Below are 100,095 nucleotides of genomic sequence, written 5' to 3'. Positions count from 1 at the left end.
TTTTTTGGAAGTGAAATACAACCTAATACCTTACATATTATTTTACCAGTAGGAATTAGTTTTTACACCTTTCAAACGCTAAGTTATACTATTGATGTATATAGAAAGAAATTAGAACCCACAACTGATTTTATAGCCTTTGCTGCCTTTGTTTCCTTTTTTCCACAGTTAGTAGCAGGTCCAATAGAAAGAGCAACACATTTGTTGCCACAGTTTAAAAAGAAGCATGCTTTTAATAGTAAAAATGCTATCGATGGTTTACAACAAATACTATGGGGTTTATTTAAAAAAGTGGTAATTGCCGATAATTGCGCGCAGTTTGCCAATGATATTTTTAATAACTACCCAGCATATTCTTCCACAACTTTATTATTAGGAGCCTTTTATTTCGCTTTTCAAATTTATGGCGATTTTTCAGGATATTCAGATATCGCTATCGGAACTGCTCGTTTGTTCGGTTTTAATTTAATGCAGAATTTTGCGTTACCTTATTTTTCAAGAGATATTGCAGAGTTTTGGCGAAGATGGCATATCTCCTTATCTACCTGGTTTCGAGATTATGTGTATATTCCACTTGGAGGTTCTAGAGGAACTAAAGGAAATCAAATACGCAATGTGTTTATTATATTTTTAGTCAGTGGTTTTTGGCATGGAGCGAATTGGACTTTTATTGTTTGGGGGTTTTTACATGCATGTTATTTTTTGCCAATTATGTTAACTAATAAGAATAAAGTACATACGAATTTAGTTGCCGAAAATAGTTTTTTGCCAAGTATAAAAGAGTTTATACAAATAGGATTCACTTTTTCTGTAACCATGATTGCATGGGTTTTTTTTAGAGCTGAGAATGTGACAAGTGCATTTTCCTATTTAAAACAGATAGGGATTTTTTCTTTACATTTTATGGAAAAGATTCAACTAGAGCGTTTTGCATTTGAAATGGTACCATTAATTATACTGCTTTTAACTATAGAATGGTTTACAAGAAAAATGGAACATCCTTTAAAGGGAGTGAAGCAACCTATACTTCCTAGTGTCATACTTTTAGTACTCATTTTTGTATTTGGAAGTTTTTCTAAACTACAAGAGTTTATTTATTTTCAGTTTTAAATATGAAAAAATTTGTATCCCTTTTTTTTAAACTATTGTTGTTATCTGTATTCGTACTTATAGCCTTAGACTTTACCTATACAAAAATATATAGTAGTTCTAGGTATAATAGAACTAAGGTGTCTTGGGCACAGAATATAAGTAATGAAAAACCTTTAGATTATGCTGTTTTTGGTTCTTCCAGAGCTGCTTTTCATCTCAATCCAAAACAAATATTACAAACAACGAATCAATTAGGTTTTAATCTTGCTTATCCAGCAGCTACAAATTTTGAAATAAAATTAATGGTGAAGCATTTCTTGGAAGCACATCAAGTAAAAAGGATTTTTATCCAAGTAGATAAGTTGTATAATAAAGAAACAATAGATCCAATGGCGATAACACCATGGATGCCTTACATAAGAAAAGACTATGTGTATAATGAAATAAAAAAACAAGATTCTTTTGCATTTTTTAAAAAGTACTTACCATTTTATCGGTATATGCTTTACGATTCTAAATTAGGTTTTAGAGAGCTTACCATGACATTTTTTAAAAAAAATATATTCGAAAATAATATGGGGTTTTCTGCTATTAATGGTAGCATGAAAAAAGAAGGACGATTTGTTATAAATGACTTGCAAAACAAAAAAAACATTCATTTATTGGAGATTATTGAAATGTGTAAGGAAAATCAAGTAGCTTGCTATTTTTTTACAGCTCCTTACTACCAAACCGATTTTAATACGGAAGTTTTAAAAGAAAATCTTCCAAATTATATTGATTTTTCTAAATCTATTAATAATATTAACATGTTTAATGATTATCAACATTTAAATATACAAGGAGCAAAGGTATTTACCAATGTATTTATTGAAACGTATTTTGAAAACAAAAACTAATATAGATATTAACTAACAATGCTATTCAACTCCATTAGTTTTGCTGTTTTTTTACCCATCGTATTTATAGTATACTGGTTTGTGGTAAAACGCTCTTTGCATTGGCAAAATATCCTTATTGTTTGTGCTAGTTATTTGTTTTATGCATGGTGGGATTATCGTTTTTTAGCATTGATAGCATTAAGTACACTGGTCGATTTTATAGTTGCTAAGCAATTGTATAAGGAAACCGTAAACAAGCAAAGAAAAGCACTTCTCTTTATTAGTTTGTTTTTTAATTTAGGCATGTTGGCCTTTTTTAAATACTTTAATTTTTTTATTAAAAGTTGGGTAGATGCATGGCAACTGTTTGGCATAGAAATGCAAGCTACTACTTTAAAGATTATTTTACCTGTAGGTATTAGTTTTTACACGTTTCAAACCTTAAGCTATACCATAGATGTATATAGAAAGAAGATAGAGCCAACTAATAATATCATACAGTTTGCTGCATTTGTTTCCTTTTTTCCGCAATTGGTTGCAGGTCCTATAGAAAGGGCATCTCATTTATTACCTCAATTTAATACGAAGCGTATTTTTAATAGTGATTTTGCTATTAGTGGTTTTTATTTAATTATTTGGGGATTGTTTAAAAAAGTAGTGGTTGCCGATAATTGTGCTTTTTTTGTGAATCAGTTATTTGATGGTGCAGGAAATTATTCTTCAATGGAATTGTTTTTAGGAGCTGTACTGTTTGCCTTTCAAATTTATGGTGATTTTTCTGGGTATTCGGATATTGCAATTGGTGTAGCTAGATTGTTTGGTTTTGATTTAATGACTAATTTCTCCTTTCCATATTTCTCTAGAGATATTGCCGAGTTTTGGAGGCGTTGGCACATTTCACTTTCTACTTGGTTTCGAGATTATTTATATATTCCCTTAGGAGGTTCAAGAGGTTCAAAGTGGCTGGTAGTTAGAAATGTATTTATTGTTTTTTTAGTTAGTGGCTTTTGGCATGGCGCAAATTGGACTTTTATTATTTGGGGTGGCATTCATGCATTATTATTTTTGCCATTACTGCTATTAAATAGCAATAGAAAGCATGTTGTAACAACTAGGTTTTCTATGCGTTATCTCCCTAAAATACTGCTCACTTTTGTGTTGGTAAGCTTTGCATGGATCTTTTTTAGAGCGGATACTGTAAGTATGGCGTATGCTTATATTATAGATATATTTCGTTTTAAAGGGAGTTCGGTACTAGTATTTTATAAGACTTCTAAAATGATGCTCTTTAGTGCCATACTTGTTTTAAGTATTGGTATATTGCTATTGTTTGAGTTTTTAGCGGTTCAGAAAAATAAAAAAGAAGTTGAATTAACTACTTTTACAGCTGTTTTTATTGCTATTCTAATCTGTTTTATGGGCGTGTTTAAAAATCCGTCTGAATTTATATATTTTCAATTTTAATATGCAATTATTTTTAAAGAGAATTGGAGTTGTCGTTTTACTTTTTGTAAGTATTTCCATGATAGTTTCTGCTGGAAGCTTACGGTCTTTGCGCCAATCTTCATTTTATAAACCTTCTTTTTTAGTTAATAGTATTCAGGAAAAAGAGTTTGATTATATAATATTAGGAGCTAGTACAGGATTAACCACTTTAAATTCAAAAGTTATAGATTCTGTTTTGCAAATTAAAGGTGTAAACTTATCTATGGATGATACCGCATTATCTAGTCAATACTTAATGTTACAGCATTTTTTAGCACAAGGGAAAACAACAAAGTATTGTGTTTTAGCACCAAGTATTAAAGATTATGATGTAATAAATAACAATTTAAGTGGAAATGATTATCGTTATTTACCCTTCATAAACTCAACGTATGTTTCTAACTATTATAAACAATTTTCAAGTAAACCAGCAAAAGTATTAAGTGCTTCAAAATGGATACCAATGTTTGGGGTTTCTTATTTTAATGCTGAAATATTCTTTCCTTCATTAATAACATTAATACAATCTAAAAAACGAAATAGATTTGATGATAAAGGAAATTACACCTATCCAGCTATTAATAATAAAGATAAAACTATGGATTCTTTTAAAGTGTTACCAGTTAACTTTAAAAATATTTATCTAGAAAAAATGAAAGCTTTATGTACATTGAATAATATAGAGTTAATTTGTTATTTTTCGCCTACTAAAAATAAAAGAGTAGTAACAAAAACACCCCATTACAACATAATCAATCATAGCTATATATTAAAAAATGAAACATATTTTTACGATGTTATACATGTAAATTCAATTGGTAGAAAAGTTACTAGTGAATTATTTGCAATAGAAATGAAAGAGTATATTGAGTAATTGATGTATTTGTTTTTAGCTTATTTTAAACCAATTAAATAAGAAGAATAATTACTTGGTTAGTAAAAGTTCTTTAATAGCAAAAAAAACATGTTTTGAAAACTAATATATGTTTGTTTGATTTTTAAATTGAAAAGATAGTTATTGTAATCTTTTAACCAAATATAGTTGATAATTTAATAGTGTTAAGCACACATTTAAAAATATAACAAATGAAAGAAGGGTTTTTATATATTGCAACTGGGAAAAAATATATTAATGAAGCTATACTATCAGCAAAAAGTTTAAAATCTCATAATGAATTAGCTAAAATAGCTTTGGTAACAGATGAACCAATAAATGATTGTGTTTTTAATGAAGTAATTGTTATAGAAAAAAAACATTCATTAACCTGGAAAGAAGGTCTTAGTTTTAAAGTTGCAGGTTTATTAAAAAGCCCTTTTGAAAAAACTTTTTTTATTGATTCAGACACTTATTTTACTGATAACACTTCAGAATTATTTAAATTATTAGATTATTTTGATATTCTAATGTGTCCTTCGCCTAATGATATTTCAAAATTGAGAATAAACAATGAAGTATTGTTAGGAATCTCTCATTATAATACAGGCGTAATAGTTTATAAAAACAATGATAAAATAAGAGATTTGTTTTTACATTGGAAAGATCTATATTCTAACAATCCAAAGAAATACGCTGGTGATCAACCTGCATTTTCAGAGGCATTATTAAAACATGATGTTAAAATTTATGTTTTAACAAATGCATATAATTTTAGATTTCCTTTTTTTATTACAATACCTCCTTTAAAAGTAAAAATATTACATGGTAGATCTTCAAATTATTCTAAATTAAATAAAAAAATTAATAAACATATAGCGCACAGAACATGGTCACCATATTGGGAAAGAACTTTTAAAGATTATAGAAGACTACAAAGTACCAAACGGTTCTTAATAAAAATATTTGGTAAGAAAAAGTATTATAAATTAGAAAATGATTTAAAAAAAATAATTAAAAAATAAGTTTCTATATTTTTTATTTCAATTTATGAAATAAGAATATTTCCTTTTAAATTTAAATTAAAGCGTTGAAAAATAAGTTAAAAATAGCTATCTACTCTGGAGATATACCAAGTACTACTTTTATAGAAAGGTTAATACATGGATTATCTGCAACCGGAAACACTATTTATTTGTTTGGTTTTATTAAAAAGAAAGTCAAGTATACCGGTTCGGTTTCTGTTTTTGGATATAAAAATACGAGACTGTACAAGGCGCTTCATTATATAAAATACAGTTTGTTATTGTTTTGTTTTAAAAATAAAGAAAAACAAAAACTAGATCTAATTCTAAAAAAACAATCTAAAAATCTGCTTCTAGATAAAGTAAAAAGCTATCCAGTGTTATGGCATAAACCAGATGTTTTTCATTTACAATGGGCAAAAGGACTGGCAGATTGGGTTTGGGTTAAAGAGTTTGACATAAAACTAATATTAAGCTTACGTGGTGCGCATATTAATTATTCGCCAATTGCAGATGTAACATTAGCAAAGATGTATAATATATACTTTCCGAAAGTAGATGCCTTTCACGCGGTTTCTAAAGCTATAGGAATAGAAGCCGAAAAATATGGAGCAGCTAAAGAACGTGTACAAGTAGTATACAGTGGTTTGTCAGAAGTTTCTGTTGCTATTCAACAAAAAAAGCCAAATACTGTTTTTCAAATTATTTCAGTAGGAAGAGCCCATTGGAAAAAAGGATACACCTATGCGCTAGATGCTTGTAAAATATTGAAAGCTCATAATGTGAAGTTTCATTATACAATAATAGGAGGGACTAAAGATATTGAATATACCTATCATTTACACGATCTAGGTCTATTGGATGCCGTTACCTTACAAGATAATATAGCCTATACCAAAGTACAAACTTTAATGCAACAAGCAGATTTACTTGTATTGCCAAGTGTTGAAGAAGGTATCGCAAATGTAGTATTAGAAGCAATGCAGCATAAAACCCTAGTACTAACTACTTCTTGTGGTGGTATGGAAGAAGTGATTGTAGATAATGAAAATGGTTTTATGGTACCCACTCGAGACGCAGAAGCAATTGCAAAAAAAATAATGCATATTCAAACTTTAGAAGAAGATCAAAAAGAAGCCATACGTATTAAGGCATTACAAACATTAAAAGCACAGCATAGCGAACAACAAATGGTAAGCAGTATGCTAGCCTTATACCAAAGGATACAAAATAATGAAGCATAAAACAGAAAGCTTAACCATTGGTATTGTATTATCTACAGTGCCTAAATATTCGGAAACCTTTTTTAGAAATAAGATAAAAGGGTTGCAAGATCGTGGTTTTCGTGTCATTCTGTTTGTAGATTATGTACATGTAGATGATGCAGATTTTTCATGTAAAGTAGTTACTGGGAATAATTTTAATGGAAGCATTTTTAAAACAGTATGGTATAGTATTTTGGCCTTAATAACTGCGTTTTGTATGCATCCAAAGAGAAGTTTTACTTTATATGCATTAAATAAAAAAGACGGAATGTCTTTAAAAAAAAATATTAGAAGCGTTATACTTAATCAGTTCTTTCTTAAAGAACAAATAGATTGGTTGCATTTTGGGTTTGGTATGTTGGCTGTAACGAGAGAAAATGTAGCAGCAGCCATGCGAGCAAAAATGGCAGTAAGTTTTAGAGGCTATGATTTGTATTTATCCCCTTTAAAGCATCCAGGTTGTTATGATGTGTTGTTTACTAAAGAAGTGCAATATCATGTGTTGTCGCAAGAAATGAAACAGGCATTAGAAAGTCTAAAAATCCCATCCAATAAAATACAAGTAATTACACCAGCAATCGATACGCAATTTTTTAAATCAAATAGTCAGATTCAAAAACAGGACTGTATTCAATTTGCAACTGTTGCTCGTTTACACTGGAAAAAAGGACTAGAATATACCTTAGAAGCTTTAGCGCTTTTAAAAAAAGGAGGACTAAACTTTCATTACACCATTATTGGTGCGGGAAGTGAAAAAGAAAGACTTGTTTTTGCAGCTCATCAATTAGGAATTCTTGAAACGCTTAGCTTTACTGGTAAAATGCCACAAACGGAAGTGAAAAAACAATTAGAAAAAGCAAGCATATACATACAGTATAGTATTCAGGAAGGGTTTTGTAATGCGGTTTTAGAAGCACAAGCTCTAGGATTACTATGTGTGGTTTCTAATGCCGAAGGATTGGCCGAAAATGTTCTAGATGGTACAACAGGATGGGTAGTGCCAAAACGGAAGCCAGAGTTATTAGCTAGTAAATTGAAAAGTATTATTAAGCTTACTGATATAGAAAAAACAACCATAAAAGAAAATGCTATTGCTAGAGTAAATAAGGAATTTGGATTAAAAAAACAACAGGAAGAATTTGTAGCTTTTTATACTTTGAACTAACAAACAAAAGCTTTATTTATTAGTGTAAAGATTATGGTTTTTTAATACATAATATCTATTATTGTAAAACAATTGAAATTAAAACACACTATCTTACAAAATTATGACGCAATATGAATTTATGCGATGGTTTACTTTTTCTATAATGCCTGCGCATTTAGTAACGGTACGTAATAATTTAAAACAATTAGTAAAGCAACTTAAACCTGTTGTAAATACTCCTTCCGTTTTAGATGTTGGCGGACGTAAATCTCCATATACTATAAACTTGCCTGTAGCAATTACTTTGCTAGATGTACCTCAAGAAGAAGGAACTCGGGAAGCGCTTAATTTAGGATTTACGAAAGATATTTTAACCACGATACAAAAAAAACGTAGTAATATTAAAGATGTTATTATTGAAGATATGACAGCGTCTACTTTGCCAGACGCATCTTATGATGCAGTAACTTGCATTGAAGTTATAGAACATGTAGAGGCGGATGACATTTTTGTAAAAAACATAGCCAAAGTTATAAAGATAGGAGGTTGGGCTTATTTTACCACACCAAATGGCGATTATATTAAAAATGAAGGTCCTAATAAAAATCCGGATCACGTTAGGCATTATACCCGATTTGAGTTACAAACACTGTTAGAAAAATATTTTGATAAAGTAGATGTACATTATGGGGTAAAGACAGGTAAATACCGAGTACAAGGCTTAAAAAGTTATAGTTTAAAAAGACCAATACAAACCATGCGATCTATTTTTTCTAATATAATTAATAGGTTGCAATCTAAAAATGTAAAAGATACAGCTGAAGAAACGGCACATTTAATTGCTATAGGGTATAAATAAAAGATGAAGCAAAAAGTATTTATTTTAGGTTTTCAAAAAACAGGAACTACTTCTTTAGAACATGCCTTACAACACTTAGGGTATCGTGTTTATGGTGGAGATAAAAACCTAATGAAGATTTTAGATACCGAAGCATTAAAAGCCTATATTGAAAAAACACTAGCACCTTGGGATGCAGCACAAGATATGCCTTGGCCTCTTTTTTATAAAGAGCTTTATGCTGTTTATCCAGATGCTAAATTTATTTTAACCATTCGCGATACTAAAAAATGGATTAGAAGTGTAGTAACTTATTTTGCCAGTATTAGGATACCATTACATCAAAAAATATATGGCGTTCCTTGTGCTGAAGGTTATGAAAATAGATATATAGAATTGTATGAGCAGAGTAATAAAGAAATTATAGCTTTTTTTAAAGACAAACCGAATTTCTTAATTATGGAAATGGGTAAGAATTTTAACTATACAACATTAGGCGATTTTTTAGAATTGCAAGCGGTGCCTCAAGAAGCTTTTCCGCATGCTAGAAATAACAAAAAAAGGAAGTTGCCAAATTATAAGCTATACAGAGATATACGCTCTATGTATTGGAATTATAAAAAGAACTATTAATATATAAGCCCTTGAAAATTCTCTTATTTCATACGTATAATAACGGCTATCTTTCTCGTTTTTTTCATGAGATCTTAATTCGACTTTCTCAAGAAGGGCATGAGGTGGTATCTTTTACGTGGAAAAGATCTGTAAGCGATAGAATTATCGATGGAGTTCGTGTAATTGTAAAAAAAAAGAAAGGATATTTTACTAATTATTATAATGTTTGGAGGATTATAAATAGAGAAAATCCAGATGTCATACTCTCTAATTTTAGTTACGTAAATCCTGCATTATTATTTGGGAAGTTATATGGAGTACCAAAAAACATGGTTTGGTTTCATTCTTTAAATGCCCAAATGGCTTCTAGTAAGATGCAAATTTTTATAAAAAAACAGTTTTTAAAATTAGCAGATGTAGTGATTGCTAATTCTTATTTAACAAAAAAAGAATTGCACTCTTCTTATACAGTACCAAAGCATAAAATGAAAGTGATTCCTTTTTGGAGTAATATAACATCTAAAGAAATGAAGCCGTCTTCTATTTCTTTTTCTGCTGCTCGTGGTGTATTAAAGATTGGTTGTCCTGGTAGAATAACAAATCATAAAAACCAGAAAATACTTATAGAAACACTTTCTGTTATAAAAAACACTACAGATACTAACTTTCAATTGTATGTAGCTGGAGATGGTGAAGCGCTTTCTGATTTAAAGCAGCAAGTAGCTACTTTAGCATTAAAAGATCATGTCCATTTTTTAAATCATTTGTCTGCAAATGATATGTTACACTTTTATACGAATATGGATGTAGTTGTATTACCAAGTTTGCACGAAGCTTTTGGATTGGTATTTATTGAAGCTATTTCTCTAGGAACTCCGGTAATTGTTTCTTCAGCATTTGGAGCATTGTCTTTTATACAAGAAGATGAACAGGCATTGTCTGCATTTACTTTTGATCCTGAATCTTCAGATGATTTATTAAAAAAATTAAATCTATACCTAAAAGAGGAGGGGCTTTCAAAAGAATATTTCAGCACATTATATCAGCGAAATTTTGATAAAGAAGTCATTTTTAAAAACATACTTAAAACCATAAAAACAGCGTAATGTTATTTTCATTTTTAAAATATTTACAACCAACGCATTATTTTCAGCTGTTTACAAAAACAAATGCTTCCGTATTTCCTGAGGTTAAAAGTTTGCCAGAAAGTATTTTAAAGCAATTAACAGTAGATAAAACCTACCAATCTAAAATAGCACAAGATTATGATTTATCCTGGCAAGCAGTGCAAAAAGGATATATTGGTAAAGCTCCAACCTATTCTAATTTTGATAAAATAGCATTACAAGATAATTATCATTTTGTTCGCAAGTATTTTAATAAAGCTTGGGTTTTCTATATTTTACTACTGCGAATATTTTCGTTTTATAACCCTTTTAAAGAAGTCCGCGCTTGGTTAAAAACAAATAAAGTAAATAGAGTTGCAATTGGTAATAGTCCTATTCTTTATACCGATTGGAACTCCTTTGATTCCATGTTAATTAAAGAAAACCCTAAAGTAAGCGTAGTTATACCAACCTTGAATCGTTACGAATATTTAAAGGATGTTTTAAAAGATTTAGAACAACAAGAATACACTAATTTTGAAGTGATTGTTGTAGATCAATCGGAACCCTTTAAAGCCGATTTTTATGCCGATTATACATTAGATATAAACCTTGTAAAACAAGAGGAAAAAGCACTTTGGTTAGCCAGAAATACAGCAATTAAAAATGCTACAGGAACACTCATTGCTTTATCAGAAGATGATGTACGTATAAAACCAGATTGGATTTCAAGTCATTTAAAATGTTTAGATTTTTTTAAAGCTGAAGTTTCTGCAGGAGTTTTTTATCCCGAAGGAAAACAAATACCAAAGGACAGGTCCTTTTTTGCTATAGCTTCCCAGTTTGCAACCGGAAATGCCATGCTTTATAAAAAAGTATATAATCAAGTAGGATTGTTTGATAGGCAGTTTGAAAAACAACGTATGGGAGATGGTGAGTTTGGTATGCGAGTGTATTTACAAGATATAAAAAGTGTGTCTAATCCAATAGCATCTTGTATTGATGTAAAAGCAGGAACAGGAGGATTACGCGAAATGGGAAGTTGGGATGCCTTTAGACCTTCTAATTTTTTTGCACCAAGACCAATTCCAAGTGTATTGTATTTTTTTAGACGTTATTTTGGTAAAAAAGCATCTAGATTAGCCATGTTGCGTATGGTGCCATTATCTATTTTTCCGTATCAATTCAAAAAAAACAAACCCCTATTATTATTGGGCGTTTTTTTAACCATATTAATTCTTCCAATTGTATTTTATCAAGTTTTTAAATCTTGGCGTTTGGCAAGTAAAAAAATAAAAGAAGGACCATTAATTGAAACATTATAATGCCTTCAGAAAAAAAACACATACTAATTGTTACCTCCGAATTCCCTCCACAACCTGGCGGAATTGGTAATCATGCATTGCATCTAGCAAGTTGTTTAAGTAAAGAGAATTATAGGGTTCAAGTTATTGCAGATCAGCGTTCTTTAACAGGAGAAGACGAAATGCTATTTGATACGACATTGCCTTTTACTGTTGTTCGAATTAAACGATCTAGATATCGCTATAAAATGTATATGCAACGTATTATTGCCACCAATAAAAGTTTTAAAAATGCATCACATGTAATCGCAACAGGGAAGTTTTCGTTGTGGAATGTTGCTTTTATTAGTCTGTTTAAAAAACGAAAAACACTAGCTGTAATTCATGGTAGTGAGGTTAATTTTAAATCCTCTATATTAAAAAAATCCATTGATGCTTCTTTAAAAAAATTTGATAAAATAATTGCAGTATCCAAGTATACAAAAGGTTTAATTTCGTATCTCCATAAAGATGTTGTGGTGATACCAAATGGTATTCAACTAGAAAATTGGAATGCAGAAAACCTTCCTGAAATAGTTTTGCAAGGAAACCCAGTTTTAACTACTGTTGGTAGAGTGAGTACTAGAAAAGGCCAATTGCAAGTAATTAAACAATTACCTATACTTTTAAAAAAATATCCAACGTTGCATTATCATTGTGTTGGTATTCCTTCGGAAGCTTCCGATTTTAAGGAAAAAGCAAAAGCCTTAGAAGTAGAAAAACATATTACTTTTCATGGTAGTGTTAGCGATACTATTTTAAAACAAGTGCTTTTAAAAACCGATGTGTTTGTTATGTTAAGTACCGAAAGTAAAACAGGAGACGTTGAAGGCTTTGGTATTGCTATTTTAGAAGCAAATGCGTTGGGTATTCCAGCAATTGGATCCGTAAATTGTGGTATTGAAGACGCTATAAAACCTAATGTTTCTGGAATTTTAATAGATGGAAGCAATGCAGAGCAGTTTTTGCAAGCTATAGCTACAATATTAAATTCTAAAGCAAGTTTTTCTACTGAAGCAAGAGAATGGGCAATACAACACGATTGGTCTAATGTTATACAACAATATATAGCTCTATTAAGATGAAAACTCTAACTATTATTTCGCATACAGAGCATTATAAAAAACCGGATGGAACTATTGTTGGTTTAGGTTCTACAGTAACAGAAATTAATAATTTAATTACAGTTTTTGATGCAGTAATACATGTTGCTATGCTGCATCAAGTAGCTGCGCCACCAAGCGCCTTGCCATATACATCCAGTAAAGTTTCATTCGAAGCATTACCTGCAGTAGGAGGACAAAAACTTGTCGATAAGCTGGCAATTATATATTCAGCTCCCAAAACAATTCGTATTATAAAAAAAGCAATTAATAAAACCGATTGTTTTCAATTTAGAGCACCAACAGGAATAGGAGTATTTGTAATTCCGTATTTGATGCTTTTTAGTTCTAAAAAAGGCTGGTTTAAATATGCCGGAAACTGGAAGCAAGAACAAGCGCCATTAGCATATAGCTTTCAGCGTTGGTTATTAAAAAATCAAAAAAGAAAAGTTACCATAAATGGAAGCTGGCCAAACCAACCCAAACAATGCCTCACTTTTGAAAATCCATGCTTAACGGAAGGGGAGGTTGCCCAAGGAAAAAGTATCATTTCAACTAAAGTATTTTCTCAAAAAGCTATAACATTTTGTTTTGTAGGAAGACTAGAAAAAGAAAAAGGAGTTGGTTTGTTAATTGAAGCATTTAAAAAATTAACAAAAGAGGAAAAATTAAAAATTAATGCTATTCATATAGTTGGAGACGGAAAAGCAAAACAGAAATATATAGACAGCAGCAAAAATAGTGGTTTGCCATTTGTATTTCATGGGTTTCTATCTCGTAAAGATGTGCATGAAATATATAAAACATCGCATGCTATAATATTGCCATCTGCATCCGAAGGGTTTCCAAAAGTGATTGCAGAAGCTATGAATTTTGGGTGCTTACCAATAGTATCTAACGTGTCCTCTATTGGGCATTATGTGAAATCGGAAATTAATGGGTTTTTATTGGATGCTATTACCGAAGAGGCACTTGTTTTTGAAATACATAAGATATTACAATTAAGTCCTTCGGTATTTGTTAAAATGATCCAGATGCAAAGTGAAACACAAAAAAAGTTTACATATTCGTATTATAATCATAGAATTGTTAATCTGTTAAAGTGTTGAAAAAGAAGTGTGTAATACAGCGTGTTTATAATTACAATATATTTTAGTACGTTATACTTGGTTAATTTATAAAACATTAGGCTTAACAAAAAAAAAATTTTACATTTATCGCAAGCTATATAATTAATTTATCTGAATGATTTTAAAAAAAGTGTCTTGGTTCTTTAAACGACACCATTTTCTATATATAACACGCTTTAAATTGTTGTCTAAAAACATGAGTGTTACTGGTATTTCTAATTGTAACTATAATGAATTAAACCAAGAATCTGATATTCCAAAGGTTTTTAAGGAAATAAATACTACGGTTTTTAAAAAAAACAAACCAGTTAATGATTTAGAAGTAGTAAAACAATTAAGTGCCTGGCTGCAAAATAATATTAAAGGAGGTCCGGGATTAAGTGAGCCTTCTGCTGCGGCCTTACAAATTATGCTTGCTGGAAAAGGAGGTGTTTGTAGCGATATGGCACAGGTTTTTAATAACTTTTGTGTAATTAACCATATTAAAGTTCGCGAATGGGGAACGACAAGAGCTCCATTTAATAAAGAGTTTGGTGGACATTCGTTTAATGAGATCTATTCTAAAGAACTTGATAAATGGATACTCATAGATGTTTCTAGTAGTTTAATGTTCTATTCAGATAATGATATACCACTATCTGTACTAGAGCTTTATCAATTAGTAAGAAATAAAGGTGCCGTTAGCTTTAAAACATTTAATCCCTTAACCCAAGTTATAGACGCTAATATTAAAAGAAACTACTTAAACCCTGATACCATTCCATTTTTAATTTGCAACTACTCTAACAAAACGTATGATGCTTACTTACGCTTTTTAAGACCACGTGTGCCTGTTTTTATTATACATTTTATGTTATATCTTTTTGGAAAGAGTTATCATTATCGCTTTCCTTTAGATAATTATAAAAAAATATATGCTAAATAGATTCTTATTTTAATCAAATAGCTAAGTTTTGATTTTGATATGTTATTTTTACCTTGAAAATAATTATTTATAATTTTAAAAGTAACTTTTGAAGACAAACATAACCTATATAACAGCTGTTGGATTGCATGTTTTAATTGGTATGTTAGTTTATTTAAATGAAAGTCTAGCTAAAGTTTATTTTTTTTCTGCATTAGTGTTTTTTTTATATCGAATAATTCTTTCACCAAACCATTTAAAAACATTTGAAATTCTTAAAGCTTGTGCCTATTTTGTTGGAGCAGAGGTGTTATTTAGAACTACTAAAGGTTCTATTTCTTATGAAGCCGCAAAGTATTTGGTGATATTATTTATGATTATCGGGATGTTTTATAAAGGGATTTCTGGAAAAGCATATCCCTATTTTTTATACCTCATGCTATTGGTGCCTTCTATATTTGTGGCCTCTACTACATTGAGTTTTGATGCCAATTTTAGAACCAATATTGCTTTTGTATTAAGTGGTCCTGTTTGTTTAGGTTTTACAGCACTCTACTGTTATGATAAAAAAATTAATGGCAAACAATTACATAAATTGCTTTTGTATTTACTATTACCAATTATAGCGAATACAATTTATATCTTTTTCTATAATCCTAGTGTGAGAGATGTATTGTCTGGTACAGGATCTAATAGGTCTACTTCTGGAGGGTGGGGCGCAAACCAGGTTTCTACTATATTAGGATTGGGTATGTTTATTATGGCTGTACGTGTTTTTACAAAGTCACCAACTCTTTTTTTAAAGGTTTTTAATATTGTTATTTTTTCTGCTATTTCTTTTCGCGCTATAGTAACTTTTAGTAGAGGAGGAGTTATAACTGCAATTATGGCTATTATTGCATTTTTAGTAATGTATTATTTTAAGGTATCTGCAAAAAAGAAGAATGAAATTGTAAAAATAAGTTTGTTATTTATGTTTGCTATTGTTGCTACTTGGGTGATAAGTTCTAGTCAAACGGATGGATATATTGATTTACGATATGCGAATAAAGATCATTTAGGTAGAGAAAAAGGAGACGTTACCACAGGTAGAGGACAGTTGTTTGAGGAAGAATTAGCTGGTTTTATGTCAAACCCTTTTTTTGGTATTGGTTCTAGTAGAGCGAAAGACCAACGTATTGAAATTGATGGACAAGGAGTTACTTCGCATAGTGAAACGAGTAGATTATTAGCAGAACATGGTATGTTTGGTGTTATTATTTTACTAATATTAATTTTTAAACCAATAGATTTTAGAGCAAGGAATAAAAAAAGTTATCTTTTTTATGCCTTTTTATGTTTTTGGTTTGCAACGATTAATCATTCCTCTATGCGACTTGCAACACCGTCTTTTATTTATGCTTTAGCACTATTAAATGTGACTTATGACAAAAATCCTATACATAGGAAACAACTTAAAAAACAAGAAGTCTAATACTTCTTCTATACAAGTCTTAGGAGCTTTATTAGAAAAGGAAGGATTCGAAATGTTTTATGCTTCTTCTAAAAATAATAAAGTTTTAAGATTATTAGATATGGTTTGGACCTGTATAACCATGTCTAAAAAAATAGATTATGTACTTATAGATACCTACAGTACCACTAATTTTTATTATGCAGTAATAGTTAGTCAAATTTGTAAAATTTTAAAATTAAAATACATACCCATTTTACATGGTGGGAATTTGCCTTCTAGATTAAAAAACAGCCCTTTTTTATCGGATTTACTATTTAAAAATGCTCACAAAAATGTTTCTCCTTCTTTATATTTATTAGAAACCTTTAAAAATGCCGGTTATCTAAATGTGGATTTTATTCCTAATGCAATAGAAATGGATAGTTATACATTTAAAGAACGAAACTTTAAAAACATAAACCTACTTTGGGTACGATCTTTTTCTAAAATATACAACCCCAAATTAGCTGTTAAAGTTTTAAAAGGGTTGCAGGAAGAAGGCTTCCATGTTACACTTTGTATGGTAGGTCCTGATAGTGATGGTAGTTTGCTAGAAGTTAAGCAACTAGCTAAAAGTTTGCACGTAGATGTTACTTTTACAGGTAAATTAACTAAGGAAGCTTGGATTACGCTTTCTAAAGATTTTAATATATTTATTAATACTACAAATTTTGATAATATGCCAGTTAGTGTTATAGAGGCAATGGCATTAGGTTTGCCAGTAATTTCCACAAATGTTGGCGGGTTACCTTTTTTAATAGCAAATAATATAGATGGAATATTAGTAGCTAAGGAGCATGAAGAAGGCTTTGTAAAAGCTGTAAAAAGCATAGTTAATAATCCTGAAAGAACAAAAATAATGACTAATAAAGCCAGAGAAAAAGTGATAGCGTTTGATTGGAAATTAGTAAAAACAAAATGGTTTCAAGTACTTGAGTAAAAACTTGTAATATTATCTTAACTTATTATCTTTACATTAACACTTTTAAAAATATATGACAAAAAAAAAAGACATCCATTTTGATATTTCTGAAAGAAAAATACTACTTCGTATTTTTGATCTTGTCTTTATTTTTGTTTCTCTTTACAGTATAGGTCATTTTTTTGAATTTGATTATTTTTATATTGATAATAATAATTGGGCTTGGATTCTAATATTAGCCTTGTATATCAGCGTTTTTGGAACGGTATTCGAATTATACGATCTACAAAAAGCAAGTAAGCAAGACTCTGTACTTGCTAATATTGTCTTAACCGTATCTGTTACCGTTTTATTTTATTTGTTAACGCCTTATTTTACTCCTTTTTTACCAGAGAATAGGTTGCAGATTTTTTATTTTTATTTAGCCATTACTTTAGCTTTAGTTGTTTGGCGGTTAGCATATATTAACTTTATTACCTCTCCTAGATTTTATAAAAAAGCCCTCATTGTTGGTGAGGTTTCTAATATTCAACCAATAATAGATGCTTTTAAGGGGTCGGATCCTAATTATAAAATAGTTGGGTTTATTAATTGTGAAGATAGAAACTATGATGCCATTAAGATTAATGGTATTGAAGAATTTCAGCCAAATCAAATGCATGCAATTATAGCTAAAGAAAATATTTCAGAAATTGTAGTAGCTAGTTATAACTCGGAAACTATAACTTCAGACATATATCACGATTTAATAACGCTTCTAGAAAGAGGTTTTCCTATTAAAGAATACACACAAGTATACGAAGACATGACGTATCGAGTACCTGTTCAATTTGTAGGTAAAGATTTTTATAAATATTTTCCTTTTAGTCGAAGTAATCAAAATAAACTCTACCTATTCTTTCATCGTTTTTTTGATATGTTTTTCTCTATTATAGGAATTTTAATAGGTGCAGTTATTCTGCCTTTTATTTTACTTGGAAATATAGTAGCTAATAGAGGTTCTTTATTTTACACACAAGAGCGTGTAGGTAAAAATGGTAAAACCTTCAATATTATTAAGTTTCGTACCATGATAAAAAATGCAGAAACTAATGGTGCTGTTTGGGCTACTAAAAATGATTCTAGAATAACTTTTTTTGGTAAGTTTTTACGGAAATCTAGGCTGGATGAGATACCGCAGTTTATAAATATTCTTAAAGGGGAAATGAGTCTAATTGGTCCTAGACCAGAAAGACCTTATTTTGTAGAGGAGTTGTCGCAAGTCATTCCTTTTTACGAAACTAGACATATTGTTAAACCTGGACTTACTGGTTGGGCACAGGTAAAAGTTAGATATGGCTCTAGTGTAGATGATAGCTTACTAAAGTTACAATATGACTTATATTATATAAAACACAGAAGTTTCTTTTTAGACGCAAATATTATTATTAAGACTTTGAGTACCATGATTTTTTTTAGAGGACAGTAGTAGTTTAAATTACAAATTGCCCGAAAAAAACTAAGCTTAAAAAGGAAACTTAAATTGGTTATTTTGTTTTTGTATAACAATGCACTAGGTATAAATACCTAATCACTAATGCAATAAGAAGTGGTAATAGAGCAAAAGCAAATCTTTGCACGCCCATTATCCAATGAAATACCAATAAACACATAAGAATAATTAACAGTTTAATGTATTTTACTAACCAAACTTTTGGTTGTGTTTTTAGTACTTGATTAACTAAAAAAAGATTTATAGCAAAAGCCCAAAGTAGATTGTAATTGTTAGCAGTTGCAGTATGATCTGTAGCAAACCATAGTAATAGAATAAAAACACCAATTATTCCAGTAACTAAAAAGATACTAAAGTCTAACCACTTGCTTCTTTTTCCCGTTTTATAGTTTTTAAAGGTAATCCAAAGTATAAAAGCACCCAACAAACCAAGAATAAAAATGGGGCTACTAAAATAGTTTTGCTGTAGTTTGGTTTGGGTTTTATTGTATAAAGTTTGTTGCTTTTTTACTAATTTATTATTTGTACTTTTTAAAGTAGCGTTTTCGAAAAAACGATGTATATATTTAGGTAAAAACATATACTCATAAGGAGTTGCTTGTTTATCTATTATCGACCCTAAAGCGACGTCTATACCAAGGCTACCCCAAGAATTCCAATATAAATTTCCCTGTATTAAATCTCTAAAGGTTTTTTCTTTTAAATCTTCAGGAGTGTTAAAAACTATATTATTATTTGTTATTTCTTCAGCAATATCTCTAATTTTTGTTGCGCAATTATCGTAAAAGAAATCGTATAAATAATCTTTGTTTTGTGGTAATGCATTGGTTTCTAGAAAAGCATGTATGTCTTGTTTTTCTTTTGTTGTTAAATCTAAAACTTGCTCTCTAATGGTTCTATTTTGACTTGTGTAAAAATCGAGAACAGGATATGTTTTACTAACTCCTTGAGAATATAATAGTTTTCCTCTAGCAAAATTTAAGTAAAAATTGGGGTCGTTAAACGGAAACCTTCCGTAGTCGTAAACTACATCACTAAATGGTGTTTTTACTCGTATACCATTGTGTCCAAAAGCATCGTTTAAAGAAGTTCCTGGCCCTATGGTTAAAATACTAATTTCGGTTTTTTGGTAAGTGTCTTGCGCTTGTGTAAATACAAAGGAGAAAAAGAATAAAAGGAATAATAATCTTTTCATTACTAAATTATCTAAAGATACCTAAATCCATTTTTAGTGAAAAGACGTTAGAATAAAGAGCAACACTTTGGTCTCCAATGTCTGTAAATGCATAATCTACTTGAATGCCTTTGTATTTAAAGCCTAGACCAATACTTGGTTGAAAGCTAGTTTTTTCAGAATTATCTAATTGTAATTCATTTTGAAAATTACCAACACCACCTCTTAAGTAAATCATGTCTATATATCCAACTTCAAAACCAAAGGAAGGACTAATACTTGCTACAGAAGTCGAAATAATGTCATTGTTTTCTTCAAATCGAATATTTAAATCTAACTCTGTAAGTATAGAAAAATCGTAACGATAGATGAATTTTTTAGCAATACCAAACTGTAATTTAGGTATGGTAAGCTCTGTGGTTTCGGGTAACTCTTGATTTTGCCCTTCGACAGCATCTTGTACTTTAGCAAACTCATCCTCATCAATAGCCCAAGCATTAAATGTCGTTGTAATGTCTCTAGCCATTAGTCCGAATTTCCACTCATTTTTAGTTTCAAATTGCACAGCAGCATCTAAACCAAATCCCCAAGAATTAGCAAAATCCCCAATGACACGTCGTATTACCTTTGCGTTAATACCATAATTAAAACCAGGAATAGGTAGTTTTCTAGAATAAGAAAATGTTACACCATAATCTGCAGTAGAAAATAAGCTAACTCTATCGTAGTTTATATTTCCATCGTCGTCAATTAATTGTGTTGTATTTAAAATGTCATCTACAGCAAAACGTATTAATGAAACACCAATAGCACTGTTATTATCTAAAGGCATTGCAAAAGCGGCATAATCATAGCTTGCAATGTTTGCAAAGTAGCTTGAGTGCATTAAAGCGAGTTGTTTGTCTTCAATATTAACTAGTCCGGCAGGATTCCAGTAGCCAGAGTTTACATCATTAGAGTAAGCTGTTACTGCATTACTCATTCCTAAAGCTGCCGCATCCACTCCAATATTCATAAATTCATTAGAATATTTTCTAACTGTTTGCGCCGAAATAGAGACACAAAAAGTTAATAGTAGTATTGTTAGTGTTTTTTTCAAGAATAATTTTTTTACAAATATGCCATTATTTTTCAACATATTAAACTTGAAAAAGCAATAGATATTGTACTATTTTTGTTTTAGACGAAAATAGTTTGCTATTTTTACAGCTTATAAGAAATTATGCAACTTAAAAGCTACATTCCAAACTTTATCACTTTACTGAATTTATTCTGTGGAAGCATTGCTGTAATTTTAGCCGTAAATAATTTATTTGTGGCATCTGTTATCTTTGTTTTTTTAGGAATTTTCTTTGATTTCTTTGACGGTTTTTTTGCTAGAAAACTACAAGTGCAAAGTGCATTAGGAATCCAGTTAGATTCGCTAGCAGATATGGTTACAAGTGGTTTAGTTCCTGGTATAATAATGTTTAAATTATTGTCTTTATCTGCAGATGGGCCAAGTATTAATGTGTCTTCTTGGAGTACATTTATGCAATGGGAAGGATTTAAACTTAATCCTATTGCATTATTGGGTTTGTGTATCACATTAGCTTCTGCTTACAGATTGGCCGTTTTTAATTTAGACGAAGAGCAACAAAGCTACTTTAAAGGCTTGCCAACGCCAGCAAATACATTACTAATTGTTTCTTTACCTCTTATCTTAGAATTTCAAAATAGTGACGCTATGAATTCTATTATTTTAAATAAATGGTTTTTATTAGCGGTGACTTTTTTAAGCTGTTACCTATTAAATAGTAATATTAAACTATTTGCATTAAAGTTTAAAAACTATGGTTTTAAAGACAATGCTATTCGATATATCTTTATTTTATTAAGCCTAGTAATATTGGTCGTGTTGCAATTTGCAGCAATTCCTTTAATTATCTTAATCTACATTATATTATCTCTATTAAACACTAAAAATATTTAATCCATGGCAGGAATTATTTTCACTCTTTTAATGCTAATTATGCTACAAGCAGTATTAGGATTTGATAACCTTTTATATATTTCTTTAGAATCTAAAAAAGCGCCAGAATCGGAGCAAAAACGGGTTAGGAAAGTAGGAATACTTATCGCTATCGTTTTGCGTATTGTTTTGTTATTTGTATTAGTTTCAATTATTGACTTCTTTCAAGAACCTTTTTCTTTTTTAACAGGTGAAATAAAAGATATTATAAAGTTTGCCTTTAACGGCCATAGTATAATTGTATTGGCAGGAGGTGCATTTATTATTTATACTGCAATTAAAGAAATTTGGCACATGATTTCTACAACAGGATTAGAGGTTTCAGAAATGGCAACAGGAAAAAGTACCAAGTCTGCTAATGCAGTTGTAACAAGTATTGTAATTATGAATCTGGTTTTTTCTTTTGATTCTATTTTAGCAGCAATAGGTTTAACTAGTGAAATAGAGAGTAGTACTACTGCATTTATTGTAATGGCAATAGCTATAGTTATAAGTGGTTTATTGATGCTTTTTATGGCAGATAAAATTTCTACCTTTTTATCTAAAAATAGAATGTACGAAGTACTAGGTCTTTTTATTTTATTTATTGTAGGAATTATGCTAATTACCGAAGGAGGACATTTGGCGCATTTAAAACTTTTTGGAAATGAAATTGTACCAATGAGTAAAACAACGTTCTATTTTGTTCTAGCTATTCTTATTATAGTAGATGTTGTTCAAGGAAGATATCAAAAAAGATTAACTGCAGAAAAAGCTTTACAAGAATCTAAGAAAGCAAAAGATCTTTAATCTTTTGCATCTGTATTTCTTTTTTTAGGATTTCTCTTTGCCTTTTTTAGGCTTTCATTAAGCATCCATTCAATTTGACCATTAGTGCTGCGGAATTCATCCGCAGCCCATTTTTCAATAGCTTTGATCATATCTTCATTGATTCGTAATGCAAAAGCCTTTTTCTTAGCCATTTAAATTTTTAATTTTCTTTTTTGATTTTTTTTGTAAAGGTATTGATTATTGGTTTAATGTACCTGTGTTTAAAACAGGAGATGCATCTTTATCACCACAAAGTATTACCATAAGGTTACTAACCATTGCTGCTTTTCGTTCATCATCTAGATCTACAATATTCTTTTTTCCTAGCTCATCTAGCGCCATTTCTACCATGCTTACTGCACCTTCTACAATTTTATGTCTAGCAGCAACTATTGCTGTTGCTTGTTGTCTTTTAAGCATGGCACTAGCAATTTCTTGTGCATAGGCTAAATAACCTATTCTTGCTTCTAATACTTCAATTCCAGCAATAGATAAACGCTCTTCAATTTCTTTTTCAAGAGCTTCACTAACTTCGTTTACACTAGAACGTAAGGTGATGTCTTCTACATGACCTTCGTCTGCAAAATTATCATACGGATACATGCTGGCTAGTTTTCTAACAGCAGCATCTGTTTGTACTCTTACAAAGTTCTCGTAATTATCTACATCAAAAGATGCTTTGTAGGTATTTGTTACGCGCCAAACTAGAATGGTGCTAATCATTACAGGGTTTCCTAGTTTGTCGTTCACTTTTAAACGCTCACTATCAAAGTTGCTAGCTCTTAAAGAGATGGTCTTTTTATTATATAACGGATTTACCCAAAATAGACCGTTAGACTTTATACTACCTATATATTTTCCGAATAGTAATAAAACTCTGGAGTTATTAGGGTTTACAAGTGTAAAACCTTTAAATAGTATAATAGCAATTATTAATAATAAAGCATATTCAGGATTCTCTTTTGCAAAAGTTAAGTAAATGCTAGCTATAATTAAAGCAATGGTTATTGCTAAAATGAAATAGCCATTAATTGGTTTGATTATTTTTTCTTGATTCATAGGATTGAATTTAAAGTGATATTATTTTGATATCATAAAGATATATAAAATTTTGATATAAATAATATAAAAAAAAGAAAAGTTAAAATTAAAAGGTATTTGTGTAACAAGAAGTAACTTCGAGCAAATCATTATGTTTTTTATATTAGCACGATGAAGAAGTTGAACCTATCACAGAAATTTTAAAATGGTATAGCTTATGATAGAAGTATTATTTGAAAAAAAATCAGCTGGTTTTAAAACGTTCCAATTTCTATTATTTATTGTTACATTTTATTCCTTTAGCCAAGAAAATGTTATTAATGCAAAGGTGGAAGTAGATAAGTTTGGAAATTTATTTGTTAATAATACAATTTCAAATTTAGACAAACAAAAAGACACAATAATAGTTCATAGTAGAATATTACTACATAAAGATCAAGCGTCTTTAATAGGAAGCATTAAGCTAGGTAAGGTTGTATATAAACAATACTTACCTAGAGCTAATGATTTTAGTTTTTCTGTAAATCTTTTAAAAGAAAAAACCGATAGTTATAGAATGACTAAAGATTTCTTTTTGGCTTCAATAAGTTATTTAGGAACTTTAAAACAAGATTTTGGTAAAAAAAGGAAATTTAATATAGAAGCTAAACTGCCAGAAAAATTTCCTTTAATTTATCCTAATACAGAAGATTTGGAAAGAGCTTATTTATATCCACCACCAATTATAGCTGGTGATTTTTATAATACTACAATAAATGGGTTTGATGTATATAATTTGAATGCCTTAAAAAAAAGTAAGGAAAAAGTAAAAGATATTATTGAGGTAATAAACGATGCTTATCGTTTTTATTTGCAAACATATCCAGAGCGAAATAGTAAACCAAAAATAATATTTGTGCCTTTTATAAGTAAAACGCTTTTAGGAAAAACCTTGGATAATGTTATTCTTTTAAATTCTAAAATGTTAAAAGATACAGCAAGGCTAGAAATACGTTTACTAGCACATGAGGTTGCGCATTTGTTTTGGGGCGTTAGTGGTTTGCGTTTTAAAGAGTCGGTTTTAACAGAAGGAATTGCCGAATATATGTCTTTAAAATATCTAGACTTTAAAAAAGAAAAAAAAGAATTAAAAAGCCTATTAAATAAAAAAGGCTATAGAAGTGAAGGCTTTAGAGAAGCTAGTTTAGTTTCAAAAAAAATAAAATCGGAAGATAGAAGTGTAATTAGTTATAGCTTTTCAACGCTTTTATTTTTATACAATGAAAAAGAGAATAATAATTTATATACGGTTTTGTCTCAGTTTTATAAAGAAAAAACGTCAAGCAATACTACTATTTCTTTAAATGAACTTCAAGAGTTTTTAGAAGGAAAGGAGTTGCCTTTGATAGCTTCAAATGTGCTTCCTGATTTTTTTATTACGGAAACAGAAAATAATTTAATTATTAACGGATTCACTATAAATAATACGAAAGTAGAAGTTGTAAAAGCGCTTACTAATGGTACAGAAGAAAAGCATTCTCTATCTTTTACTTATAAGAATGACACCTACACTTTTCCTAAAACTAACCTAGAAAAAATAACTATAGATCCAGATTATAAAGTTTTACAATTTTCAAGATTAAATGATGTTTGGCATAAAAATGAAACTTCTTATTCTAGTAAAAATAGATACTTTAATATAGAGGATGTTAACCCTAAGGTATTAACAATTTCAGATCAATTATTAAGCTATTTAGAGACAAAAGACAACTTAATTTTAAACGATTTGACTTGTGAATCTAATGTTTGGTTAGCAGATAGTTATAAAAAATTAAAGGATGAAATCTACAAAGATGTAGAAGGTGATATTATAATTACAGGAGCTTCCACGTATTATAATAAAGGATCAAAAAGTATGACCATTAAAATGGTTTATTATACGAAGTCCTCCAATACCTCTCAACTTGTTTATTTACGACTTTATTTAGACGAAACGTTGCATTATGTTCAGAAGCTAAAAAAGTATTAAACTAACTTGTTTGATATTTTTTATTGCTAAGGTCTTTTTTTAATTAAATACAAAAAAATCAAAATGAAGACTTATGCAATTAGAAGTAGTTGTTAGAAATCTAATTTTTTTCTTCTAAGTTCAAAGTTCTGACCAAGATATACTTTACGTACCATTTCATCTTCGGCAAGTTCTTCTGGTTTTCCAGCTTTTAAAATACCCCCTTCAAACATTAAATACGTTCTATCTGTAATGGCTAGAGTTTCTTGTACGTTGTGATCTGTAATTAAAATACCAATATTCTTTTTGGTAAGTTGTGCAACAATACGTTGAATATCTTCTACTGCAACAGGGTCTACTCCAGCAAAAGGTTCGTCCAATAGAATAAAATTAGGGTCTGTAGCAAGCGCACGTGCAATTTCGGTACGTCTACGTTCTCCACCAGAAAGTAAATCGCCTCGACTTTTTCTAATATGTCCCAAACCAAACTCTTCGATAAGCGATTCCATTTTATCATGTTGCTCTTTTTTGCTTAATTTGGTAAGTTGTAATACACTTAGAATATTGTCTTCTATACTTAGTTTTCTAAACACCGAAGCTTCTTGTGCTAAATAACCAATACCATTTTGAGCACGTTTGTACATGGGGTATTTGGTAATGTTGGTGTCTTCAAGAAAAATATTTCCACCATTAGGTTTTATTAATCCAACAATCATGTAAAACGAAGTTGTTTTTCCGGCGCCATTAGGTCCTAAAAGACCAACAATTTCTCCTTGATTCACTTCTAAAGAAACGTCTTTTACCACTTTTCTTCCGCTATAGGATTTCATTAAATGTTCTGCTCTAAGTTTCATATGTACAATGCTTGTTGTTAAAAATAATAAAAACCAAAATACTAGGGTGTATGTACTAGTAATTTAAGTAAAGTTTAACCTTGTGCTTCTTCTAAGGCATCCCAATATTCGTATGCTTTTCGTAAATGTGGAATCACTATAGTTCCACCAATTAAATTGGCAATACTTAAAGATTCTACTACTTGCTCTTTAGTAAGCCCTTCTTTGTGGCATGCTTCTAAATGGTATCTTACACAATCGTCACAACGTAAAACCATAGAAGCTACAAGGCCCAGTAATTCCTTTGTTTTTTTGTCTAAAGATCCTTCCGCGAAAGCGTTAGTATCTAAATTAAAAATACGTTTGATTACTTTATTATTATCTGCAAGAATTTTATCATTCATTTTAGAACGATACTCGTTAAACTCAGTTACTATATTAGACATGCTTTTTTATTTTATTTTCAGGGTTTTTTTTAGAATCTCTTTTTACTACAACTTTTGAAATATAAATACTTACTTGATATAGTATTAATATTGGTATCGCCACTATAATTTGACTTGCAATATCTGGAGGCGTTATAATTGCAGAAAGAATTAGTACGATTACTAAAGCGTATTTTCTGTATTTTTTAAGGAATTCTGGTGTCACTAATCCTACTTTAGTTAAAAAGTAGATAATAATAGGAAGCTCAAAAATTAAACCCGAAGCTATTACTGTAGCTCGAACCAAACCAATGTAGCTTGCTAAATCGAAATCGTTATGTACTTCTTGGCTAACAGAGTAGGTGCCTAAAAAGTTAATCGATAAAGGAGTTACTATATAATAACCGAAAAGAACACCTATAAAAAATAATATAGAGGAAATAATAATAAATCCACTGGAGTGTTTGCGTTCGTTTTGATGCATTCCCGGACTAATAAAGGCCCAGAGTTGGTATAATATATAAGGAAAAGAAATTATAAAGCCAGCGTATACAGAAGTCCATAAATGTGCTGAAAATTGTCCTGCAAGCGTTCTACTTTGAATTTCAAACGGAAAACTTTCTCCACAAAAAGACGAGTTTTCAATACCAATTAATTCGCTTGCACTACACAGCCATCTGTAGGTAGGGAAAGACATTTCTTTAGGTCCAAGAATAATAACATCGAAAATAAAGCCTTTAAATAAAAAAGCAACAATACCACAAAGCACTACTGCAATACAAATACGCACTAAATGCCATCTTAAATCTTCAAGATGATCTAGAAAAGACATCTCGTTTACATTTTTTTTCGCCATTATATAATACCTTCTCTAATTAAATCATGCACGTGTACCACTCCGGCAAAGGTACCGTTTTCTTCTACTAGAATTTGCGAAATGCCATAAGTCTCCAAAACCTCCATGGCATCTACAGCCATTGCGTTAACATCAATTCGTTTCGGGTTTTCGCTCATAATATCTTTAGCTGTGAGTTTCGAGAAATCGTCTACTTTAGTTAACATTCTACGTAAATCACCATCTGTAATAATTCCAATAATTTTATTGTTTTCAACTACAGCAGTAACACCAAGCATTTTTTCGGTGATTTCTACAATAACCTCTTTAATACTGGTTTCTGGAGAAACTTTTGGTTTCTGGTTTATAGAAGATATATCCTGCACTCTTAAATATAATTTTTTACCTAATGCACCGCCAGGGTGATATTTAGCAAAGTCTTTACTCGAAAAGCCACGTAATTCTAATAAACAAACAGCAAGCGCATCACCAAGTACTAGTTGTGCAGTGGTACTAGTTGTTGGTGCAAGGTTATTAGGGCAAGCTTCTTTTTCAACATAGGCGTTTAAAACATAATCTGCTTGTTGTCCTAAAAAGGAATCTTTATTACCAGTAATGGCAATCATCTTATTATTTGCATTTTTTATTAAAGGAACGAGTACTTTAATTTCTGGTGTGTTTCCACTTTTAGAAATACAAATAACGACATCGTCTTCCAGAATTAAACCTAAATCACCATGAATGGCATCTGCTGCATGCATAAAAATAGATGGAGTGCCTGTAGAATTTAATGTCGCTACAATTTTTGTCGCTATTATTGCGCTTTTACCAATTCCAGTAATGATTATTCTACCCTTAGAATTGTATATAAGGTTAACAGCATCTGCAAAATCATCATTTACTAAACTAGATAAATTTAAAATTGCTTTGCTTTCTAATTCAATGGTTTTCTTTGCTGTAGATATAATAGAATGAATATTGCTCAAAATTTATGAGTTTTTTAGGTTGTTGCTAATAAAGATTTTTTTATCTTTAATGTTGGTCAATTTTTTATAATTTGTATTCTATAAAAATGTAATGCAAAGTTAACGAAAAATAAATGAGGTTGATTATATACACTAGTAATTAATAGCAAAAAGAATTTAGTGTATTTTTATTATAATTTTAATATTAAAAGCAATACATGTCTATTATTGAAAAGGACTTACACGTCTCCCTAAAAAAATATTTTGGATTTAGTAAGTTTAAAGGATTACAAGAAGGTGTTATTCAGAGTATTTTGTCTGGCAAAAACACATTTGTTATTATGCCAACTGGAGGAGGTAAATCATTATGTTACCAATTACCAGCCCTAATGCAACAAGGTACAGCTATAGTTGTTTCTCCTTTAATTGCATTAATGAAAAATCAAGTGGATGCCATACGTAGTGTTTCCGAACACGATGGTGTTGCGCATGTTTTAAATTCTTCGTTAAATAAAACGGAAGTAAAACAAGTAAAACAGGATATAACAGATGGTGTTACAAAACTATTATATGTTGCTCCAGAGTCATTAACAAAAGAAGATAATGTAGAGTTTCTTCGTACGGTTAAAATTTCATTTATGGCTGTAGATGAAGCGCATTGTATTAGTGAATGGGGACATGATTTTAGACCAGAATACAGAAACTTAAAAAGTATTATTCAACGTATTGGCGATAATATACCAATAATAGGTCTTACAGCTACGGCTACACCAAAAGTACAAGAAGATATATTAAAAAATCTTGGTATGCAGGATGCTAAAACTTTTAAAGCATCTTTTAATAGACCAAATTTATATTACGAAATACGTCCTAAAACCAAAAATGTAGATGCAGATATTATTCGTTTTATTAAACAAAACGATGGGAAATCTGGAATTGTATACTGTTTAAGTAGAAAACGAGTTGAAGAACTAGCCCAAGCTTTACAAGTAAATGGAATAAAAGCAGTGCCATATCATGCCGGTTTAGATGCTAAAACCAGATCGAAACATCAAGACATGTTTTTAATGGAAGATATTGATGTAGTCGTTGCAACTATTGCTTTCGGAATGGGAATAGATAAACCTGACGTTCGTTTTGTAATTCATCATGATATTCCAAAAAGTATTGAAAGTTATTATCAAGAAACTGGTAGAGCAGGACGTGATGGTGGCGAAGGGCATTGTTTAGCATATTATGCATATAAGGATATTGAAAAGTTAGAAAAATTCATGTCAGGGAAACCTGTTGCTGAACAAGAAATTGGGCATGCATTACTACAAGAAGTTGTCGCTTTCGCGGAAACTTCTATCTCTAGAAGAAAATTTATTTTACATTATTTTGGTGAAGAATTTGACACCAAAACTGGAGAAGGTGGTGATATGGATGATAATGTACGTCACCCAAAAAAGCAACAAGAAGCTAAAGAACAAGTGAAAATTGCTTTAGAAGTTGTAGCAAGTACGAACGAAAAATATAAATCTAAAGACTTAGTAAATGTATTAACGGGTAAAGAAAACGCCTTAATAAATTCGCATAAAACTAACGAACAACCCTTTTTTGGTAAAGGAAGTAGTAAAGATAAAATATATTGGATGGCTTTATTAAGGCAAGCACTTGTAGCTGGTCTATTAAAGAAAGATATAGAAACTTATGGTGTAATAAAACTAAAAGAGGCAGGTAAGGATTTTATAAAAAATCCGAAATCTTTTATGATGACCGAAGATCATGTTTTTAATAAAACCAATGACGATTCTATAGTTACAGCATCTAAAGGTAGTGGTGCCGTTGCAGATGCAACTTTAATGGCAATGCTTAAGGATTTAAGAAAGAAAAACGCAAAGAAACTTGAAGTGCCACCATTTGTTATTTTTCAAGACCCATCTTTAGAAGATATGTCTTTAAAATATCCAATTACTATGGAAGAGCTTTCTAATGTGCATGGCGTTGGTGATGGTAAAGCAAAAAAATATGGTAAAGATTTTATTTCACTTATTTCTAAATATGTTGAAGAAAACGATATTATTAGACCAGACGATATGGTTGTTAAATCTACAGGAACCAACTCCGCATTAAAACTTTATATTATTCAAAATGTAGACAGAAAATTACCATTAAGCGATATTGCTTCAGCAAAAGGAATGGAAATGGCTGCATTTATTAAAGAAATGGAAGCTATCGTGTTTTCGGGAACTAAGTTAAATATAGATTACTGGATTAATGATCTTTTAGATGAAGACCAACAAGAAGAAATTCATGATTACTTCATGGAATCGGAAACCGATAAAATTGATGTCGCTATTGAAGAGTTTGATGGCGATTATGATGATGAAGAATTACGACTTTACAGAATCAAGTTTATTAGTGAAGTGGCTAATTAGTGATTTAGACATATACTAAAGTATTAAAGAAAGAGTTAAGTAGCAAAAGTATTACTTGACTCTTTTTTTGTTACCTATCGTTCGTCATCAAAATAGGATGCTATGAAACTTTCTATCATTAACTTTTTAACTTGAAACTTAGTTTCCTATCTTTGCAGCTTATTAAAAAACAACAAGATGCAAGACGGATTATACGCAAAATTTAATACAACAAAAGGCGAAATATTAGTAGCTTTAGAATACAAAAAAACTCCAGGAACAGTAGGTAACTTTGTTGCTTTAGCAGAAGGAAACTTAGAAAACGAAGTAAAACCACAAGGAACTCCTTATTATGATGGATTAAAATTTCATAGAGTAATCCCAGATTTTATGATTCAAGGAGGTTGCCCTCAAGGAACAGGAACTGGAAATCCAGGTTATAAGTTTGATGATGAGTTTCATCCCGATTTAAAGCACGATGCACCAGGAGTATTATCTATGGCAAATGCAGGGCCAGGAACAAATGGAAGTCAATTTTTTATCACACATATCGAAACACCTTGGTTAGACGGTAATCATACTGTTTTTGGTAAAGTAATAGAAGGACAAGATGTAGTAGATGCTATTGCACAAGGAGATGAAATTACAACTTTAGAAATTGTAAAAGTAGGAGCAGAAGCAGAAGCATTTAATGCTGTAGAAGCATTTAGAACTTTTGAAGGTTCTCGTGAAAAAAGAATAGCGGAAGAAAGAGCAGCTCAAGATGCCGCTTTAGATAAAATATCTGCAGGATTTAATAAAACAGAAAGTGGTTTGCGTTACCAAATATTACAAGAAGGTAATGGTGCTAAAGCAGAAAAGGGTAAAACTGTTTCTGTACATTATAAAGGACAATTAGCAGATGGAACTGTTTTTGATTCCTCTTATAAAAGAAAAGAACCAATTGAGTTTCCATTAGGAGTAGGTCAAGTTATTTCTGGTTGGGATGAAGGAGTACAACTTTTAAAAATTGGAGATAAAGCACGTTTTGTAATCCCTAGTCATTTAGCTTATGGTAGTGCAGGAGCAGGTGGAGTAATTCCCCCTAATGCAACGCTTATTTTCGATGTAGAGTTAATGGATGTGAAATAAACGATCCTTTTATAGATTTAATAAACGCCTCATTTTAATGAGGCGTTTTTTTATATAAACAATTAAAATCGTTGAAACGCATTTAATTTCGGTTAAACGACTGTTTTTGTTTTTTCACACATTGCTTTTTAACTGTTTTAGTTTACCGTTAGTCTAAAAATAGTAGTACTGTCTTCTCCTATTTTTATTTTTACTTTATTTTTGTAGCACCCCAAATTTACTGCATAATGAAAAGTATAAAAGAAACAAATCTCTATCAGGAGGTGTTAAAAGAGCTGAATTATAGTTACGGAAATGTATTTATTTTTAATGGCTATGTGGTTTCTGAAATTAATGAAGGAATAATTTTTACATGGGATGCACATGCAAAAAGAATTACTAAAGATATTTCTTGTTTTTTAGGGACAGATGGATCCGATTTAATATACATTTCCAATAGAATTAACCCTTATTCGATACAGGCTTTAGATTGGTTGAAGTATTTTAAAAGCAGTTACTCGTTAGAAGGATATTATGTTGTAGGACAAGAAAAGAGTAGTGTGATAAATACTATGTTTGAGAATCTTTTCTTTAACTCAAAAATTAGAAGATTCACTTCTTTGTATGAAGCAATAGACGCCGCAAAAGTGTGTAAAGGTTTATTGGTAAAAGAATAATGATTATTTTTTTACAAAGAAAATAAGTAACAAAAATAAAAAACATTCGTCTCATTTATAATGAGACTTTTTTATTGTTAATCTAAAACCATCCAAATGAAAACCAGATTGTTACTATTTTCTTTAATGTTAATCATTTTAAGTTGTTCTAAAAAAGTAACGTATTCTCCAGAATTTATAGAAGAAACATCGGGACGCTATTTATTTAATCAAGATGATGTTATTGAAGTGTTTTATGAAAATAATAAACTGCTTTTAAAATGGAGAGGTGCTAATAAATTTGAGCCTCTAGTTATAGATGAAAACACTTTTTTTATAACAGACTTATATAAAAAACTACGATTTGTACAGCATCCTGAAACCAAAAAACGCTACTTGTCTGTAATACCGAAAGGGGATAGAAACCAGATTACTTATGATTATTTAAAAGTTTCAGATACTTTTAAAACACCTAGTATGTATTTAAAAAGTGGCGATTACCAAAATGCACTTACAGGATTTCTTGAAATTAAAAAACAAGATTCTACAAGTTCGTTGATTAATGAAAGAGAATTTAATAGGTTAGGTTACCAATTTATAAGAGAAAAAAAATATTTAAAAGCAATAAGTGTTTTAAAGATTAATGCATCTTTACACCCAGAGAGTGATAATGTTTACGATAGTCTCGCAGCTGCTTATTTGGTAAATGGCGACAGTTTACTAGCATTTAATAATTATAAAAAAGCTCTTCAATTAAATTCCAGAAATAGAGCAGCAAAAAAATATATAGAAGCATATAATACTAAGAAGAATTAGTAGCTAAATTATATATAATAAGCACTTCTTTTTGAGTTGTGTTTTTTATATTTAAGGATGAATAATATTATATTAGAAAAACTAAAATTTCCTATAGGACCTTTTCAATGTCCTGAAAATATAACGGCACAACATATTGAAGAATGGATATCAATTTTAGAATATTTTCCTAAGAAATTAGAAAAATTAATATCTTCTTTAACGAATGAACAGTTAGATACTCCATACAGACCAGAAGGGTGGACCGTGAGACAAGTGATTCATCATCTTTCAGATAGTCATCATCATAGCTACATTCGATTTAAATGGGCCTTAACCGAAGATAAACCGGTTATAAAATATTATTATGAACAACTTTGGGCAGAACTAGACGATGCTAAATATGCGCCAATAGACATGTCTATTAACCATTTAAAAGCAATACATGCTAAATTAGTGTATCTGCTTAAAAGTTTAAATGATGCAGATTTAAATAAATCTTTTATACATCCTGAGCACAATGAAGAAGTTGTTTTAAAAAAAAATATAGGTATTTATGCTTGGCATAGTAACCATCATTTTGCACACATCGAAAGTTTAATGCAACGTGAGGGATGGCTGTAGGTTAGTAAGAAATATTTTTTGTTTAATAATTTTTGTATACTTGTTTAATAGTTTAAGTAAACGTACATTTTTATGTTGTTTATTTTTTGTTTGGCATTATTTTAAAAACCTCTTGAGGTAATTCGGACAAATGCTTTTTTGTGAGACAAAAAATGTTTTCAATTCGCGGTAGATTTTCTGTGTTTTTTATTTCAATTAATTTAGAAGTTTTTTCTTTTCCACGAATAGACTTAAAGAATCTATATATATTTAGTTCATCCAAAAATGTAAATAAAGGAGTAGTGTCTTTTCCAAAGGTGTTAATTCGGGTTGTAGAAAATTCTACAATTAGAGATGGAGGGTTTTTTGAGGTTAAGATAAATTGACTTGCTCCTTTTAATACATCTAATTCGTAACCTTCAACATCAATTTTAACTAGTTTGATTTGCTCACCATTATTAAAGTAGTCAGAAAATTTAACTTCCTCAATATCATAGGAGTTGGTTGGTTTAGAGGGTTTTATGAGAGAGGCTCCTCCTCTGTTTACATCCCATCTATCATAAATCTTACTCTTTTTGTTTTCATTACTTAGTGCTAGCCCTGCTATTTTTAAGTTCTCAATTTTGTTAAGGGCAACATTACTTTCTAGTATTTTTTTTGTTAACGGATTTGGTTCAAAGGCAATGACCTTGCCTTCTTGTTCAACTGTTCTTGAAGCAAAAATTGACATTAACCCAATATTGGCTCCTACATCTACAAACATATCTCCTTTTTTTAGGATTTTACCAATTACATCTAATGTGCCTTTTTCATATGTACCATAATAGTAAATAATTCTTTCAACACCTTTATCTGTAACTGGGTCGATATTCAGTTTGAAATCATAAATTGTATCAACGGTTAATTTACCCTTTGGCTTTCCAAAAAATAGTTTTGCTAAAAATAAAGAAACTCTACCACTCCCTTTTATGTTTATATCTCTGATTTTTGAAGTAATCTTTCGTTTCATATCTGATTTCTTTGATTATGTTTACCCTAACTGATAGTTAGGGTAGCATAAGTGAATTATATTCGTCCCTAAACTTCGGGTAAACGAAGTTATCGTTTTCTGCATTTAGAAACAAATCAAAATAATGATATAAAAACTATTTATTTTTTTGCTAAAGGACTAATAATTTCTACATTCTGAAACGCAATAGCACCTCTAATAATCCCAGCGATTACATCTTGTAATGCTTCAATAATTTGCATTTTAAGTTCACTTTTGTGATATAGAATACTTACTTCTCTGGCTGGAGAAGGAGCATTAAAATAGTGTATATTTTCTTTTGCAGTGGTATTCATATCTAAAGTGTGTAAGTATGGTAATAAGGTCATGCCTAAACCTTCGTTAGATAATTTTATTAATGTTTCGATACTACCGCTTTCTAATTGAAATGAATCTTCTTTATGGTCTTTAAAAGCTTTACATAAATTAATGACTCCATCTCTAAAGCAATGGCCATCTTCTAATAAAAGCATATCATCAATTTCTAAATCCGTAGTGCTAATTTTCTTTTTAGAATGCAATCTGTGACTTTGCGGTATATAACCAACAAATGGCTCGAAATAAAGTACGCGTTCTTTTATGTTTTCATTTAATAAAGGGGTAGCTGCAATTGCAGCATCTAGATGTCCTTCGTTAATTCTATAAATAATTTCTTCGGTAGTGAGCTCCTCGATAATGAGCTTCACTTTTGGGTATTTTTTAATGAACGTTTTTAAAAACATTGGGAGTAGTGTTGGCATTACGGTAGGTATTATTCCTAATCTAAATTCACCTCCAATAAAACCTTTTTGTTGGTCTACAATATCTTTAATTCGATACGATTCATTAACTATATTTTTTGCTTGATTTACAATCTTTCTTCCAACATTAGTAAGTTCTATAGGTTTTTTGCTTCTATCAAAAATTTGAATGTCTAACTCGCTCTCTAGTTTTTGTATTTGCATACTTAATGTTGGTTGCGTAACAAAACATTTTTCGGCAGCTTTCGTGAAATTCTGGTTTTCGGCAACGGCCAAAACATAATATAATTGTGTGATTGTCATCTGTATCAATTTAGACTATAAAAATATAAAAACTATCAATAAAGCTTATACTTAAAAGCGTTAATTATTGAATAAATTTGTAGTATAACAAAAAACAATAATTATGACTCTAAATAGTATAGGATTAGACTCCAAAATAACAAAAGAATTAGCACAAGATTTAAACGGATTATTAGCTAATTTTCAAACGTATTACCAAAATTTAAGAGGTATACATTGGAATATTAAAGGAAAAGCATTTTTTAATCTTCATGTAAAATTTGAAGAGTTATATACCGATGCAAATATGAAAGTAGATGAGATTGCAGAACGTATTTTAACTTTAGGGGAAACACCTTTACATACTTTTGAAGATTATAGTAAGCATGCAAAAGTTCCTGTAGGAAAAAATATATCTCAAGATACAAAGGCTGTAGAGTTAATTGTAAATTCTCTAAGCGAATTATTGCAAATAGAACGTGCTATTTTAGAGAAGGCAGGAGATGCAAACGATGAAGGAACTAACTCTATGATGAGCGATTTTATTGCAGAACAAGAAAAAACAGTATGGATGATGAAAGCTTGGTTAAATGAAACCGTCTAAGTAAGTAGTTATTCCCTAAATAACGGATTGATTATTAGTGAAAAAGCCACGAAAATTTTAATTTTCGTGGCTTTTGTTTTACATATATATATTATACTATAAGCGAATAGTGATATTTGAATCTTCATTTTTTATTTCCACCTTTGCTAGATCAAAAGTTGGAGGTCCATAAAGTATTGGATTGTTAGACATACCATAATGCTCTTTTGGCATTCCGTTTAATTCGAAGTCCATTTTCTTATTGTTATTTTCATCATGTACAGCCATAATAGCATATTCGCCAGGAAGTACATTTTTATACGTAATAGTAACCGTGTTTCCTTCAATTATAGTTTCGGCAGTTTGAAGTCCTTCTTTTCCTGTCATAAATGTACTTTTATCATGTAATGAAGAAAGTATTTTTCCGTTGGTGTTTCTAATGTTATTAACCGTTACGGTAACTGTATTTCCTTTGTTTTCATTTTGTGCTTGACTAGATATTGAGGAAGCAATAAATAGTGCTACTACTAATACAGATTTACTTACAGATTTTAAAATGTTGATTTTTGTTAAAGTGTTCATGGTGTGTTTTTTATTGATTACAGTGTAAAGATGCATTCGTTATAAAGAGTTTAGAAAAAAGGATTACTCAAATGTAGATTCATACCGATGAATTGTATTTTAAAAGTTAAATGGCATAAATTGCAGGCTTTAAAAATTGAAATTTTAAAATAAATCTTATGTTTTATATCATAGATATTTTAGGTACTATCGCTTTTGCTATTTCTGGGGTTTTAATAGCTATGAATAAAAAGATGGATCCTTTTGGAATTCTAATTATTGCATTTGTAACTGCAGTAGGAGGAGGTACTTTGCGAGATATATTAATAGGTCAAACACCAGTTTCTTGGATGACAAATATGACCTTTACCTATGTTATTTTAGCTACTACTGTTTTAACAATACTTTTTAGAAGTAAAATTAATTACTTAAGAACATCTTTGTTTTTATTTGATACTATAGGGATTGGTTTATATACTGTTGTTGGAGTAGAAAAAGGACTTTCAGCAGGATTAAACCCCGTTATTTGCATTGCACTTGGTACCATTTCTGCTTGTTTTGGAGGTGTGATTAGAGATATTTTGTGTAATGAAATTCCTGTCATTTTTAGAAAAGAAATTTATGCTACAGCTTGTATTCTTGGAGGTCTTACTTATTTTTTAATTAGAAAACTACCCATAGATAATAATTTTGTTTTTGTTATTGCGGGAATTGTAGTTATAATAGTTAGGCTAATAGCTGTTAGGTTTAAAATTAGTTTACCCAATTTATATAAGACTCAAAAATCATAAAAAAAAAGCTACACATTATGTGTAGCTTTTTTAACTTTTGGAGCTGTGTTTTATTTGGTTATAGGAAAACCTCGATCTTTCATTAATGCTTCAATTTTAGCATCTCGACCTCTAAACAATCGATATGCTTCTGCTGGATCCATTGCGTTTCTTGGAGCAAATAAATATTGAACTAATTTGTCTGCTGTTTCTTTATCGTAAAAGCCATCTGGTGCTTCTGCAAAAGCTTCCGAAGCATCGCTAGTTAAAACATCTGCCCACATATATCCGTAATATGCGGTTGCATAACCTTCCCCAGAAAAAACATGTCCGAAGTGCGGTGTTCTATGACGCATTGGTAATTCTTTAGGCATTTTTAAAGCGGCTAAAGTTTTTCTTTCAAAAGCATCAATATCTATATTAGTTGGATCTGCAAGATGTAATTTCATATCTATTAATGCTGAAGCTAAATACTCTGTGGTACCAAATCCTTGATTAAATGTTGCGGCTTTTTTAATTTTTTCAACTAAAGAAGATGGAATTGGTTTTCCGGTTTTATAGTGGACTAAAAATCGGTTAATTACTTGATCTGTAGATAACCAACGTTCTAATAATTGTGATTGAAACTCGGTGTAATCTCTAACACCTCCGTTTAAAGTTGGATACTTTACATTAGACGAAAAGAAGTGTAATGCATGACCAAACTCGTGAAAGAAAGTGGTGGCATCATCCCAAGAAACAAGTACTGCTTCTCCAGGAGCGGGTTTTACAAAGTTAGAATTGTTAGATGCAAGAACATTGGTTGCTCCTTCAAAAGTAGTGTGGCTTCTGTAGGTTGTTGCCCAAGCTCCAGAGCGTTTTCCTTGTCTTGCAAAAGAATCTAGATACCACAGCCCAATATTTTTTCCAGAGTCTTTATCTGTAACTTCCCAAACATTTACATCTTCATGAAATACAGGAACGCTCCCTTCTTTTACAGGGGTGAATTTATAGTTAAATAACTTTTCGGCAGTAAAGAATAGCGCCTCGGTTAATTTATCTAATTGTAAATATTGTTTTACTTCATCACTATCTAAGTCGTATTTCTTTTTTCTTACTTTTTCTGCGTAAAATCTATAATCCCAAGGTTCTATAGTAATATTGTCTCCATTTTCATTAGCAACAGTTTGCATATCTGCAACTTCTTCAGCAACTCTGCCAATTGCAGCTGGCCAAACAGCCATCATTAAATTCATAGCGTTTTCAGGAGTTTTTGCCATGCGGTCTTGTAAACGCCAAGCTGCATAATTGTTGTATCCCATTAGTCCAACACGTTCTTTACGAAGTTTTAATATTTTTGAAATAATTGCATTGTTGTCATAATCGTCTCCATTGTCGCCTCTAGAATAGTAGTTTTCCCATACTTGTTTGCGTAATTCTCGATTGGTAGCATATTTTAAAAAAGGATCCATAGAAGATCTTGTATTTGTAATAGCATATTTACCTTCTTGTCCATTATCTAATGCGATTTTTGCTGCAGATTTTATAAAACCTTCCGATAAACCTCCTAATTGATCTTCATTTAAATAGGTAATGTAATTCTCTTCATCATGCAAAACATTGTCTGAAAATGTATTATATAAGGAGGAAAGCGCTTTGTTAATAGCAGCATAGCGTTCTTTTTTTTCCGAATCTAAATTTGCACCATTCATTTCGTAGCTTTTATAGGTAAGTTCTACTACGCGTTGTTCTTGAGCTTCTAAAGGTTTTTTTTGCGAAGCATTATACACTGCTTTTATGCGTTGAAATAGTTTTTCGTTTTGTGTTATTTTAGATCTATAATCGGATAGTTTAGGTGCTAATTCTGATTGTATTTTTCTAAATTCGGGAGAAGACATATTGCTGCTTAAAATACCATAATATGTATACACTCTTTTTAGTGTTTTTCCTGAGGATTCAAGTGCTTCGATAGTGTTTTTAAAGGTTGGTACTTCTGTATTGTTAGCTATTTTGTCAATTTCTGCTAAGCTTTCTGTCATACCAAAATGGATAGCTTCTTCAATGTCGCTTACTTGCATCTCATTAAAAGCAGGAACACCTTGGTAAGGTCCAGTCCATGCTGTAGTTAATATGTTTTTACTCATTTTGGTATTATCTTGTTTTTCTTCGGTTTTACAATTAGTAAGCGTAATTAAAACGCATAGACTTATTGTTTTTAGGTATTGTAAATGTTGTTGTTTTATCATTTTGTTGGGTATGTTTCTGGTTTTTAAAGATACAAATATGTTGGTCGAAAAAGCTTAGTCTATTATCTCTACCTTTCTAATATAGACATTGTGTAAAGGCCATTCGGCATTATCGGTTTCTTGTTTTGCTATTTCGTCTACGACATCCATCCCTCTAATTACTTTGCCAAAAATGGTGTAATCGCCATCTAAATGGTAGGCGCCATCTTTTTTCTGAACAATAAAAAATTGGTAGGGAGAAGCTAGTTTGTAAGGGTTTTCAATCGCTCCACTAGGCATACTGACCGCTCCTCGATGATGTTTATAACCTCGTTTGGTATCTGTTGGTAATAAATATTTACCAATTTGTTTGCGTTTACGTTTTACTTTTGCATCGTCTGTACTGCCTCCTTGTATGATAAAATTATTTACAATGCGATAAAATTGCGTATTATCAAAATACTTTTGTTTGGTTAAAAAGATGAAGTTTGCACGATGAAACTTGGTTTTTTCATATAGTAAAATATCAATTTCACCAAAATCTGTAGTTATACGTATTTTGTTTTCTTTGTTGTGTTTTTCGTATTCTAAAAAGAATTCCATCGCATTATCATCTGTAAGCAATGGAAATTCTCTTTTTGGCGTTATTACAGAGTCTTTTTTTACTAGTTCTTTTTCTTCGGAAGTATTTTGAACTACTTTTGAAGTATTCTTTATTTTCGTTTTTTTATCTTGACAATTCAGAAAAAGTATAGAAATAAAACATAATAATATAAGTCGCATAGATGAATTTTAATCAGTTTTTAAAAGCTACATCAAAAATAAGCAATCTTGAACTTCCTGCCGAAGCATCTCAATTTAAAATGTCACCTCCTTTTAGAGAAGCCCTTTTAAAGCAACAACAAAGTAAGATTAAAAATGCAAAGCAATCTGCAGTTATGGCGCTTTTTTATCCAGATGAGGAGCAAGAAACCAAGTTTGTTTTAATTTTAAGAAAAACCTATAAAGGAGTGCATTCTGCACAAGTAGGATTTCCAGGAGGTAAAGTAGAAATAGAAGATACTTCTTTGAAACATACTGCATTGCGTGAAACGGAAGAAGAAATAGGTGTGCCAATGCAGACTATTGAAACGCTTAAAGCTTTAACGCAAGTGTATATTCCGCCAAGTAATTTTTATGTCCAGCCATTTTTAGGTTATAGTGTTAGTAGACCAAATTTTATAAAACAAGAAAGTGAGGTAGAAGATATCTTAGAGGTTTCACTGGCTCATTTTCTAGAAGAACAGAATGTGGTAACTAAATACGTTTCAACATCTTATAATCGAGATGTGGAAGTTCCAGCTTATAAATTGAATAACCATATCGTTTGGGGAGCTACCGCAATGATGCTTAGTGAAATTAAAGACTTGTTAAAACTAGCCTTGTAAAGGCTTAGTTTTACTACATTTGTATTCTAATTAAATAGTAAAATATATTTATGGGATTGTTTAAAAAAAATCCTTTTGGACATAACCTTTTTATAAAAAAATGGTTAATACGTATTTTAGGAGCGATTTCGCATAGACGTTTTCGCGGCTTTAATGAACTACAAATTGAAGGTTCTGAGATTATTAAAAAGTTACCAGACACGAATGTTTTATTTATTTCTAACCATCAAACGTATTTTGCTGATGTAGTTTCTATGTTTCATGTGTTTAACGCTAGTTTAAGTAATAGAGATGATTCTATTAAAAATATTGGGTACTTATGGAATCCTAAATTAAACCTCTATTATGTTGCAGCAAAAGAAACCATGAGCGCTGGTTTATTACCTAAAATTTTGGCTTATGTTGGTTCTATTAGTATTGAGCGTACTTGGAGAGCGAAAGGCGAAGATGTAAATAGGCAAGTTAAAATGAGCGATATATCTAATATTAGAAAAGCTTTAGATGATGGTTGGGTGATTACATTTCCGCAAGGAACAACAACGCCTTTTAAGCCAATTAGAAAAGGTACTGCGCATATTATTAAACAGTATAAACCTATTGTTGTGCCAATTGTAATTGATGGTTTTAGACGTAGTTTTGATAAAAAAGGATTGCGTATTAAAAAGAAAAACATCATGCAGTCTTTTGAAATAAAACAACCTTTAGAAATTGATTATGAAAACGAAAGTATTGCAAGTATTGTTGAAAAAATTGAATATGCTATAGAGCAACATCCTTCCTTTTTAAAAGTAATACCTCAAGAGGAATTAGCTTTACAGGAAGAGCTTAATAAGAAGCGTAAATGGAAAGTTAAGGATTCTTAAACTTCTAGTTTTTTCAATTCTTTGTAATTTCTATTTAAACGTTTTAATAAAATACCATAAACTAAGTAGTAGAATAATAGTAAAATAGTTACGACAATAACTAATACTATAAGTACTCCTAGTATTAATCCAGCATAAAATTTAAATACTTCACCATTTGCTGTAGCGTTTTCTATAATACTTCTTGTGTTTTCATCATGATTTAATACATAAGGTAACATTGCTACAACACTAATTACAATAAAGGCTAAGTTAAAACCGACATATTGTTTTACAGTACGCCTGGTTTTAAGTATGTTTTCCATTAATTTACTAGCGTTATCTGTACTGTTTATTGTTTTATAATTCATATAAAACTTATAAAAGAAATATGCTAATACAGCATACGAAATAACGCTAAGTATAATAAAAATAGTACTAGATTCTATGTCTGCGATACTTTCACTATTTCTGTTAGCTTTCATTACTATGGCAAATACAAGCCAGAAAACAAATTCTAATAAGCTGATAATAAAAATCCATTTTACAATAGAAGAAGACTTCTTCAAAATCATACTGTAAATTTGGTTATAGGAAAGTTTAGGGTAACGTTTTGTATCCTCTTTCTTCCAGTCTTTTTTTAATAATTCTAATTCATCCATAGTTTTACGGATTTAAAATGGTTCTTAATTTGTTTTTCACTCTATTCATTTTCACTCTTGCATTTACTTCACTAATTCCCATTGTTTCACTAATTTCTTTATAGTTTTTGTCTTCTAAATACAAGAAAACAAGCGCTTTTTCAATATCATTTAATTGATGTACAGCTTTATATAACAATTTTAATTGCTCTTCTTCTGTGTCATCATACTCGTCTGCTTTTATTTTAAATTGTACAGCATCAAAGTCTTGTGTGTTAATACTACGTTTGCTTTTTCGGTAGAGTGTAATCGCTGTGTTTAATCCAACTCTATACATCCATGTACTAAATTTAGCGTCTCCTCTAAATTTGGGGAATGCACGCCAAAGCTGTATGGTTATTTCTTGAAACAAATCATTATGTGCATCTCGATTGTTGGTATATAGCCTACAAACTTTATGTACAATATTTTGGTTTTTTTCAAGCTGCTCTACAAAGCTATGTTCTAATTCTTTGTTCAATTTGATGGTTTAGTTATTGTATAAGTAGCATTAATTTTAAAATGTTACACGAAATAGTAAATATCTTTAAAAATAGTGTTTAAGAGGCTAATTTTGTATCTTTATAGTACAAATTTTTAGTCCTTAATTTATGAATATTCCAGAATCTAAAGTTCCTAGAATTGTTATAGTTGGTGGAGGTTTTGCAGGAGTTAAACTTGCTAAGTCTTTAAAAGATAAAAAAGTTCAAGTGGTTTTAATTGATAAACATAACTATCATGCTTTTCAACCTTTATTGTATCAAGTTTCTAGTGCTGGGTTAGAACCAGATTCTATTGCTTATCCTTTACGAAAAATTATAAAAAAGCATAAAAATGCTTTTTTTAGATTAGCAGAGGTGAAACAAATTTTTCCAGAATCTAAATCTATTAAAACAGATATTGGTGATTTAAATTATGATTATTTAGTGATTGCAACTGGTACTAAAACAAACTATTTTGGTAATTCGGATATTGAGAAAAATAGTATGGCAATGAAAACCATACCGCAGGCTTTAGATATTAGAAGTTTAATGCTTCAAAATCTAGAAAAAGCAGCTATTTCTAATTCAATTAAGGAAAGAAAAGCTTATTTAAATTTTGTAATTGTTGGAGGAGGACCAACAGGAGTGGAGTTAGCGGGTGCAATAGCAGAACTTAAGAATAATATTCTACCACGAGATTATCGAGATTTAAATTCTAGTGATATGTATATTCATTTGCTTGAAGGTAACGATCGATTATTGCCGCCAATGAGCGAGCATGCTTCTAAAAAAGCAGAGCAGTTTTTACTAGATCTAGGAGTACAAGTGCATTGTAGTACTTTTGTAAAAGATTATGATGGAAAAACTGTAATTACAAACTCAGAACTTAAGTTAGAGTCCGAAACACTTATTTGGGCAGCAGGCGTAACAGGAAGCCCTATAGATGGTTTAAATGCCGAAGTTTTAACGTCAAATGTTAATCGCTATTTGGTAAACGAATATAATCAAATTGAAACCTACGATTCTATTTTTGCTCTTGGAGATATTGCTTTAATGAAAACTAAAGATTATCCTAATGGGCATCCGCAAGTTGCACAGCCAGCTATTCAGCAAGGAGAGCTTCTTGGTCAGAATATTTTGAGATTGATACATAAAAAGCCGTTAAAGAAGTTTATTTATAAAGACAAAGGTTCTATGGCAACTATTGGTAGAAATAAAGCTGTTGTAGATGTTAAGCGCTTTAAATCTGCAGGATTTTTTGCTTGGTTTATTTGGATGTTTATTCACCTTATGTCGTTGGTAGGATTTAGAAATAAATTTATTGTATTTTTTAATTGGACCTATAATTATATTAATTTTGATAAAGCTGCAAGATTAATAATAAGACCTTTTAAGAGGTGAATTAAAGGTTTACGTGGTGTTTTTTATCTTTTTGATATAGAGTAATGTAAATGTATTTGATAGATGTTTTCTATCGTAGTTTTTTTGAAAGAATAACATGAATTAGTTAATTAGAATAGTAGGTCTATATATCAAAATTGTTTTGTTGTAAAAGTTAGTTTTTGCTAGCTAATTTTGTTAATCTACCCATTCTCCTCGATGTGGTTTTAATGTGTCTCTAAAGGTTTTTTTGTCTTCTTCGTTTATAATCATAAAAGCAATAGAGTACATGTTATTAATAATTTCATGACCAGTCAAGTCTACATTTACGCTTTGGTTTTTTACATATTCTTTTAAATGAATTTCATGATGTTGTGCAGTTTTTTCAGCACTAGGACCTCTAAAATCCCAGATAAGTTTTAGTTTACGCATTTTAAGATAGGTGTTTTGTTTTCGGCAAATGTTTTAAAATCTGTTAAGTATTTTTTAGATTGTTTTTTAAATGCTCTAGGCATTAATATTAACATAATTCTTGTTAGAAAAGAAGTGGATGAGAATTCGTTTTCATTTATCCACTTAGTATGGCCTTCTGGAGTCGCGAAGAAATGGTTCTTCTGCGTGTTTAATATTCCTTTGGTTTCATAACTAAAATAAATTTCGTGTGGTAAATTTATATGCATTATGGTTTCAGTAAGTTCTATTTTACGGTTGTTTATGTTGTAATTTAGTTTCATTTTATTACCAATAGTTCCTGGTGTTCCAGAAATATGCTCATAGCTTGTTAAGTCCTTTTGCCAATGTTTTAAATTTGCAGTATGATTTAAAATTGCAATGCATTCTTCTAAAGGAATTTTAACAACAATCTCTGTGGTGTATTTCATTATAATCTATTAATTAAATAGTTTATAAAGATAGTTTTTTTTAGAATTTTAATAACTAAAAAGCCACCTAAATTAGGTGGCTTTTGTTATTTGTTAAAAAGGATTGGACTATAAAATAGTTTTAAATGTTTTAATTCCGCTTGGAGATTGTAGTCTTATTAAGTAAAGCTGATTGGCTTTCAATTCTAAGTTAAAACTAGCGTTTGCATTCACATTTATGTTATTGTATGTTTTAACTAATTGCCCAGATACATTGTAAATATTAATGTTAACCTGTTCATTTAGGTTTCCATATAAATGGCCATTTATAACTTTATAGCTGTTGTTAAAATCAAATTCTTCTATACTTAAAGAAGATTCAGTAATAGAATAAGCTAATGTTTCTATATTAAATGAGATATCATAATCTGTATTAGAAGGAATAGTAATATTTGTAGAATTTGGGGTTGCAGTTCCTGTAAGCGAAGTCCCTCCGTAATTTAAAGACCAACCTGCATTTCTTCTAAATTTTAATTCTCCAGCAGTTAAAGTGACATCTGTAGCGGTATACGTAATGTTGTCTGTTGTCGATAGAACAAAATCCCCTGCCCAAGCGTTGAAATCTCCAATCACACTTACGTTTTGGTCTGTTGGAGTTACTGCTGTAAAACTATATTCTGTGGTTGCTATATTAATGCTAATATCGTAAAATCCAGCAACTACTGGGATATTATTGCTAGACCATGTTCCAGCAGGGAAGGTGTCTCCACCCCAGTTATTTGCCCAATCGTCATCCTGTCTAAACTTTAATCCTGTTGCTGGTAAATAGTAATTGTTTAAAGTAAAAGTAATGTTGTCTGTAGTGGTCATGTTCACATCGTCTCCCCAGCCATTAAAATCACCTAAAAAACCAATATCTTGAGCATTAACTATAAATGAAGATAAAAGTAATGTTAAAATAAAAAGTAGTTTTGTTTTCATAATTGTTTGTTTTAAAATTGTTTGTCTAAGTAATTATACAAATAATATTTAAAAATATTTTTACTACAAGGTTTTCGTGTTAATAAGTTTTATTGCATTCTAGTTCTTTTTAAATAAAATAAAACTTATTAATGCTTTGTTAATACAGCTTGCTAAATAGGTTTATATTTCTATTTTTGCAAGAACCTATATATTATATATTTATCTGTACTATGAGATTTTTTTCAACCCTATTCTTTTTTGCATTTACAATTAGCTTTTATGCTCAAAACAATAACAAACAAGTACTTTTTACTGTAGACGAAGATCCTGTTTATGCTTCCGAATTTATTCGTGTGTTTAATAAAAATTTGGACTTAGTTAAAGATGAGTCCCAAAAAGATGTGGATGCATATTTAAAACTTTTTGTAAGCTATAAGCTTAAGCTAAAAGAAGCTAAGACATTAGGTCTTGATACTATGCCTAAATACAAACGTGAATTGAGTAATTATAAAAGCCAATTGGCTAAAAATTATTTAACCGATAATAAAGTTACAGATGCATTAGTAAATGAGGCTTATGAACGTACAACTAATGAGGTGAATGCTAGTCATATATTAATTCGAATAGATGAAAACGCAAATCCAAAAGACACCTTAGTCGCTTATAATGATTTATTAAAACTAAGAGGTCGCGTAATTGACGAAGGATATAAAGCAGTGCAAAAAGAAGTACATAATGGTAAGACAATATATGCAGAAGATTTAGGTTATTTTTCTGGATTTAAAATGGTTTACCCTTTCGAAAACGCTGCGTATAATACTTCAATAGGCGAGGTTTCATTACCTTTTAGAACGCAGTTTGGTTACCATATCGTTAAGGTTTTTGATAAACGTAAATCTAGAGGGCAAAGAGAGGTCGCTCATATTATGATTAATCTGGATAAGGAAGATGCTGAAAGTAGAATTCAAGATATTTATAAAAAATTAGAACAAGGGGAAGATTTTGAGTCTTTAGCAAAGCAGTTTTCTGAAGATAAAAGCACTTCAACTAAAGGAGGAAAATTATCTCCTTTTTCTAGCGGTGAATTACGTTCTCAAGAATTTGAAGATCAAGCTTTCTCTATACAGGAAGAAGGGGTTTATACAAAGCCATTTAAATCTAATTTTGGTTGGCATATTATGAAGCTTATTAAAAAAATAGAAACGCCACCTTTTCAAGATATGAAGTCTACGCTAGAAGCTAAAGTAAAGCGAGATAGCAGATCTAAATTAATAAGCACCTCAAGAATAAATAAATTAAAAGAGCGTTATGCAATATCTAATGTAGATAAAGACTTGGCATATTTTACCTCTATACTAAATAACGAGTTTTATAAAAGTAAGTGGAAAACACCAGAGAGTTTTCAGCCTGAAAAAGCTTTTGTTACAATAGAGAAAAAACAATTTACCTATAAAGATTTTGCAGACTTTTTAATTAAAAGTCAACGTAGAAACAAGAAACAATTACCTCTAAATAAAATTATAGAAAACACTTATAATGCCTTTTTAGAAGAAAAAATGCTTGCGTATCAAGAAGAAAATCTAGAATTTGAAAATGAAGATTTTGCAAACATTCTTGGTGAGTATCGTGATGGCTTATTGTTGTTTGATTTAATGGAAAATGAAATCTGGAAAGCAGCCGCAAATGATTCCGTTGCAGTACAAGAATTCTTCAATGCAAATAAAACAAACTATTTCTTTAACGAAAGAGTAGATGCAGTAGTAGCTTCTTCAGCAAAAAAGAAAGATATAAATAAAGTAGCGAAACTATTAAAAAATGGAATAACTATTGAAGAAATTAAAAGCATAGTAAATACAGAAGATCAAGTACATGTAATATTTACTTCTGGACTTATGGATGCAAAACATCAAGCATTACCAAAAGGTTTTTCATTTAAAAAAGGCGTTTCTAAAGTGTTTACTCACAATGATTCTTTTGTTGTAGTTAAGGTTAATGAAATACTTCCTAAAACACAAAAAACATTCGAAGAAGCTAAAGGTAAAGTGTCTAGTGATTTTCAAGATGCAAAAGAAAAAAAATGGTTAGTAGATTTAGAAAATAAATACAAGGTTACTATACATCAAGACGTACTAACAACAGTAAAATCTAAATTAAATAAAGATTGAAATTAACATCATACATATTTCTTATCTCCATTGTGCTCTTCTTATTTTCTTGTGATTTTTTCAAAGAACCAGATGATAGAATCCCTGTAGCGAGAGTAAAAGATGCGTATTTGTATAAAGAGGATATACAGGATTTAATTTCTTCTGAAGCTTCTAAACAAGACAGTATTGTTTTAACTAATAATTATATTAATGGTTGGGCTACACAGCAATTGTTAGTGCAAGGAGCAAAGTTAAATTTAAACGAAACAAAACTAAATCAATATAATAAATTAGTAGAGCAATATAAAAACGATTTATATGCAAAAGGGTATTTAGAAGCACTAGTAAATAGAGACCTGGATACCGTAGTTTCTTATCAAGAAGCAGCGGCTTACTATGAAAGCAATAAAGAAGCTTTTAAGTTAAATGAAGAATTAGTTATGTTTCGATACATTAATTTAGATGAAAAAATGCAGGAAGCAGACGCTATAGAAATTGCTAAAAAATTTAGAAGATTTGATGCAAAAGATAAAAAAGATCTAGATTCTATATCCATTCAGTTTAAGTCTTACTCTTTAAATGATTCTATTTGGATAAAATGGGACCAAATTGTGAAAAAAATACCAGCAATAAACTTAGATAATAAAGACGAACTGTTAAAAAAAACTAATTTTATACAACTCAAAGATTCATTAGGTTTATATTTGATGCAAATTAATGACGTACTATTGCAAAACAGTACAGCTCCTTTAGAGTATGTAAAGCCAACAATAGACCAAATTGTTATTAATAAAAGGAAATTAGAAAAAATAAGAGAATTAGAAAAGGATATTACAAAAGATGCAATTACAAACAAAAAATTTGAAATCTACAAATAAATTGAAACACCTATTTATATTAAGTATCGCAGTATTTATTACAAACGTAATCACTGCTCAAGAGATCATAGAAGATCCAGTAAAAGAAAAAACAACGACAGATAGTGTAAAACCACAACTATCCAACCAAGCAATAAAAGTAGATGGTGTTGCTGCAGTAGTAGGAGAACATATTATATTAGATTCAGATATAGACAAAACTATTTTGCAAATGAAAGCACAAGGTGTATCTACAGATGATATTCCAAGATGTCAATTATTTGGTTCCCTTTTAGAAAATAAATTATATGCGCATCATGCAGTACAGGATAGTATAGAAATTTCAGATGCAGAAATAAGATCTAATGTAGATTATCAAATTCAACAATTTCTATCACAAACAGGTGGAGATATGAAAGAGCTTTTAGATTTTTATAAAAAAGATGACGAAAAAAGCTTTAGAGAAGAAATGTATGAAATTAACAGAAGCAATGAATTAGCAAAGCGTATGCAAAGCAAAATTATTGACGAAGTAGAAGTTACTCCAGAAGAAGTAAGAATATTTTTCAATAAAATACCTGAAGACGAAAGACCAACATTTGGTACAGAGCTTAAAGTATCTCAAATAATAATAGAACCAAAAGTAGCACCAGAGGAAACACAAAAAGTTATAAACAGACTAAAAGAATTTAAATCCGATGTGTTAGAAAATGGAGCAAGTTTTCGCTCTAAAGTGGTACTGTACACAGAAGATAAAGCATCTGTAGCAAAAGGAGGTTTATATACCTTAAACAGAGAAAAACCTTTAATGGTTAAAGAATTTAGAGATGTTGCTTTTGCATTACAAGAAGGCGAAATATCAGACCCTTTTAAAACAGATTTCGGATATCATATTATTCAATTAGAAAAAATTAGAGGACAAGAATTTGATGTTCGTCATATATTATTAATGCCTCAAGTTTCAGAATCTGCAATTACTGAAGCAAAAGAAGAACTAGAACGTGTACGTGAGCAAATAGTAAATGGAGAAATTACTTTTGAAGATGCTGCAAGAAAATATAGTGACGAGAAAGAAACCAGAAGTGAAGGCGGATTTTTAATTAATCCTGCAACACAAGATTATAATTTTGAATTAACTAAAATGGATACAGAATTGTATACACAAATTCAAGAACTAAAGGAAGGTGAAGTGAGTTTAATTCTAACAGATCAAGACCGAACTGGAAAAGTTAAATTTAAAATTTTACGCGTAACAGATAGAGTAGACGAGCATGAAGCTAATTATTCTCGCGATTATTTAAAAATTAAAGAATTAACATTAACAGAAAAACGTTTTAAAGCTATTGAAAAATGGCAAGATGAAAAAATCAAGGATACCTATATTAAAGTAAATGGTGAGCATAGAGATTGTGATTTTTCTAGTAATTGGTTAAAAAAATAATATGTCAGACGTAGCAGCTGTAGAACAATTTGTAAAAAAATATAAAAACTTAAAGCAAGAAATTGCTAAAGTTATAGTAGGACAAGATGCGGTAGTAAACCAAATACTTATTTCTATTTTTTCAGGTGGACATGCACTTTTAATAGGTGTGCCAGGATTAGCAAAAACGCTAATGGTAAATACAATTGCGCAAACGTTAGGATTAGATTTTAAAAGGATACAGTTTACTCCAGATTTAATGCCTAGTGATATTTTAGGGAGTGAAATTTTAGACGAAAACAGAAACTTTAAATTTATTAAAGGACCAATATTTGCTAATATTATTTTAGCAGATGAAATAAACAGAACACCACCTAAAACGCAAGCTGCACTTTTAGAAGCAATGCAAGAAAGAGCAGTAACAGTTGCAGGACACCATTATAAATTAAGTTTGCCTTATTTTGTTTTAGCAACACAAAATCCTATCGAACAAGAAGGAACCTATCCGCTTCCTGAAGCACAATTAGATCGATTTATGTTTGCTATTCATTTAGACTACCCTTCTTTTCAAGAAGAAGTACAAGTAGTTAAAGCTACAACAACAGATTTAAAGGCAAAAGTAAATGCATTATTTAATGCGCAAGAAATTATAGATTTTCAACAACTAATTCGTCGTATTCCAGTGGCAGACAATGTTATCGAATATGCTGTGAAAATGGTTGCTAAAACTAGACCCAATAGGGATACTGCAGCAGATTTAGTGAAAAAATATATCGATTGGGGAGCTGGACCTAGAGCTTCACAAAACTTAATTCTTGCAGCAAAAACACATGCTGTAATAAATGGGAAGTTTTCACCAGATATCGAAGATGTGCAAGCTGTTGCAACAAGTATTCTACGTCATCGAATTATTAAAAATTATAAAGCTGAGGCAGAAGGTATATCCGAAGAACAAATTATCAAAAGTTTATTTTAATAGCTTCCTTATCCATATTTTTTATCCCTTTTTTTGTAAATATTTTCACTAAAATAATAATTTAGAATCGTTGTAAATAATTAGTTTCACAATATTTAGAGCTAAATTTATTAATTTGTTATTTTTAGGTGTTCAAATTTATTTATTCGTAATTTATAATAGCTAAATAAAGTTTTGTTGCACTATATTCAATCATTCTCACAGATCTTTATATATTTTTTAGTATCTCTTAAATTTCGTAATTTCGCTTGATATTTTAAAATCAACCTTAACCTTTTTCAAATGAATATTTAATCATTAATATACAAATATTAGTGAGGCTAACGAAAACGATTGATTTATAGTGTTTTCCAGAAATAAATTGACATTTAATTAAGATTAAAAAGAATTATTCTATTTATATGAACACTTATAAAGATTACCTTAAAGAGATAGAAGACAGAAAAGAATTAGGTCTTCATCCTAAACCTATTGATGGTACTGAGTTACTTAGCGAAATCATTGCGCAAATCAAAGACGTAGATAATAAGTATAGAGAAGAATCTCTAAACTTTTTCATCTATAATGTTTTACCAGGAACCACAAGCGCTGCAAGTGTAAAAGCAAAGTTCTTAAAGGAGATTGTTTTAGGGGAATCTGTTGTTAAAGAAATTACACCTGCATTTGCTTTAGAGCAATTATCACACATGAAAGGTGGCCCTTCTGTTAAAGTACTATTAGATTTAGCCCTAGGAACGGATGCTGCCATCGCAAAAGAAGCTGCAGAAGTTTTAAAAACACAAGTATTCCTTTACGAAGCAGATACAGCTCGTTTAGAAGAAGCTTTTAAAAATGGAAGCGAAATTGCTAAAGATATTATTGAAAGCTACGCGAAAGCGGAGTTCTTTACTAAACTTCCAGAGATTGACGAAGAGATTGACGTAGTAACTTACATTGCCGGTGTTGGTGATATTTCTACAGATTTATTATCTCCAGGTGGTGATGCACATTCTCGTTCAGATCGTGAATTACATGGTCAATGTATGTTTGAACATAACAAAGACATGCAAAATGAATTGTTAGCTTTAAAAGAACAACATCCGGATAAACGCGTAATGCTAATCGCTGAAAAAGGAACCATGGGAGTAGGGTCTTCTAGAATGTCTGGTGTTAATAATGTTGCATTATGGACCGGTATTTCTTCTAGCCCTTATGTGCCATTTATTAATATTGCGCCTGTAATTGCAGGTACTAATGGTATTGCTCCAATTTTTTTAACTACCGTTGGAGTTACTGGTGGTATTGGTTTAGATCTTAAAAACTGGGTGCAACAAAAAGATGCTGACGGAAACACTATTGTAGATGAAGATGGAGAACCAATATTAAAACAAATGTATTCCGTAGCAACAGGAACTGTTTTAACCATAAACACAAAAGAGAAAAAATTATACCACGGTAAAGTTGCATTAAAAGATATATCTGCTGCATTTACACCACAAAAAATGGAGTTTATGAAAGCGGGAGGTTCTTACGCTGTCGTATTTGGTAAAAAATTACAAACTTTTGCATGTAAAACTTTAGGTATAGATGTGCCTCAAGTATATGCTACCTCTAAAGAAGTGTCTATTGAAGGACAAGGTTTAACAGCCGTTGAAAAAATATTCAATAAAAATGCAGTAGGAACTTCTGGTGCAACTTTACATGCTGGTTCTTATGTTCGTGCAGAAGTTAATATTGTAGGGTCACAGGATACTACAGGATTAATGACTTCTCAAGAATTAGAGATGATGGCTGCTACAGTGATTTCACCAATTGTAGATGGAGCTTACCAATCGGGTTGTCATACCGCTTCTGTTTGGGATGATAAGTCTAAAGCTAATATTCCAAGATTAATGCGTTTTATGAACGATTTTGGTTTAATTACGGGACGTGATCCTAAAGGAAAATACTTCCCAATGACAGATGTTATCCATAAAGTACTAAACGATATTACAGTAGGGGATTGGGATATTATCATTGGTGGTGACTCGCACACACGTATGTCTAAAGGTGTTGCCTTTGGAGCAGATTCAGGAACAGTTGCATTAGCGCTTGCAACTGGGGAAGCTTCTATGCCAATCCCAGAATCGGTTAAAGTAACCTTTAAAGGGCAAATGAAATCCTACATGGATTTCCGTGATGTAGTACACGCAACGCAACAACAAATGTTAAAGCAATTTGGAGGCGAAAACGTATTCCAAGGTCGTGTAATTGAAGTGCATATTGGTACTTTAACAGCAGATGAAGCTTTTACATTTACAGATTGGACAGCAGAGATGAAAGCTAAAGCTTCTATATGTATTTCTGAAGATGAAACGTTAATAGAATCATTAGAAATTGCAAAAGGACGTATCCAGATCATGATTGATAAAGGTATGGACAACGCGAAACAAGTACTTAAAGGTCTTGTAGATAAAGCGGAAACCAGAATTACAGAACTTAAAACTGGTATCAAACCTTCTTTAAGACCAGATGCAAACGCTAAATATCATGCAGAAGTTGTTATTGATTTAGATGAAATTGCAGAACCAATGATTGCAGATCCTGATGTAAATAATGAAGATGTTTCAAAACGTTATACACACGATAATATCAGACCATTATCTTTTTATGGTGGTACTAAAAAAGTAGATTTAGGTTTCGTAGGTTCTTGTATGGTGCATAAAGGAGATATGAAAATTTTAGCTCAAATGTTAAAAAATATAGAAGCACAACATGGTGAAGTAGTATTTAAAGCACCTCTAGTAGTAGCTCCTCCAACTTATAATATTGTAGACGAACTAAAAGAAGAAGGCGACTGGGAAGTTTTACAAAAATATTCCGGATTCGAGTTTGACGATAACGCACCTAAAGGCTTAGCACGTACTAAATATGAAAATATGTTGTACTTAGAACGTCCAGGTTGTAACCTTTGTATGGGGAATCAGGAAAAAGCAGAACCAGGAGATACCGTTATGGCCACTTCCACACGTTTATTCCAAGGAAGGGTTGTAAAAGATTCTGGTGAGAAAAAAGGAGAGTCTTTACTGTCTTCTACTCCAGTTGTAGTTTTATCTACCATTTTAGGAAGAACTCCAACCATGGCAGAATATGAAGCTGCTGTAGATGGTATCGTTCTAACGAAGTTTAAACCTTCTCAAAAACAATTAGTGAGATAATTTTTTTAAAATTAATATAATAAAAATCCCGAGTCTTAGATTCGGGATTTTTTATTTTATTTACATTACCATTAATTTCCAAGTAGCATAAATACGATTCATAAGTTGGGCGTTACCACAAGGGTCGGGCTTTCCGTTATATCTTTTTTTTCTTATTTGTTAGAATAAATAAAAGAGAAAATCGAGCTCATTATTTCGATCTATTAAATATCTAGTTGTTATAAAAAAAGGATGCCACTACAATCCCTAACGCATCCAAAAAATAAACATTTATTTTTATATATATGTTTCAATAATTAATACAAAAGATGACGTTAAAGCGGCTTTTCCATTTTAAGAAATATGGGTATAGAAAAAACTTATTTCAGTATCATTATATATATGTAATTAACCTTTTTAAAGTCATCTTACATTTTGTATATTAGTAGAAATAAATTTAAAATAATAGACTATGGCATTCGATATTGATATGATCAAAAAGGTTTATGCACAAATGGCAGAGCGCGTAGATAAAGCTCGTGAAGTTGTTGGTAAACCATTAACACTTTCAGAAAAAATATTATATAATCACCTTTGGGATGGAAGTCCAACTAAGGCATTTACAAGAGGTAAAGATTATGTAGATTTTGCTCCAGATCGTATTGCTTGTCAAGATGCAACTGCACAAATGGCATTACTGCAATTTATGCAAGCTGGAAAACCTAAAGTAGCAGTGCCAACAACTGTACATTGTGATCACTTAATACAAGCTAAAGATGGTGCTTCTACAGATTTAAAACACGCAAATTCGGTAAGTAGTGAAGTCTTTGATTTCTTGGCTTCCGTATCCAATAAATATGGAATTGGTTTCTGGAAACCAGGAGCAGGAATTATTCATCAAGTAGTTTTAGAAAACTATGCCTTCCCAGGAGGAATGATGATTGGTACAGATTCGCATACCGTAAATGCTGGTGGATTAGGAATGGTTGCTATTGGTGTTGGTGGAGCAGATGCTGTAGATGTAATGGCAGGAATGGCTTGGGAACTTAAATTCCCTAAATTAATAGGAGTGAAGTTAACCGGAAAACTTTCGGGTTGGACAGCGCCAAAAGATGTAATATTAAAAGTTGCAGGTATTGTTTCTGCAAAAGGAGGAACCGGAGCTATTGTAGAATATTTCGGACCTGGAGCTACATCTATGTCTTGTACAGGAAAAGGAACCATTTGTAATATGGGAGCAGAAATAGGTGCTACTACTTCTACCTTTGGATACGATGATTCTATGGAGCGTTATTTACGTGCTACAGAAAGAGCAGATGTTGCAGATGCTGCTAATAAAGTGAGAGAGTATTTAACAGGAGATGCAGAAGTATATGCAAATCCAGAACAATATTTCGATCAAGTTATCGAAATTAATTTATCCGAATTAGGACCATTGTTAAATGGACCTTTTACACCAGATTTATCTACCCCAGTCGGAGTGAAAATGAATGAAGCAGCTAAAACTAACGATTGGCCAATTCAAGTAGAATGGGGATTAATAGGTTCTTGTACTAACTCTTCTTATGAAGATTTATCTAGAGCGTCCTCTATTGCGCAACAAGCTTTAGACAAAGGCTTAAAAATGAAAGCAGAACTTGGTATTAATCCAGGGTCAGAACAAGTACGTTATACAGCAGATAGAGATGGTATTTTAGGAATCTTTGAAAGATTAGATGCTAAAATATTTACAAACGCATGCGGACCCTGTATTGGCCAATGGGCAAGATATAGCGATCCTAAAAATGCACCAAAAAATAGTATAGTGCATTCCTTTAATAGAAACTTTGCAAAACGAGCAGATGGTAATCCAAATACGCATGCTTTTGTAGCTTCTCCAGAAATAACAGCTGCAATTGCAATTGCAGGAAGGTTAGACTTTAACCCGTTAACCGATAAGTTAATAAATGAAGAAGGGCAAGAGGTAATGTTCGATGAACCAACAGGATGGGAGTTACCTCCAAAAGGCTTTGCTGTAGAAGATGCAGGTTTTGTAGAACCAGTAGCAGATGGTAGTAAAGTAGAGGTTTCTGTAAGCCCTACTTCAGAGCGTTTACAATTACTTACACCATTTGAACCATTAGGTGATACCATTAATGGTGCAAAATTGTTAATTAAAGCTTTTGGTAAATGTACCACAGATCATATTTCTATGGCAGGACCTTGGCTACGTTTTAGAGGGCATTTAGATAATATATCGAACAACTGTTTAATTGGAGCTGTTAATGCTTTCGGTAAAAAAACAAACTTTGTTAAAAACCAATTGACTGGTGAATTCGAAGGAGTGCCAGATGCTGCAAGAGCATATAAGGCTGCAGGTGTAAAAACAATTGTAGTTGGAGATCATAATTATGGCGAAGGCTCTTCTCGTGAACATGCTGCAATGGAGCCAAGACATTTGGGTGTTGCTGCAGTTATTGTTAAATCGTTTGCAAGAATTCATGAAACAAACCTTAAAAAACAAGGGATGTTAGGTTTAACGTTTGCTAATGAAAATGATTACGATTTAATTCAGGAAGATGATACATTTAATTTTACAGATTTAAACGCATTTGCACCAGACAAACAGTTAACATTAGAAATTGTTCATGCAGATGGTTCTAAAGATACTATTAAGCTAAACCATACGTATAACCAACCTCAAATAGATTGGTATAATGAAGGTTCTGCTTTAAATTTAATTAAAAAAGAAAACAATTCTTAAATAAAGAGTAAAATAAATTAGTAAAAACTCCTGATGAAATTCAGGAGTTTTTTTATGCTTTATTGTAAGCTTTTATAGAAAATGTCGACTGTTAAGGAAATATTTATAAAATAAAACACCTATGAATTCACTTTGGTTTTTTGATGATGTTAATCTCTTTAAGGTACTTTGTCCTCATAAATTTAAAGCGTATAAGAAAGGGCATGATTTTGATGCGTATAAGAAAAAAGATTATATATATTTTGAAGAGGATTCGGCAAATAAGGTGTATTTAATTGAAAAAGGAAAAGTAAAAATTGGTTACTACAATGAAGATGGAGAAGAAGTTGTAAAAGCAATTTTAACGAAAGGAGAGTTATTTGGTGAAAAAGCAATTTTAGGACAAATAACCAGAAAAGAATTTGCCCAATCCGTAGATAATCTAACTTCTATTTGCCCAATTGGCGTAGATACAATGCATGATTTAATGCGAGATAATCAAACCTTCAGTTTTAAAATATATAAGTTTATTGGATTTAAATTTCAAAAACTAGAACGAAGACTACAATTACTTTTATTTAAAGATACCAAATCACGTTTAAAAGAATTTTTAAATGAATTATGTGATGAGTATGGTTATAATTGCCCAAAAACTGGAGACCATATAATTAAGCATCCATACACACAAAAAGATATAGCTTCTTTAATAGGTACTTCAAGACCTACACTTAATATTCTTTTAAATGAGTTAAAAGAAGAAAAAGTGTTAGAATTTAACAGAAAAGAGATACGAATATTAAAAAAAACTGCTTAGTGTTAGCTAGCTAACATTTTATCATCGCTCTAGTATATAATTTTGAACTATTAATAATAAAATTATATAGCAATGATTAAAAAAACAATTTTAGCAGTTTTGGCATTAGGGATTTTTGCCACTTCTTGCAGTAGTGATGATGACAATAACAGCACTCCTACAACAACAGATTTAACATTAAACTTAACAGGTTTAGAAGAACTAGGTAACGATTTCGTTTACGAAGGATGGATAATAGTAGATGGTTCGCCAGTTTCTACAGGAACTTTTTCAAGCGTATCTTTTCCACAAAATTTCACAGTAGATGCTACACAGTTAGCTGAAGCAACAACATTTGTATTATCTATTGAACCAACAATTGATCCAGATCCAGCACCAGCAGATACAAAAATTTTAGCAGGAGATTTCTCTGGTAGTTCTGCTACCGTAAATTCTAATTTAGTAGCAGATTTTTCTTCGGCTGCGGGAGCTTACATTTTAGCAACACCTACAGACATGGATGATACTAACGAGGAGAGTGGTGTTTGGTTTTTAGATAATACTTCAGGAACTGCAGTAACAGGATTAGATTTACCAACACTTTCCGATGGATGGAAATATGAAGGTTGGGCTGTAATTGATGGTACTCCAATTAGTACAGGTACTTTTACAGATGCTGCAATGGCCGATGATAATGCAGCAACATCGCCATTTAAAGGAGATGCTGGTAATGGACCAGGATATCCTGGAGAAGATTTCTTGCAAAATGCACCAACAGGAATGACATTTCCAACAGATTTAAAAGGAGCTACTATTGTGATTTCTGTAGAACCTTACCCAGATAATAATACAGCACCATTTACTTTAAAACCTTTAGCGCATTTGGTTCCTGCAGATGCAATGAATCATAGTACAATTACTATGGGAACCGGACCAATAGTATCTCTTTCTGGATCGGTTACTAGATAAAAATATATAGGTTTAATCCTTGTTTTTTTGTTAGATTTGAAGCGTTGTTTATCTATTAAATTACGCTTCATTTTTTTTGTGTTATGAATAAATTAAAATTTAAAAATATACTCTTTGTTGTAATCCTTGTTCTTCTGATTATACCGAAAACAAGAAAACCTATTCAAGTAATGTTGCATAAGGGATTGGCTTTGTTTAGTCCATCTGTTGAAGCAGAAGCAGATACCAAGGTGGTACACTATGCTAGTTGGCAATTACAAGATGTAAAAGGAAATGCAATTGATTTTAAAGATTTAAAAGGTAAAGTTGTGCTAATAAACTTCTGGGCTACTTGGTGTCCGCCTTGTATTGCGGAAATGCCTAACCTTCAGAAATTACATGATGCGTATAAGGATAAGGTAGTTTTTCTATTTGTTTCCAACGAAAAAAAGGAAAAGATAGAAACGTTTTTATCTAAAAATAAGTATTCGTTTAACGTATTTACTTCTTTAGAAAATCCTTCAGAATTTGAAGTATCTAGTATTCCGAGAACATTGCTAATAAACAAAGAGGGAAAAATTATAATAGATAAGGAAGGTGCTGCAAATTGGAATAGTGAAACCGTTAGAGAAACACTGGATGATTTACTAAAATAGTAAGGTGTAAAAATAGAAAAAGAGAAGCCAACGTGGACTTCCCTTTTTCAAAAAAAACGAATTAATAGCTTCTTCTATTTCTTAATGAAACGTTTTACAGTTTCCGAATTATCTTTAGTTATTATTTTCATAATGTAAATGCCTTGTGATAAGTTAGATACATCAATTGTTTTTGTTTCCGCTTTTAAAACTTTTTTTCCTAAAACGGAATAGATAGTAACCGTTTCTACATCTTGTTTTGATTTAATATTTAAAATGGATGATGTTGGATTTGGATAAAGTGAAATTTCGTTTGTATTTAATTCAAAATCTGTTGTGCTTAATGTGGAAACAGATTCATAAGCTCCCATATCTACAATTGAGTTGAAAATTCTAGCATTTCCTACTAAATCTGTTAAAACATTTGATGGAAAATATTGATTTCCTCCTGTATCTATACTTGGCGAATTACTATTTAAGGTAAAGTCGTTTGCAGCTTCATTAGAGAAGTTAGGATTTGAATTTAATATACTCATTGTATTACTTTGGTTACTAAAATTATCTTGAGATAAGGAGTTACGAATAATTACAGAATTTGCTGGAGCGAAAGTATCTTGAGTATCTACAGCAACATTGTTACTTCCATTATTCCAAAGTATACTGTTATAAAGTTCAATATTTGTTGTACCATTTACACGAGTTCCTGATATTAAACCTGCTGTAGGTGTACCAGGAAAATTATTATTAAATACTGTTTGGCTTATTGTCATATTAATAAACTTACCATTATTAATACCACCAGCCACATCAGAACGTAACCAAAATAAAGAGTTAAGCGAAGACGCACCAGTTGTCGATCCAGGATAATCACTTACGGAAGTTACCCTATTATCAAATATAAGACAATTTACAAATGTAGAATTTACACCAGCTGTAGAAAGTGGATTTGCATAATAAAATATAGCTGCAAAGCGTCCTAAATTTCTATCAAACACGCAATTTGTAAACATATAATCCGACGATAGATTGGTGTTTGTGCTTTGAGTTCCAAAAATAATACCACCATCAAATACACGGTTATAGTTAAACCTTACATCATTTACTGTAAGGGTTCTTGCATCTTCTTTTATGTCTATTGCAGAGCCACGACGATCTTCGGATGTACCTCCATTTGCATTTCCACCTTTAATGGTTACACCATCAATTATTACATTATTACCTATAATTGTAATAACATGGTAGACGTTGTCTAATCCTAAACTACTGTTAGAAGAGTTATGATCAAGAAAAACAGTACCATCATCATTATCACGATCACCATCAAGAATTACAATATTTGTAGCTGGATTACGCTGAGTTAAATTAGTTTCTGTACCATCAAAACCACCATAAATTTTTTGATCTGCGCCTATCTCATAAGTATTAGAACGTGATCCATTTGCTACAACATATCTACCAGCAGCCATCCAAAATTCTCCTGCGGGGTTGTCTGCAAGTGCTGTTTCTAAATCTACATAAGCATCTGCCCAACTACTACCATCATTAGATCCTGTTGCTTGTACATCTAAATATATTTGAGGTACACAATTAGAAGAAAAACTAGTTTGCGAATCAATACTAGTCCAATTAGCATTTGCAAAAGGTAAATCATTAACTTCTATACATGTTAATGGGCTATTCATTGTTGCATCAAAAGTTGTTATAGCTGTATTATTTCCGTTTTTTACATTTAAAACAGCTAACATATTATTAGATACATTAAGTGATGTTAGCATACTGTTATTAAAAATACTTAGCTGATTTAATGAGTTATTGCTAAGATTTAGTTCTAATAAACTTGTGTAATTTGAAACATCAATAGTGGTAAACGCATTACTTGATAAATTCAAATCAGTCAAAAGTGTATTAACTCCAAAATTAGCAGAGGATAACTGATTGTTTTCTACGTTTATTTCAGTTATTAAATTATTTGAAGATAAATCAACATCAGTTAATGAATTATTAGATGCGTTTACAGATGTAATACCCGGAAAAAACTCAATACCGCCAAGGGATGTAATAGATTGGTTTGGTACGCTTATAACTCCAGAATATACTTGTGCTTCACTTACCTGAATTTCAGTATCTCCATTTAAGTTTACTGTGGAATCACCTACAAGTGCTGCTTTAAAGTCAGCATCTACAAAAGGCACCACAACCGAATTATCATCTATCTCATAAGCGCCAATATCTACACTCGTACCAGATATTCTGTTGTTACCTTCCAAATCCGTTTGCACATTTATAAATTGACTGTCTCCCGCATTTAATGCTGGTGATGTTACTAGCAAGGTATAATTATCTATATTAGAATCTGTAAATAATGGATCAGATGATAGTGTGTTTTGTTTATTAGAGTGACCAGGGAAATTATTATTAGACAAACTGTTTCTAATAATTACCGCACCTACTGTTTCGATAGCATTTAAGGGTGTGTTACTTGAGTTTACATTATTCCAAACAATACTATTATACATATTTGTAGAAAGGTTACCGCCATTATTTAATATAGTAGCTACAACTGATGATCCGTTATTAATTGTATTATCCGTAATTGTGCTATTTGTAAACGTTATAATTTGCGTACCTCCAACATCTTGTCTTGTCCAGAATAAAGCACCATGAGAACCTGAAACAGTAGTTTTTGATTCGTTATTAGTAATTAAACAAGATTCAAAAGTAATTTCAAGTAGTCGTCCATTTGCTGCTCGACCGTAATAAATTGGTGTATTTGTGTAAATATTACTATCAAAAGTTGTTCTTGCTACTGCAATGTTAACATTTCCGTTTACATCAATAGCTTTTATTACACCACCGCCAGTACCAGTATTGTTAATGACTTTACAGTCTACTATATGAACTGTAGTGGCTGAAGTTACTAAAACAGCACTTCCAGCATTATCACTTCCGCCGTTACCATTAGCATTTCCTCCAGTTATTGTAAATCCATCTATAATAATATTCGTACCACCAACTTTTATAACTTGATAATTATTATCCGATAATGATGCATCTCCAAAAACAACAGGCATGACATCATTACTATTTACGTCACCTGTTAAAACGGTTTGATTTAAACTTGTATTACGCTGAGAAAGGCTTGTTTCAGTACCAACAAATCCACCATAAATATGTTGATCTTGACTTAATAAAAAGCTATCTGTTAAATTTGAGCCAGGATTATAACTACCTGTTTTTACCCAAAACGAATTAGAAGGATTTAATGCAAGTGCATTAGCTAAGTCTGTGTAAGCATTAGCCCAACTCGTACCATCATTTGTTCCTGTTGCATCTTTTGCGACATATATTGGTGCAACTTGAGTGGTTGTAATTGTCGCTAAAATCCAATTACCGGTAACACCATTACAAACACTACGCACATAGGTTTGGTATTGTGTATTAGCCATAATATTAGATATGGTAGCGTTAGTTACAGTAAGTCCTGTAATTTGTATTGCAGATGAGAAAGGTTGAGAAGATTCATGATATGCAACATCCCATGATGTAGCTACAGGGTTTGTTTGCCATTCTAACTGAAAAGAATTAATCGCAACCAAAGGAGTAGAAAACGCAAAAGGATCACAAGGATCTGGAGTTATTTCATAAGCACCAATATCTACAGTTGTATTTATAATTCGTTGCGCACCTGATAAGTCGGTTGTATTGGTAACATAAATGTTATCGCCATTATTTACAGCAGGTGAACTTCCTAATATAGAATAATTATTATTGCTTGGATTTATAAAGAAAGGATCTGCAGTAAGATTATTAGCAGTGTTAGAATTTCCTATAAAACCATTATTAGAAATATTATTTTTAGACTCACCAACCGCATTAGTCTGTAAGGCATTTACGTTACTATTATTAGCACCAACATTATTCCAGAAAATTGAATTATAAACATTAACAACAGTTGCAGTATTTGTACACGTAATAACAGTAGAACCATTAGTGATGGTATTGTTTGTAAGTGTTGAATTTATAATTTCTAATGTTTGATTACCTTGTACATCTTGACGTGCCCAAAATAATGATCCACCAGTATTTGTTGTGGAAACATTATTATAAAACAGACAGCCTTCAAATTTTGTGTTTAATGATCCCATAAAACCATTACGGCCGTAAAAAATAGTAGCAAAAACGGTTTCGTTATCGCTAAAAACACTATTCTTAACTAATATATCTCCAGATGTATCGATGGCTCTAATTACACCAGCTCTACTTGCTATATGATTGGTTATTTTGCAATTGTTAATTTCTAAATTTCCAGCAGCAGCCTTGTATATAGCAGGACCTTCTTCGTAGCCACCAGTACTAAAAGTTGCTTTACCATTTGTTATTGTAAAACCATCGATAATTACATTTGCACCAACTATTGTTATAACTCTGAAACTATTATCTGCTTTATTTGGGTCTAATGGATTAAAAATTACAGCATCATTACCATCTATATCACCAGAAATAATGGTCTCATTAGTAATTACATCTCTTTGTGTAAAAATAGTTTCTGTGCCATTAAAACCACCATAAATTTTTTGATCAAGACTTATAGAAAATGTAGATGTATTTAAATTTCCAGGAATATAATTACCTGAAGCAACCCAAAATGTTTCTGCTGGGTTATTGCTTAAAGCAGTATTAAGATTTGTGTAAGCATTTGCCCAAGATGTACCGTCATTGTTTCCTGTAGCATTAATATCGACATAAATTTGAGAATACCCTATTCCATAAAAAAGGATAAAGAACAATAGTAATTTTGTTTTCATAATAAAATGTTTTTTATAATTATGAAACAAAAATGCTAATGCATTGTAAGAAAATTTCTAACTTTTTTGTGAATGGTAAGGATTTGCTAATGAATGGAAAATAAAAAGAATTTTAAGAAGGTAGGGAAGTTAAAACACTCTATTAATGATTTCCATAAAATCCTCTTTACGTTCTCGAGCAATAGGAATACTTTTATTATTACTCATAATTACTTGTAGTCCGTCTTTTTTTGTAATCTCTGTCATGTATTTTAGATTAATAAGAAAGGAGCGATGTGGTTTATAAAACAAAGGCTTATTAACAAGTTGTTCTGCAAAGTGTTTTAAAGTTTTACAGATGAGTTCCGTTTTTCCATTTTGTAAATACACCTTTGTATATGCGCCATCTGCTTCAAAAAATAAAATATCTTCATGGGATACAAAACGAATCCCCTTAGGTACCTCTAAAGCAATTTTATTTAAAGCTAATTGTTCAAAACTACGTTCTAAATTTATTAATTTTTCTTTGATGAAGTTTTCTTCCGCATTAGAAGTGGCTTTAGAAATGGCTGTTTTTATTTCTTCAATATCTATAGGTTTTAAAAGGTAATCTACAGCTGATAATTTAAAGGCTTCTATAGCATAATGTCCATAAGCAGTAGTGAATATGATTTGAAAATGGATAGGCTCGTTTTTAAAAAATTCTAAAATTTGTAAACCAGAATGGTTAGGCATTTCAATATCTAAAAATACAATATCTGGTTTTTTAGTTTTGATTATAGATACGCCATCCTTTAAATTTTCAGCTTCTAAAACACTTTTAATTTCGGGGCATTCTTCCTTAATGATTGTGCTTAGTATTCTTCTAGCTCGTTTTTCGTCATCTATAATTATTGCTTTCATTACTTTAAGTTTAAAGTGTTAATGCTATTTTAAGGATCACTTTGGTTCCTTGTACTTCCAAATTTTCGTCTACTACATCTTCGACCTTTAAGGTTACTTTTTTATTCAGGCTTCTGTTTATTAAGTCAATGCGCTTTTGGTTCGCAGAAGTAGCAAAGGGTTTGTGATTTATGGTTTGCTGGGTTCTAATTTTTGCAGATGCTTCACGACCAATACCATTATCTATAATTTCGCAGATTAAGAAATTGGAATCGTTATCTTTTAAAAAGTTTAATTGGAGTTTTTTGTTCTTTGTTTTATGAAGTAATCCATGCTTTAAAGCATTTTCTACATAGGGTTGAATAAATAGAGAAGGCACAAGAATGGCATCAACATCTAGACTTTCATCTATATGTATATGAAATGAAAGATCGTCGTCAAATCGTTCTTTTTCTAGCTCTAAATATAAGTTTAATGTTTTTATTTCTTCATTTAGAGTCACTTCGTTTGTCTGACTGTGCTCTAAATAGGTTCTTATTAATCGGGAAAATTTCACTAAATATTGACGTGCTAGTTTTTTTTCATTTAAAATAATATAGTCCTGAATCGAGTTAAGCGCATTGAAAATAAAATGCGGATTCATTTGCGAACGTAAGTTTTCAAGTTGTGTTAAAACGAGTTCTTCACTAATGATTGCCTTTTCAAGTTGTATTGCTTGTTCTTTTTGTAAACGTTTGGTTTTTTTATTGAAGTAGTACCATATAATACTTGCTATAATTATTAACATTAGGAAATAGAATACCCATGTTTTATAAAAAAGAGAAGTGATTTTTAGCTGTATACTTATAGGCTTAGAAAAGGTGGTGCTAAATTTATTTTTAGCTTTTACTTTAAAAGTATATTTTCCGCTAGGTAAGGTGTTTATTTTTACAAAATTGACATTGTTTTCTAAAGGAATCCATTGTTTGTTGTATCCTTCAATTTTATAAGCATATTCTACAAATTCTTTCGTTTGAAATCCATTGGTGTTAAATGCAATTCTTATTTCGCTATTGTCTTGTTTTAAGGTATAGGTTTTTTGTAATATGGTATCTTTTTCAGCAATAGAAATAGAGGTGAAGTATGGTTTTAATGTTTGTCTTTCTTTTTCAATTTTATTCGTGTCAAAATGAAATAACCCCAAATTAGAACCAAATACTACTTGATTATCTACTACTTTTAAAGTATTAATATTTCCAGAAGCTAAGCCATCTTGTTTGGTTATGTTTATAGATTTCTTAGTGAGGTAATTATAGCTTTGAATCCCTTTATCTGTAGCTACCCAAATGGTATTGTCTTTAAATTGTAATCCATTAATGGTATTCGATTGTAATCCGTTTTTTGTGTTAAAATGAAATAGCTTCTTATTATTTTTAAAACCTATAACACCATTATTATGTGTGGCAATACACGCTATCTCGTTGTTATTAATTGCTACTATAGAACCTAGAACAGGTTTGTTGTTGTTTAAGATTTCGGTCACGGTATTTGTGTTTAAATCATGAACACGAAAACCATCTATATAACTTACATATGCTTTATTGGTATTATTATCATAAACAGAGCTGTAACTTCTTGCGTTGCGTAAGATAGAAACGCTGTCTTTTTTTACGTTGTAAATGGCAGCACTATAAGGTAAACTTAATAAATAATTGTCTTTATCTATAGTTGTTATCGATTTGGAGTAAAAACGATATATTGTTTGCTGTTTTTTTGTTTTTAAATTGTAAATAATATTAGACTCTCTACTAGAAACTAAAAGCGTATTATTTTGTTTGTTGTAAGCAATGTTAAATACTTCATTAATATTTTGGATATCTATGTTTTCAACCTTATTTGGAGATATTTTAGATATTTTACCATTTAATGTTGCTACATAATAGTTTTCAGAATCGATAATAGCAATATCACTAATATCTTTTTTATTGTTTTTATAAATGGAATTGTAAATCTTTAACTCTTGATTTGGCACAACAAAAACACCATTATTAATTGTTGTAAACCAGTAGTTTAAATTGGAGTCTACCAGAACATCTGAAATAAAATACTCAGGATATAAATGCTCTATTGTTATGAGCTCATCATTAACTATTTTGGATATAAAAACGCCTGAGTTGGTTAAAATCCATAGTTTATTATCTATAATATAAGCGTGATTAACTTTAGTTTTTGCAATATTTTCAGGAAAGGTAACGCGAACACTCTCATTGTTAACAATTTTTGATAGGATTAGTTTACTTTGGTTTGAAAAATCCTCTTTAAAATAGAATAGCGTGTTTTCAAATTCAAAAAATTTGATTTGACCTCGCTCAGTAATATTATGTTTTGTAAATGTTTTTATGAGTTTTTTATTTTTAAAAAAAGGATCTTCTATCTTATAAGTTGATCTACCTAGAGTTTGATGAAAATGAGAGGGGTTAGGTTCTAAATCGCTAAAAGAATTGCCTTGATTTAATTTTATTGAAGTAAATGTTTCTTCTTTGGTTTCTATATTTACACTTAGTGCTTCATTATTATTATTATTAATGATTAAATGATTTTTAAAAATGATGAAATCGCAAAGAAATTTTACGCTTTCAAATTCCTTGAACAGAATAAGCTTCTCATTTTCAACATAAAAAAACTGACCAGCAAGATTGTTACACCATAAACGTCCTTTTGCATCAAAAGTTAATCCAAATAAAGATCTTCCCTTTTTTTGTGGATTGGTAAATAAGGTGTATTCACTACCATTATATCTATAAAGCCCTTTGTCTGCTGCAAGCCAAATATAACCTTCTTGGTCTTCCGCAATATCATAAAACTCAATATCGGGTAATCCATCTTTTTCTGTTAGCTGAATACTTACAGCTTGCTGTCCATAATGAACTTGAACAGATAAAAAGCATAGAATAAGTAAAAGTCTTCTCAAAAAAAAGAATTGCGTTAAGTGAAACGTAAATCTATTAAATTAGAAGTAAGAATGTAAGAAAACTTTGTAAAATGCTTAATTCTTTTTGTGAATGGTAGAAAGTAAGTGAAAGTGTTACTCTGTTAATTTTATAAGTGCGCACGAGAAGATTCGAACTTCCACGTCCTAATGGACACTAACCCCTCAAGCTAGCGCGTCTACCAATTCCGCCACGTGCGCAAAATTTAAAAGCAATATAAATAAAAAAAGTTAAGCATATGCTTAACTTTTTTGTGACCGGGCTGGGGCTCGAACCCAGGACCCTCTCCTTAAAAGGGAGATGCTCTACCAACTGAGCTACCAGGTCGTTATTAATATCCATTTTATATATAATGGATATTAAAAAAGAAAATAATACTCTAGCATTTAGAGTTAAATAAAAAAACCACTAATTTACAAATTAATGGTTTTTAGTGACCGGGCTGGGGCTCGAACCCAGGACCCTCTCCTTAAAAGGGAGATGCTCTACCAACTGAGCTACCAGGTCATTATTTCAATAACAACTTATATATTGTTGTTAGCGGGTGCAAATATAAAATGTTTAATTAATAAAACAATGGTTTTTTTAAGAAATTTTTAAAGTTTTTTTGTTTTTTTGTATCCTTATTAATGTATGTTTTTAATAATCAATTTATAACAAAATATGATAATAGTTTTACTTGGCTATATGGCTTCAGGAAAATCCCATTTTGGAAAAAAAATAGCTAATATTCTAGATTATGAGTTTATAGATTTAGATGATTTTATTGAAAAAGAAGAAAATGCTACAATTAGCGATGTGTTTTCTCGTAAAGGAGAAATCTATTTTAGAAAAATGGAGCACGAAAGTCTTAAAAAAGTAATAGCAACTAATAAAAAAGCAGTAATTAGTTTAGGTGGAGGTACACCTTGTTACGCTAACAACATGAATTTGCTTTTAAATACTTCTAATGTAAAAACTATTTATTTACAAGTTTCTATACCTAATTTAGTAGAAAGGGTAATAAATGAAACCGATAAAAGACCAGTGATTTCTCATCTTAAAACAAAAGAGGAGTTAATGGAATTTATAGGGAAGCATCTTTTTGAAAGGTTAGCATATTATTCTGAAGCAGAATTTACTATTGATGCCAATAAAACAGAGAACGAAATAATAGAATCTATTTTGATGCAATTATTTTAAAAATGCTTCAAAATTACTTCCTTCTAAAATAACATCTATATGTTCATGCAATGAAGTAGAAAGGGAAATACCTTTAAAATCTGCTTTTACTGGATATTTTTTATGATTTCTATTCACCAAAACTGCAGTTTTAAACTGTTTTAATGGCACATCTAAAAAATGCTTAACACCATAGACTAAAGTGGTTCCGCTATTTAATACATCATCTATTAATATTACAGATTTGTTAGTGTACTCTTTTGCCGAAATCGAAGTGCTTATCGTATTTAAAGGATTTTTTTTGTCTATTATAACCTTGCAGAGTATAGGTTTAATAGTTGAGATTTTAGATAAAATAGTTTTTAATTTTTTTGCAAGGATATAACCATTACTATCTATTCCAGCTAAAACAACTTCTTCTTCATTAACATTACTTTCATAAATTTGATAGGCAATTCGTTTAATTTTATGATTAATTTCTTCGTGAGTTAGAATACTATTTTTTTTTGTAATCATTATTTTAAAGTTGTTTTTATAAAGATAAAGGAGAATATTTAAATGTAATAATTTTAATCTTCATTTTCTTCATTATAATCTTCAATATCTCTTCTGTCTTTTTTTGTAGGTCTTCCAGTGCCTTTTTTTCTATAATAATCTTTAGAATATTTTAAAAGTTCTTGTGCTTCAAAAGCCTCTTTAGGCGTAATATCTGTTCTGTAAATGTCTACTAGTTTAGCTCCAATTCTATTTGGTGGAATATCATTCACTTTTAATTTGTAGTTAATTTGATTTTTTCGTACTTCAATGACATCAGTAGCATACACATCTCTACTTGGTTTTACCGTATCGCCATTAACTTTAATATGTCCTTTTTTACAAGCAGTTGTTGCTATACTTCTTGTTTTGTAATACCTAACACACCATAAAAATTTATCTATTCGCATAAAATTTTTTATAAAAAACTACGTTAATGTTCTTGCGCAAAATTAGTTTAAAATTGTATCTTGCAAGCTAAAAAAAATAGGAATAATAATATAAACTTTCAGTTTTTCGATAATTTTTTTAAAACTAAAAGGCTATTATATTTTATATTAAGTTAAAAAAGCACCAATGAAATTAAGAAAAATAGCATTAATAGTATTTGCATTAATGATTGTAATTGCATCTTGTACTCCAGATGATGACGGTACAACAACAGTCCCTGCAAGAGATAGAACAGAAGTTTATGCTGAAGATTTACTAGAAATAGAAACGTTTTTAGAAACTCATTACTTGAACCTAGAAGATAACCCATTTGATTTTGTAAATCTATATAATCCTGATAACGATGATTTTAAAATTGTTTTTAGTGAATTAGAAGCCGGTTCTACAGAAGTCGCTTTAATTGATATGCCACAGCTTAAGTTTAAAACTGTTGAAGATCCTAGTGAAGAAGGATTGTTTTACAAACTATACTATTTAGAAATGAGACAAGGCCTTGGGAATGAAGTGCATTTTATAGATGAAGTCTTTGTAACCTATGAAGGTAGTACAACAGAGTCTATAGTTTTTGATGATGCAATAAATCCTATAAATTTTGAACTTACTAGTGTGTTAAATGGAGGTGTTGTTACTGGATTTATGGAAAGTTTAATTGAATTTAAAACAGCTACTAGTTTTGATACTAATAATGATGGAACTTCAAACTACCATAATCATGGTATTGGTGCAGCTTTTTTACCGTCGGGATTAGCTTACTTTAATCAAGTATTAGAGGACGTATCTAGTTATACGCCATTAATTTTTAAATTCAATGTTTTAGATAGAGTATTACTTGATCATGATAATGATGGTATTCCTTCTTTTTTAGAAGATTTAGACAATAACTCAGATGTTTTTGACGATGATACAAATGACGATACTGCACCTAACTTTTTCGATGGTGATGATGATGGTGATGGTACTAATACCATAGATGAAATTACAATAAAATCATATACCGTTGATGATAATATGATAGCATTTGCATCTACTGAAGAAGCAAATGATTATTTTGAAAATGGTGCAGAAATTGACGAAAACGAAGTGTTTATTAGTGTAGAATACACTAAAAATACTGCTACAACACCTACAGTGTATACATTAAAAACTTTTGTTGCTACCGACTCTAACGGTAATGGTACTGCAGATTATTTAGACGAAACCTACCCAGAAGATTAAATAAAATTTTTCTTTAATAAAAAAGCCACTTTCTTATTAAGAAAGTGGCTTTTTTTAGTTTAGATTCTTATTATAATAGAATAGAAACACTTAAAATTAATTGGTCTGGTCTCGTGTCAATTCTATCAACACCCTCTAAAACATTATTACTAATAAAAGTTGCTTCGTTTTCACTAAAACCTCTTTCATATCTTAAATCAATTCCAATAGAATTAAAGCTTACTCCAAAACCAAAATTTAAACCTACTGTAAAATCATTTTCAACCTCACTAATAGTAATGCCATCAAATTCAGTATCTAAAATATATTGTAAGGATGGTCCACCAAAGGCATTAAAAAACTTTAAAAACTTCACTCCAACTAATAAAGGAGCGTCTAGTTTTTGCATAATAAATGCGTCACTATCATATTCACTCTTTGTTTTAGTATATACTAACTCTGGTTTAAAAAATACTTTTCCATCTATTTTTCCAAAAACACCAACATGAAAACCAACATTTCTTTCTGGATTTTCATAAGTAGTTTTAGTAGATTCAAGATACTTTCCATTTGCATTATAATTAAGACCTGCTTTAAAACCAAATCCAGACCCTTGTTGTGCGCTTGAATTAACGATAAAGGCAAAAAGCAAAAGACATGTAATTAAGACATTTTTCATAATAATTTGTTTTATTGATTTTTTATTAAAACGAAGATACAAAGTAATTATTTTCTTTTACAAATGTTTCTTTGCCTTTTCTTAAGATTATAATGTACTAGAAAATGTAATTTTATTAAATGTTTAAGAAGGTATCTTGTTTAGTTAATTATATTTGCCAATTCATAATATATTTAGATGAAATTTGAATTAAAAGCAAAAGATCCACTAAGTAGTGCAAGAGCTGGATTAATGACTACCGATCATGGAGTAATTGAAACCCCAATATTTATGCCTGTAGGTACAGTAGCTTCTGTAAAAGGAGTGCATCAAAGGGAGTTGAAAAATGATATAAATCCAGATATTATTTTAGGAAATACCTATCATTTGTTTTTAAGACCTAAAACAAGCATTTTAGAAAAAGCAGGAGGATTACATAAATTTATGAATTGGGATAGAAATATCTTAACAGATTCCGGTGGTTATCAAGTATATTCCCTTTCTGCAAATAGAAAAATAAAGGAAGAAGGTGTTAAATTTAAATCGCACATTGATGGAACCATGCACATGTTTACTCCAGAAAATGTAATGGAAATTCAACGTAGCATTGGAGCAGATATTATTATGGCTTTCGACGAATGCACACCTTATCCTTGCGATTACAACTATGCGAAACGATCCATGCACATGACCCATCGTTGGTTAGATCGATGCATAAATCATTTAGAAAAAACACCCTTAAAATACGACTATAATCAAACGTTTTTTCCAATAGTTCAAGGAAGTACCTATAAAGATTTACGTCGTCAATCTGCCGAATATATAGCAAATGCAGGAGCAGAAGGAAATGCTATTGGAGGACTGTCTGTAGGGGAGCCAGCTGATGAAATGTATGCAATGACTGAAGTGGTTACCGAAATTCTACCAGAAGATAAACCGCGCTATTTAATGGGGGTTGGTACGCCAATTAATATTCTAGAAAATATTGCTTTAGGAATTGATATGTTCGACTGCGTAATGCCAACACGTAACGCCAGAAATGGGATGTTGTTTACTGCACACGGAACTATGAATATGAAAAATGCCAAATGGAAAGACGATTTTTCTCCAATTGACGAAATGGGAATTACCTTTGTAGATACCGAATATAGTAAAGCATATTTGAAACATTTATTTTCAGTAAACGAATTATTAGGAAAACAAATAGCAACCATTCATAACTTAGGTTTTTATATGTGGTTGGTTCGTGAAGCTAGAAAACATATATTAGCAGGAGATTTTAGAGCCTGGAAAGATAAAATGGTAAAACAAATGGATAAACGTTTGTAAAAAAGACAATAGGAAATTGAAAATACTGGATTGGTACATATTAAAACGCTATTTGTCAACATTTTTTATGATGTTGCTACTTTTTATTCCTATAGGAATAACGGTGCATCTTGCCGAAAAGATTGGTAAAATTCTTGAAAATGATGTACCAATTGGAGAAGTGTTACTTTATTTTGTAGATTTTACAATCTATTTTGCGCATCTACTTTTTCCGCTATTTTTATTTTTATCGGTTATCTTTTTTACTTCAAAACTTGCTAATAATACAGAAATCGTTGCTTTTTTAAGCTCAGGGGTTTCTTTTACTAGGTTTTTAAGACCTTATTTAATTGGTGCGTCTATAGTTGCCGTTTTTGCTTTAATCTTAGGATTGTATTTAGCTCCAGAAGCTAGTAAGGGGTTTAATGACTTCGATTTTAAATACTTTAAAAAAGGGAAAAGTGCAGCAAATACCAAAAACGTGTATAGGCAGATTAATGATCATGACTATATATATGTAAGTAGTTTTAACATTAAAGAAAAACTAGGACACAATTTTACTTTAGAACATTTTGAAAATGATAAAATGATCTATAAAATGGAAGCACAAAATATTCGATATATTGAAAAAGATTCTACCTATAGAATGATTAAATATTTAAAAAGAACCATAGGCGAACACGAAGATATTATTGAAAAAGAAAGAAGAAAAGATACTTTGTTTGCTTTTGACTTAGAAGATTTAACACCTGTAGAATATATTGCAGAAACGCTAACCTATGGAGATTTAACTAAATTTATAGCTAAAGAAGAAAAAAGAGGTTCTTCTAATATTGGGCGTTATAAATTAGTCAAATATAGAAAATGGAGCTTGCCAGTATCGGTATTTATTTTAACCATTATTGCCGTTGCAGTATCGTCTATTAAACGCCGTGGAGGTATGGGAGTAAACCTTGCTTTTGGTATTTGTATAGCAATGATTTTTGTCTTTTTTGATAAAATATTTGGAGTTATGGCAGCACAATCCGATTTCTCTCCATTATTGGCAGTCTGGTTTCCAAATATACTCTTTGGTATTTTAGCTATATATTTATTATACAATGCTAAACGATAAGCTAAAAAATTATCTACACTTACATGTCCTCGTTTTTATAGCTGGTTTTACAGCAATACTTGGAGAACTAATAAGTATTAGCTCTGTGCCATTAGTCTGGTTTAGAATGTTAATAGCAAGTATATTAGTTGGTATTTATATTGCCGTTTCTAAAACGAAAATAAAACTTTCCTTAAATGCGATAGTAAAATTATCGATAGCTGGAATTATTATTGCCTTACATTGGATTACTTTTTTTGGAGCCATAGATGCTTCTAATATCTCTATAACATTAGCAATGTTCTCTACAGGAGCCTTTTTTGCTTCTCTTATTGAACCAATAATTTATAAACGAAAAATTATTTGGTATGAAATCCTTTTTGGATTTATTGTAATTTTAGGAGTGTATATTATTACACAAAGTGAAATGAAATATTTAAACGGAATTATTCTAGGTATTACTTCTGCTTTTTTATCTTCATTGTTTGCTGTCCTTAACGGAAAGTTTTTAGAAAAATATTCAGCAACTAGCATTTCTTTTTATGAATTTATTAGTGGCGTTGCTTTTATAACCATTTTTCTACTGGTCTTTTATGATGGTTTTTCACTTTCTTTTTTTCAATTACCAACATCCGATTATATATATTTATTTATTCTTGCATCTATTTGCACTGCTTATGCATTTATAGCTTCTGTGTATGTAATGCGCTATATAAGCCCATATACTGTCGTTCTTACCTATAATTTAGAACCTATTTATGGTATTTTATTAGCTGTTTTACTTTTTCCAGAAAAAGAAAAAATGACAACAAATTTTTATTATGGAGCTTCTTTAATTCTTGGAGTAGTGCTACTTAACGGGATTTTAAAAAATAGAAAAGCTTTAAAAGCAAAGAAGATAAAAGAGTAAACAAAAAAATACGTAATTTTGTACACTAACTATTAATTAAACTTAAATTCAAAAATGGAATATTTAGAATTTGAACTACCAATAAAAGAATTAGAAGATCAATTGCAAAAATGCCAAGTTATTGGTACAGAAAGTGAAGTGGATGTTACAGAAACTTGCAAGCAAATTGAAAAAAAACTTTTAGCTACCAAAAAAGATATATACAAAAACTTAACACCATGGCAACGTGTACAAATGTCACGTCATCCTAACAGGCCATATACTTTAGATTATATTAAAGCGCTTTGTGGGGAGTCTTTTTTAGAGCTTCACGGGGATAGAACTTTTAAAGACGATAAGGCAATGATTGGTGGTCTTGGTAAAATTGGAGACCAGAGTTTTATGTTTATAGGACAACAAAAAGGATTCAATACTAAAACAAGACAATATAGAAACTTTGGGATGGCAAACCCTGAAGGATACAGAAAAGCATTGCGCCTAATGAAATCAGCCGAGAAATTCGGTATTCCTGTGGTTACTTTGTTAGATACTCCTGGGGCATACCCTGGATTAGAAGCCGAAGAACGAGGACAAGGAGAAGCTATTGCTAGAAATATACTGGAAATGACAAGACTAAAAGTGCCAATTATAACAATTGTTATAGGTGAAGGTGCTTCTGGTGGAGCATTAGGTATTGGTGTAGGTGATAAAGTACTAATGCTTGAAAATACTTGGTACTCTGTAATATCACCAGAATCTTGTTCTTCTATTTTATGGAGAAGTTGGGAGTTTAAAGAACAAGCTGCAGATGCTTTGAAACTTACTGCAACTGATATGAAAAAACTTAAAATAGTTGACGAAATTATAAAAGAACCTTTAGGTGGAGCACATCAGGATAGAGAAAAAACGTTCGCTTCGGTAAGTACTGCAATTCTCAAAACTTTTGAAGAACTTAAAAACTTATCACCAAAAGATCTGGTAAACCAACGCATGGAAAAGTATGCAAATATGGGAGTTTATAAAAGCTAAACCTTATAAACCCACTTGATGAAAAAATCTGAAGTACTACGCTTCAGTTTTTTTTATGCTTATTAACAATTTTTATTACTTATTAACAGTTAAAATGTTAACTACCTGTGAAGATTGAACTATCTTTATACGTACAATTATCTTAACAATTTATTTACATTCGCTCCTATGAAGCAACCAAACCCAATAAAAGGCTATCCAGTCGATAAAAGCACAATAATTAATCTTGAAAGAGGCAAGATACCTCCGCAAGCTCTTGATTTAGAAGAGGTTGTGCTTGGTGCGATGATGATAGATAAAAAAGGGGTAGATGAGGTTATTGATATTTTAAGTGCCGATGCTTTTTACAAGGAAGCACATCAACATATTTTTGAAGCAATTTTTCAATTGTTCGAAAATAGCGAACCTATTGACTTATTAACCGTTTCTAGTCAATTAAAGAAAAATCGAAAGCTAGATCTATCTGGTGGCGATTTTTACCTAATATCGCTTACGCAAAAAGTGTCTTCTTCTGCGCATATAGAGTTTCATGCTCGTATTATTTTACAGAAATTTATTCAACGTAGTTTAATAAAAATCTCTTCAGAGATCATTGAAGATTCCTATGATGAAACTCAAGATGTTTTTGATCTATTAGATAAAGCAGAGTCTAAATTATACGAAGTAACACAAGGAAATATTAAAAAGTCGAGTGAAACTGCTCAAGATTTAGTAATTCAAGCAAAAAAGAAAATTGAAGAGATATCTAATCAAGAAGGATTAAGTGGTATTGCTACTGGATTTAATAAATTAGATAAACTTACTTCTGGTTGGCAACCTTCCGATTTAATTATTGTTGCAGCTCGTCCTGGTATGGGTAAAACAGCATTAACCTTGTCTATGGCTAGAAATATTGCTGTAGATCAAAATGTACCCGTTGCATTTTTCTCTTTAGAGATGGCTTCTGTTCAATTAATTACTCGTTTAATTTCTAGTGAAACTGGACTTTCTTCCGAAAAATTAAGAACAGGTAAACTAGAAAAACACGAATGGGAACAATTAAACGTTAAGGTGAAAGGTCTAGAAAAAGCACCGTTGTTTATTGACGATACACCTTCGCTTTCTATTTTCGATTTACGTGCAAAAGCTAGACGTTTGGCATCGCAACATGGTATTAAATTAATCATGATCGATTATTTGCAGTTAATGACTGGTGGGCCAAGTCATGGTGGAAATAGGGAACAAGAAATCTCGATGATTTCTAGAAACCTGAAAGCACTAGCTAAAGAATTAATGGTGCCTGTAATCGCACTATCACAACTTTCACGTGCTGTAGAAACTCGTGGAGGAAGTAAAAGACCATTGCTATCCGATTTACGTGAATCTGGAGCAATCGAACAAGATGCAGATATTGTAAGTTTTATTTACAGACCAGAATATTATAAAATTGACGAATGGGATGATGAAGAGCGTTCTCCAACCGAAGGACAAGCCGAATTTATTATTGCAAAACATAGAAATGGTGGACTAGAAAATATACGTTTAAAGTTTATTGGACACCTAGGAAAGTTCGATAATTTAGATGATTTCGATTCGCCTTTCGAATTTCATTCTAAAATGAATGCCGCTGCAAATGATGATACTTTTAAAACAGAAAATTTACCATCACCAAATGATGCATTTGGAGGTCCTGATGATTTTGACGATAATGATGTGCCATTTTAAATTTAAAAAAGGCCGATTTTTTTAAACAAAAACCTACATGCTAAACGAACGCAGAACTACGAATATACTACTGTTAATTATTGTAATACCAATAATGTTTTATTTATTAAAAGTATTATCTTTTATATTCATTCCTTTGGTTTTTGCAATGTTTATTGCTTTGTTGTTTTTACCTGTAATGCGTTGGTTAAGTAAACGTAGAGTTCCAAAAATTATAAGTATTCTTATTGTATTATTGTTAATAGCAGTAGGTTTAAAAATAGGAGTAGAGTTAATAAAATTATCTAGCAAACAAATAATGGCAAGCGATACTGCCTTTTTTGACAAAGCTGAAGTAAAGCTTAGTGATGCTGCGCTATATTTAGAAAATACTTTTGGATTAGAGCTTCAACAGGATAAAAATTTCTTATCTCAGTTTATTGAAAAAGAAAACATAGGTACTACTGTTGGCTTTTTACGTAAGTTTTTCACCATGTTACTCATGACTGCTTTTTTTGTAGTTCTCTTATTAGCAGAATCAATTAATATGCAGGACGTTTTAAATAAAATGGTTTTAAAGAAAAAACGAACCTCCTTACTTGCTTATGGCAAAATACAAAAAGAGTTAAATACCTTTATCAAAGTAAAATTTCTGGTAAGCTTTTTAACAGGAGTTGGTACAGGTTTAGCTTGTTATTTCTTTGATGTTAGTTTCCCTATTTTTTGGGGCCTTTTTGCCTTTGTAATAAACTTTGTGCAAATGGTAGGTTCCTTTATCGCAGTAATTGCGCTTTCTATTTTCGCATTTGTAGAACTAGATCCAACTAGTACTTTATTTTTCTTTATAGTAGCCATTTCTGGAGTTCAAGTACTGTTTGGCGCGATTTTAGAACCTGTTTTTATGGGTAAATCCTTCTCGATAAATATTATTACAGTATTAGTAATGTTAATGTTTTGGGGATTTCTTTGGGGGATTCCAGGACTTATTATGGCAATTCCTATTACTGTTTTTCTTAAAATTATTTTTGAACAGTTTCCTAGTACCAAAAAGATTTCCGATTTAATTTCTTAGATTAATTTCTTCATTTTTATTACCTTACTTCTTTAAATAAAAAGACAATAAGTTAATGGTTCATGGTACACATAATGCTGTAGAAGACAGCAGAAATAAAGATATTCAAGTTTATATCAATGGTGAATTCTTCCAAAGAGAAGATGCTAAAATTTCGGTTCTAGATAGTGGTTATCTTGTTGGCGATGGTATTTGGGAAGCCCTTCGTTTACACAAAGGAGTGCTCGTTTTTCTTAAAGACCATTTAGATCGATTATGGCAATCTGCTGCAAGTGTTGGTATGAAATTTCCTTTTACCAAGGAAGGTTTAGTAGAGGAAGTTTGGAAAACACTTCATAAAAATAATATGCAAGACAATGTGCATGTTAGAATAATGATTACTAGAGGAATTAAAAAAACACCATCGCAAGACCCTAGACTTACTATTTCTGGACCTAATGTGGTTATTTTACCAGAATACAAAAAAGCATCACCAGAAAGTAAAGAAAAAGGCATAACTCTATTTACAAGTACAATTCGTAGAGGTTCTCCCGATTATCTGGACCCTAGATTAAATTGCCATAGTAAATTGCATGAAGTTCAGGCGCTTATTCAAGCTATTGAAGCGGGAGCAGACGAAGCCTTAATGTTAGATGTAAATGGCTTTGTTTCTACATGCAATGCCACCAATTTTTTTATTGTAAAAGATGAAGAAGTATATACTTCTACTGGACAATATTGTATGAATGGAATCACCAGAGCTAAAGTTATAGAGGCTTGTAAATTAAATAATATAGCGTGTCACCAAAAAGATTTTTCTTTATTTGATGTATATGGAGCAGACGAAGCTTTTGTTACCGGAACCTTTGGAGGGCTAACTCCTGTAACTAATATTGATGGTAGAAAAATTGGTGAAAAGTCGTTTGGAGATTTTACAAGAAAATTAAGTGACTTATATCATGAATTAATTGATAAAGAAGTGAAAAATGGATAATACGAAACGCATTTGTTTATGGTCTGGGCCAAGAAATATTTCTACTACTTTAATGTATAGTTTTGCACAAAGACAAGATACTAAAGTGGTTGATGAGCCTTTGTACGCACATTATTTAAATAATACAGATGCAAAAGAGTACCATCCAGGAACACAAGATATTTTAGATACTTTAGAAAAGGATGGTAATATAGTACTCTCTAAAATGATGACAAATAATGAAAAACCTGTTTTCTTTTTTAAAAACATGACGCATCATTTATTGCATATTAATCGCGATTTTATGAAAGAAAAAAATGTGTATAATGTTATTTTAACTCGAGATCCTCTAGAAATGCTTCCGTCGTTTGATAAAGTAATTAAAAACCCTAGCATTGCAGATGTTGGCTATGCAAAACACACCGAGTTATTAGATTATTTAGAAACAAATAACATAAAACCAATTGTTTTAGATTCTAAACGAGTATTATTAAACCCTAAGAAAGTATTAACTAAATTATGTGAATTTGTAGGAATTCCATTTGATGAACAAATGCTTCATTGGCAAGCTGGAGCAAGACCAGAAGATGGTAGTTGGGCTAAATATTGGTATACAAGTATCCATAAATCCACAGGTTTTTTAGAATATAAGCCTAAAACAGAAACCTTTCCAGAACATTTAAAACCACTATTAAAAGAGTGCTTACCACATTATAATAAACTAATTAAATATGCAATTGGTTAAAATTGTACTAATGCAGTTACAAAAGGAATAATTTTTGAGTATCTTTCATACAATGAAAAAAATAATAACACTTCTACTAATACTCTTAGTAACACAAACATACGCTTCTTACATCCTAATTCCAATGGATGCAGAAACGCAAAAAAACCATTTAAAAGCATACGGAATTACCTATTGGACCCTAGAAAAACAACTAAAAGTTAAATGGTTGCTTAATTATAGAGGTGGATCTTTTCTTGTTCCAGATAGTCAGGAAATTCAACGCGAATGCCAAATTAGAGGTGTTTCTTTCGAAATATTATCTAACGCTAAAGCCGAAAGTATTCTTCAAGAAATTAGTAGCCCTAGTAAAAATATGGAAGCTGTCGTGTTAGAAAAAGCACCAAAAATAGCAGTATACACACCAAGAGGAAAATTGCCTTGGGACGATGCCGTAACAATGGTTTTAAGTTATGCCGAAATACCTTATGAAACTATCTATGATGAAGAAGTGCTAAACGACGCACTTTTATTATACGATTGGTTGCATTTGCACCACGAAGATTTTACAGGACAATACGGTAAATTTTATAGAGCATACAGAACTGCAGCTTGGTATATTGAAGAAAAAAAGGAAGCAGAGGCTTTAGCAACGAAACTAGGTTACAATAAAGTATCTCAAGAAAAATTAGCCGTTTCCTTAAAAATTAGAGATTATGTTATTGGTGGCGGTTTTATGTTTGCTATGTGCAGCGCTACAGATAGTTTCGATATTGCACTTTCTGCAGAAGGTATCGATATTTGCGAACCCATGTTTGATGGGGATGGTAGTGATGCCAATTACCAAAACAATATTGATTATAGTAAAACCTTTGCTTTTAAAGATTATACCTTAGAACAAAGCCCCAATGTGTACGAGTTTTCTAGTATAGATATGACCCAGAAAAGAAGAATAGCTAAAACTGTAGATTATTTTACACTCATGGATTATTCCGCAAAATGGGATCCAATTCCAAGTATGTTATGTCAAAACCACACCGCATTGGTAAAAGGTTTTATGGGGCAAACCACATCTTTTACACGCAAAGAAATTAAAAGCAACGTATTGGTTATGGGCGAAAATAAAACCAATGGAGAAGCAAAATACATTCATGGTATAAAAGGGAAAGGATTTTTCACCTTTTATGGTGGTCATGATCCAGAAGATTATACGCATCGAGTAGGAGACCCAAAAACCGAATTAGATTTGCATCCAAACTCTCCAGGTTACCGACTAATATTAAATAATGTGTTGTTTCCGGCAGCTAAAAAGAAAAAACAGAAGACTTAAAATAATTTGGGCGTTCCAATATTTTAAAAAAAATATTGGCAGGCTTTCCGTTATATCTTTTGCAAAAAAGCAAAAGGATGTCACTGCAATCCTTAACGCAACACCGAAGAAAATTTCTTAAATTTAGAAAACAAAAATAATCATGGCAACAAAAGAAATCATACTAAATAAAATTCAAATTTTAATAACAAACAATTTTGATACACCAGAAGCTGCTTTTGCTTTTTTCGATAAAAATAGCGATGGTAAGCTAGCAAAAAGTGAAATAGTGAAACTATTAAAAGAAGCCGAAATAAATGGTTTTATTCGTGGTTTAGTCACTTCAAAACTAATAGAAGGTTACGATAAAGATGGAGATGGTTTAATTGATTGGGAAGAATTTAAATTCGCAATAGGTGAAATTGTAGTAAAAGGGTAATATTAAACAAAATTTGTAAAACAAGTTTAGTATCTATGATGGCATAGGTTTTAATAACATAGTTTATAATCTTTACATAGTATTGTTTTAATCTCTAATTTAGAAAGTCCTAATTTTTTAAGGTCACTAATTAAATCTTGAAGATTTGATTTTTCAACATCAAAAGTGTCTTTGTCCAATATTGTAAAACTATAAAAGTCTATAGTATTTAGGTTAGGGTATTTCGTATTTGAAATCGCCCAAAGATATTCTTTGCCAGGGACTAATAGCTTTTTATCTACAAACAAGGCCAAGTGGTTGCCAGTAACTCCAATTTTATGAACATAATCATAATCTCCTTTTTCTTGTAATAAAAAGTACATGGGTTTCCCTGTACTTTCCGGTATCCAAGAAAATTCTATTTCTGGACGATAAATTTTAATACTATCTACAGGATTTAACATTAATGAGTCTAAACTGCTTCTATAAACAACACCTGTGTGTTCTTTTGTATCCCCTTTTTTAGAAAATTGATTCCAAACATAAGACAAATACTTTTTAGAAAAAGAAGAAACATCTGTAGTTGCTTTATAGTCGTTGATTTCTGTAATTGGGTATTCTGTCTTACTAGAGTTATTATTTGGTAATTGAAATAAATTCCCCTTATCATCTACAATTAATAAGGAGTCATTTGGTTTTAACTGAATTATATCGTCTGTTTTAAGTTTGTTTCCCTTTTTTACTTTGGTTACGCTATTTAATAAAGGATTACCTACACTTTTAAATACAAAATAGGATTCTTGACTGTAACCAACAAAGGAGATAAGGCTAATAAATAATAGTACTAGTTTTGAAAAAAGTAACTTTTCCATGAATATTTTTTGTTTAGGTAATTCGTTAATATTTTATAAAGTGCAATAAATTCTACACTAAGTAACATGATTGCTATAATTGGAGCAGCTTTTAAATAAATGTTTTTTTTCATTAAGAATAAAGAAATCCAAATAAAAATAATGGTAAAAAGCAATTGCACTACTTTTTTTAATAACATGTATTTGGCAGGAGACTTCACACTTTTTGCAATAAAGTATACAAGAGCAAAAAAAGTAATAATAATAGTTAAAAGAGCAATGATGTACTTTGGTACTAAGTAAATAAAATCATTAGTAATTAGCATTTGTACTATGTTGGCTTGAATTATTATACCAAACATATCTGGAGCACTTTTACCTATTGGTCTACTATTTAAAGGTGTAAAATGTTTATCTTCAATATCATAAATATTACCAAGAGGTTGCCCTATATAACCCAACAATACAATAGCATTATCTAGAGCATCAATTTTTTCTGATTCCATTATTTCAGAATAACTGTAGGTTAGATATTTATTGTAATCTCCATAATATTTAATAGGGATTTCTTTAACTAACTTTTTTTCTAAGCTAGAATCCCATGAATTACCTAGATACTTTTTTGCTACTACAGCTGAAAAAGCTTCATAAATAGTATCGTTTAGCTTTTTAAATCCTTGATAGTTTCTAATAACATTGTTTTGTTTGTCAAAGTTTAAATTAGAATACCCGTGAAGTGCATTTACTTTGGTTATCGAACTATGGTTTTTAGTAATAACATTATCATAAAACGCATATGAATTTATAACATTGTCTTTATTTAATTCTACAGCAAGTAAAGAATCTACAAATACATCTTTTTGTTGTCTAAAAATGGCATCTATACCAATAACTTTAGGATTGCTTTTTTGAACATTATGTAATAATTCTTGTAATTCAAAACGGTCTAAATGTTCAATGTTAATAATTACAATATCTGTGTTAATAGTAGTATCATCTCCTAATTTTTCGGAGTAAAAAATATCTAAAAAGCTAAAGTCTTTAAATGCATTTGAAAAGGGATTAAAAACAGACATATTAATCACTATAAAAGATACTATAAAAAGCATGAAAAAGGAGAATAACATACAAAAGAAGGCATCTTTGTATAGTAGTTTTCTAGTATTCAAAATATAATATTTAGGTTCTGTGAAAGATAGTTTTTTAGTTCTTTACGTTTAATGGTTGATCCATTTTTTTTAATCTTTTAAGCGCAAATTCATCCCCTTGCATCCCAGCTTTTCTATACCAATAAACTGCTTGCTTTTTACTTTTTTCGGTGCCTTTACCACGTTCAAAGAGGTTACCTAAATAGGATTGACTTTCTTTATGACCTTGATTGGATGCTTGTTTAAAATAGAATAAAGCTTTTTCGTAATCTCGCTTTACGTTGTCTCCTTCTTGAAACATATAACCAAGAGCATACTGGCAATTTAAATCATTTAATTCGGCGCCAAGCATATACCAATTTAACACTTTTTTCATATCGGTATCTACACCGTCTCCTTGAAGATAAATAGTCCCAATTCTATAATGCGCTGCTGGATGGTTTTGTTTTGCAGCTGCCGAATAGTATTTTAAAGCTGTTTGGTAGTCTAATATTGGTCCTGCATCTACAGAATACATCTCTCCAAGTAAATATTGTGCGTTTACATCTTCTTTTTCTACAGCTTTATTATACCAATAAATGGCTTGTTTTTTATTCGTATTCACACCAATACCATAATGATACATTCTACCAGTATTTGTTTGTGCTTCTGTATAGTTTTGTAAAGCAGCTTTTTCATACAACTCTGCTGCAATGGCTAAATTTTTAGTTACTGCAACTCCGTTCTCATTAAATTTGGCTAAGTTATTTTGTGCATGAGCATCTCCTTTTTTAGCTGCTTGTTCATATAAGGAATATGCTAATTCTATATTTTTATCTAATCCAGTTCCTGTTTCATACATAAAACCTAAACCACTTTGAGCGGTAGCATCTCCTTTTTCGGAAGCTTTTTTAAACCAAAATTCTGCCTCTTCAAGATCTATAGATGTACCTTTCCCATTAAAATACATCATCCCTAAGCTACTTTGTGCTTTTGTATTGTTCTTTTTTGCAGACTTTTCATACCAATTAAATGCTTCCTCTAAATTTTTAGAAATACTTATTCCATTTTCTAAAGCATTTCCATAATTAAATTGTGCGTTTTCATTTCCTTGCTCTGCTGCTTTTTTAAAAAGAGCTACAGCTTTCTCAGAGTTTTTAGAAACACCTATTCCATTAAAGTACATAACACCCAATTCATTTTGTGCAATGGCATAATCACTTTCAGAAGATTTTTTAAGCCAATAAACTGCTTTTTCTAAACTTTGTGTTTTTGTGTCTGTTCCATTTTTATAAATCATGGCAAGCTTAAATTGCGAAAGTACATCACCAAGTTCTGCCGCTTTCTGTATCCAATAAACCGCTTGTTCGTTATTCTTTTCAAAACCTAAACCGTTTTCATACATATAACTTAATGCACTTGCATATATAGGTAGTTTTGTTTTTTCAAATTGTTTTGTAAACCATGTAGTTTGAAAACCTTCCGTAAATGTTTTTTTTGCTTCTTCTTCGTTTGCAGTTACGCCTACACCATTAATATATAGTTTTGCTAATTGAAAAGAGGATGCTACAGATCCTTCATTATGTCCTTCTAATGCATAGAAAAATGCCTTTTCATTATCAATAGGAGTACCTAAGCCCATAACAGACATGTTCGATAAATAAAAGTTAGCATCGCTAACACCTTCATCTGCTGCTTTTTTAAAGCTAGTCAAGGCTTCATCAAAACTTTTTTCGCTAAATTGTTTTTCTGCGGTTTTAAAAGAAGAAGAACTAACAGATCTTACTACCTCAGTGGTTGTTCCATCAGAAGCTTTAGACCATCCTTTTTCTATAGATGCAAGTCTTAACTCTTTGGCTGGATGTGTTAACGAAGGAGTGTCACTAATAAGCTCATTAATTGCTTTTTGGGTATCTTCTAAAGATGCACCCATTTTTGCTAAAACAAAACCAGAAAATTCATCTGCCTGTAGTTCAACTTTGTGAGTACTACCACCAGCTTTAAGGGTGTGACCATTTAAATGATGTCCAATTTCATGAGCCAATATACTTGTAGCTCCCCAATCGGTATTCGTTTTGTTATTTACTTTCGCAAAAAATTCTTTATCATAAAGAATATATCTTTCCATACTGCCTAGTCCAGAAGGTACAGTTGCAGCAATTGCATTATTTATATTGGGACATTCTTGAACCATAAAATTACGGTACAGTCCAACTTGTTCTAAAATTTCGTCTACAACAGCTTCTGCTTCATGGTTACTCATGAAACCATACTGTGCACAGGCGTTTTTAACTTCTTCGACACTTTGATAACCTTGATATCCACACATTTTGATATCTTGTGAAAAAACTACGGAGGATATAAATAATAGGAGTAAGAGAATATTTTTCATGATAATAGTTACTTTGATAGGGTATTTTAAGAAAATATTTATTAATAGCGTAAAACAAAGATAATATTATCTGCAAAAAAAATATTACACTTTGTTGATTTTATTGTTTCATATTTTTTTTTATATTTACGAACGATGCTATTATCAATAAAAAAACTAAACTAAACTTTTATGAAATCATTAAAAAAAGACCAATTAAAATCAAAATCAATCATGGGTATTTCAGGAAAATCAGTAGCTAAAACTTTTGCAGTTTTAGGTCTAGTGGCTTCTGTATATGCTTGTGAGGAAACTGCAGCTTGTGATAATGACACTAGTACTGTAGCAGACCCAGCAAGTTCAAGCTCTGATGCCGATGTAACTTCTTTTTCAGACGACTGCTAATAAATTGTAATTTCAGGAAATTATAGAATGCCTCAAAAAAAATATTTTGATTGGTTAATTCATCCAATTACAAAAGAAACTTTTTTATCAGATTATTTTGAAAAAGAAGTTTTGCATATTAAACAAGATAAATCGAGAACTTCTAGTTATTATAATTCTTTATTAACTAGAAAAGTTTTCGATTTATTTTTAAACGAACAAAATGTAAAATATCCAGATGTTCAACTTGTTGGAACTTCTATCGATTTTAAACATCGGGATTATTTACATACAGATAACAGTATAAACTTACCAAAACTGTATAAGTTTTATGCAGAAGGTGCAACAATTAATGTTGTTGGTTTAAATAGTTATTTAATGTCTTTAGGGAATTTATGCGATAATTTAATTAAAGAAACTTCCCATAGATATCAAACAAATATATATTGTACTCCAAAAGAAAAGCAAGGTTTTAATACACACTATGATTCTCATGATGTAATTGTACTACAAGTTCATGGATCTAAAGAATGGGAAATATATGATAACCCAGTAGAGTTACCATTAAAAGGACCTCAAAATTTTACCCCAGAAATGGATTTAAACCCCGTTTTAAAGCAAAACATTACTTTAAAAGAAGGAGAATTACTATATATTCCACGTGGTGTTATGCATAATGCTAGAACAACGAATACTTCTTCAATTCACATTACTCTTGGAGTCATGGGAACTTCTATGTTTAAATTAGTTTCTAATAGTATAACAAAGGCTGCAACTAATAATATTGAATTAAGAAAATATCTTCCTTTTGGGTATATTAATAATGAGCAACTCAAAGAAGAAATTAGCAAATCTTTTAAACAAGTGATTACTGATTTAGAGAGTAACATAGATGTGAAGTCTATTATTAATGATATGGAAGATGATGTAATAAAGCATATGCCTTCAAAATTAGTTGGTCAATTAGAATTAATTGATGCACTAAATGAAAACGTATTAGATTACCATACGAGTACATTTTCTCTTCGAAAAAATATATTAATTAAATATGAAGTAATAGGAGAGGAGCTAATTATTAAAGCGAATGGGTTAGAACATTCTTTTCCAGATTACGTTTATAATACATTTAAAATTATATCCTCTAAAGAGCATTTTAATGTTAAAGATTTAGGAAATGATTTAGATGATGAAGGAAAAGAAGTGCTATTAGAGCATTTAATTACTGAAGGAATTATTTACGTGCATTAACTTTAGCCTTTTTAAAAGACTATTATCTTTTATTATTCCATACTATAAAAACAAAAAAACATCTATTAAATAGATGTTTTTTTGTTTTTACTTAATCCTTGTTTATTGAAGCTGCAAAAGCATATCATGTAATTTATTAGAAACAGGAATAATATTTTGACCTTCTAGATTGATAAAGCCTATATGCTTCAATGTAGGATCATATATTAGGTTAAGAAACTCATTATCTTTTTTAACTACAAATTGTATTGTAGGATTAATTTCTAGTTTCTCAGAGTAGTTTTTCCAATCATACGAATTATCATTAAGAATGTTTTGAACTAGTAAGTTGGTTGCTTTAGTATCTAGTTTTTTTTGAAAAACAAGTTTGTTAGAGGTTTCTCCTTCAGAACCTTCTATTGGTTTTTGTACAATTTTGTATAGCGAAATTTCACTAGATTGTTCTAAAACTGAAATAGGAGTATTGTTCAATAAACTTTTTAAGGTAGTAGTATTGGGTGTACTTGCCTTAAAAGCACTTTGCTTATTCTTATTACTTTTACAGTTGTAAGTAGTTAAAAGCACTATAGATAACAAGACTATTTTTAAGATTTTAAACATCTTATCTTCTTTTTATATCCAAAATCATCAATGCAATACTACCTTCTGTAAACTCTGAAGTAAACCCTATTTTATCGGTATTTAGAGTTATATCGTCTTTACTTATTAGTTTATCATTAAATATAACATAGAGTTTGTCTAGAATATTCCCTTCCATAGTATCTAGGTTATTTTTTACTTGATCCATGTCTATTTTATCCAAAGAGAAAATTACAATAGAATAATCAGAATCAATATCTCCATTAAGTCTAAACCAATGTTTTTCTCCAGGTATTACAACCGAGGTGTTCTCATAATTTATATATGGACTAACATCTTCTTTATGAGGAAATAACACGCCGTTTTGCCCCTCGCTATCTGCACCAAGTACATAGACATAGGATGGTTTATTTACTTTGGCATACATTCTATATTTAGTGTTAGCAGGGTAAATGTTTTTTGTTGTATAGTCTCCAATACTTTGTACTTCTTCTTCAACAACAACCTCTTGCCAACCTAGAACACTTTTTTTGTAATCACCAGTACCTAAATTAATATCCATTGTAGAACCATCAAATAATTCTAAATCTAATTCTCCTGATAAAACATTTCTTTCTTGTTTGATCGGTTTTTTCTGCGGAATCATTTCAAAAGCATACTTCGTTAAATTGGCAAAATCTTCATATCTAACCCAGATAAAACCATCATTTCCCCATTGTTTTCCCCAACTATTTACAATTTCAAAAGAACCGCCGTATTTTTCATCATCATATCCAATAACACACATTGCATGTCCACCAGTAGTTTCAGTATATTCTGGTTCAAAAACAGTTTTCGCAGTATAAAAGGAATTTTCGATCATAAAACCAATAATTACTGGATTTCCGTTTACTAAAGATCTTTTTACAGATTCTATTTTAGTTTGATTACTTTCCCCATCACCATATAATCTTGTAAAATCTTTAATTTTATTTTCTTTAGCCTTGCTAATTAAAGTTTCTGGTATAGACGAATCACACATAACATCGTAATCATTAAATAAAGGCGTTCCCATTTCTACCATTACTTTTAATGCTCTGTTTATATATGCTCCTCCTTGACAATTATAATCATCATCAATATTAGAATTTAAATAAGTAAAAACAGGAGAGTAGGTGTTCTTATTAATATCTTCTTTTGCAGTAAGATCATTTCTTCTAGCATTTAAAATGGTTCTACCGTAATACGCAGAAGACCATCCTACACATGTGCCATACCCACCTTGATTTTTAATTTCTGGAACAAACTCTTTTAAGGAAGAACTTGTTTGATCGCTTATAACATCTTGAAAAGCTACATTTCTAGCTTTCATTGGAGTTTTATTATAAGATGCGTCATCAAATAAAAGGCCCGTCTTAGGTTTGTTTTGGGCAAAAATGGAAATAGTAATCGTACAAAATAAAAGAATAGTTAGTTTGTTCTTCATGATTTTAAATTTAAGTATAAGTTAATAGCTAACGACTAAGCTAGAAAAAAAATAATTAATATACAATTCATTTAATTATTAAGAGTTTACATGCTAAATAAAGGGAGGGCATTGTATGAGAATAATTTAAATCGTAAAGGACTATTTAGTATTGTATGTTGTTGATAACTAGCTGTTCAAGGATGCGTTCCACACCAAAATCATCATTATTAGAAGTCTGGTAATTCGCAATGGCTTTAATGTTATCATGCGCATTTTCCATAGCATAGCTATAAGTTGCACATTGAAGCATTTCAAAATCATTATTGTAATCACCAAATGCCATCGTTTCGGCAGTACTTATTTTATGTTTTTTTTGAAGAAATTGTATGGCATGCCCTTTATTGGTTATTGCATCCGATATATCTACCCAGTGATTTCCAGATACCACAACATTATATTTTGGAGATAAATCTTTTACAAAAGGGTAGATGTTGGCTTCTGAACTTGTTGGATGATAAAGTGCTATTTTAATAACCTCTTCTTTAATTTCTTTAATAGAATCAATGATTGTGTAATTCGAATAATATTCAGAAAACAACTGGATCATTTCATCAGAAGCTCTTTTAATATACGCTTTATGTTTGGTGCAAAAAAGAGGATATGTGTTTTCTATAGTATTTACTATATTAAATAATTGGCTTACTTTTTCATTACTTAGAGCATTAGATAGCAGTAATGTTTCATTTTCTATAACTAATCCGCCATTCTCTGCAACTATAGTAATGTCTTCTTTTATAGTTTTAAGCTTTTCAGTAATACTATAATAAGGTCTTCCGCTTGCAGCAACAAATAATATATTTTGTTTTTTTAGTTGTTTAAAAATTTCGAAAAACTTACTACTAACTTCATGGTTGGAGTTTAGTAAGGTTCCATCCATATCTGTAATAACCATTTTTACGTTTTTCATACAATCTTATATTTTATTTGAAGATATGAATATTAAAAAATAGGATTCAAAAAAAAATGTTAAGTTAATGTAAACAAAAGGATTTATTTTTTTTCTCGTTTAATGTTTGCCTAAATGACAACCGCAAGCACCTCGAGTAAAACTTTGACTTTCAATATCCCAAGGGAAACTTGCATTGTATTTGTTATTCTCCCAATAAAAAGGAGTACGTTTTTTTGGTTCATTACCTATTTCATCCATAGTTTCGCTATCATACAAACGGCCATTAATCATAGTATAAATAATACTTTCAGAATTGCGAATATCTTCTAGTGGATTATTGTTCATTACAATTAAATCTGCTAGTTTGCCTTGTTTTAAAGATCCAATATCTGCTGCCATTCCAATATAATCTGCACCATTTATCGTTGCTGCTTTTAATGCTTCATGGTTGGTCATACCTCCTTGTTGAAGCATCCATAATTCCCAATGCGCACCAAGGCCTTGTAGTTGTCCATGCGCGCCAAGGTTGACTTTTACACCAGCATCTGTCAAAGCTTTACAAGTTTCTGAAACTAATATATGACCATTTTTATATTCTTCTTCTGGAGCCATAGTGCGATGCCTTGCTCTAGCATCTAAAATTCCTCTTGGCATAAATTGTAACAATTTTTTATTTTCCCAAACATTCGTGTTTTCGTAGAAATAATTTTCACCATTTAATCCTCCATAATTTACTATAAGTGTAGGTGTATATCCAACATTACTTCTTCCCCAAAGCTCAAGAACATCTTTATAAACAGGAGCTACAGGAATATTATGTTCTACACCAGTGTGGCCGTCCATAATCATAGTTATATTATGATAAAAAGTCGATCCTCCCTCTGGCACAACAAAAATGCCTTCTTCTCGAGCGGCTTGTAATACTTGCTGACGTTGTTCGCGTCTAGGTTGGTTGTAACTCTTAACAGACAAAGCACCAAAAGCTTTTGTACGTCGAATGGAAGAACGAGCGTCTTCTAAATTATTAATGGTGGCTTTAAAATCGCCGTCTGCTCCATATAATATAAATCCAGTAGAGTAGAGGCGAGGTCCTACTAATGTTCCTTTTTTTTGCAATTCGGAAAGCGCAAAAACGGTTTCCGAATTTGCAGAAGGATCATGTGATGTTGTAACTCCATAAGCTAGATTTGCATAGAATTGCCAATGCTTTTGCGTGGTTAATCCTGCTCTAAATGCACCAATATGCGCATGTACATCTACAATTCCTGGCATAATAGTTTTTCCGGAAACATCATAAAGTTTAGCTTGAGATGGAATGGTTACTTCTGAAGAATTTCCTATAGCTTCAATTCTATTATTTTTAACAATAATAGTTCCGTTTTCAATTATTTGATTGCCTTCCATTGTAATAATTCGTGCACCTTTAAATGCAATTACTCCTTGAGGTTTATCTGTATTTATAGTTAGAGGTATTTGAATACCAGTTTCTGTTAATTTTGTTTCTTCGGAAGCTTCCGCAGTAAAGTAGGTGTTCCCTAAAGTCCAGTGTATTTTTTTACTATCCATCGACCAATGTAAATTGATACCAGCATCTTTAGAAATTTGCGTAATTGGTACAAATTTGGATTTATCTGTTATATCTAAAACCTGTCCAGACTTTGGCATTGGTGCTATATATACTTTATGTAAGTGTATAAAAGCAATCCAATTTCCGTCTGGACTAGGAACCAATCGATTTCCATGTTTTGACTTAATTAATACACGTTCGTCCTGTCCATTTAAATCTACACTTTTTAATTCTTTAGTAAGAGCGCCAAAAAACATGCCTCCTTTTTGATATATAATTCGGTTTTTATCTGCATTAAAAATCGGGAAATCTCCTTCTTTAGTAACGAACTCGATATTGTTTCCGTTTGCATCCATTCTATAAATACCAGTATCCTTGGTAAAAGATCTACCTTGTGCTGTATTTCCGGACTGCTTATTAAATACAATATGTTTTCCGTTTTTAGAATATGAAGGATTTCTATAAATCCCTTTTTCTTTGGATATTTTTATTGGAATTCCTCCGTTTGCTGAAATAGTATAAATAGCTCCAAGAGTTTCATCATTCCAAGTTACATAAGTAATGTTTTTTCCATCCGGAGAGTAGGTTGGTTCAAACTCAAAATCGGTTCCAGAAGTAAGACGTTTTGGAGTCCCGTTTGGCATCTTCATCGTCCATAAATAACCTATTGCATTAAAAACCACCGTTTTTTCATCTGGAGATGTTACCAAATGGCGAATAACTTTTGCTTTAAAAGACTCTGGAGCAACAGGAGTATCGACTTCAATAGCTTTTGCAATTTTAATGGTTGCTTCTACTTGAAAAGGGATAGTACTAACTTTCAAAGTTTTGGTATTAATTCGTTTTATTTTTCCGCCAGACCAAATCACAATATCTTCGTTATTTGGCATCCAATTAAAATTAGTGTAGACTCCAAAAATAGCCCAAGCTTCTTGTTGGTCTTTATTTAATGTGTCATAAATAGGCCATTCTTCGCCAGTTTCTATATCATGAATATATAATACCGTTTTTGTACGTACACGTTTTACAAAAGCTAACTTTTTACCATCTCTAGAAATTTGTGGTCTTGCTGCTCCTCCAGGTCCACCAGTAATTCTTTCGGTTTTACCAGTTTCCATATTATAAGCATTAATAGCATAGATTTGTTGGTTTGGATCTTTATTGTATTGAAAAAAACCACCAGGATAAACATCTTCACTATAATATAAATGTTTCCCATCTAATGATAAACTTGGTTCGTTCACATCTTGTTGCTCATTTTTCTTTTTGGTAAGTTGCAATCCACTACCACCAGTTTTATGATACATCCACATTTCTCCAGCACCTAAAGATCGACCAGAAGTAAAGTGTTTTCTTGCGATAAGATAGTTGCCATCTGGGGTCCAAATAGCGTTATTTAGAAGTCTAAAATTCTCTTTGGTTATTTGTTTAGCATCACTACCATCAATATTCATGATCCAGATATTATCTCCACCACCAGCATCACTGGTAAACGAAATTTGTTTTCCATCAGGACTAAAACGTGGTTGGATTTCGAATGCTAAGCCTTCTCTAAGAATAGTTGCTTTCCCTCCTTGAATGGGCATAATATATATATCGCCAAGTAAATCGAATACAATTTTAGAACCATCTGGACTTACATCGAGATTCATCCAAGTACCTTCATCTGTAGCGAGTTGGAACTCTTTATAATCCCAGTTTCCTTCTGGGTTAGAAACATCCCATTTTTCTTTCTCCTTCTCTTCATTTTCTTGACTAAAAACAGTTATTGTAAAAGCTAGAAATAGGATGGTAATAAGAGATATACGATTCATTAGTTATGTGTTTTATACGGAAAGATACTTATAATAATTCAAAAAAATTTGTTTTGTAATTTTGATAGTAGACAAAAAAAAAATCCGAATCAATTAAGATTCGGATTTTTTTATAAGCGAAATATGTTATTATTTAGGCAAAAGCCTTATTTTACTTTATCTACAATTGCTTTAAAAGCTTCTGGGCTGTTCATTGCTAAATCGGCTAAAACCTTACGGTTTAATTCGATGTTGTTAGCTTTTACTTTTCCCATGAATTGCGAATAAGATAAACCGTGTTCTCTAGCTCCAGCGTTAATACGCGTGATCCAAAGTGCACGAAATGTTCTCTTTTTATTTCTACGGTCTCTATACGAATATTGCATCGCTTTGTCCACCGCATTTTTTGCTACTGTCCAAACGTTTTTACGACGTCCAAAGTAACCTTTTGCTTGCTTAAGAACCTTTTTTCTTCTGGCTCTCTTTGCTACTGAATTTACTGATCTTGGCATAATTTAATTGTTTTTTGTAGTAGGCGACTAACTAAATAGTACTTTTTATTGTGCCTAACTCCAGGGTTATTAATTTGTTTTAACCTATTAAAATAATGTTACTTTAAACGCATCATTACTTTAACATTGTTCTCATCTGCTTTATGTACTAAACCATCATGAGTTAATTTAAGCTTACGCTTCTTCGACTTCTTTGTTAAGATGTGACTCTTAAAAGCGTGCTTTCTCTTAATTTTACCAGTACCTGTAAGCTTGAAACGCTTTTTAGCACTAGATTTTGTTTTCATTTTAGGCATTTTCTCCTAGGTTTTATAATTTCGCTTATTATCTTTATACTAAAACTATTTTAGCATGTAATCAATAGAATGAACTATTGTTTATTTATTCTTTTTTGGAGCGATAAACATTGTCATACGTTTACCTTCTAATCTTGGCATTTGCTCAACTTTTCCTAATTCTTCAAGATCTTGAGCTAATTTTAATAATAAAATTTGCCCTTGTTCTTTAAAAATTATAGAACGTCCTTTAAAGAATACAAATGCTTTTAATTTAGCTCCTTCTTTTAAAAACTTTTCGGCATGTTTCTTTTTAAATTCATAATCATGATCATCTGTTTGAGGACCAAATCTTATTTCTTTAATAATAACTTTTGTTGCCTTAGATTTTAAAGCTTTGTCTCGTTTCTTTTGTTCATAAAGAAACTTCTTATAGTCCATAACTTTACACACAGGTGGTATTGCTTTAGGCGAGATTTCTACAAGATCTAAACCTTGTTCGTCTGCTATTGCTAAAGCTTGCTTTGTTTTATATACACCTACTTCAATATTATCTCCTACTAACCGAATTTCTTCAGCTCTAATTTTAGAGTTAATTCTGTGTTGGTCCTCTTTTATTACTCTAGGCGAGGATGATCTTCTTCTACGTATTGCTATGACTTTTCTATTTAAGTTAAACTTATTATTTTAAAATTGTTTTAATGTCTTATTTACTTCTGTTGTTACAATTTCTGAGAATGCATCTACACTAATCATGCCTAAATCTTCTCCTCCATGTTTTCTAACAGAAATTTTACCTTCTTGCTCTTCATTTTCACCAACAATAATCATATAAGGGATTTTTTTCATTTCTGCTTCCCTTATTTTCTTCCCCATGGTTTCATTTCTATTGTCTACCAAGGCGCGAATTTCGTTATTTTCTAGCAAACTTAAAACTTTTTTCGCGTATTTTTCATATTTCTCACTAATTGATAGTACAATAACTTGGTCTGGCATTAGCCATAGTGGGAAATTACCGGCAGTGTGTTCTAGTAAAATAGCTATAAAACGTTCCATACTCCCAAAAGGAGCACGATGTATCATGATTGGCATGTGTAGCTCGTTATCACTACCTTTATAGGTTAATTCAAAACGCTCAGGTAAAGTGTAATCTACTTGAATAGTACCTAATTGCCATTGTCTTCCAAGGGCATCTTTAACCATAAAGTCTAATTTCGGACCGTAAAATGCTGCTTCACCAGTTTCTACTACATAATTAAGTCCTTTTTCTTTGGCTGCATTTAATATAGCGTCTTCTGCTTTTTTCCAGTTTTCATCACTACCTATATATTTATCCGGATTTTCAGGATCTCTTAAAGAGACTTGTGCTGTGAAATCTTCAAATCCTAAAGAACCAAATACATAAAGTACTAAGTCTATTACGTCTTTAAACTCTTTGTCTAATTGATCTGGTGTACAGAAAATATGTGCATCATCTTGTGTAAATCCTCTTACACGAGTTAAGCCGTGTAATTCCCCACTTTGTTCATATCTATAAACCGTGCCAAATTCGGCAAAACGTTTTGGTAAATCTTTATAAGACCATTGACTACTTTTGTATATCTCACAGTGGTGCGGACAATTCATTGGTTTTAATAAAAACTCTTCTCCTTCTTTTGGTGTTGTAATTGGTTGAAAACTGTCTTCTCCATATTTGGCATAATGACCAGAAGTCATATAAAGCTCTTTTTGTCCAATATGCGGTGTAACCACCATTTCATAACCAGCTTTTTTCTGTGCTTTTTTTAAGAAGTTTTCTAGACGTTCACGTAAAGCTGCTCCTTTTGGTAACCATAAAGGTAATCCTTGTCCAACTCTTTGAGAAAAAGTAAATAGCTCTAATTCTTTCCCAAGTTTTCTGTGGTCTCTCTTTTTAGCTTCTTCTAGTAATTCTAAATAAGCAGTAAGTTCTTTCTGTTTCGGGAAAGAGGTACCATAAACACGTGTAAGTTGTTTGTTGTTTTCATTTCCTCTCCAATATGCTCCTGCAACAGATAATATTTTAACCGCTTTTATAATTCCTGTGTTAGGAATATGTCCACCACGACATAAATCTGTAAACGTGTCGTGATCACAGAAAGTAATAGTACCATCTTCAAGGTTTTCTATTAATTCTGTTTTGTACTCGTTGTCTTTATATAAAGCTAACGCTTCTGCTTTGGATGCATCTCGCATTTTAAATTCGTGTTTTCCACGAGCAATCTCAATCATTTTATTTTCTATAGACTTGAAATCTTTTTCCGAAACGGTATGCTCGCCAAAATCTACATCATAATAAAACCCATTATCAATAGCTGGACCTATAGTTAGTTTTATTCCTGGGTATAAAGCTTCTAATGCTTGTGCTAATACGTGTGCACTTGAATGCCAGAATGCTGTTTTTCCTTCATCATTATTCCAGGTGTATAAAATCAAAGATCCGTCACTGGTCAACTTGGTTGAGGTTTCAATAGTTGTACCGTTAAAACTTGCTGAAATAACATTTCTAGCTAAACCTTCGCTAATACTTTTAGCAACATCCATAGGAGTAGCATTTTCTTCAAATGCTTTTATGCTCCCGTCTGGCAAAGTAATTTGTATCATTCTATATTATTAATTATAAGCTACAAATATAATAGTATAAAAATTCACTCACAATATATATATAGGTATAAATTTATAATACCTAAAAACAAGACGTTTCCATAATAGGTTGTATTATTTATTTACCAATTCTTTTTATAACTATTATAGCGTTCCGCTACTTATCCTATGGGCTAAGTATCGTCAGGCTCTCCGCTATATCTTTTTGTTACTTGTTAGTATTTCAATAATCCATCCTACTATTTTCTAGTTATTTTTTAAAATAGTTTGTATTGTATTAGTATCGCAAAAAGGATGTCGCTTCTATCCTTAACGCGATATTGGAGTTCGGTTAGAATATTAGACAAAAAAAGTTTATTTATAAAGTATTGAGAATAAGCTTCTAAAAGGGGTTAGGAAAAATAATTAAAAAAAAGCTTAAAAAA

General features: G+C 30.9%; 88 protein-coding genes and 3 tRNA genes. 53 read left to right on the top strand and 38 right to left on the bottom strand.

Features of this window, described 5'->3' with window-relative positions; genetic code table 11:
• From ACVC3Y_RS06400 to ACVC3Y_RS06320, 17 genes are all read left to right on the top strand, one after another.
• The coding region (locus ACVC3Y_RS06400; RefSeq protein ID WP_452226415.1) for an MBOAT family O-acyltransferase at positions 1–1,110 on the top strand (1,110 nt) is incomplete at its 5' end.
• Positions 1,111–1,112: 2 nt separating this feature from the next.
• Entirely contained in the window at positions 1,113–1,991 is an 879-nt protein-coding gene (locus tag ACVC3Y_RS06395; protein WP_452226414.1) for a hypothetical protein, read from the top strand.
• 18 nt (positions 1,992–2,009) lie between these two features.
• A complete protein-coding gene (locus ACVC3Y_RS06390) occupies positions 2,010–3,437 on the top strand; it encodes an MBOAT family O-acyltransferase (protein WP_452226413.1) in 1,428 nt (475 codons plus the stop codon).
• 1 nt (position 3,438) lies between these two features.
• Complete coding sequence (locus tag ACVC3Y_RS06385) at positions 3,439–4,332, top strand: hypothetical protein (protein ID WP_452226412.1); 894 nt, start codon at positions 3,439–3,441, stop codon at positions 4,330–4,332.
• A 212-nt stretch (positions 4,333–4,544) separates the two neighbouring features.
• Positions 4,545–5,357: a putative nucleotide-diphospho-sugar transferase gene (locus tag ACVC3Y_RS06380; protein WP_452226411.1), complete on the top strand. Its 813-nt coding sequence runs from the start codon at positions 4,545–4,547 to the stop codon at positions 5,355–5,357.
• A gap of 65 nt (positions 5,358–5,422) precedes the next feature.
• On the top strand, positions 5,423–6,601 hold the full coding sequence (locus ACVC3Y_RS06375) for a glycosyltransferase family 4 protein (RefSeq protein WP_452226410.1): 1,179 nt from the start codon (positions 5,423–5,425) through the stop codon (positions 6,599–6,601).
• Positions 6,591–7,787 (top strand): glycosyltransferase family 4 protein, encoded by a 1,197-nt coding sequence (locus ACVC3Y_RS06370; RefSeq protein ID WP_452226409.1) that lies wholly within the window; start codon positions 6,591–6,593, stop codon positions 7,785–7,787. The genes ACVC3Y_RS06375 and ACVC3Y_RS06370 overlap by 11 nt, the downstream gene beginning before the upstream one ends.
• Positions 7,788–7,890: 103 nt before the next feature.
• On the top strand, positions 7,891–8,628 hold the full coding sequence (locus tag ACVC3Y_RS06365; protein WP_452226408.1) for a class I SAM-dependent methyltransferase: 738 nt from the start codon (positions 7,891–7,893) through the stop codon (positions 8,626–8,628).
• A 3-nt stretch (positions 8,629–8,631) separates the two neighbouring features.
• The gene (locus tag ACVC3Y_RS06360) at positions 8,632–9,240 is read left to right on the top strand and encodes a sulfotransferase family protein (protein WP_452226407.1); all 609 of its coding nucleotides are present in this window, start codon (positions 8,632–8,634) and stop codon (positions 9,238–9,240) included.
• A gap of 11 nt (positions 9,241–9,251) precedes the next feature.
• Positions 9,252–10,328: a glycosyltransferase family 4 protein gene (locus tag ACVC3Y_RS06355; RefSeq protein ID WP_452226406.1), complete on the top strand. Its 1,077-nt coding sequence runs from the start codon at positions 9,252–9,254 to the stop codon at positions 10,326–10,328.
• Complete coding sequence (locus tag ACVC3Y_RS06350) at positions 10,328–11,653, top strand: glycosyltransferase family 2 protein (RefSeq protein ID WP_452226405.1); 1,326 nt, start codon at positions 10,328–10,330, stop codon at positions 11,651–11,653. Before ACVC3Y_RS06355 ends, ACVC3Y_RS06350 begins: the two co-directional genes overlap by 1 nt.
• Positions 11,653–12,756: a glycosyltransferase family 4 protein gene (locus ACVC3Y_RS06345; RefSeq protein ID WP_452226404.1), complete on the top strand. Its 1,104-nt coding sequence runs from the start codon at positions 11,653–11,655 to the stop codon at positions 12,754–12,756. The genes ACVC3Y_RS06350 and ACVC3Y_RS06345 overlap by 1 nt, the downstream gene beginning before the upstream one ends.
• Positions 12,753–13,883, top strand: coding sequence for a glycosyltransferase (locus ACVC3Y_RS06340; RefSeq protein ID WP_452226403.1), 1,131 nt, complete (start codon positions 12,753–12,755; stop codon positions 13,881–13,883). The genes ACVC3Y_RS06345 and ACVC3Y_RS06340 overlap by 4 nt, the downstream gene beginning before the upstream one ends.
• Before the next feature lie 136 nt (positions 13,884–14,019).
• Positions 14,020–14,829 carry a transglutaminase domain-containing protein gene (locus tag ACVC3Y_RS06335; RefSeq protein WP_452226402.1) on the top strand — a complete coding sequence of 270 codons (810 nt, stop codon included), beginning with the start codon at positions 14,020–14,022 and terminating at the stop codon, positions 14,827–14,829.
• A gap of 88 nt (positions 14,830–14,917) precedes the next feature.
• Positions 14,918–16,282, top strand: a complete 1,365-nt coding sequence (locus ACVC3Y_RS06330; protein WP_452226401.1) for an O-antigen ligase family protein — start codon at positions 14,918–14,920, stop codon at positions 16,280–16,282.
• Entirely contained in the window at positions 16,233–17,243 is a 1,011-nt protein-coding gene (locus ACVC3Y_RS06325) for a glycosyltransferase family 4 protein (protein WP_452226400.1), read from the top strand. Before ACVC3Y_RS06330 ends, ACVC3Y_RS06325 begins: the two co-directional genes overlap by 50 nt.
• Positions 17,244–17,298: 55 nt before the next feature.
• Positions 17,299–18,693, top strand: coding sequence for a sugar transferase (locus ACVC3Y_RS06320; RefSeq protein ID WP_452226399.1), 1,395 nt, complete (start codon positions 17,299–17,301; stop codon positions 18,691–18,693).
• Between the two features lie 58 nt (positions 18,694–18,751).
• Here the strand turns inward: ACVC3Y_RS06320 and ACVC3Y_RS06315 are convergent, their stop codons facing one another.
• A complete protein-coding gene (locus ACVC3Y_RS06315; protein WP_452226398.1) occupies positions 18,752–19,912 on the bottom strand; it encodes a lipoprotein N-acyltransferase Lnb domain-containing protein in 1,161 nt (386 codons plus the stop codon).
• Positions 19,913–19,919: 7 nt separating this feature from the next.
• Positions 19,920–20,990, bottom strand: a complete 1,071-nt coding sequence (locus tag ACVC3Y_RS06310; RefSeq protein ID WP_303425119.1) for a putative type IX sorting system protein PorV2 — start codon at positions 20,988–20,990, stop codon at positions 19,920–19,922.
• A gap of 123 nt (positions 20,991–21,113) precedes the next feature.
• Between ACVC3Y_RS06310 and ACVC3Y_RS06305 the strand changes: the two genes are divergently transcribed.
• Positions 21,114–21,863, top strand: coding sequence for a CDP-alcohol phosphatidyltransferase family protein (locus ACVC3Y_RS06305; protein WP_452226397.1), 750 nt, complete (start codon positions 21,114–21,116; stop codon positions 21,861–21,863).
• A gap of 3 nt (positions 21,864–21,866) precedes the next feature.
• Complete coding sequence (locus ACVC3Y_RS06300) at positions 21,867–22,691, top strand: TerC family protein (RefSeq protein WP_452226396.1); 825 nt, start codon at positions 21,867–21,869, stop codon at positions 22,689–22,691.
• On the opposite strand, the gene ACVC3Y_RS06295 is transcribed toward ACVC3Y_RS06300, so the two are convergent.
• Together ACVC3Y_RS06295 and ACVC3Y_RS06290 are read right to left on the bottom strand one after the other, a co-directional pair.
• Positions 22,688–22,864, bottom strand: a complete 177-nt coding sequence (locus ACVC3Y_RS06295) for an Arc family DNA binding domain-containing protein (protein ID WP_303425126.1) — start codon at positions 22,862–22,864, stop codon at positions 22,688–22,690. The genes ACVC3Y_RS06300 and ACVC3Y_RS06295 overlap by 4 nt on opposite strands.
• Positions 22,865–22,910: 46 nt before the next feature.
• Positions 22,911–23,771: an SPFH domain-containing protein gene (locus ACVC3Y_RS06290; RefSeq protein WP_303425128.1), complete on the bottom strand. Its 861-nt coding sequence runs from the start codon at positions 23,769–23,771 to the stop codon at positions 22,911–22,913.
• Positions 23,772–23,970: 199 nt separating this feature from the next.
• Between ACVC3Y_RS06290 and ACVC3Y_RS06285 the strand changes: the two genes are divergently transcribed.
• Entirely contained in the window at positions 23,971–25,761 is a 1,791-nt protein-coding gene (locus ACVC3Y_RS06285) for a hypothetical protein (protein WP_452226395.1), read from the top strand.
• Between the two features lie 92 nt (positions 25,762–25,853).
• On the opposite strand, the gene lptB is transcribed toward ACVC3Y_RS06285, so the two are convergent.
• The 4 genes from lptB to ACVC3Y_RS06265 all read right to left on the bottom strand — a co-directional run bounded on the left by lptB (position 25,854) and on the right by ACVC3Y_RS06265 (position 28,819).
• A complete protein-coding gene (lptB, locus tag ACVC3Y_RS06280; RefSeq protein WP_303425133.1) occupies positions 25,854–26,594 on the bottom strand; it encodes an LPS export ABC transporter ATP-binding protein in 741 nt (246 codons plus the stop codon).
• A gap of 74 nt (positions 26,595–26,668) precedes the next feature.
• On the bottom strand, positions 26,669–27,019 hold the full coding sequence (locus ACVC3Y_RS06275) for a carboxymuconolactone decarboxylase family protein (protein WP_303425136.1): 351 nt from the start codon (positions 27,017–27,019) through the stop codon (positions 26,669–26,671).
• Complete coding sequence (gene tatC, locus ACVC3Y_RS06270) at positions 27,012–27,854, bottom strand: twin-arginine translocase subunit TatC (protein WP_303425139.1); 843 nt, start codon at positions 27,852–27,854, stop codon at positions 27,012–27,014. Before tatC ends, ACVC3Y_RS06275 begins: the two co-directional genes overlap by 8 nt.
• A complete protein-coding gene (locus ACVC3Y_RS06265; RefSeq protein ID WP_303425143.1) occupies positions 27,854–28,819 on the bottom strand; it encodes a KpsF/GutQ family sugar-phosphate isomerase in 966 nt (321 codons plus the stop codon). The genes tatC and ACVC3Y_RS06265 overlap by 1 nt, the downstream gene beginning before the upstream one ends.
• Positions 28,820–29,016: 197 nt before the next feature.
• Between ACVC3Y_RS06265 and ACVC3Y_RS06260 the strand changes: the two genes are divergently transcribed.
• The 5 genes from ACVC3Y_RS06260 to ACVC3Y_RS06240 all read left to right on the top strand — a co-directional run bounded on the left by ACVC3Y_RS06260 (position 29,017) and on the right by ACVC3Y_RS06240 (position 34,382).
• Positions 29,017–31,218, top strand: coding sequence for a RecQ family ATP-dependent DNA helicase (locus ACVC3Y_RS06260; protein ID WP_452226394.1), 2,202 nt, complete (start codon positions 29,017–29,019; stop codon positions 31,216–31,218).
• Positions 31,219–31,395: 177 nt separating this feature from the next.
• Positions 31,396–32,328 carry a peptidylprolyl isomerase gene (locus tag ACVC3Y_RS06255; protein ID WP_303425148.1) on the top strand — a complete coding sequence of 311 codons (933 nt, stop codon included), beginning with the start codon at positions 31,396–31,398 and terminating at the stop codon, positions 32,326–32,328.
• A gap of 227 nt (positions 32,329–32,555) precedes the next feature.
• Complete coding sequence (locus ACVC3Y_RS06250; RefSeq protein ID WP_303425151.1) at positions 32,556–32,984, top strand: hypothetical protein; 429 nt, start codon at positions 32,556–32,558, stop codon at positions 32,982–32,984.
• A 96-nt stretch (positions 32,985–33,080) separates the two neighbouring features.
• A complete protein-coding gene (locus ACVC3Y_RS06245; protein WP_452226393.1) occupies positions 33,081–33,779 on the top strand; it encodes a tetratricopeptide repeat protein in 699 nt (232 codons plus the stop codon).
• A gap of 57 nt (positions 33,780–33,836) precedes the next feature.
• Entirely contained in the window at positions 33,837–34,382 is a 546-nt protein-coding gene (locus ACVC3Y_RS06240) for a YfiT family bacillithiol transferase (protein WP_452226392.1), read from the top strand.
• 79 nt (positions 34,383–34,461) lie between these two features.
• Here ACVC3Y_RS06240 and ACVC3Y_RS06235 read toward each other — a convergent pair whose 3' ends face one another.
• Both ACVC3Y_RS06235 and ACVC3Y_RS06230 read right to left on the bottom strand, forming a co-directional pair.
• On the bottom strand, positions 34,462–35,370 hold the full coding sequence (locus ACVC3Y_RS06235; protein WP_452226391.1) for an FkbM family methyltransferase: 909 nt from the start codon (positions 35,368–35,370) through the stop codon (positions 34,462–34,464).
• A 140-nt stretch (positions 35,371–35,510) separates the two neighbouring features.
• A complete protein-coding gene (locus ACVC3Y_RS06230; protein ID WP_303425159.1) occupies positions 35,511–36,452 on the bottom strand; it encodes a hydrogen peroxide-inducible genes activator in 942 nt (313 codons plus the stop codon).
• 103 nt (positions 36,453–36,555) lie between these two features.
• Between ACVC3Y_RS06230 and ACVC3Y_RS06225 the strand changes: the two genes are divergently transcribed.
• Positions 36,556–37,035: a Dps family protein gene (locus ACVC3Y_RS06225; protein ID WP_303425162.1), complete on the top strand. Its 480-nt coding sequence runs from the start codon at positions 36,556–36,558 to the stop codon at positions 37,033–37,035.
• Positions 37,036–37,131: 96 nt separating this feature from the next.
• On the opposite strand, the gene ACVC3Y_RS06220 is transcribed toward ACVC3Y_RS06225, so the two are convergent.
• Positions 37,132–37,596 (bottom strand): DUF2141 domain-containing protein, encoded by a 465-nt coding sequence (locus tag ACVC3Y_RS06220; RefSeq protein ID WP_303425164.1) that lies wholly within the window; start codon positions 37,594–37,596, stop codon positions 37,132–37,134.
• A 158-nt stretch (positions 37,597–37,754) separates the two neighbouring features.
• On the opposite strand from ACVC3Y_RS06220, the gene ACVC3Y_RS06215 reads away from it, so the two are divergent.
• A complete protein-coding gene (locus ACVC3Y_RS06215; protein WP_303425165.1) occupies positions 37,755–38,366 on the top strand; it encodes a trimeric intracellular cation channel family protein in 612 nt (203 codons plus the stop codon).
• 50 nt (positions 38,367–38,416) lie between these two features.
• Here the strand turns inward: ACVC3Y_RS06215 and ACVC3Y_RS06210 are convergent, their stop codons facing one another.
• Positions 38,417–40,570 (bottom strand): M3 family metallopeptidase, encoded by a 2,154-nt coding sequence (locus ACVC3Y_RS06210; protein WP_452226390.1) that lies wholly within the window; start codon positions 40,568–40,570, stop codon positions 38,417–38,419.
• A gap of 54 nt (positions 40,571–40,624) precedes the next feature.
• Positions 40,625–41,332, bottom strand: a complete 708-nt coding sequence (locus tag ACVC3Y_RS06205; protein ID WP_452226389.1) for a peptidylprolyl isomerase — start codon at positions 41,330–41,332, stop codon at positions 40,625–40,627.
• A gap of 2 nt (positions 41,333–41,334) precedes the next feature.
• Between ACVC3Y_RS06205 and ACVC3Y_RS06200 the strand changes: the two genes are divergently transcribed.
• On the top strand, positions 41,335–41,976 hold the full coding sequence (locus ACVC3Y_RS06200; protein ID WP_303425172.1) for an NUDIX hydrolase: 642 nt from the start codon (positions 41,335–41,337) through the stop codon (positions 41,974–41,976).
• Positions 41,977–42,026: 50 nt separating this feature from the next.
• Positions 42,027–42,839, top strand: coding sequence for a lysophospholipid acyltransferase family protein (locus ACVC3Y_RS06195; RefSeq protein ID WP_303425175.1), 813 nt, complete (start codon positions 42,027–42,029; stop codon positions 42,837–42,839).
• On the opposite strand, the gene ACVC3Y_RS06190 is transcribed toward ACVC3Y_RS06195, so the two are convergent.
• Positions 42,836–43,480 (bottom strand): hypothetical protein, encoded by a 645-nt coding sequence (locus ACVC3Y_RS06190; RefSeq protein ID WP_303425180.1) that lies wholly within the window; start codon positions 43,478–43,480, stop codon positions 42,836–42,838. The two genes, ACVC3Y_RS06195 and ACVC3Y_RS06190, sit on opposite strands and share 4 nt — an antisense overlap.
• A 4-nt stretch (positions 43,481–43,484) precedes the next feature.
• Positions 43,485–43,979, bottom strand: coding sequence for an RNA polymerase sigma factor (locus ACVC3Y_RS06185; RefSeq protein ID WP_303425182.1), 495 nt, complete (start codon positions 43,977–43,979; stop codon positions 43,485–43,487).
• Between the two features lie 130 nt (positions 43,980–44,109).
• Between ACVC3Y_RS06185 and ACVC3Y_RS06180 the strand changes: the two genes are divergently transcribed.
• Complete coding sequence (locus ACVC3Y_RS06180) at positions 44,110–45,381, top strand: NAD(P)/FAD-dependent oxidoreductase (RefSeq protein ID WP_452226388.1); 1,272 nt, start codon at positions 44,110–44,112, stop codon at positions 45,379–45,381.
• 177 nt (positions 45,382–45,558) lie between these two features.
• On the opposite strand, the gene ACVC3Y_RS06175 is transcribed toward ACVC3Y_RS06180, so the two are convergent.
• The 3 genes from ACVC3Y_RS06175 to ACVC3Y_RS06165 all read right to left on the bottom strand — a co-directional run bounded on the left by ACVC3Y_RS06175 (position 45,559) and on the right by ACVC3Y_RS06165 (position 47,201).
• The gene (locus ACVC3Y_RS06175; protein WP_452226387.1) at positions 45,559–45,792 is read right to left on the bottom strand and encodes a hypothetical protein; all 234 of its coding nucleotides are present in this window, start codon (positions 45,790–45,792) and stop codon (positions 45,559–45,561) included.
• Positions 45,780–46,241, bottom strand: a complete 462-nt coding sequence (locus ACVC3Y_RS06170; protein WP_452226386.1) for an SRPBCC family protein — start codon at positions 46,239–46,241, stop codon at positions 45,780–45,782. Before ACVC3Y_RS06170 ends, ACVC3Y_RS06175 begins: the two co-directional genes overlap by 13 nt.
• A 108-nt stretch (positions 46,242–46,349) precedes the next feature.
• Positions 46,350–47,201 (bottom strand): T9SS type A sorting domain-containing protein, encoded by an 852-nt coding sequence (locus ACVC3Y_RS06165; RefSeq protein ID WP_303425193.1) that lies wholly within the window; start codon positions 47,199–47,201, stop codon positions 46,350–46,352.
• 212 nt (positions 47,202–47,413) lie between these two features.
• Between ACVC3Y_RS06165 and ACVC3Y_RS06160 the strand changes: the two genes are divergently transcribed.
• The 9 genes from ACVC3Y_RS06160 to ACVC3Y_RS06120 all read left to right on the top strand — a co-directional run bounded on the left by ACVC3Y_RS06160 (position 47,414) and on the right by ACVC3Y_RS06120 (position 60,857).
• Positions 47,414–49,348 carry a peptidylprolyl isomerase gene (locus tag ACVC3Y_RS06160; RefSeq protein ID WP_452226385.1) on the top strand — a complete coding sequence of 645 codons (1,935 nt, stop codon included), beginning with the start codon at positions 47,414–47,416 and terminating at the stop codon, positions 49,346–49,348.
• Positions 49,345–50,208 (top strand): peptidylprolyl isomerase, encoded by an 864-nt coding sequence (locus ACVC3Y_RS06155; protein ID WP_303425198.1) that lies wholly within the window; start codon positions 49,345–49,347, stop codon positions 50,206–50,208. Before ACVC3Y_RS06160 ends, ACVC3Y_RS06155 begins: the two co-directional genes overlap by 4 nt.
• The gene (locus tag ACVC3Y_RS06150; RefSeq protein WP_303425201.1) at positions 50,171–51,628 is read left to right on the top strand and encodes a peptidylprolyl isomerase; all 1,458 of its coding nucleotides are present in this window, start codon (positions 50,171–50,173) and stop codon (positions 51,626–51,628) included. Before ACVC3Y_RS06155 ends, ACVC3Y_RS06150 begins: the two co-directional genes overlap by 38 nt.
• A 1-nt stretch (position 51,629) precedes the next feature.
• Entirely contained in the window at positions 51,630–52,583 is a 954-nt protein-coding gene (locus tag ACVC3Y_RS06145; RefSeq protein WP_303425204.1) for an AAA family ATPase, read from the top strand.
• Between the two features lie 401 nt (positions 52,584–52,984).
• Positions 52,985–55,759, top strand: a complete 2,775-nt coding sequence (locus ACVC3Y_RS06140) for a bifunctional aconitate hydratase 2/2-methylisocitrate dehydratase (protein WP_452226384.1) — start codon at positions 52,985–52,987, stop codon at positions 55,757–55,759.
• Between the two features lie 451 nt (positions 55,760–56,210).
• Positions 56,211–58,481 carry an aconitate hydratase gene (locus ACVC3Y_RS06135; RefSeq protein WP_303425210.1) on the top strand — a complete coding sequence of 757 codons (2,271 nt, stop codon included), beginning with the start codon at positions 56,211–56,213 and terminating at the stop codon, positions 58,479–58,481.
• A gap of 121 nt (positions 58,482–58,602) precedes the next feature.
• Positions 58,603–59,274 carry a Crp/Fnr family transcriptional regulator gene (locus tag ACVC3Y_RS06130; protein WP_303425212.1) on the top strand — a complete coding sequence of 224 codons (672 nt, stop codon included), beginning with the start codon at positions 58,603–58,605 and terminating at the stop codon, positions 59,272–59,274.
• 72 nt (positions 59,275–59,346) lie between these two features.
• On the top strand, positions 59,347–60,222 hold the full coding sequence (locus ACVC3Y_RS06125; protein ID WP_303425214.1) for an anti-sigma factor domain-containing protein: 876 nt from the start codon (positions 59,347–59,349) through the stop codon (positions 60,220–60,222).
• Between the two features lie 170 nt (positions 60,223–60,392).
• Positions 60,393–60,857: a TlpA family protein disulfide reductase gene (locus ACVC3Y_RS06120; RefSeq protein ID WP_452226383.1), complete on the top strand. Its 465-nt coding sequence runs from the start codon at positions 60,393–60,395 to the stop codon at positions 60,855–60,857.
• A 74-nt stretch (positions 60,858–60,931) separates the two neighbouring features.
• Here ACVC3Y_RS06120 and ACVC3Y_RS06115 read toward each other — a convergent pair whose 3' ends face one another.
• The 6 genes from ACVC3Y_RS06115 to ACVC3Y_RS06090 all read right to left on the bottom strand — a co-directional run bounded on the left by ACVC3Y_RS06115 (position 60,932) and on the right by ACVC3Y_RS06090 (position 69,978).
• A complete protein-coding gene (locus ACVC3Y_RS06115) occupies positions 60,932–65,641 on the bottom strand; it encodes a choice-of-anchor Q domain-containing protein (protein ID WP_452226382.1) in 4,710 nt (1,569 codons plus the stop codon).
• Positions 65,642–65,770: 129 nt separating this feature from the next.
• Positions 65,771–66,523 carry a LytR/AlgR family response regulator transcription factor gene (locus ACVC3Y_RS06110; protein ID WP_452226381.1) on the bottom strand — a complete coding sequence of 251 codons (753 nt, stop codon included), beginning with the start codon at positions 66,521–66,523 and terminating at the stop codon, positions 65,771–65,773.
• A gap of 10 nt (positions 66,524–66,533) precedes the next feature.
• On the bottom strand, positions 66,534–69,452 hold the full coding sequence (locus tag ACVC3Y_RS06105; RefSeq protein ID WP_452226380.1) for a histidine kinase: 2,919 nt from the start codon (positions 69,450–69,452) through the stop codon (positions 66,534–66,536).
• A 135-nt stretch (positions 69,453–69,587) separates the two neighbouring features.
• Positions 69,588–69,671, bottom strand: a tRNA-Leu gene (locus ACVC3Y_RS06100).
• Between the two features lie 54 nt (positions 69,672–69,725).
• Positions 69,726–69,798: transfer RNA gene (locus ACVC3Y_RS06095), tRNA-Lys, on the bottom strand.
• A gap of 107 nt (positions 69,799–69,905) precedes the next feature.
• Positions 69,906–69,978 (bottom strand) — tRNA-Lys (locus ACVC3Y_RS06090).
• 156 nt (positions 69,979–70,134) lie between these two features.
• Here ACVC3Y_RS06090 and ACVC3Y_RS06085 point away from each other — a divergent pair.
• Entirely contained in the window at positions 70,135–70,653 is a 519-nt protein-coding gene (locus ACVC3Y_RS06085) for a shikimate kinase (protein WP_303425225.1), read from the top strand.
• Here ACVC3Y_RS06085 and ACVC3Y_RS06080 read toward each other — a convergent pair.
• Both ACVC3Y_RS06080 and ACVC3Y_RS06075 read right to left on the bottom strand, forming a co-directional pair.
• Complete coding sequence (locus ACVC3Y_RS06080; RefSeq protein ID WP_303425227.1) at positions 70,645–71,148, bottom strand: phosphoribosyltransferase family protein; 504 nt, start codon at positions 71,146–71,148, stop codon at positions 70,645–70,647. The two genes, ACVC3Y_RS06085 and ACVC3Y_RS06080, sit on opposite strands and share 9 nt — an antisense overlap.
• Before the next feature lie 53 nt (positions 71,149–71,201).
• Complete coding sequence (locus tag ACVC3Y_RS06075) at positions 71,202–71,576, bottom strand: RNA-binding S4 domain-containing protein (RefSeq protein ID WP_303425229.1); 375 nt, start codon at positions 71,574–71,576, stop codon at positions 71,202–71,204.
• A 166-nt stretch (positions 71,577–71,742) separates the two neighbouring features.
• Here ACVC3Y_RS06075 and ACVC3Y_RS06070 point away from each other — a divergent pair, with 166 nt between their 5' ends.
• Positions 71,743–72,831 (top strand): FKBP-type peptidyl-prolyl cis-trans isomerase, encoded by a 1,089-nt coding sequence (locus ACVC3Y_RS06070; protein WP_303425232.1) that lies wholly within the window; start codon positions 71,743–71,745, stop codon positions 72,829–72,831.
• 70 nt (positions 72,832–72,901) lie between these two features.
• Here the strand turns inward: ACVC3Y_RS06070 and ACVC3Y_RS06065 are convergent, their stop codons facing one another.
• Positions 72,902–73,489 carry an outer membrane beta-barrel protein gene (locus ACVC3Y_RS06065; RefSeq protein ID WP_303425235.1) on the bottom strand — a complete coding sequence of 196 codons (588 nt, stop codon included), beginning with the start codon at positions 73,487–73,489 and terminating at the stop codon, positions 72,902–72,904.
• Positions 73,490–73,666: 177 nt separating this feature from the next.
• Here ACVC3Y_RS06065 and tgt point away from each other — a divergent pair, with 177 nt between their 5' ends.
• From tgt to ACVC3Y_RS06015, 10 genes are all read left to right on the top strand, one after another.
• Positions 73,667–74,797: a tRNA guanosine(34) transglycosylase Tgt gene (gene tgt, locus ACVC3Y_RS06060; protein ID WP_303425238.1), complete on the top strand. Its 1,131-nt coding sequence runs from the start codon at positions 73,667–73,669 to the stop codon at positions 74,795–74,797.
• A 16-nt stretch (positions 74,798–74,813) separates the two neighbouring features.
• Positions 74,814–75,890, top strand: coding sequence for an LptF/LptG family permease (locus tag ACVC3Y_RS06055; RefSeq protein WP_303425240.1), 1,077 nt, complete (start codon positions 74,814–74,816; stop codon positions 75,888–75,890).
• Positions 75,877–76,779, top strand: coding sequence for a DMT family transporter (locus ACVC3Y_RS06050; protein WP_303425242.1), 903 nt, complete (start codon positions 75,877–75,879; stop codon positions 76,777–76,779). Before ACVC3Y_RS06055 ends, ACVC3Y_RS06050 begins: the two co-directional genes overlap by 14 nt.
• 54 nt (positions 76,780–76,833) lie before the next feature.
• On the top strand, positions 76,834–77,787 hold the full coding sequence (locus ACVC3Y_RS06045) for an acetyl-CoA carboxylase carboxyltransferase subunit alpha (protein WP_303425244.1): 954 nt from the start codon (positions 76,834–76,836) through the stop codon (positions 77,785–77,787).
• 168 nt (positions 77,788–77,955) lie between these two features.
• Entirely contained in the window at positions 77,956–79,491 is a 1,536-nt protein-coding gene (dnaB, locus tag ACVC3Y_RS06040; protein ID WP_303425247.1) for a replicative DNA helicase, read from the top strand.
• A gap of 37 nt (positions 79,492–79,528) precedes the next feature.
• On the top strand, positions 79,529–80,542 hold the full coding sequence (locus ACVC3Y_RS06035) for an AI-2E family transporter (RefSeq protein WP_303425250.1): 1,014 nt from the start codon (positions 79,529–79,531) through the stop codon (positions 80,540–80,542).
• 55 nt (positions 80,543–80,597) lie between these two features.
• Positions 80,598–81,515: an aminotransferase class IV gene (locus ACVC3Y_RS06030; protein WP_452226379.1), complete on the top strand. Its 918-nt coding sequence runs from the start codon at positions 80,598–80,600 to the stop codon at positions 81,513–81,515.
• Positions 81,508–82,239: a sulfotransferase-like domain-containing protein gene (locus tag ACVC3Y_RS06025; protein WP_452226378.1), complete on the top strand. Its 732-nt coding sequence runs from the start codon at positions 81,508–81,510 to the stop codon at positions 82,237–82,239. Before ACVC3Y_RS06030 ends, ACVC3Y_RS06025 begins: the two co-directional genes overlap by 8 nt.
• A 52-nt stretch (positions 82,240–82,291) precedes the next feature.
• The gene (locus tag ACVC3Y_RS06020) at positions 82,292–83,548 is read left to right on the top strand and encodes an asparagine synthetase B (RefSeq protein ID WP_303425258.1); all 1,257 of its coding nucleotides are present in this window, start codon (positions 82,292–82,294) and stop codon (positions 83,546–83,548) included.
• Between the two features lie 142 nt (positions 83,549–83,690).
• Positions 83,691–83,966 (top strand): EF-hand domain-containing protein, encoded by a 276-nt coding sequence (locus tag ACVC3Y_RS06015; protein WP_452226377.1) that lies wholly within the window; start codon positions 83,691–83,693, stop codon positions 83,964–83,966.
• A 50-nt stretch (positions 83,967–84,016) separates the two neighbouring features.
• Here ACVC3Y_RS06015 and ACVC3Y_RS06010 read toward each other — a convergent pair whose 3' ends face one another.
• From ACVC3Y_RS06010 to ACVC3Y_RS06000, 3 genes are all read right to left on the bottom strand, one after another.
• Positions 84,017–84,817 carry a hypothetical protein gene (locus ACVC3Y_RS06010; protein ID WP_452226376.1) on the bottom strand — a complete coding sequence of 267 codons (801 nt, stop codon included), beginning with the start codon at positions 84,815–84,817 and terminating at the stop codon, positions 84,017–84,019.
• A complete protein-coding gene (locus ACVC3Y_RS06005) occupies positions 84,790–85,905 on the bottom strand; it encodes a CHASE2 domain-containing protein (RefSeq protein WP_452226375.1) in 1,116 nt (371 codons plus the stop codon). Before ACVC3Y_RS06005 ends, ACVC3Y_RS06010 begins: the two co-directional genes overlap by 28 nt.
• Positions 85,906–85,999: 94 nt before the next feature.
• Positions 86,000–88,315 carry a sel1 repeat family protein gene (locus tag ACVC3Y_RS06000; RefSeq protein WP_303425268.1) on the bottom strand — a complete coding sequence of 772 codons (2,316 nt, stop codon included), beginning with the start codon at positions 88,313–88,315 and terminating at the stop codon, positions 86,000–86,002.
• A gap of 171 nt (positions 88,316–88,486) precedes the next feature.
• On the opposite strand from ACVC3Y_RS06000, the gene ACVC3Y_RS05995 reads away from it, so the two are divergent.
• Complete coding sequence (locus ACVC3Y_RS05995) at positions 88,487–88,699, top strand: hypothetical protein (protein WP_303425270.1); 213 nt, start codon at positions 88,487–88,489, stop codon at positions 88,697–88,699.
• A 27-nt stretch (positions 88,700–88,726) separates the two neighbouring features.
• Positions 88,727–89,926: a cupin domain-containing protein gene (locus ACVC3Y_RS05990; protein WP_303425272.1), complete on the top strand. Its 1,200-nt coding sequence runs from the start codon at positions 88,727–88,729 to the stop codon at positions 89,924–89,926.
• 102 nt (positions 89,927–90,028) lie between these two features.
• Here the strand turns inward: ACVC3Y_RS05990 and ACVC3Y_RS05985 are convergent, their stop codons facing one another.
• From ACVC3Y_RS05985 to thrS, 8 genes are all read right to left on the bottom strand, one after another.
• Complete coding sequence (locus tag ACVC3Y_RS05985) at positions 90,029–90,526, bottom strand: hypothetical protein (protein ID WP_303425275.1); 498 nt, start codon at positions 90,524–90,526, stop codon at positions 90,029–90,031.
• 1 nt (position 90,527) lies between these two features.
• Positions 90,528–91,970: a C1 family peptidase gene (locus ACVC3Y_RS05980; RefSeq protein ID WP_303425277.1), complete on the bottom strand. Its 1,443-nt coding sequence runs from the start codon at positions 91,968–91,970 to the stop codon at positions 90,528–90,530.
• Between the two features lie 145 nt (positions 91,971–92,115).
• Positions 92,116–92,919, bottom strand: coding sequence for an HAD family hydrolase (locus ACVC3Y_RS05975; protein WP_303425279.1), 804 nt, complete (start codon positions 92,917–92,919; stop codon positions 92,116–92,118).
• Positions 92,920–93,018: 99 nt separating this feature from the next.
• Positions 93,019–96,282, bottom strand: coding sequence for an amidohydrolase family protein (locus ACVC3Y_RS05970; protein WP_452226374.1), 3,264 nt, complete (start codon positions 96,280–96,282; stop codon positions 93,019–93,021).
• A 146-nt stretch (positions 96,283–96,428) separates the two neighbouring features.
• Complete coding sequence (gene rplT, locus ACVC3Y_RS05965) at positions 96,429–96,773, bottom strand: 50S ribosomal protein L20 (protein ID WP_303425283.1); 345 nt, start codon at positions 96,771–96,773, stop codon at positions 96,429–96,431.
• 98 nt (positions 96,774–96,871) lie between these two features.
• Positions 96,872–97,069: a 50S ribosomal protein L35 gene (gene rpmI, locus ACVC3Y_RS05960; protein WP_303425285.1), complete on the bottom strand. Its 198-nt coding sequence runs from the start codon at positions 97,067–97,069 to the stop codon at positions 96,872–96,874.
• An 81-nt stretch (positions 97,070–97,150) separates the two neighbouring features.
• On the bottom strand, positions 97,151–97,666 hold the full coding sequence (gene infC, locus ACVC3Y_RS05955; RefSeq protein ID WP_303425290.1) for a translation initiation factor IF-3: 516 nt from the start codon (positions 97,664–97,666) through the stop codon (positions 97,151–97,153).
• A 69-nt stretch (positions 97,667–97,735) separates the two neighbouring features.
• A complete protein-coding gene (gene thrS, locus ACVC3Y_RS05950; protein WP_303425287.1) occupies positions 97,736–99,670 on the bottom strand; it encodes a threonine--tRNA ligase in 1,935 nt (644 codons plus the stop codon).
• Positions 99,671–100,095: the final 425 nt, after the last annotated feature.

The organism is Lacinutrix cladophorae (assembly GCF_053604645.1).
This window is presented reverse-complemented; position numbering and strand designations above follow the sequence as displayed.

Coding starts and splice junctions, on each gene's coding strand:
- ACVC3Y_RS06030 (WP_452226379.1), top strand. CDS start 80,598: ATGGTTCATGGTACACATAATGCTGTAGAAGACAGCAGAAATAAAGAT.
- ACVC3Y_RS06025 (WP_452226378.1), top strand. CDS start 81,508: ATGGATAATACGAAACGCATTTGTTTATGGTCTGGGCCAAGAAATATT.
- ACVC3Y_RS06325 (WP_452226400.1), top strand. CDS start 16,233: ATGACAAAAATCCTATACATAGGAAACAACTTAAAAAACAAGAAGTCT.
- ACVC3Y_RS06140 (WP_452226384.1), top strand. CDS start 52,985: ATGAACACTTATAAAGATTACCTTAAAGAGATAGAAGACAGAAAAGAA.
- ACVC3Y_RS05995 (WP_303425270.1), top strand. CDS start 88,487: ATGAAATCATTAAAAAAAGACCAATTAAAATCAAAATCAATCATGGGT.
- ACVC3Y_RS06180 (WP_452226388.1), top strand. CDS start 44,110: ATGAATATTCCAGAATCTAAAGTTCCTAGAATTGTTATAGTTGGTGGA.
- ACVC3Y_RS06005 (WP_452226375.1), bottom strand. CDS start 85,905: ATGCTTTTTATAGTATCTTTTATAGTGATTAATATGTCTGTTTTTAAT.
- ACVC3Y_RS06160 (WP_452226385.1), top strand. CDS start 47,414: ATGAGATTTTTTTCAACCCTATTCTTTTTTGCATTTACAATTAGCTTT.
- ACVC3Y_RS06220 (WP_303425164.1), bottom strand. CDS start 37,596: ATGAACACTTTAACAAAAATCAACATTTTAAAATCTGTAAGTAAATCT.
- ACVC3Y_RS06135 (WP_303425210.1), top strand. CDS start 56,211: ATGGCATTCGATATTGATATGATCAAAAAGGTTTATGCACAAATGGCA.
- ACVC3Y_RS06350 (WP_452226405.1), top strand. CDS start 10,328: ATGTTATTTTCATTTTTAAAATATTTACAACCAACGCATTATTTTCAG.
- tatC (WP_303425139.1), bottom strand. CDS start 27,854: ATGGCGAAAAAAAATGTAAACGAGATGTCTTTTCTAGATCATCTTGAA.
- ACVC3Y_RS06075 (WP_303425229.1), bottom strand. CDS start 71,576: ATGCGAATAGATAAATTTTTATGGTGTGTTAGGTATTACAAAACAAGA.
- ACVC3Y_RS06125 (WP_303425214.1), top strand. CDS start 59,347: ATGATTAAAAAAACAATTTTAGCAGTTTTGGCATTAGGGATTTTTGCC.
- ACVC3Y_RS06275 (WP_303425136.1), bottom strand. CDS start 27,019: ATGTCTAATATAGTAACTGAGTTTAACGAGTATCGTTCTAAAATGAAT.
- ACVC3Y_RS05985 (WP_303425275.1), bottom strand. CDS start 90,526: ATGTTTAAAATCTTAAAAATAGTCTTGTTATCTATAGTGCTTTTAACT.
- ACVC3Y_RS06070 (WP_303425232.1), top strand. CDS start 71,743: ATGAAATTAAGAAAAATAGCATTAATAGTATTTGCATTAATGATTGTA.
- ACVC3Y_RS06295 (WP_303425126.1), bottom strand. CDS start 22,864: ATGGCTAAGAAAAAGGCTTTTGCATTACGAATCAATGAAGATATGATC.
- ACVC3Y_RS06225 (WP_303425162.1), top strand. CDS start 36,556: ATGACTCTAAATAGTATAGGATTAGACTCCAAAATAACAAAAGAATTA.
- ACVC3Y_RS06385 (WP_452226412.1), top strand. CDS start 3,439: ATGCAATTATTTTTAAAGAGAATTGGAGTTGTCGTTTTACTTTTTGTA.
- ACVC3Y_RS06230 (WP_303425159.1), bottom strand. CDS start 36,452: ATGACAATCACACAATTATATTATGTTTTGGCCGTTGCCGAAAACCAG.
- ACVC3Y_RS06315 (WP_452226398.1), bottom strand. CDS start 19,912: ATGAAAAGATTATTATTCCTTTTATTCTTTTTCTCCTTTGTATTTACA.
- dnaB (WP_303425247.1), top strand. CDS start 77,956: ATGAAGCAACCAAACCCAATAAAAGGCTATCCAGTCGATAAAAGCACA.
- ACVC3Y_RS06335 (WP_452226402.1), top strand. CDS start 14,020: ATGATTTTAAAAAAAGTGTCTTGGTTCTTTAAACGACACCATTTTCTA.
- ACVC3Y_RS06080 (WP_303425227.1), bottom strand. CDS start 71,148: ATGATTACAAAAAAAAATAGTATTCTAACTCACGAAGAAATTAATCAT.
- ACVC3Y_RS06020 (WP_303425258.1), top strand. CDS start 82,292: ATGAAAAAAATAATAACACTTCTACTAATACTCTTAGTAACACAAACA.
- ACVC3Y_RS06235 (WP_452226391.1), bottom strand. CDS start 35,370: ATGAAACGAAAGATTACTTCAAAAATCAGAGATATAAACATAAAAGGG.
- ACVC3Y_RS06395 (WP_452226414.1), top strand. CDS start 1,113: ATGAAAAAATTTGTATCCCTTTTTTTTAAACTATTGTTGTTATCTGTA.
- ACVC3Y_RS06045 (WP_303425244.1), top strand. CDS start 76,834: ATGGAATATTTAGAATTTGAACTACCAATAAAAGAATTAGAAGATCAA.
- ACVC3Y_RS06130 (WP_303425212.1), top strand. CDS start 58,603: ATGAATTCACTTTGGTTTTTTGATGATGTTAATCTCTTTAAGGTACTT.
- ACVC3Y_RS06175 (WP_452226387.1), bottom strand. CDS start 45,792: ATGCGTAAACTAAAACTTATCTGGGATTTTAGAGGTCCTAGTGCTGAA.
- ACVC3Y_RS06110 (WP_452226381.1), bottom strand. CDS start 66,523: ATGAAAGCAATAATTATAGATGACGAAAAACGAGCTAGAAGAATACTA.
- thrS (WP_303425287.1), bottom strand. CDS start 99,670: ATGATACAAATTACTTTGCCAGACGGGAGCATAAAAGCATTTGAAGAA.
- lptB (WP_303425133.1), bottom strand. CDS start 26,594: ATGAAACTTAGAGCAGAACATTTAATGAAATCCTATAGCGGAAGAAAA.
- ACVC3Y_RS06210 (WP_452226390.1), bottom strand. CDS start 40,570: ATGATAAAACAACAACATTTACAATACCTAAAAACAATAAGTCTATGC.
- ACVC3Y_RS06245 (WP_452226393.1), top strand. CDS start 33,081: ATGAAAACCAGATTGTTACTATTTTCTTTAATGTTAATCATTTTAAGT.
- ACVC3Y_RS06255 (WP_303425148.1), top strand. CDS start 31,396: ATGCAAGACGGATTATACGCAAAATTTAATACAACAAAAGGCGAAATA.
- ACVC3Y_RS06085 (WP_303425225.1), top strand. CDS start 70,135: ATGATAATAGTTTTACTTGGCTATATGGCTTCAGGAAAATCCCATTTT.
- ACVC3Y_RS06015 (WP_452226377.1), top strand. CDS start 83,691: ATGGCAACAAAAGAAATCATACTAAATAAAATTCAAATTTTAATAACA.
- ACVC3Y_RS06170 (WP_452226386.1), bottom strand. CDS start 46,241: ATGAAATACACCACAGAGATTGTTGTTAAAATTCCTTTAGAAGAATGC.
- rplT (WP_303425283.1), bottom strand. CDS start 96,773: ATGCCAAGATCAGTAAATTCAGTAGCAAAGAGAGCCAGAAGAAAAAAG.
- ACVC3Y_RS06035 (WP_303425250.1), top strand. CDS start 79,529: ATGCTAAACGAACGCAGAACTACGAATATACTACTGTTAATTATTGTA.
- ACVC3Y_RS06390 (WP_452226413.1), top strand. CDS start 2,010: ATGCTATTCAACTCCATTAGTTTTGCTGTTTTTTTACCCATCGTATTT.
- ACVC3Y_RS06260 (WP_452226394.1), top strand. CDS start 29,017: ATGTCTATTATTGAAAAGGACTTACACGTCTCCCTAAAAAAATATTTT.
- ACVC3Y_RS06145 (WP_303425204.1), top strand. CDS start 51,630: ATGTCAGACGTAGCAGCTGTAGAACAATTTGTAAAAAAATATAAAAAC.
- ACVC3Y_RS06320 (WP_452226399.1), top strand. CDS start 17,299: ATGACAAAAAAAAAAGACATCCATTTTGATATTTCTGAAAGAAAAATA.
- rpmI (WP_303425285.1), bottom strand. CDS start 97,069: ATGCCTAAAATGAAAACAAAATCTAGTGCTAAAAAGCGTTTCAAGCTT.
- ACVC3Y_RS06250 (WP_303425151.1), top strand. CDS start 32,556: ATGAAAAGTATAAAAGAAACAAATCTCTATCAGGAGGTGTTAAAAGAG.
- ACVC3Y_RS06365 (WP_452226408.1), top strand. CDS start 7,891: ATGACGCAATATGAATTTATGCGATGGTTTACTTTTTCTATAATGCCT.
- ACVC3Y_RS06345 (WP_452226404.1), top strand. CDS start 11,653: ATGCCTTCAGAAAAAAAACACATACTAATTGTTACCTCCGAATTCCCT.
- ACVC3Y_RS06290 (WP_303425128.1), bottom strand. CDS start 23,771: ATGAATCAAGAAAAAATAATCAAACCAATTAATGGCTATTTCATTTTA.
- ACVC3Y_RS05990 (WP_303425272.1), top strand. CDS start 88,727: ATGCCTCAAAAAAAATATTTTGATTGGTTAATTCATCCAATTACAAAA.
- ACVC3Y_RS06065 (WP_303425235.1), bottom strand. CDS start 73,489: ATGAAAAATGTCTTAATTACATGTCTTTTGCTTTTTGCCTTTATCGTT.
- ACVC3Y_RS06240 (WP_452226392.1), top strand. CDS start 33,837: ATGAATAATATTATATTAGAAAAACTAAAATTTCCTATAGGACCTTTT.
- ACVC3Y_RS06305 (WP_452226397.1), top strand. CDS start 21,114: ATGCAACTTAAAAGCTACATTCCAAACTTTATCACTTTACTGAATTTA.
- ACVC3Y_RS06300 (WP_452226396.1), top strand. CDS start 21,867: ATGGCAGGAATTATTTTCACTCTTTTAATGCTAATTATGCTACAAGCA.
- ACVC3Y_RS06150 (WP_303425201.1), top strand. CDS start 50,171: ATGCAATTACAAACAAAAAATTTGAAATCTACAAATAAATTGAAACAC.
- tgt (WP_303425238.1), top strand. CDS start 73,667: ATGAAATTTGAATTAAAAGCAAAAGATCCACTAAGTAGTGCAAGAGCT.
- ACVC3Y_RS06340 (WP_452226403.1), top strand. CDS start 12,753: ATGAAAACTCTAACTATTATTTCGCATACAGAGCATTATAAAAAACCG.
- ACVC3Y_RS06215 (WP_303425165.1), top strand. CDS start 37,755: ATGTTTTATATCATAGATATTTTAGGTACTATCGCTTTTGCTATTTCT.
- ACVC3Y_RS06010 (WP_452226376.1), bottom strand. CDS start 84,817: ATGGAAAAGTTACTTTTTTCAAAACTAGTACTATTATTTATTAGCCTT.
- ACVC3Y_RS06050 (WP_303425242.1), top strand. CDS start 75,877: ATGCTAAACGATAAGCTAAAAAATTATCTACACTTACATGTCCTCGTT.
- ACVC3Y_RS06370 (WP_452226409.1), top strand. CDS start 6,591: ATGAAGCATAAAACAGAAAGCTTAACCATTGGTATTGTATTATCTACA.
- ACVC3Y_RS06205 (WP_452226389.1), bottom strand. CDS start 41,332: ATGCGACTTATATTATTATGTTTTATTTCTATACTTTTTCTGAATTGT.
- ACVC3Y_RS05970 (WP_452226374.1), bottom strand. CDS start 96,282: ATGAATCGTATATCTCTTATTACCATCCTATTTCTAGCTTTTACAATA.
- ACVC3Y_RS06165 (WP_303425193.1), bottom strand. CDS start 47,201: ATGAAAACAAAACTACTTTTTATTTTAACATTACTTTTATCTTCATTT.
- ACVC3Y_RS05975 (WP_303425279.1), bottom strand. CDS start 92,919: ATGAAAAACGTAAAAATGGTTATTACAGATATGGATGGAACCTTACTA.
- ACVC3Y_RS06120 (WP_452226383.1), top strand. CDS start 60,393: ATGTTGCATAAGGGATTGGCTTTGTTTAGTCCATCTGTTGAAGCAGAA.
- ACVC3Y_RS06380 (WP_452226411.1), top strand. CDS start 4,545: ATGAAAGAAGGGTTTTTATATATTGCAACTGGGAAAAAATATATTAAT.
- ACVC3Y_RS05980 (WP_303425277.1), bottom strand. CDS start 91,970: ATGAAGAACAAACTAACTATTCTTTTATTTTGTACGATTACTATTTCC.
- ACVC3Y_RS06360 (WP_452226407.1), top strand. CDS start 8,632: ATGAAGCAAAAAGTATTTATTTTAGGTTTTCAAAAAACAGGAACTACT.
- ACVC3Y_RS06115 (WP_452226382.1), bottom strand. CDS start 65,641: ATGAAAACAAAATTACTATTGTTCTTTATCCTTTTTTATGGAATAGGG.
- ACVC3Y_RS06190 (WP_303425180.1), bottom strand. CDS start 43,480: ATGGATGAATTAGAATTATTAAAAAAAGACTGGAAGAAAGAGGATACA.
- ACVC3Y_RS06195 (WP_303425175.1), top strand. CDS start 42,027: ATGGGATTGTTTAAAAAAAATCCTTTTGGACATAACCTTTTTATAAAA.
- ACVC3Y_RS06000 (WP_303425268.1), bottom strand. CDS start 88,315: ATGAAAAATATTCTCTTACTCCTATTATTTATATCCTCCGTAGTTTTT.
- ACVC3Y_RS06285 (WP_452226395.1), top strand. CDS start 23,971: ATGATAGAAGTATTATTTGAAAAAAAATCAGCTGGTTTTAAAACGTTC.
- ACVC3Y_RS06200 (WP_303425172.1), top strand. CDS start 41,335: ATGAATTTTAATCAGTTTTTAAAAGCTACATCAAAAATAAGCAATCTT.